The 115,343-nt window shown below is 32.7% G+C and carries 115 protein-coding genes (2 of these 115 cut by a window edge); 47 read left to right on the top strand and 68 right to left on the bottom strand.

Translation table 11 applies throughout. The features are described from left to right. The 3 genes from B8963_RS11750 to B8963_RS11760 all read left to right on the top strand — a co-directional run. Window positions 1-408 carry the 3' portion of a dicarboxylate/amino acid:cation symporter gene (locus B8963_RS11750; protein ID WP_084061726.1) on the top strand. The gene continues 894 nt to the left of window position 1, outside the view, so only the last 408 of its 1,302 coding nucleotides appear in the window; its start codon lies beyond the left edge, outside the window; it ends in the stop codon at window positions 406-408. A gap of 149 nt (window positions 409-557) precedes the next feature. Next, window positions 558-1,859, top strand: a complete 1,302-nt coding sequence (locus B8963_RS11755) for a dicarboxylate/amino acid:cation symporter (protein WP_084061727.1) — start codon at window positions 558-560, stop codon at window positions 1,857-1,859. 50 nt (window positions 1,860-1,909) lie between these two features. Next, window positions 1,910-3,079 (top strand): peptidase MATCAP family protein, encoded by a 1,170-nt coding sequence (locus tag B8963_RS11760; RefSeq protein WP_084061728.1) that lies wholly within the window; start codon window positions 1,910-1,912, stop codon window positions 3,077-3,079. Between the two features lie 8 nt (window positions 3,080-3,087). Here the strand turns inward: B8963_RS11760 and B8963_RS11765 are convergent, their stop codons facing one another. The 3 genes from B8963_RS11765 to B8963_RS11775 all read right to left on the bottom strand — a co-directional run bounded on the left by B8963_RS11765 (window position 3,088) and on the right by B8963_RS11775 (window position 7,981). Next, window positions 3,088-5,139: a DUF4139 domain-containing protein gene (locus tag B8963_RS11765; RefSeq protein ID WP_084061729.1), complete on the bottom strand. Its 2,052-nt coding sequence runs from the start codon at window positions 5,137-5,139 to the stop codon at window positions 3,088-3,090. Window positions 5,140-5,257: 118 nt separating this feature from the next. After that, a complete protein-coding gene (locus tag B8963_RS11770) occupies window positions 5,258-5,671 on the bottom strand; it encodes a thiol-disulfide oxidoreductase DCC family protein (RefSeq protein WP_084061730.1) in 414 nt (137 codons plus the stop codon). A gap of 138 nt (window positions 5,672-5,809) precedes the next feature. Next, window positions 5,810-7,981 carry an endonuclease MutS2 gene (locus tag B8963_RS11775; RefSeq protein ID WP_084061731.1) on the bottom strand — a complete coding sequence of 724 codons (2,172 nt, stop codon included), beginning with the start codon at window positions 7,979-7,981 and terminating at the stop codon, window positions 5,810-5,812. Window positions 7,982-8,170: 189 nt separating this feature from the next. Here B8963_RS11775 and B8963_RS11780 point away from each other — a divergent pair, with 189 nt between their 5' ends. The 3 genes from B8963_RS11780 (at window position 8,171) to B8963_RS11790 (ending at window position 10,544) form a co-directional block, all read left to right on the top strand. Next, on the top strand, window positions 8,171-9,220 hold the full coding sequence (locus B8963_RS11780) for a DUF6340 family protein (protein WP_084061732.1): 1,050 nt from the start codon (window positions 8,171-8,173) through the stop codon (window positions 9,218-9,220). A gap of 71 nt (window positions 9,221-9,291) precedes the next feature. Then, entirely contained in the window at window positions 9,292-9,957 is a 666-nt protein-coding gene (locus B8963_RS11785) for a uracil-DNA glycosylase (RefSeq protein WP_084061733.1), read from the top strand. A 185-nt stretch (window positions 9,958-10,142) separates the two neighbouring features. Next, complete coding sequence (locus B8963_RS11790) at window positions 10,143-10,544, top strand: response regulator (protein WP_084061734.1); 402 nt, start codon at window positions 10,143-10,145, stop codon at window positions 10,542-10,544. A 3-nt stretch (window positions 10,545-10,547) separates the two neighbouring features. On the opposite strand, the gene B8963_RS11795 is transcribed toward B8963_RS11790, so the two are convergent. From B8963_RS11795 to B8963_RS11820, 6 genes are all read right to left on the bottom strand, one after another. Beyond that, window positions 10,548-11,402 (bottom strand): substrate-binding domain-containing protein, encoded by an 855-nt coding sequence (locus B8963_RS11795; protein ID WP_084061735.1) that lies wholly within the window; start codon window positions 11,400-11,402, stop codon window positions 10,548-10,550. After that, a complete protein-coding gene (locus B8963_RS11800; RefSeq protein ID WP_084061736.1) occupies window positions 11,399-12,274 on the bottom strand; it encodes a nucleoside phosphorylase in 876 nt (291 codons plus the stop codon). Before B8963_RS11800 ends, B8963_RS11795 begins: the two co-directional genes overlap by 4 nt. 1 nt (window position 12,275) lies before the next feature. Then, window positions 12,276-13,208, bottom strand: a complete 933-nt coding sequence (locus B8963_RS11805) for a DUF1835 domain-containing protein (protein WP_084061737.1) — start codon at window positions 13,206-13,208, stop codon at window positions 12,276-12,278. A 73-nt stretch (window positions 13,209-13,281) separates the two neighbouring features. After that, window positions 13,282-13,608 (bottom strand): translation initiation factor, encoded by a 327-nt coding sequence (locus B8963_RS11810; RefSeq protein WP_084061738.1) that lies wholly within the window; start codon window positions 13,606-13,608, stop codon window positions 13,282-13,284. 16 nt (window positions 13,609-13,624) lie between these two features. Next, complete coding sequence (locus B8963_RS11815; RefSeq protein WP_084061739.1) at window positions 13,625-14,071, bottom strand: DinB family protein; 447 nt, start codon at window positions 14,069-14,071, stop codon at window positions 13,625-13,627. Window positions 14,072-14,075: 4 nt separating this feature from the next. Further along, the gene (locus B8963_RS11820; protein WP_084061740.1) at window positions 14,076-15,026 is read right to left on the bottom strand and encodes an isopenicillin N synthase family dioxygenase; all 951 of its coding nucleotides are present in this window, start codon (window positions 15,024-15,026) and stop codon (window positions 14,076-14,078) included. A gap of 123 nt (window positions 15,027-15,149) precedes the next feature. Between B8963_RS11820 and B8963_RS11825 the strand changes: the two genes are divergently transcribed. From B8963_RS11825 to B8963_RS11835, 3 genes are all read left to right on the top strand, one after another. Continuing rightward, the gene (locus tag B8963_RS11825; protein ID WP_084061741.1) at window positions 15,150-17,126 is read left to right on the top strand and encodes an alpha-ketoacid dehydrogenase subunit alpha/beta; all 1,977 of its coding nucleotides are present in this window, start codon (window positions 15,150-15,152) and stop codon (window positions 17,124-17,126) included. A gap of 147 nt (window positions 17,127-17,273) precedes the next feature. Then, window positions 17,274-17,753, top strand: a complete 480-nt coding sequence (locus B8963_RS11830) for a lipocalin-like domain-containing protein (protein WP_084061742.1) — start codon at window positions 17,274-17,276, stop codon at window positions 17,751-17,753. A gap of 6 nt (window positions 17,754-17,759) precedes the next feature. Next, the gene (locus B8963_RS11835; RefSeq protein WP_084061743.1) at window positions 17,760-18,452 is read left to right on the top strand and encodes a YiaD family glycine zipper/OmpA-like lipoprotein; all 693 of its coding nucleotides are present in this window, start codon (window positions 17,760-17,762) and stop codon (window positions 18,450-18,452) included. 105 nt (window positions 18,453-18,557) lie between these two features. Here the strand turns inward: B8963_RS11835 and B8963_RS11840 are convergent, their stop codons facing one another. From B8963_RS11840 to B8963_RS11855, 4 genes are read right to left on the bottom strand one after another with little or no spacing between them, the layout of a single operon-like run. Beyond that, a complete protein-coding gene (locus B8963_RS11840) occupies window positions 18,558-19,817 on the bottom strand; it encodes an outer membrane protein assembly factor BamB family protein (RefSeq protein ID WP_084061744.1) in 1,260 nt (419 codons plus the stop codon). 23 nt (window positions 19,818-19,840) lie between these two features. Continuing rightward, a complete protein-coding gene (locus B8963_RS11845; protein WP_084061745.1) occupies window positions 19,841-20,530 on the bottom strand; it encodes a hypothetical protein in 690 nt (229 codons plus the stop codon). A gap of 4 nt (window positions 20,531-20,534) precedes the next feature. Further along, window positions 20,535-24,479 (bottom strand): M4 family metallopeptidase, encoded by a 3,945-nt coding sequence (locus B8963_RS11850; protein WP_084061746.1) that lies wholly within the window; start codon window positions 24,477-24,479, stop codon window positions 20,535-20,537. 6 nt (window positions 24,480-24,485) lie between these two features. Beyond that, complete coding sequence (locus tag B8963_RS11855; protein ID WP_084061747.1) at window positions 24,486-24,875, bottom strand: hypothetical protein; 390 nt, start codon at window positions 24,873-24,875, stop codon at window positions 24,486-24,488. 215 nt (window positions 24,876-25,090) lie between these two features. Here B8963_RS11855 and B8963_RS11860 point away from each other — a divergent pair, with 215 nt between their 5' ends. Together B8963_RS11860 and B8963_RS11865 are read left to right on the top strand one after the other, a co-directional pair. Then, window positions 25,091-27,088, top strand: a complete 1,998-nt coding sequence (locus B8963_RS11860) for a tetratricopeptide repeat-containing sensor histidine kinase (RefSeq protein WP_084061748.1) — start codon at window positions 25,091-25,093, stop codon at window positions 27,086-27,088. Further along, window positions 27,042-27,713, top strand: coding sequence for a response regulator (locus B8963_RS11865; protein ID WP_234989660.1), 672 nt, complete (start codon window positions 27,042-27,044; stop codon window positions 27,711-27,713). Before B8963_RS11860 ends, B8963_RS11865 begins: the two co-directional genes overlap by 47 nt. Before the next feature lie 182 nt (window positions 27,714-27,895). Here the strand turns inward: B8963_RS11865 and B8963_RS11870 are convergent, their stop codons facing one another. Beyond that, complete coding sequence (locus tag B8963_RS11870; protein ID WP_084061749.1) at window positions 27,896-28,843, bottom strand: TerC family protein; 948 nt, start codon at window positions 28,841-28,843, stop codon at window positions 27,896-27,898. A 226-nt stretch (window positions 28,844-29,069) separates the two neighbouring features. Between B8963_RS11870 and B8963_RS11875 the strand changes: the two genes are divergently transcribed. After that, window positions 29,070-29,411, top strand: a complete 342-nt coding sequence (locus B8963_RS11875) for a hypothetical protein (protein ID WP_084061750.1) — start codon at window positions 29,070-29,072, stop codon at window positions 29,409-29,411. A gap of 66 nt (window positions 29,412-29,477) precedes the next feature. Here the strand turns inward: B8963_RS11875 and hpf are convergent, their stop codons facing one another. Further along, complete coding sequence (gene hpf, locus B8963_RS11880; RefSeq protein WP_084061751.1) at window positions 29,478-29,783, bottom strand: ribosome hibernation-promoting factor, HPF/YfiA family; 306 nt, start codon at window positions 29,781-29,783, stop codon at window positions 29,478-29,480. 169 nt (window positions 29,784-29,952) lie between these two features. On the opposite strand from hpf, the gene B8963_RS11885 reads away from it, so the two are divergent. The 4 genes from B8963_RS11885 to B8963_RS11900 all read left to right on the top strand — a co-directional run bounded on the left by B8963_RS11885 (window position 29,953) and on the right by B8963_RS11900 (window position 32,622). After that, window positions 29,953-30,309 carry a hypothetical protein gene (locus tag B8963_RS11885; protein ID WP_143312529.1) on the top strand — a complete coding sequence of 119 codons (357 nt, stop codon included), beginning with the start codon at window positions 29,953-29,955 and terminating at the stop codon, window positions 30,307-30,309. Between the two features lie 32 nt (window positions 30,310-30,341). Continuing rightward, window positions 30,342-30,887 (top strand): DUF4251 domain-containing protein, encoded by a 546-nt coding sequence (locus B8963_RS11890; protein WP_084061753.1) that lies wholly within the window; start codon window positions 30,342-30,344, stop codon window positions 30,885-30,887. A 106-nt stretch (window positions 30,888-30,993) separates the two neighbouring features. Beyond that, on the top strand, window positions 30,994-31,470 hold the full coding sequence (locus B8963_RS11895) for a nucleoside deaminase (protein WP_084061754.1): 477 nt from the start codon (window positions 30,994-30,996) through the stop codon (window positions 31,468-31,470). A 27-nt stretch (window positions 31,471-31,497) separates the two neighbouring features. Continuing rightward, window positions 31,498-32,622 (top strand): mechanosensitive ion channel family protein, encoded by a 1,125-nt coding sequence (locus B8963_RS11900; RefSeq protein ID WP_084061755.1) that lies wholly within the window; start codon window positions 31,498-31,500, stop codon window positions 32,620-32,622. Window positions 32,623-33,375: 753 nt separating this feature from the next. Here B8963_RS11900 and B8963_RS11905 read toward each other — a convergent pair. The 3 genes from B8963_RS11905 to B8963_RS11915 all read right to left on the bottom strand — a co-directional run bounded on the left by B8963_RS11905 (window position 33,376) and on the right by B8963_RS11915 (window position 34,731). Then, window positions 33,376-33,705: a low molecular weight phosphatase family protein gene (locus B8963_RS11905; protein ID WP_084061756.1), complete on the bottom strand. Its 330-nt coding sequence runs from the start codon at window positions 33,703-33,705 to the stop codon at window positions 33,376-33,378. Between the two features lie 151 nt (window positions 33,706-33,856). Then, the gene (locus tag B8963_RS11910; RefSeq protein WP_084061757.1) at window positions 33,857-34,372 is read right to left on the bottom strand and encodes an ImmA/IrrE family metallo-endopeptidase; all 516 of its coding nucleotides are present in this window, start codon (window positions 34,370-34,372) and stop codon (window positions 33,857-33,859) included. Beyond that, window positions 34,369-34,731 carry a helix-turn-helix domain-containing protein gene (locus B8963_RS11915; protein ID WP_200810834.1) on the bottom strand — a complete coding sequence of 121 codons (363 nt, stop codon included), beginning with the start codon at window positions 34,729-34,731 and terminating at the stop codon, window positions 34,369-34,371. The genes B8963_RS11910 and B8963_RS11915 overlap by 4 nt, the downstream gene beginning before the upstream one ends. 114 nt (window positions 34,732-34,845) lie before the next feature. Between B8963_RS11915 and B8963_RS16035 the strand changes: the two genes are divergently transcribed. The 4 genes from B8963_RS16035 to B8963_RS11930 are packed head-to-tail and all read left to right on the top strand — an operon-like array spanning window position 34,846 to window position 37,207. Further along, complete coding sequence (locus B8963_RS16035; RefSeq protein ID WP_200810835.1) at window positions 34,846-35,019, top strand: hypothetical protein; 174 nt, start codon at window positions 34,846-34,848, stop codon at window positions 35,017-35,019. Next, entirely contained in the window at window positions 35,019-35,507 is a 489-nt protein-coding gene (locus B8963_RS11920; protein WP_084061759.1) for a Pycsar system effector family protein, read from the top strand. The genes B8963_RS16035 and B8963_RS11920 overlap by 1 nt, the downstream gene beginning before the upstream one ends. Before the next feature lie 4 nt (window positions 35,508-35,511). Then, window positions 35,512-36,525, top strand: a complete 1,014-nt coding sequence (locus B8963_RS11925; protein ID WP_084061760.1) for an adenylate/guanylate cyclase domain-containing protein — start codon at window positions 35,512-35,514, stop codon at window positions 36,523-36,525. Further along, window positions 36,503-37,207 (top strand): SEC-C metal-binding domain-containing protein, encoded by a 705-nt coding sequence (locus tag B8963_RS11930; RefSeq protein WP_084061761.1) that lies wholly within the window; start codon window positions 36,503-36,505, stop codon window positions 37,205-37,207. Before B8963_RS11925 ends, B8963_RS11930 begins: the two co-directional genes overlap by 23 nt. Window positions 37,208-37,677: 470 nt before the next feature. Here the strand turns inward: B8963_RS11930 and B8963_RS11935 are convergent, their stop codons facing one another. The 4 genes from B8963_RS11935 to B8963_RS11950 all read right to left on the bottom strand — a co-directional run bounded on the left by B8963_RS11935 (window position 37,678) and on the right by B8963_RS11950 (window position 43,310). Then, window positions 37,678-39,165: a sensor histidine kinase gene (locus B8963_RS11935; RefSeq protein ID WP_084061762.1), complete on the bottom strand. Its 1,488-nt coding sequence runs from the start codon at window positions 39,163-39,165 to the stop codon at window positions 37,678-37,680. A gap of 190 nt (window positions 39,166-39,355) precedes the next feature. Further along, window positions 39,356-39,955 carry a DUF6642 family protein gene (locus tag B8963_RS11940; RefSeq protein WP_084061763.1) on the bottom strand — a complete coding sequence of 200 codons (600 nt, stop codon included), beginning with the start codon at window positions 39,953-39,955 and terminating at the stop codon, window positions 39,356-39,358. Window positions 39,956-40,078: 123 nt separating this feature from the next. Further along, complete coding sequence (locus B8963_RS11945; protein WP_084062156.1) at window positions 40,079-42,574, bottom strand: ABC transporter permease; 2,496 nt, start codon at window positions 42,572-42,574, stop codon at window positions 40,079-40,081. Window positions 42,575-42,620: 46 nt separating this feature from the next. Beyond that, window positions 42,621-43,310: an ABC transporter ATP-binding protein gene (locus B8963_RS11950; RefSeq protein ID WP_084061764.1), complete on the bottom strand. Its 690-nt coding sequence runs from the start codon at window positions 43,308-43,310 to the stop codon at window positions 42,621-42,623. 27 nt (window positions 43,311-43,337) lie between these two features. Here B8963_RS11950 and B8963_RS11955 point away from each other — a divergent pair, with 27 nt between their 5' ends. Continuing rightward, complete coding sequence (locus B8963_RS11955; protein WP_084061765.1) at window positions 43,338-44,078, top strand: arylesterase; 741 nt, start codon at window positions 43,338-43,340, stop codon at window positions 44,076-44,078. A 159-nt stretch (window positions 44,079-44,237) separates the two neighbouring features. Here the strand turns inward: B8963_RS11955 and B8963_RS11960 are convergent, their stop codons facing one another. Together B8963_RS11960 and B8963_RS11965 are read right to left on the bottom strand one after the other, a co-directional pair. Beyond that, a complete protein-coding gene (locus B8963_RS11960; protein WP_143312530.1) occupies window positions 44,238-44,573 on the bottom strand; it encodes a hypothetical protein in 336 nt (111 codons plus the stop codon). A 19-nt stretch (window positions 44,574-44,592) separates the two neighbouring features. Then, window positions 44,593-45,069, bottom strand: coding sequence for a hypothetical protein (locus B8963_RS11965; RefSeq protein ID WP_084061767.1), 477 nt, complete (start codon window positions 45,067-45,069; stop codon window positions 44,593-44,595). Window positions 45,070-45,421: 352 nt separating this feature from the next. Between B8963_RS11965 and B8963_RS11970 the strand changes: the two genes are divergently transcribed. Continuing rightward, complete coding sequence (locus B8963_RS11970) at window positions 45,422-45,820, top strand: helix-turn-helix domain-containing protein (RefSeq protein ID WP_084061768.1); 399 nt, start codon at window positions 45,422-45,424, stop codon at window positions 45,818-45,820. Between the two features lie 58 nt (window positions 45,821-45,878). On the opposite strand, the gene B8963_RS11975 is transcribed toward B8963_RS11970, so the two are convergent. Then, on the bottom strand, window positions 45,879-46,658 hold the full coding sequence (locus tag B8963_RS11975) for a hypothetical protein (protein ID WP_084061769.1): 780 nt from the start codon (window positions 46,656-46,658) through the stop codon (window positions 45,879-45,881). A gap of 101 nt (window positions 46,659-46,759) precedes the next feature. Further along, complete coding sequence (locus B8963_RS11980) at window positions 46,760-47,635, bottom strand: hypothetical protein (RefSeq protein ID WP_084061770.1); 876 nt, start codon at window positions 47,633-47,635, stop codon at window positions 46,760-46,762. Window positions 47,636-47,900: 265 nt separating this feature from the next. Between B8963_RS11980 and B8963_RS11985 the strand changes: the two genes are divergently transcribed. Beyond that, a complete protein-coding gene (locus tag B8963_RS11985) occupies window positions 47,901-49,928 on the top strand; it encodes an NADPH-dependent 2,4-dienoyl-CoA reductase (protein ID WP_084061771.1) in 2,028 nt (675 codons plus the stop codon). A gap of 98 nt (window positions 49,929-50,026) precedes the next feature. On the opposite strand, the gene B8963_RS11990 is transcribed toward B8963_RS11985, so the two are convergent. Beyond that, window positions 50,027-50,701 (bottom strand): NAD(P)H-dependent oxidoreductase, encoded by a 675-nt coding sequence (locus tag B8963_RS11990; protein ID WP_084061772.1) that lies wholly within the window; start codon window positions 50,699-50,701, stop codon window positions 50,027-50,029. Window positions 50,702-50,946: 245 nt separating this feature from the next. Here B8963_RS11990 and B8963_RS11995 point away from each other — a divergent pair, with 245 nt between their 5' ends. Continuing rightward, entirely contained in the window at window positions 50,947-51,291 is a 345-nt protein-coding gene (locus tag B8963_RS11995; protein WP_084061773.1) for a winged helix-turn-helix transcriptional regulator, read from the top strand. A gap of 138 nt (window positions 51,292-51,429) precedes the next feature. Here B8963_RS11995 and B8963_RS12000 read toward each other — a convergent pair whose 3' ends face one another. Then, window positions 51,430-52,668 carry an FAD-dependent oxidoreductase gene (locus B8963_RS12000; RefSeq protein ID WP_084061774.1) on the bottom strand — a complete coding sequence of 413 codons (1,239 nt, stop codon included), beginning with the start codon at window positions 52,666-52,668 and terminating at the stop codon, window positions 51,430-51,432. 100 nt (window positions 52,669-52,768) lie between these two features. Here B8963_RS12000 and B8963_RS12005 point away from each other — a divergent pair, with 100 nt between their 5' ends. Further along, a complete protein-coding gene (locus B8963_RS12005; RefSeq protein WP_084061775.1) occupies window positions 52,769-53,119 on the top strand; it encodes a DoxX family protein in 351 nt (116 codons plus the stop codon). Window positions 53,120-53,173: 54 nt separating this feature from the next. Here B8963_RS12005 and B8963_RS12010 read toward each other — a convergent pair whose 3' ends face one another. From B8963_RS12010 to B8963_RS12020, 3 genes are all read right to left on the bottom strand, one after another. Beyond that, the gene (locus B8963_RS12010; RefSeq protein WP_200810836.1) at window positions 53,174-53,536 is read right to left on the bottom strand and encodes a DoxX family protein; all 363 of its coding nucleotides are present in this window, start codon (window positions 53,534-53,536) and stop codon (window positions 53,174-53,176) included. 45 nt (window positions 53,537-53,581) lie between these two features. Beyond that, window positions 53,582-54,091: a CIA30 family protein gene (locus B8963_RS12015; protein WP_234989661.1), complete on the bottom strand. Its 510-nt coding sequence runs from the start codon at window positions 54,089-54,091 to the stop codon at window positions 53,582-53,584. Between the two features lie 126 nt (window positions 54,092-54,217). Beyond that, window positions 54,218-54,799 (bottom strand): fasciclin domain-containing protein, encoded by a 582-nt coding sequence (locus B8963_RS12020; protein WP_084062162.1) that lies wholly within the window; start codon window positions 54,797-54,799, stop codon window positions 54,218-54,220. Window positions 54,800-55,042: 243 nt separating this feature from the next. On the opposite strand from B8963_RS12020, the gene B8963_RS16040 reads away from it, so the two are divergent. Next, complete coding sequence (locus tag B8963_RS16040) at window positions 55,043-55,591, top strand: heavy metal-binding domain-containing protein (RefSeq protein WP_200810837.1); 549 nt, start codon at window positions 55,043-55,045, stop codon at window positions 55,589-55,591. Window positions 55,592-55,662: 71 nt separating this feature from the next. On the opposite strand, the gene B8963_RS12030 is transcribed toward B8963_RS16040, so the two are convergent. From B8963_RS12030 to B8963_RS12040, 3 genes are all read right to left on the bottom strand, one after another. Beyond that, complete coding sequence (locus B8963_RS12030) at window positions 55,663-58,296, bottom strand: MGH1-like glycoside hydrolase domain-containing protein (RefSeq protein WP_084061777.1); 2,634 nt, start codon at window positions 58,294-58,296, stop codon at window positions 55,663-55,665. A gap of 246 nt (window positions 58,297-58,542) precedes the next feature. Beyond that, window positions 58,543-59,028, bottom strand: a complete 486-nt coding sequence (locus B8963_RS12035; protein ID WP_084061778.1) for an Mpo1 family 2-hydroxy fatty acid dioxygenase — start codon at window positions 59,026-59,028, stop codon at window positions 58,543-58,545. Window positions 59,029-59,270: 242 nt separating this feature from the next. Next, entirely contained in the window at window positions 59,271-60,698 is a 1,428-nt protein-coding gene (locus B8963_RS12040) for a CotH kinase family protein (RefSeq protein ID WP_084061779.1), read from the bottom strand. 281 nt (window positions 60,699-60,979) lie between these two features. Here B8963_RS12040 and B8963_RS12045 point away from each other — a divergent pair, with 281 nt between their 5' ends. Next, window positions 60,980-61,573: a DUF4494 domain-containing protein gene (locus B8963_RS12045; RefSeq protein WP_084061780.1), complete on the top strand. Its 594-nt coding sequence runs from the start codon at window positions 60,980-60,982 to the stop codon at window positions 61,571-61,573. Window positions 61,574-61,709: 136 nt separating this feature from the next. Here the strand turns inward: B8963_RS12045 and B8963_RS12050 are convergent, their stop codons facing one another. Next, a complete protein-coding gene (locus B8963_RS12050) occupies window positions 61,710-61,958 on the bottom strand; it encodes a DUF6515 family protein (protein WP_084061781.1) in 249 nt (82 codons plus the stop codon). A 131-nt stretch (window positions 61,959-62,089) separates the two neighbouring features. Between B8963_RS12050 and B8963_RS12055 the strand changes: the two genes are divergently transcribed. The 6 genes from B8963_RS12055 to B8963_RS12080 all read left to right on the top strand — a co-directional run bounded on the left by B8963_RS12055 (window position 62,090) and on the right by B8963_RS12080 (window position 66,984). Then, complete coding sequence (locus B8963_RS12055; protein WP_084061782.1) at window positions 62,090-62,668, top strand: TetR/AcrR family transcriptional regulator; 579 nt, start codon at window positions 62,090-62,092, stop codon at window positions 62,666-62,668. A 22-nt stretch (window positions 62,669-62,690) separates the two neighbouring features. Then, the gene (locus tag B8963_RS12060; RefSeq protein ID WP_084061783.1) at window positions 62,691-63,323 is read left to right on the top strand and encodes a nitroreductase family protein; all 633 of its coding nucleotides are present in this window, start codon (window positions 62,691-62,693) and stop codon (window positions 63,321-63,323) included. An 11-nt stretch (window positions 63,324-63,334) separates the two neighbouring features. Then, on the top strand, window positions 63,335-64,333 hold the full coding sequence (locus B8963_RS12065; RefSeq protein WP_084061784.1) for an NADP-dependent oxidoreductase: 999 nt from the start codon (window positions 63,335-63,337) through the stop codon (window positions 64,331-64,333). Window positions 64,334-64,354: 21 nt separating this feature from the next. After that, window positions 64,355-65,515 carry an iron-containing alcohol dehydrogenase gene (locus B8963_RS12070; RefSeq protein ID WP_084061785.1) on the top strand — a complete coding sequence of 387 codons (1,161 nt, stop codon included), beginning with the start codon at window positions 64,355-64,357 and terminating at the stop codon, window positions 65,513-65,515. Window positions 65,516-65,531: 16 nt separating this feature from the next. Further along, a complete protein-coding gene (locus B8963_RS12075; RefSeq protein WP_084062165.1) occupies window positions 65,532-66,212 on the top strand; it encodes a type 1 glutamine amidotransferase domain-containing protein in 681 nt (226 codons plus the stop codon). A 193-nt stretch (window positions 66,213-66,405) separates the two neighbouring features. Continuing rightward, entirely contained in the window at window positions 66,406-66,984 is a 579-nt protein-coding gene (locus B8963_RS12080) for a pseudouridine synthase (protein WP_084061786.1), read from the top strand. A gap of 20 nt (window positions 66,985-67,004) precedes the next feature. Here the strand turns inward: B8963_RS12080 and B8963_RS12085 are convergent, their stop codons facing one another. The 7 genes from B8963_RS12085 to B8963_RS12115 form a co-directional block, all read right to left on the bottom strand. Beyond that, complete coding sequence (locus B8963_RS12085; protein ID WP_084061787.1) at window positions 67,005-67,709, bottom strand: 3-keto-disaccharide hydrolase; 705 nt, start codon at window positions 67,707-67,709, stop codon at window positions 67,005-67,007. A gap of 65 nt (window positions 67,710-67,774) precedes the next feature. Continuing rightward, window positions 67,775-68,713 (bottom strand): EamA family transporter, encoded by a 939-nt coding sequence (locus tag B8963_RS12090; protein WP_084061788.1) that lies wholly within the window; start codon window positions 68,711-68,713, stop codon window positions 67,775-67,777. 180 nt (window positions 68,714-68,893) lie between these two features. Continuing rightward, on the bottom strand, window positions 68,894-69,343 hold the full coding sequence (locus B8963_RS12095; protein WP_084061789.1) for a KTSC domain-containing protein: 450 nt from the start codon (window positions 69,341-69,343) through the stop codon (window positions 68,894-68,896). 702 nt (window positions 69,344-70,045) lie between these two features. Beyond that, a complete protein-coding gene (locus B8963_RS12100; RefSeq protein WP_084061790.1) occupies window positions 70,046-70,729 on the bottom strand; it encodes an SCO family protein in 684 nt (227 codons plus the stop codon). Between the two features lie 3 nt (window positions 70,730-70,732). Then, window positions 70,733-71,359 (bottom strand): toxin-antitoxin system YwqK family antitoxin, encoded by a 627-nt coding sequence (locus B8963_RS12105; protein WP_084061791.1) that lies wholly within the window; start codon window positions 71,357-71,359, stop codon window positions 70,733-70,735. 10 nt (window positions 71,360-71,369) lie between these two features. Next, a complete protein-coding gene (locus tag B8963_RS12110; protein WP_084061792.1) occupies window positions 71,370-72,137 on the bottom strand; it encodes a YHYH protein in 768 nt (255 codons plus the stop codon). Between the two features lie 30 nt (window positions 72,138-72,167). Then, entirely contained in the window at window positions 72,168-72,458 is a 291-nt protein-coding gene (locus tag B8963_RS12115) for an EF-hand domain-containing protein (RefSeq protein WP_084061793.1), read from the bottom strand. Window positions 72,459-72,649: 191 nt separating this feature from the next. On the opposite strand from B8963_RS12115, the gene B8963_RS12120 reads away from it, so the two are divergent. Further along, the gene (locus B8963_RS12120) at window positions 72,650-73,678 is read left to right on the top strand and encodes a sensor histidine kinase (RefSeq protein WP_084061794.1); all 1,029 of its coding nucleotides are present in this window, start codon (window positions 72,650-72,652) and stop codon (window positions 73,676-73,678) included. Then, complete coding sequence (locus B8963_RS12125) at window positions 73,675-74,358, top strand: LytR/AlgR family response regulator transcription factor (RefSeq protein WP_084061795.1); 684 nt, start codon at window positions 73,675-73,677, stop codon at window positions 74,356-74,358. Before B8963_RS12120 ends, B8963_RS12125 begins: the two co-directional genes overlap by 4 nt. 916 nt (window positions 74,359-75,274) lie before the next feature. On the opposite strand, the gene B8963_RS12130 is transcribed toward B8963_RS12125, so the two are convergent. The 4 genes from B8963_RS12130 to B8963_RS12145 all read right to left on the bottom strand — a co-directional run bounded on the left by B8963_RS12130 (window position 75,275) and on the right by B8963_RS12145 (window position 79,754). Beyond that, window positions 75,275-76,828 (bottom strand): DEAD/DEAH box helicase, encoded by a 1,554-nt coding sequence (locus tag B8963_RS12130; protein WP_084061796.1) that lies wholly within the window; start codon window positions 76,826-76,828, stop codon window positions 75,275-75,277. Between the two features lie 120 nt (window positions 76,829-76,948). After that, window positions 76,949-77,938 carry a UDP-3-O-(3-hydroxymyristoyl)glucosamine N-acyltransferase gene (gene lpxD / locus B8963_RS12135; protein ID WP_084061797.1) on the bottom strand — a complete coding sequence of 330 codons (990 nt, stop codon included), beginning with the start codon at window positions 77,936-77,938 and terminating at the stop codon, window positions 76,949-76,951. A gap of 75 nt (window positions 77,939-78,013) precedes the next feature. Continuing rightward, complete coding sequence (locus B8963_RS12140; RefSeq protein ID WP_084061798.1) at window positions 78,014-78,358, bottom strand: hypothetical protein; 345 nt, start codon at window positions 78,356-78,358, stop codon at window positions 78,014-78,016. Window positions 78,359-78,407: 49 nt separating this feature from the next. Next, window positions 78,408-79,754, bottom strand: a complete 1,347-nt coding sequence (locus B8963_RS12145; RefSeq protein ID WP_084061799.1) for a DEAD/DEAH box helicase — start codon at window positions 79,752-79,754, stop codon at window positions 78,408-78,410. Between the two features lie 94 nt (window positions 79,755-79,848). Between B8963_RS12145 and rlmF the strand changes: the two genes are divergently transcribed. Together rlmF and recQ are read left to right on the top strand one after the other, a co-directional pair. Next, entirely contained in the window at window positions 79,849-80,697 is an 849-nt protein-coding gene (gene rlmF, locus B8963_RS12150) for a 23S rRNA (adenine(1618)-N(6))-methyltransferase RlmF (RefSeq protein ID WP_084061800.1), read from the top strand. A gap of 62 nt (window positions 80,698-80,759) precedes the next feature. After that, entirely contained in the window at window positions 80,760-82,868 is a 2,109-nt protein-coding gene (recQ, locus tag B8963_RS12155) for a DNA helicase RecQ (protein ID WP_084061801.1), read from the top strand. Window positions 82,869-82,912: 44 nt separating this feature from the next. Here the strand turns inward: recQ and B8963_RS12160 are convergent, their stop codons facing one another. Continuing rightward, window positions 82,913-83,353, bottom strand: coding sequence for a cold-shock protein (locus B8963_RS12160; protein ID WP_084061802.1), 441 nt, complete (start codon window positions 83,351-83,353; stop codon window positions 82,913-82,915). 422 nt (window positions 83,354-83,775) lie between these two features. Here B8963_RS12160 and B8963_RS16045 point away from each other — a divergent pair, with 422 nt between their 5' ends. Beyond that, window positions 83,776-83,925 carry a hypothetical protein gene (locus B8963_RS16045; protein WP_200810838.1) on the top strand — a complete coding sequence of 50 codons (150 nt, stop codon included), beginning with the start codon at window positions 83,776-83,778 and terminating at the stop codon, window positions 83,923-83,925. Window positions 83,926-83,933: 8 nt separating this feature from the next. Here B8963_RS16045 and B8963_RS12165 read toward each other — a convergent pair whose 3' ends face one another. Further along, complete coding sequence (locus B8963_RS12165; protein ID WP_084061803.1) at window positions 83,934-84,527, bottom strand: nucleotidyltransferase family protein; 594 nt, start codon at window positions 84,525-84,527, stop codon at window positions 83,934-83,936. Continuing rightward, window positions 84,527-85,537 carry an XdhC family protein gene (locus tag B8963_RS12170; RefSeq protein ID WP_084061804.1) on the bottom strand — a complete coding sequence of 337 codons (1,011 nt, stop codon included), beginning with the start codon at window positions 85,535-85,537 and terminating at the stop codon, window positions 84,527-84,529. The genes B8963_RS12165 and B8963_RS12170 overlap by 1 nt, the downstream gene beginning before the upstream one ends. A gap of 209 nt (window positions 85,538-85,746) precedes the next feature. Between B8963_RS12170 and B8963_RS12175 the strand changes: the two genes are divergently transcribed. From B8963_RS12175 to B8963_RS15965, 3 genes are all read left to right on the top strand, one after another. Beyond that, window positions 85,747-86,838: a vWA domain-containing protein gene (locus tag B8963_RS12175; RefSeq protein ID WP_084061805.1), complete on the top strand. Its 1,092-nt coding sequence runs from the start codon at window positions 85,747-85,749 to the stop codon at window positions 86,836-86,838. A 146-nt stretch (window positions 86,839-86,984) separates the two neighbouring features. Further along, complete coding sequence (locus B8963_RS12180) at window positions 86,985-87,812, top strand: OmpA/MotB family protein (RefSeq protein ID WP_084061806.1); 828 nt, start codon at window positions 86,985-86,987, stop codon at window positions 87,810-87,812. A gap of 178 nt (window positions 87,813-87,990) precedes the next feature. Continuing rightward, window positions 87,991-88,158 carry a hypothetical protein gene (locus B8963_RS15965; RefSeq protein WP_159447297.1) on the top strand — a complete coding sequence of 56 codons (168 nt, stop codon included), beginning with the start codon at window positions 87,991-87,993 and terminating at the stop codon, window positions 88,156-88,158. A 5-nt stretch (window positions 88,159-88,163) separates the two neighbouring features. Here the strand turns inward: B8963_RS15965 and B8963_RS12185 are convergent, their stop codons facing one another. Genes B8963_RS12185 through B8963_RS12200 form a run of 4 tightly spaced genes read right to left on the bottom strand, consistent with a single transcriptional unit; the run spans window position 88,164 to window position 91,689 of the window. Further along, entirely contained in the window at window positions 88,164-89,672 is a 1,509-nt protein-coding gene (locus B8963_RS12185) for a M14 family metallopeptidase (protein ID WP_084061807.1), read from the bottom strand. After that, entirely contained in the window at window positions 89,673-90,341 is a 669-nt protein-coding gene (locus B8963_RS12190) for a peptidoglycan recognition protein family protein (RefSeq protein ID WP_084061808.1), read from the bottom strand. Window positions 90,342-90,347: 6 nt separating this feature from the next. Next, window positions 90,348-90,779 carry a 3D domain-containing protein gene (locus B8963_RS12195; RefSeq protein WP_234989662.1) on the bottom strand — a complete coding sequence of 144 codons (432 nt, stop codon included), beginning with the start codon at window positions 90,777-90,779 and terminating at the stop codon, window positions 90,348-90,350. A gap of 37 nt (window positions 90,780-90,816) precedes the next feature. After that, complete coding sequence (locus B8963_RS12200; RefSeq protein ID WP_084061810.1) at window positions 90,817-91,689, bottom strand: pirin family protein; 873 nt, start codon at window positions 91,687-91,689, stop codon at window positions 90,817-90,819. A 58-nt stretch (window positions 91,690-91,747) separates the two neighbouring features. Between B8963_RS12200 and B8963_RS12205 the strand changes: the two genes are divergently transcribed. Beyond that, window positions 91,748-93,082, top strand: coding sequence for a serine hydrolase domain-containing protein (locus tag B8963_RS12205; protein ID WP_084061811.1), 1,335 nt, complete (start codon window positions 91,748-91,750; stop codon window positions 93,080-93,082). 188 nt (window positions 93,083-93,270) lie between these two features. On the opposite strand, the gene B8963_RS12210 is transcribed toward B8963_RS12205, so the two are convergent. The 5 genes from B8963_RS12210 to B8963_RS12230 form a co-directional block, all read right to left on the bottom strand. After that, complete coding sequence (locus B8963_RS12210; protein ID WP_084061812.1) at window positions 93,271-93,885, bottom strand: DEAD/DEAH box helicase; 615 nt, start codon at window positions 93,883-93,885, stop codon at window positions 93,271-93,273. Window positions 93,886-94,170: 285 nt separating this feature from the next. Further along, window positions 94,171-95,013, bottom strand: a complete 843-nt coding sequence (locus tag B8963_RS12215) for a 1,4-dihydroxy-2-naphthoyl-CoA synthase (RefSeq protein WP_200810839.1) — start codon at window positions 95,011-95,013, stop codon at window positions 94,171-94,173. A 197-nt stretch (window positions 95,014-95,210) separates the two neighbouring features. Beyond that, window positions 95,211-96,440: a glycosyltransferase gene (locus B8963_RS12220; protein ID WP_084061813.1), complete on the bottom strand. Its 1,230-nt coding sequence runs from the start codon at window positions 96,438-96,440 to the stop codon at window positions 95,211-95,213. Window positions 96,441-96,452: 12 nt separating this feature from the next. After that, window positions 96,453-97,964: a DEAD/DEAH box helicase gene (locus B8963_RS12225; RefSeq protein WP_084061814.1), complete on the bottom strand. Its 1,512-nt coding sequence runs from the start codon at window positions 97,962-97,964 to the stop codon at window positions 96,453-96,455. Between the two features lie 125 nt (window positions 97,965-98,089). Then, entirely contained in the window at window positions 98,090-98,599 is a 510-nt protein-coding gene (locus B8963_RS12230) for a DUF6155 family protein (RefSeq protein WP_084061815.1), read from the bottom strand. 144 nt (window positions 98,600-98,743) lie between these two features. On the opposite strand from B8963_RS12230, the gene B8963_RS12235 reads away from it, so the two are divergent. Beyond that, window positions 98,744-99,607 carry a sigma-70 family RNA polymerase sigma factor gene (locus B8963_RS12235; protein WP_084061816.1) on the top strand — a complete coding sequence of 288 codons (864 nt, stop codon included), beginning with the start codon at window positions 98,744-98,746 and terminating at the stop codon, window positions 99,605-99,607. A 404-nt stretch (window positions 99,608-100,011) separates the two neighbouring features. Here B8963_RS12235 and B8963_RS12245 read toward each other — a convergent pair whose 3' ends face one another. The 7 genes from B8963_RS12245 to B8963_RS12275 form a co-directional block, all read right to left on the bottom strand. Then, window positions 100,012-101,235 (bottom strand): YaiO family outer membrane beta-barrel protein, encoded by a 1,224-nt coding sequence (locus tag B8963_RS12245; RefSeq protein ID WP_084061818.1) that lies wholly within the window; start codon window positions 101,233-101,235, stop codon window positions 100,012-100,014. A gap of 2 nt (window positions 101,236-101,237) precedes the next feature. Continuing rightward, the gene (locus B8963_RS12250) at window positions 101,238-103,628 is read right to left on the bottom strand and encodes an LTA synthase family protein (RefSeq protein WP_084061819.1); all 2,391 of its coding nucleotides are present in this window, start codon (window positions 103,626-103,628) and stop codon (window positions 101,238-101,240) included. Between the two features lie 2 nt (window positions 103,629-103,630). Further along, window positions 103,631-105,061, bottom strand: coding sequence for a glycosyltransferase family 2 protein (locus tag B8963_RS12255; RefSeq protein WP_084061820.1), 1,431 nt, complete (start codon window positions 105,059-105,061; stop codon window positions 103,631-103,633). Further along, window positions 105,054-107,138: a HEAT repeat domain-containing protein gene (locus tag B8963_RS12260; protein WP_084061821.1), complete on the bottom strand. Its 2,085-nt coding sequence runs from the start codon at window positions 107,136-107,138 to the stop codon at window positions 105,054-105,056. Before B8963_RS12260 ends, B8963_RS12255 begins: the two co-directional genes overlap by 8 nt. A 30-nt stretch (window positions 107,139-107,168) precedes the next feature. After that, window positions 107,169-107,534: a response regulator gene (locus tag B8963_RS12265; RefSeq protein ID WP_084061822.1), complete on the bottom strand. Its 366-nt coding sequence runs from the start codon at window positions 107,532-107,534 to the stop codon at window positions 107,169-107,171. Window positions 107,535-107,539: 5 nt separating this feature from the next. Then, window positions 107,540-109,315, bottom strand: coding sequence for an ATP-binding protein (locus B8963_RS12270; protein WP_084061823.1), 1,776 nt, complete (start codon window positions 109,313-109,315; stop codon window positions 107,540-107,542). 437 nt (window positions 109,316-109,752) lie between these two features. Next, window positions 109,753-110,148, bottom strand: coding sequence for an acyl-CoA thioesterase (locus tag B8963_RS12275; RefSeq protein ID WP_084061824.1), 396 nt, complete (start codon window positions 110,146-110,148; stop codon window positions 109,753-109,755). A 248-nt stretch (window positions 110,149-110,396) separates the two neighbouring features. On the opposite strand from B8963_RS12275, the gene B8963_RS12280 reads away from it, so the two are divergent. Further along, window positions 110,397-110,804 carry a glyoxalase gene (locus B8963_RS12280; protein ID WP_084061825.1) on the top strand — a complete coding sequence of 136 codons (408 nt, stop codon included), beginning with the start codon at window positions 110,397-110,399 and terminating at the stop codon, window positions 110,802-110,804. Here the strand turns inward: B8963_RS12280 and B8963_RS12285 are convergent. Beyond that, window positions 110,796-111,476, bottom strand: a complete 681-nt coding sequence (locus tag B8963_RS12285) for a DUF2461 domain-containing protein (RefSeq protein WP_084061826.1) — start codon at window positions 111,474-111,476, stop codon at window positions 110,796-110,798. The two genes, B8963_RS12280 and B8963_RS12285, sit on opposite strands and share 9 nt — an antisense overlap. Before the next feature lie 98 nt (window positions 111,477-111,574). On the opposite strand from B8963_RS12285, the gene epsC reads away from it, so the two are divergent. Together epsC and cysM are read left to right on the top strand one after the other, a co-directional pair. Continuing rightward, window positions 111,575-112,369 (top strand): serine O-acetyltransferase EpsC, encoded by a 795-nt coding sequence (gene epsC / locus B8963_RS12290; protein WP_084061827.1) that lies wholly within the window; start codon window positions 111,575-111,577, stop codon window positions 112,367-112,369. Continuing rightward, window positions 112,359-113,246, top strand: a complete 888-nt coding sequence (cysM, locus tag B8963_RS12295; RefSeq protein ID WP_084061828.1) for a cysteine synthase CysM — start codon at window positions 112,359-112,361, stop codon at window positions 113,244-113,246. The genes epsC and cysM overlap by 11 nt, the downstream gene beginning before the upstream one ends. Window position 113,247: 1 nt before the next feature. On the opposite strand, the gene corA is transcribed toward cysM, so the two are convergent. Further along, a complete protein-coding gene (gene corA, locus B8963_RS12300; RefSeq protein WP_084061829.1) occupies window positions 113,248-114,339 on the bottom strand; it encodes a magnesium/cobalt transporter CorA in 1,092 nt (363 codons plus the stop codon). 37 nt (window positions 114,340-114,376) lie between these two features. Next, entirely contained in the window at window positions 114,377-115,162 is a 786-nt protein-coding gene (truA, locus tag B8963_RS12305; protein ID WP_084061830.1) for a tRNA pseudouridine(38-40) synthase TruA, read from the bottom strand. Between the two features lie 176 nt (window positions 115,163-115,338). Between truA and B8963_RS12310 the strand changes: the two genes are divergently transcribed. Beyond that, a protein-coding gene (locus B8963_RS12310; protein ID WP_084061831.1) for a hypothetical protein crosses the window boundary here: on the top strand, window positions 115,339-115,343 show its start. The gene runs 226 nt beyond the window's last position; 5 of the gene's 231 nt are visible here — the first part of the coding sequence; it begins with the start codon at window positions 115,339-115,341; the stop codon falls past the right edge of the window.

Below are 115,343 nucleotides of genomic sequence, written 5' to 3' on the forward strand. Positions count from 1 at the left end.
GGTGTTGACGAAGAGGTAACCAGTTTTGTATTGCCAATAGGTGCTACTATAAATATGGATGGCACCAGTTTATACCAAGCAGTAGCTGCAATATTTATTGCCCAAGCTTTTGGGATGAATTTAGATTTAGCTGCACAACTAGGCATTATTGTTACTGCCACCTTAGCATCAATTGGTAGCGCCGCAGTACCAGGTGCTGGAATGGTTATGCTTGTAATTGTACTTTCTCAAGCAGGAATACCTGAAGCTGGCCTTGCCTTAATCTTTGCGGTAGATAGACCATTGGATATGTGTAGAACCGTTGTGAATGTCACAGGTGACGCAGCAGTATCTATGATGGTAGCCAAATCAGTAGATAAATTACATGATCCCGTTGAAAAAAAATGGGACGATAATTACAAAAAATAAGGCCAACTAACCGTTAAAATATTCATTCTTTAGGACTCATTATTGGGTCCTAATTTTTTTTATACCTTTTTGTAAAATCAATCAATTCTTAGAATACATTAGCAAGGATTTTTTACAGCTCTTTGGTTTAACTAAGTATTGGGTTTTTCATGAAAAAATTAGCATTGCATTGGCAGATTTTATTCGGAATGGTATTGGGAATACTGTTTGGTTTTTTTATGCTCCATGTTACTGGAGGTAATGTAATTATTAAAAATTGGGTTAATCCTTTTGGGGTAATATTCATTAATTTATTGAAACTTATCGCCATCCCCTTAATCCTAGCATCATTAATTAAGGGTATTTCAGACTTAAAAGATATATCTAAGTTCAAGAATATAGGCCTAAGAACCATGCTGATTTTTATTACCACTACCATTATCGCTATAACTATTGGTTTGGTGGTTGTAAATATTTTTAATCCAGGGGTTGGAATCTCCCCAGAAACCATTGAAAAATTAACGAGTACTTATGTCTCAGATGCCGGTGTACAATCAAAAATTGCTGAAGCCTCCCAACAAAAAAACATAGGACCCTTACAGTTTTTAATGGATATGGTGCCAGATAACATCTTTACGGCATTGGGCAATAACAAGCTTATGTTGCAGGTGATTTTCTTTACTGTTTTTTTAGGGATATCTATGCTGCTTATTGGAGAAGAAAAAGCCAGACCCTTAAAAAATGTGTTTGATTCACTTAATGATGCGGTTTTAAAAATGGTAGATTTAATCATGTATACCGCCCCAATTGCAGTATTTGCTTTGCTTGCTAATGTTGTGGTAAGTTCTGGTGATCCGGATTTGCTATATGCCTTATTAAAGTACGCTGGTGTTGTCTTATTAGGATTATTTTTAATGATGGTTTTTTATGCCCTTGTCATCGCTTTTGTTGTAAAAATACATCCATTTTGGTTTCTAAAAAAAATGATTCCTGCGCAACTACTAGCATTTTCAACTAGCAGTAGTGCAGCAACGTTACCTGTAAACATGCGTATTGTTGAAGAAGAAATAGGAGTAGACCAAGAAGTATCTAGCTTTGTATTGCCCGTTGGCGCAACGGTAAATATGGACGGAACAAGCTTATACCAAGGAGTAGCTGCAGTGTTTATTTCTCAAGCCTTAGGTTTTCCATTAGATCTGCAAGATCAATTAATGATTGTATTGACTTCTTTATTAGCATCAATTGGTTCCGCCGCGGTACCTGGAGCAGGAATGGTGATGTTAGTGATTGTCTTAGAATCTATTGGTTTTCCTTCGGATAAACTGGCAATTGGATTAGCATTAATTTTTGCTGTGGATAGGCCGTTAGACATGTGCAGAACTATCATTAACATTACTGGAGATGCCATGGTAAGTTTACTAGTTGCTAAATCTGTAGGTAAAATAGACTATACAAAAGCCAAGAAACGTTAGTACTGACTAATCTAGATTCATTAACTTGCGACGTTTTTAAAAGCATTTTTATGGCGACAAATAATTTCAAAGATTTAGAAAACGAATACGGTAATTTGTTTGATATAGATTCAAATTTAGACCGCCTCGTAAAGAAAATTGAATTATTGAGTTATTTAAATCCGCTAAATGCTGAGAAAGAAAAACAGCAATTTTTTGCTTCAAAATACACCAAAGATCCTGTATTAAAATATCCTAAAATAAAATTTCATCCGTATAAATTACATCGGATGTTTTTTTCACAACGTTTGGAGCGCATCACAGACCAACAAGTACAAAAACTTTATCAGGATATCATATACTATTATTCCAACATGGTTCAATGTATACAAACCATAGGAGAACCTAAGAAATTTCATTACAATTCTCTGAGAGTTTACGGAACCCCTACAGAGAAAGATGTTCAGAATGCACAATTTATTTTACATCATTCAGATGAGCCAGGTGGAGCGGATATGGATAAAATTTACTCCCCTGAAGATGCAAAGAATTATTTTGAGGAGTTTTCTAAACAATACAATTTTCCTTTAAATATAAAATTATCTACCGCAATAGCTGCAGATGCAATGGTTAGCAACAGCACTCAAACTTTATTGATTAAGAAGAATACCAAGTTTAGTAAAAATCAATTGTTAACACTTGCAAACCATGAAATAGGGGTCCATTTGGTAACCACTTACAATGGAATAGAGCAACCTTTGAAGATATTTTCCAATGGTTTCCCTCGTAATGTAGAGACACAAGAAGGTTTAGCAGTTTTCAGTGAGTATATGAGTGGCGCATTAACATTAAACAGACTTAAAACTTTAGCTTACAGAGTTTTAGCGTCTGATAGTTTAATTAAAGGTTATAGCTTTTCGGACACCTTTGATCTCATCCATGGTACCTATAAACTTAATAGAAACGATGCTTTTTCCATAACTATGCGCGTGCATAGAGGCGGTGGATTTACGAAAGACAGACTGTATTTAAGTGGATTAAGAAAAATATTTAAAAGACACCAAAGAGGAGAGTCTATGGACAATTTATTAACCGGCAAGGTTACCATGGATTATGAAGCTGATATAGTTCATCTTCAAAAATTAGGCCTCGCCAATCCGATTACACACAAAAACAGTGCTTACATTCAAAACAAGAATGAGAATAAAACCTTAGATTTTATTCTAAATCATTTAAAATAAAGCTAACTTTACAAAGTTATGCTTCTCCCTTTTGGGTATTTTACTTGAAATGAAAATGATTCTTTTGCTTCTTGTTGACTTTTTAAATTCATTTTCCATGTCAGTAAGCCTTTTTCCTTATCGTAAGCTGCATTATTGGTAATAATATCATCTACTTTAATTTCCTTGTTTTGAGACACAGGAATACGATCCATCAGAACAAGATTAATATTGGTAGTTTTATTGTTTTTGATTTCAATATTATATGTCCTGTCTACAATGCGATTATTCCCAGTAAACGATTTGCTCTTAAAGTTTTTGTCTTGTTTTCTGGTTACAGTAATTCCATCATCAATACCTAAAGAAATGGTCATTTCTTTCTTTACAGCATAAGGGTCTATTGCAGTTTTGCCTGCGTATCCGCCATTAAAATAGATATTAGCTTCTCCAGGAATTAAATTTAACTTTTCCCAATCTGTGAAAGTAGCTGTTAAAAATACGTTTTCATTAATTATTGGTGCCGCAAAGAATTCATATTTAGCATCCAATTGGTACGTGTTTATTTCTATTGCGGTAATATCACCATTAGATGCAATAGAGTATGGCTTTTTAATTTGAAATTGAGTGCTAGTAACGGCATCCTCTGAGCTGCTTTTTTTAGTGGTTATTAAGATAATTCCGTTGGCTGCTCTACTGCCATAAATAGCAGTTGCTGCTTCTTCTTTTAGTATTTCTATGTTTTGTATTTCATTCACATCCAAATCACCTTCCACAAAATTTTCCACAGGAACACCATCAATAATATAGAGGGGTTGAGTTTCTTCAACTTTATAATTTGCCTTAACACTAGAAACACCTCTTATTTGAACACCCGCTACACGACCAGCTAGTGCTCTAGAAAAATCACTATTTGTAGTTCCATACCCAGAAACCACCACCTCTTCTAAAGAAGAAATATCTTCATCTAACCTTGTATTCATCACTGAGGAATATATAGGAATTTCATTGGACTGGAAGCCAATATATGAAAAACTCAATTCTTGTCCGTTTCCAACCTGCAAAGTGTATCTCCCATCAAAATCGGTTTGTGTGCCCGTATTAGTTCCTTTTACCATAACATTACAACCTGGCAATGGTTCACCGTTAGCATCGGTAACTATACCCGTTACCGTTCGTACCGAAGGGTTATAATTATATTTTGATTTCTTTACTTGAGTACTGTATGATTTTCTTTGACCAAAGTTTAGGTAATCTGTTGTTAACTCAGGCTTTACCGTAAATATATTAGGATTACCTGTGGATAAAACCAAAGAAACATTATCCCAATTTACACCTGTGTTTTGGTACACATGCGCCTTATAAGTTAGTTTTAACGGATCGTTTAACTTATTAGATTTTATATCGTAATTCGGAATCCATCCTGCTTCTTGTACGGTATACTTTAGTTCTAAGGTTAGTTTTGTAGCAATTGGCGAATCAAACTTTATAGTTATTTCTCCCTTTGGAATAGAAGGTGTACTATTTTTATCTGCAAATTGCTTTTTTAAATTTAGAATATCTTCATTTAAAACATTGATTTTTAGATTAGTTCTAAAAATTTCATTTTTAATAGCCGTAATACGTTCTCTATAGTAGGTGCTGATCTGCTTTACTTTTTCCAATTCTAACGATTGGTTATCTGTACTTACCATTCTATTGGTATTGATAACACTTTCCTCTTCTTGCAATCCAAAAATTATATTTTTGAACAATGCCACTTCTAGCTCAATTGCTTCTATTTTTTTGGTTAAAGTTTCGGCCTCTTCATTAGAAATACTTTTGTCTAGATAATTAATATCATAAGAAATAGCTAAGACCGAAGCAGCTTGTAAACCAGAAATTTGAATGCTATTTTCATCAATTTTTGAAGATAAACCCGAAAAGGTGTACTCCGTACTGCCTTCTTTTAGCTCAAAACTGGCAGTTCTAATAATTTCAGCGCTATTTAAATAAACGGTAACTGACTTAATTTTTGAAGGTAATTTATCAGCTCCAAAAACTAAAAAGGGTAAAAACACGAGTAATGCGATACATTTTTTCATCTTAAGTTGGTTTAGAATTTGTATAAACCTAAGACGACATTACAGCAAATAAAACAATGAATTAGTAAACGCTAAGTTTGAGTGAGGCAACTAATCAATTTTGTACTTGTAGTGTTTTTTAATCTAAAAATTTAGCTCTTAATTCAGGAGTCGGGATCATGCACGCATCTTTTTTACCATACCACTTATAGCGATTTTTGGCAATATAATCATAAACCATATTTCTAAAACCCTCTGGCAACCATTCAAAAACTGCTAAGAGCGACCATAAACCTCCAAATGTTTTTCCAACTTTAAGAGCGGCAGTAGACTTAGTATAATAGGCAATACCAGGCTCTATTAAAATAATAGAATCCACTTGTGAAGTATCAATATTACGTTCCGCAGTCATTTTTTTTCCTGTTTCACTTTGCAAAGCTGCAAAACGATACATATCATTCTTATCATGCTTTATTACCAGTTGTATTGATGAATTACAAAGATTGCAAACACCATCAAAAAGAATAATTTTATGCGATTTAGTTGAAGTCATACTTAAATTCTAATACTACTATACAAAGATACGTCATGGCAAATTAGCTATCTAAAAAATGTTTCAAATACCTTAAATTTTGGTTGAAGTTACCTTGGGTTAAACTAGACCTGGCAATTGCCCAAGTTAAATTCTACTTTATTTCTTAGCCTCAACCAATTCTAATTGACTAATACTCACATTTGTTGTAAACATACCGTAATTAACCACAGCCTTATTTTTTTCTAATTTATCTATTGTTCCAATGGCTTTACCATCGATCATACGGACCCGATCGCCAAGTTTAAAGACTGGTTTAGGCTTGTTCTTTTCAACAATTGCTTTTACTTTTTTCTCCTTCTTCTTCTCTTCTCGGATCACTTCAACCTTTTTAATTACCTCTTTTTCAACGGCAACTTTTTTGGCCTTTTCAATTTTCACCTCTTGAGCCGATTTTTTCTTACGCTTGCTATTCTCAGTTTCTACAATACGCAACAATTCTGAAACTAAAGGACGTTTCTTTTTGTCTTGAAAATACTTTAATGCAGCATCGTTCAACTTATTACCCAAATAAATCATACGCTGACTAGAATCGTATAATTCTTGATAATTTTCTAATTTAGATTTTACTTTAGAATTTAATTCTTCTAGACGTTGTGCTTCACCACGTGCCTTAGACTCTTCTTCTTTTAACTTAGAGCCGGTTTTAGCCATAGTGCTTCGCTCTTTCTGTAGTTTGGCAATAGTAGCATCAAAACGCACTTTACCGCTCTCAATCTTCTTTTTAGCGCGATTTATTAAACTAAAAGGTATTCCGTTTTTTTGAGCCACCTCAAAAGTAAATGAGCTACCTGCCTGACCTAAAACTAACTGATAAGTAGGCTCTAGTGTTTTAGCATCAAAAAGCATATTAGCATTCGTAGCGTGCGGCAACTCATTAGCCAATAATTTTAAATTGGAGTAGTGTGTAGTAATTACTCCATACGACCCACGCTCATAAAATACTTCAAGAAAAATTTCTGCTAAGGCGCCTCCTAATTCAGGATCACTACCTGTTCCAAATTCATCAATTAAAAACAAGGTTTTGTCATCGCATTTACGTAAAAAATAGTTCATGTTTTTCAACCGATAACTATACGTACTTAAATGATTTTCAATAGATTGGTTGTCACCAATATCTGTCAAGATTCTATTAAACAAACAGACTTTGCTACGCTCGTGGACTGGAATTAATAATCCACTTTGTAGCATTATTTGAAGAATTCCTAAAGTTTTTAGCGTAATACTTTTACCTCCTGCATTAGGTCCAGAAATAACGATAATTCTGTTTTCTTCATGCAATGCTATAGTTTGCGGAAAGGTCTTTTCGTTTTTTCTTTTGTTAGTTAAATAGAGTAGTGGATGATAAGCATCACGCAAATACAACTCCTTAGTTTCACTAATTTCTGGCATAATTGCATTCATTTCTGATGCATACTTTGCCTTAGCAGCAGTAATATCTATATGTGCTAAAAAATGTTGATAGGCAGCAAGCTCAGGAATATAGGGTTGTATATGCGCTGTTAAAGCCTTTAAAATACGTTGTACTTCTTCTCGTTCGTCAAACTCAAGATTGTTTAATTGTCGACTAAATTGTAATGCAGCTTCTGGCTCAATATATACTATACTTCCTGTTTTAGAAGTACCCATTACTGCTCCTTTCACCTTCTTTCGGTGCATAGATTTTACTGCTAATACACGACGATTATCTACAACAGATTCTCTAATTTCATCTAAAAAATCTGATGATTGATAGGTCGATAAAGCCCTTCCAAAACTCTGGTTAATTTTACTTTTTACTTGATTAATTTCAGAACGAATTAATCGTAAATTATCAGATGCATTATCTTTTATTTCTCCAAAACGATCTATAACGGCATCAATCTGAATGGGAATTTCTAAATTAAGTTCTACTACTTCAGATGCCTCAAAAAGTAAGGGATAATAGTCCTTAAATTTTTTGAAAAACTTTTTTAGCACATTTACAGTACTACAAATATTTCCAATTTTTCTGAATCCCGCTATTTCAATCGTAGCATTTTCAATTTTTAATAATTTAAGCTCTTGATTGATGGCGTCAAAACCATGATTAGGTATTCTGTTATCATTAGTAAATGAGGATACATACTCAGAGGTTTGCCCTAAATTCATGACAATTGCCTCCTTTGAGTTTAAAGGAACAATTTGCAAAGCTATTTCTTTACCCAATTCTGTATTACAGCGAGCAGAAATCTGATTTAAAACAGTATTAAATTCTAAATCCTTTAATGTTTTTTCATTAATCTTATTCATAGCGATTCAAAGATACATTGAAAAAAATATTCCACAGGAACATCATTTTTAATTATCTAATAAAAATAATATAATTGAAGCTTCTCAGTAGTGAAAATTCGAGCTAGTTCACAACAAATTAATGTTTAGAACGTTCTTATTTAGCTGTTTTATGCATTAACAAGAGTATTCAACCTGAATTTGTCCCTTATGAAAACCCAAATTAAAATATTTTTTTATTTAAGTATTGCCATTGTTGTTTCTTCGTGTAGTTCTACAAATAGAATGACCATGGGGGTAACCAATCCGGCGAAAGTATATCTTTCACCAGAAATTACTAGGGTAGGAATTATCAATAGAAGTACTCCAACAAAAAATAATAACGCATTAGATAAAATAGATCAAATTCTATCTGCAGAAGGATTAAATCTAGATAAAAAAGGAGCTGAAGCAGCAATTTCTTCTTTGGCTGCCGAACTAAGTGTTATCAAAAATTTTGAAGAAATTAAAATAATTCAAGATGTTGAAGAAGTAAAGAGCGGATTAGCTGTTTTACCAGCAAAATTATCTTGGGATATTATTGAAAAATTATGTGTGGAAAATAATGTAGATGTTATTTTTTCTTTAGCATTTTATGATACAGATACAAAAACTTCTTTCAAAGTAACCACAATGCCAGTAGAAAATAATCTAGGTGTAAAAGTTAGTGTTCCTGCACAAGAAGTTACCCTAAATACTTTTGTTACTTGTGGATGGCGCTTATATGATCCACAGACAAAATTAGTAATAGATGAGTACATTTATAATAAAAATATGGCGTTTACGGGCCAAGGCATAAACCCTATTAAAGCTGTTGAAGCAGTAAAACGCCGAAATGAAACTATTCAAGAATACAGTCAAAATGTTGGGATTGCCTACGCTACAAGATATATACCTAACAATGTTCGAATTTCAAGAGAATATTATATAACTGGGTCAGATAACTTTAAAATAGCACAAAGACGTGCTTTAACTGGCGATTGGTCTGGAGCTGCTGACCTATGGAAACAAGAATTAAATAGTTCTGATGCCAAAGTTTTGGGTCGTGCGTATTACAACATGGCTATTAGTAGCGAAATAAATGGTGATTTAGATCAGGCTATTAGTTATGCATCTAAGGCCTATTCTGACTACAAAAATAAATTAGCATTGGAATATGTTAACATATTAAAATACAGACAACAACAAAATCAAATTTTAGAACAACAGCTTTCTCGCTAATACACTATAAATACCTTTTTTAAGAATCGGTTTTATTTTAATTATTTTTGAAAGATTGTAATTCAAAAATAATGGAGTTAACTATTCAAGAAAGTTGGAAAAATACATTAAAAGAGGAGTTTGAAAAGCCATACTTTCTTGATTTAATGGATTTTGTAGAAAAGGAATACGCAATGCATACGTGCTATCCCGAAATGTCTTCTGTTTTCGCTGCATTTAATGCTTGTTCTTTTCAAGATACCAGAGTGGTAATACTTGGGCAAGATCCATATCACGGCCCTAATCAAGCAAACGGACTGTGTTTTTCAGTAAAAAATACGGTGCCGCACCCACCGTCATTACAAAACATTTTTAAAGAAATATCACTTGATTTAGGCACTAATTACCCAGAAAGCGGGGATTTAGAACGATGGGCACAACAAGGTGTCCTGCTTTTAAATGCAACCTTAACCGTTAGAGCTCATGAAGCTGGTAGTCATCAAAAAAAAGGTTGGGAACAATTTACCGATGCGGTAATTAAAAAAATCTCTTCAGAAAAGAATGCTGTTATTTTTATGCTATGGGGAGGTTATGCTAAAAAAAAAATAAAATTAATTGATACGGAAAAACACCATATACTTTCTTCAGGACATCCCTCTCCTTTAAGTGCGAATAGGGGATATTGGTTTGGAAATAAGCATTTTAGCCGTGCGAATTATCTGCTAGAAAAAACAGGCAATTCCAAGATTATGTGGTAAAAATAGTAAATTGAGCTTAAGTTTTTTTTTGAGGGGCTAGTTAAATTATTTATTTTCGCTATTTTTAAGAAAACCTAAACCATTATAAACAAATAGATTTTTTACAATGATAGCATTAGGTTACCAGACCTCAATTGAGGCACATTACACATTATTATCCAAAACTAACCATAATAGGCCTTAATATGAATGTGAAATCTATTTTACTTGTAGACGATGACGAATCAACAAACTTTATAAATAGTGTTTTTATAAAAAAACTAGATATAGATGTTGATGTTTACAAAGCTTTAAACGGAGCCGAAGCGCTAGAAATTTTAGAAGAATCTATCGGTGATCCAGATTTTTTCCCTTGCCTTATTACGTTAGATATTAACATGCCGGTTATGAATGGTTGGACTTTTTTAGATAACTATAAAAAATTATCTCCTTCTATAAAAAACAATTGCGTTATTGTAATGACCACCGTAAGTGAAGATGAAAAAGATTTAATTAGAGCTAATAAAAACCAGGATATTAAAGAATATTTTCAAAAACCAATGTCCGATGAAAAATTTAGCACCTTATTAAACGAATACTTCCTTTAAAATTTACTTAGCCGAATACAAAATAGTATCGGCCTTAAGTTTTGTAGTTATCAAATTTAAATCTAAAAGCGTATTCTGAATATTTGTAAGGGTAGTTGCGCTTAATTTAGACTGACTCCAACGGGTTAAACTCAACCATTCTTGTATATCAATCAATTTTTGACCGTAGGCATTCGCTAGCGTTTTGTCTATACTAGGTATCGTTTTAAATTCGGAGGTATAGGTATTTATCACCTCTAAAATATGCTGTAAAACACTAGACTTTTCAGCTATAATTGCATCTGTTGCTGCAATAACAAAGCATGGCCAAGGAGTAGGGCAGTCAGTAATACGTCTAAATGTACCATTATCTACCAATGGTTTTGTGGTAAAACGTTCCCACATAAAATAATCCGCCTCTTTATTCGTAAGTGCTTGAACAGCACCCTCTAAATTATTTATAACTTTAAACGAATCTTCATTTATTTTCCAAGATTGATTCTTAGCATTTACATAGGCCATAAGATGGCTTCCACTTCCAAAACGACTAATTGCAGCTTTGGTGTTTTCGAGATCAGATATAACTTTATAGTTGCTATTAGCTGCAACATGTATACCCCATAACAATGGTGTTGCTATATATTCTTGAACAATTTTTGAAGGATTTCCTTCGGTGATACTTTTTACAATACCTTCAGTTAAAATTATTGCTAAATCGGTTTCATTATTTTCTAGTAATTGACACATTCTTCCCGTTCCCTCCGGAATATCTGTCCATTCTAAATCAATTCCTCTTTCTTTAAAAGCATTTTCTTCAATAGCCATATGCCAAGGAAGATTAAAATGTTCTGGAACACCTATTATTCTAACCTTTTTCATTTTCCAGATGTTAATTTTTCCAGGGTTAACTGTATTAAAAGATCAATAGATTTTAAGGGATCTTTGGAGAACTCACCAGTACTTCTGTTTGCCAAAATACAATTTAAACTAATGGCGCTATGTCCCAAAAGCCTTGCGAGCCCATATATTCCTGCAGTTTCCATTTCTAAATTGGTAATTTTCAATCCTCTATAATCAAAAGAAGAGAGTTTAGAATTTAGCGAATCATCTTGAGTTTGCAAGCGTAATTTTCTTCCTTGTGGACCGTAAAAACCAACATTAGTAGCTGTAAAACCATTGTTAAGCGAATTATTGAACAGCCTTTGTGCTAAATTGTCATCGCAAGTAACTACATAGGGTACAGATTTATATTTTGACCAGTTTGTATGCTTCATAAATTCATTCTGAAGCGTATCATTTAATATATGTTCCGCATTGTAAAAACGAAGTAAACTATCAAAACCTATGGCTTGTTTGCTTAATAGAAAAGAATCTATTGGAATGTCTGGTTGTATGGCTCCTGAAGTGCCAATACGTATAATATCTAATTTCTTTTTAGTCCTATTGATTGTTCTCGACGTAAAATCAATATTTAATAAGGCATCAAGTTCGTTTAAAACAATATCTATATTATCAGTCCCAATACCTGTCGAAATCACCGATATTCGTTTACCATTTAATACACCTGTATGCGTATGAAATTCGCGTTTGCCTTTTTTTAGTTCAATTACGTCAAAATATTTAGACACTTCGGCGACCCGATCTGGATCTCCAACCGTTATAATGGTTTCTGCTAAATCTTCTGGTAATAAATTAAGGTGGTAAATGCTATTATCTGCATTTAAAATAAGCTCTGAGGGCTCTAGCTGCATGCTACAATTTTAAAATTCTATTGGTATTTGAATTATATAAGAAGTTATATTTTAAAGCGCCACCTAAATACACATCATTCTCTTGAATACATGAATAATAACTAGTTTCGCCTTTTAAAATAGATTTTCCTGTTTGGGTAAGTCTTACTGGATTAAATGAAGAGAACAACGGTTTTAATCTTCCTAAGGCTCTTTGATATTGACTGTCACCAAAACCTAAAATTCCTTGATTCTTAAGTAAGGTACTAATAAACTCTCCTTTGGAACCTGGTTTATGGTTCATGGCAACATTTAAAATATTAGTTTCCATATCATTCAAACCATTCTTTATGGAAGGAAATCTATGTAAATGTGCTTGTATACTATCCCCTAAATACTTAAAATGATAATTGCTAAAATCAGATACATTTTCTAATCTAATTGGGTTGTCACTACAATACAATTGCCAAACGTAGTCTGCAAATTCTATGTCATCTTGAGTTAGTATAGTTTTATTCTTATACAATTTTTGCAACTGATCATCGCTTAAATCATTTAGAGCGTATAAGGTATTACTGTCATCTTCTTTACCACTACATACTAAAGAGATTTGCGCATATTTTCTATGCGTTTTTAACCAGCTGATTACTGCCAACATATTTATTTGGCAAAATAAATCGTATTCAAACCAAAGAATAATTTCATCTTGCTTTTTATGATTGCATAATGATCTGTACTCTTTTAGGGTTTTTTCTATAAAAATAGATTTTGATACTTTATAATTCTTGTTTAAAAAATCGAAACGAGTTTTCCAAAAGGATTCACTACCCACATTGGTTTCTGTTTTACCTTCGCAAAGCATTTCTCTCCAGGTGATAATATCGCCTGGCAGATTTAAAGTTTTTAGTTTTTCGGTAAAATTATCTCCGTTTGTAATGTGAAGTAGGGAACTCATTTAGGTGATATTTTAAATTAAGGTGAATAAAAGTACTACAAATTGTAAAATTAATAAAGACAATTAACAGTTTTCAACCGCCAACTCTTTTTACTTTAAAGCCTTTCTCTTTTAATATAACCATTATTTTATCGCGATAATCGCCTTGAATAATGATAGAATCATCTTTAAAACTACCGCCAACGCTAAGTTTTGTCTTTAACTCTTTAGCTAATTTTTTAAAGTCCTCATCAGCACCAGTATACCCCTCTAAAATTGTAATAGGTTTACCTTTTCGCTTTTCATATTTACATAGTATAGGGTCCTCTTGCATCCAAATTTGCTCTTTTGGGCTGCTTGATTCTTCTTCAGTAATTTCATGATCGGGAAAAAGGTTTTTTAACTGGTCTTTTAAATCCATCTAATTATTTTTTTAACTAACAATCTAATAAACGTCTATGATAATTTACTTGGCCTAAATGGTAGGATAAATGTGCGGTTAAGTGAACGAAAAAAAAGCCTGTTGTTTTTTCTTCTGTAAAATGAGCTACAAGAGCTGGCTTTTCTAGGTCTTCATCAGAAAGTAAATTAAATGTCGCATCTACAACCGCAATAACAGCTTCTATTTGCGCTATTAATTCCGTACGTTTCACATCCCTCAATGAGAATTCAGCGTCTCTATTTCGAACATAGCCTGTGTTGCCATAAGCAGCACCTATAAACGTATTTAGATTCCCTACAAGATGTAAACAAAGGGTGCCGGCCGAATTGGTAATATTTTTATTTACATACCAAATGGCAGAATCATTTTGGTAACTTTCTATTTCAATTTTAAGCTTATTTAAATCTCTAGTAAGTATTTCTTTTAGTGTATTTACGAGCATTTGGTTATTTCTTAATTAAACCTAATTCAATTAAACGCTCATGTAAAAACTCCCCAGCGGTAATATCATCATATAATTTTGGATGATCAGCATCAATACAATTCTCTAAACAATTTAAGGACATTTCGCTAATAGGATGCATAAAAAATGGCACAGAATATCTAGAAGTACCCCATAATTCTCTTGGAGGATTTACTACTTGATGTATGGTTGATTTTAATTTGTTGTTGGTTAATCTAGATAACATATCACCAACATTAATCATTAATTCATCGGGTCTAGCAATAGCATCTACCCATTCGTCATTATGATTTTTTACTTGTAACCCTTTACCATGTGCGCCCATTAAAAGCGTAATTAAATTTATATCTCCATGGGCAGCAGCACGTACTGCGTTTTTAGGCTCCGAAGTAATTGGAGGGTAATGTATAGGCCTTAAAATAGAATTCCCATTTTTAATATAATCATCAAAATAGGTTTCTTCTAAATTTAAATGAAGTGCTAAGGCTCTTAATACATACTTTGCCGTTTTTTCAAGCATTTTGTAGGTTTCTTTACCAACTTCATTAAATTTTGGTAATTCTTTCACTATCACATTGGCAGGATATTCCTTTTCCAATCTTGGGTTATCTTCTACATATTGACCAAAATGCCAAAATTCCTTTAAATCGCCTTCTTTTCTACCTTTTGCATGTTCTTTACCAAATGAAGTGTAGCCTCTTTGACCACCAATACCTGGAATTTCATAAGAATCTTTTACCTCCTGAGGTAATTTAAAAAACTGTTTTATTTCATCATATAAATCGTCAACTAATTTATCCGATAAAAAATGACCACTTAGTGCTACAAAGCCAATATTCTCAAAAGCAGCACCTATTTCTTTTATAAATTTTTCTTTTCTTTTTGAATCACCAGATACAAAGTCCTCTAAATTAACACTTGGAACTAAACTCATATTCATTAAATTTTAATCAAATTTAATAAAATATACAGAACCTTCTATTGTTATGTTTGTTTTTATGATTCGCTTTTTTGTTACATTTATACTATATCAAAAAATGTACTAATACGCTAGCATATGCAGTATACTGATTACTCCGTAACAGACCAAAAAAAGCTTGAACTGTACAAACAGCTTATAAAACCTAGAATGATAGAAGAAAAAATGTTAATTCTTCTACGACAAGGCAGAATATCTAAATGGTTTAGTGGTATTGGACAAGAAGCTATTTCGGTAGGAGTTACTTCGGCAATGCATGCTTCAGAATATATTTTGCCCATGCACCGTAATTTAGGGGTATTTACAACGCGAGAAATTCCATTATACCGCCTTTTTACGCAATGGCAAGGTAAAGCAAGTGGATTTACAAAAGGGCGTGATCGTAGTTTTCATTTTGGATCTCAGGAATTTAATATTGTGGGTATGATTTCCCATTTGGGGCCACAATTAGGGGTAGCTGATGGTATTGCTTTAGCTAACCTACTAAAAAAACAAAAACATGTAACTGCCGTATTTACTGGAGAAGGGGCAACAAGTGAAGGCGATTTTCATGAAGCTTTGAATGTTGCCGCTGTCTGGAATTTACCCGTACTATTTTGTATAGAAAACAATGGTTACGGACTTTCAACACCAACCAATGAACAGTTTAAATGTGAAAACTTAGTGGACAAAGGTATTGGATATGGCATGGAGTCGCACATAATTGATGGTAACAATATTCTTGCTGTATACACCAAAGTAAATTCAATTTGCGCTGATTTACGCGAAAACCCACGTCCTGTACTCTTAGAATTTAAGACTTTTAGAATGCGCGGCCATGAAGAGGCAAGTGGTACCAAATATGTGCCTAAAGAATTAATGGATGCCTGGGAAAAGAAAGACCCTATTAGTAATTATGAAAATTACCTGCTCAGTGAAAAAATATTAAATACTGATAAAATTAGAGCGATTAAAGCTGTTATACAAACCGAGATTGACGAGAATTTAAACATTGCTTTTAACGAAGAAGAGATTCATTCTGATATTGAAAATGAATTAAATGATGTGTACAAACCATTTGATTATAAAGAAGTTATCCCAAAATCTAAAACAGAAAATATTCGTTTAGTCGATGCTATTTCGCAAGGGTTAAAACAATCCATGGAGCAACACGATAATCTAGTGCTCATGGGGCAAGATATTGCGGATTATGGTGGTGTTTTTAAGATTACCGAAGGCTTTATGTACGAATTTGGTAAAGAACGCGTACGCAATACCCCAATCTGTGAATCGGCTATAGTTTCTACCGCAATGGGATTATCAATAAATGGAATGAAAGCCGTTGTAGAAATGCAATTTGCAGATTTTGTAAGTAGCGGATTTAATCCTATTGTAAACTATTTGGCTAAATCATACTACCGATGGAACGAACATGCCGATGTGGTGGTTCGTATGCCTTGTGGAGCAGGAGTAGGAGCAGGACCTTTTCATTCGCAAACCAATGAAGCTTGGTTTACTAAAACTCCAGGATTAAAAGTTGCCTATCCGGCTTTTCCGTATGATGCTAAAGGATTACTAGCTACAGCAATTAATGATCCAAATCCTGTACTATTTTTTGAACATAAAGCTTTATACCGTAGCAAATATCAAGAAGTACCTTTAGATTATTACACATTACCTTTTGGAGTTGCTTCCTTATTAAAAAAAGGGGATACCATTAGTATTGTGAGCTATGGAGCAGGGGTGCATTGGGCCTTGGATACTTTAGAAAAACATCCAGAAATTTCGGCAGACTTATTAGATCTTAGAACATTACAACCTCTTGATATAGCAGCTGTTTACGCATCAGTAAAAAAAACAGGGAAACTTATTATTCTCCAAGAGGATAGTCTATTTGGTGGTGTCGCCAGTGATATTGCTGCCCTAGTAATGGAAAATTGTTTTGAATTTTTAGATGCTCCCGTCAAAAGAGTAGCTAGTTTAGAAACTCCTATTCCCTTTGCTAAAAATTTAGAAAACAACTACTTACCTAAACAAAGATTTGAACAAAGTATGTTAGAATTATTGGCGTATTAGTATATCAGTCAAAAATAATTTTCTTCGCATTAATACCTTTTTCAAGTTCTATGGAACTTGCGATTGTTTAACAACAAATTAACGTCTGGAAAGTAATCAAACGTATGTTTTAGACGTATATATGGGTATAAATTTAAGATTTAAAATATGAAGAAAACTGTAGTATTAAGCTTGCTTATTAGCTTGCTATTTATGTCATGCTCTAGCACTAAAGCAATTAGAGAAAAACGCAACTTATTTAGTGGCACATGGATTCTAAATAATGTGTCATTTGAGGGGCAACCTGGAACCTTTAAAGCCGTTTTATTTAACGATGCTTCAGATGCTTGCTTTGAAGGCAGTAATTGGTTTTTTAGAGACAATAACAGTACTGGGCGGTATACGCTAGATCAAACTGCTTCCTGTAATGGTGGCGATCGTTTCTTTCGCTGGTCTGTAATTGAAAATGACTATGGTACTAGTCAATTGCAATTTAAAGCAATAGACGAAAAGAGAAAAGATATTTCAAGCGGATATGGTTACCGATTAGATATTACCTCTTTAACAGAAACGAGCATGACACTAAAGTCAAAAGTAACTGAAAATGGATCTCCTATTTCAGTAGTTTACGAATTCATAAAACAATAATTTAAGATGAAAAATTTAGCGAATAAAATAACTGCAGTAATAATAATTCTAGCTTTAACAGTAAGTTGTAACGCGGTAAAGAATGCTAACAATAAACAAAAAGGTGCTGTAATAGGCGCGGGGAGTGGTGCTGCAATTGGTGGTGTTATAGGTAACAATGTAGGTAATGGTAAAAATACCGCATTAGGAGCCATTATTGGTGCTGTTGTTGGTGGTGCTGCTGGAGGTTATATTGGCAACCGTATGGACAAACAAGCAGAACGTATAGAACAAGAAATTCCTGGTGCCGAGGTTACACGAGTAGGTGAGGGTATTAATGTTGTTTTCAACGAAGAAGCTGGTGTTTATTTTGATACCAATAAATCTGATGTAAAAGGTACTTCTGCTAATACTTTAGATCGTTTAATAGGAGTTTTAAAAGAATATCCTGATACAAATATTTTAGTTGAAGGCCATACAGATAGTGCTGGTTCTGATGAATACAATATGAATTTATCAAAACAAAGAGCACAATCTGTAACTAATTATTTAGTTACTAATGGAATTTCCAGTAACAGATTAACTACAAAGTGGTATGGCGAATCGCAACCAAAATCTGATAACAGTACTGCGGAAGGAAAAGCAAAAAATAGAAGAGTAGAGATGATAATTGTAGCCAACGAACAGTTGAAACAAGAAGCACTTCAAAAAACACAATAATTACATTGTACTAGTAATTAAAAAATCCCAGCTCGCACTGGGATTTTTTTCCTTCAAACTAAACTGAAAGAAACTTGCAAAAAACTAACTCAAAACAAACATTTTTCATCTATAATACCCTGGGCCGAATACTCCATTTTGAGCAATAACGATAGGAGTATTAGCGTAGTCGTAACCAAATATTGTATTCAACCAAACCACTTCGCCATTATTGGCATTCATTGCAATTAATCCTACATTTTGTCGGGTATCATTAGTTCTGTTAATATCATGCCCATGAAAATATAGCATTCCGTTTGCATAGACTAATGGTGTATCATTTACAACACTATCTCTAAACCATATTTGTTTACCATCTGATAAACGAGCCGCAAAAGGTCTACCATTAGTACTAAAGGCAACTGTTTTAGCATTTTCATAAACTCCAAAGACAACATCCTCAACCACAATAGGGGTCCAAATTCTATCAAATCCCGTATCATTTGCCCAAATTAAGCTTCCAGATTGTTTATTTATACAAAAAAGTGCTGAAGAAATAGTATCATCTTTTGGAACTCCCTGAAACACCACCCTGTTGGCTGTTACTTGTGGAGAACTTACCCCTTCAGCCTCAAATTCCCATAAAACATTAAAATTATTTAAATCTATTGCGAACATATTCTTTGCAGGTAAATACAGAATGTCATTTTCTATTAGAGGAACCGAAGAAATATCGTACGGCAATTCTATTTTAGAAATTAAAGAACCTGTTTCTTTATTTAATATATGCATGTAAGCAGGAAAATCGCCCAAAAAGTCTGCTTCGCTAAAAATGTAAATTTTATCTTTATAAACTATGGGTGTAGTTGCTTCATTTAGAACATTATCTAATTCTCCATTTAAATCAGTAGTATAATACCATTTAAGTGTTCCAGACCCTTCTTCCAATGCAACTACTACGCCATACCCACCTGAAGTATAACAAATTCCATCTTTGCATGTGGTATTTGATATTCCCAAGGCATCATGATACTGCAACATAGGTTTATCCCAAAGAAAGGTTTTTGTACCAATATTTACAGCATTTACGGAATTATCGTCAGATGCAAAATAGAGTATTCCATTACTATAATCTGGTAAACTAGCACCATATGTATATTCTGGCAAAGTATATATTATATCTTCTTTGCCAGTTTGTGCATCTACTTTTACAATACTTTCATCCCAAGTGGTCATGATAAAATTGTTTAATGAAGGATCACCTGAAACTATTTTAATATTATCTGGAGTAATGGAATTATCATCAATAGCACTATCATCTTTAGAACAGGAAAAAAAAGTGAAGGTGCTTAAAATTATTACAATAATGAGTTTGATTGTTTTCATAGTTATTTATTTATCGATACACTTTAATTTACTTTAAAATCGAATATTTCGGAAGTAGATGTATTACCAAAAGCATCGGTTATTTTTACAATCCAATAATATGTTTTACCTGAAATTACTGTAGTTGACAACTTTAATTGTTGTGTTTTTCCTAAACTTATGGCAGGATTTGGTTGTGTATCAAAAAAAACTTCATAACTAATAATATCATTATCAACATCAGTACCTTTCCATTCTAAATTAATTGTACCTGGCGATGATAATACCGCGCCGCGAGTAGGGTAAATAGCTTCGGCAGGAAATGGAGCAAAGTTTTTATCCCCTTCTCCCTGATTGTAAAATTTCCATTTTTCACTTGTCGCATTTTCTGGACTAAGAGTATTCATAGAAATTACAAACCATTCATATCCTGCATCACGTTTTAACGAAATATCTATGGTATTGGTATTACTTACTTTTTTAAGAATACTATTGGTACTTAAATCGCGAACATTCACTTCGTAACTATCACTATTTTTTGATGTATTCCATCTAAAATTAATAGTACTTTGGGTACTGTTTATAGCTATTCCTTCTGTACATTTTTTATTGTTTTCTGGAAAAATTAATGTAGCTGCGAATGGCGCTTCTTCACCATTGCCATTATCAGAGCCACTACTGCATGAAAAAAGAATAACACTACTAAGTACAGTAAGAAAATTTAGAATTCTCATTTTTTTATTTTTTTACGATTATTTTTTGTGTCCATGTATTTTTTCCTTCGTCCACATGAACTATATACACTCCAGTATTCAAATATGTAACATCAAAATTAAGTTGGCCGTTGATAGGAATTACTGCTTTAGAAACAATTATTTGACCAGATAAATTTGAAATCTGCACTGTTGCCAATTGAGCATCATAATTAGGAATAACAATATGTAAATTTCCATCAGAAATTGGATTTGGAAATATTTGAATTCCTTTGTCTATAATAAATTCTTCTTCATAAACACCTTGACAATCCTTATCAGTTTTTACTATTAAAGTATTTTGTAGAGATGTGATATCTAATTTTAGGCTTGAACTTGTAGTAGTAAATAACTTATCATTAAAGGTTACATAATATTGAGTTGCACCATTTAATTGAAGGGTAATAAAAGTTAAAGAACTATCTACCTTGCCCGTAACAGATAAAGGCTCAGCTTGGGCTATAACAACATCATAACATAATTTATATCCATTTTGACCTTGTACTGTAAAACATAAATTGTAAACACCTGGAGGAAGGTTGTTAAAATTTGTGGTAGTGTTGAAGCTTTTTACTTGATTTAAACCATTGCCAACAAGTGTTACCGTATAATTTAAGTTTTGTTCCGCAGAAATCGACAAACTCCCATTATTGTTATCAATACACGTTTCTCCACTAGTACTAATTCTGAAGTTAGTTGAAGGTAATGAAAATTTTGGGCAACCTGAAGTATCTACAATAGTGCCTATTGGCGTATTCGGACATTGATCTAAATTATTCGGAACGCCATCATTATCACTATCATTTGGATTCCCCGTAGTGCTTGCTGAAACTGTTACAACAAATACTTTAGTACTTCCGTCTTCTGCAACCACAGTATAGTTTATAGCGCTAGTAAAGTTATTTGTAGTTGCTCCACTTTGTTGTAATTGATTGGCAACATACACTTGCGATTTTGCGGAATTGGTAAATGTAGCAATTAAGTTTTGGCGGTTAACCGTAGAAGGTACCGTAACTTTTATGGTGTTTCCTGTTATAACACCAATAGAAACAGGAGAAGTGCTATTAAATCTAAAATCAGTGATTTCCTTAGCGCTACTAACAGTTGCCCGTTGTCCGACCGTATACCAAATACCCCAAATAGCATCTGGAATTAGTTCTGTGGCATTGCCTTGCGGACTTAATTTATCCGATGCTAAATTTATAACTCCAATAACTTCTTTATTGTTATTATTACTATCGAACAATAACTTTGTATCGTTTTTTGAATAATTAGGAAAACCTAATTTGTTATTATTATAAACTGTTTTAACTATTCCAGTTTCAATATTAGCCGTTATTACTTCATATGTATTGTTGATTTCATCGAAATAATCGAAAGCTAAAATATTTCCTGATGTTTTTGAGAATGTCGGATTTCCAATACTAACACCTTTAGGTAGGTTAGTAAAAATTTTCTGAATAGCGCCTCCACCAAAGTTTTTGGTTTGATTGTTATAAACCTCTATGGCACCAACATCCCAATAATTTATTTTTGAACCATTGGCATTATTTAGTTCGTTTAAAGCATCATAAATTAAATACTGCCCTGAATAATCCCATTCTAAAGCATCTGCATAAAGTACTTCTCCTGTACTAACGCCTTCAGCAGTAGTAGGGTTGTACAATTCAAATGCCTTATTAGTTGATTTTTCTAGATCAAAAATATAAATAATCCCATCGGCATCATCTCGAACTGCTGCAAGTCTATTTCCGTCTTTTGATAATGAAATTGATGTCCAATGCGGATCGTTAGAAATTACAGTTTCTTCAATATTGTTGGGGTCTAAGGTTATGGCATTGATTGTTTTATTTTCCGTAACAAAAATGGCTAAACTACCATCATCCGCAACACTAGGTTTGCGATACAGTTTAGTCGTAGTTAAGGCAACAAAATTGCTTCCGTTGGTATCTGAAATGTAAAGTGTATTATTGTTGGTAGGATCTACATCAACACTTAAAATAAAGTCTGAACCCGAAGCCACAGGAATATCGTTAGTAGTATCTGTAGCAGCACCATCAGTAATACCCACAGTATCAAAGGCGGTTTTTGCAGCTTGTACTTCTGCAGAGTTTGCCCCATGAATATCGGTAGCCGCCTTAATTACGCCTAAACGCAAATCTATAAATTGAGAACTCACTGTTAGGTAAGTGGTTAAAGTACGGTAATATATTTGCTCTGCTTTATCTTTACCAATGGCTGTAGCAAAAAGATAAAAGGCTCTGTTAGGAATTCCGCTATTGACATGCACCCCACCGTTATCCTCTTGCGTAGTTACAAATTCGTTCATGTCTTTTGGTTGCCATCCGTTATTTCCACGCGTGGTACCATTATTAGGGTTTTGCATACTGCGTAATGCGCCACTAGGAAAATATTGCGATTTTACTATATCTTCTCCTAAAGTCCAATCATCTCTATCAATCAATACCCCAAAAACATCAGCAAATGATTCATTTAAAGCACCAGATTGGTTACGGTATTCTAAATTAGCGGTATTTTGTATAACTCCATGTGACATTTCATGACCACCAACATCTAAACTCCCTGCTAAGGGTTTAAAACCAACTTTTCCATTGCCATAAAACATGGCAGCTCCGTTCCAAAACGCGTTATCTAATGCTTCACCATTATCAGGGTCTGCAACATTAATAATGGAGATAATATTGCCCCCTTGTCCATTAATTGAGTTTCTATTAAATTTATTTTTAAAATATTCGTAGGCAACATCAGCATTATAGTGGGCAGAAATACCTGTTGGATTATTCCAAGTATTACTACTATTGGTAACATGGTAAAAATTGGCATTATTTGTTAATGGTTTGTTATTCAAATCTATAGTAATGAGGGTACCAACCGTATTGTCTGGAAATTGTGACTGCCCAGCATTAAACATAGGCTTTGTTGTATTTATTAAATAATTAGTTCCATTATGGTTGTAAGTACTTATTGATCTGTTTATGCCATTTAAATCTTTGCCAGTACCTGTTGTAGGTGGCGCAATGGGTGCTAGTACTTCGGTTACATTATCACGAGTATTGTCTTCAAAATCATGAAACATAGTACAAGTGTGATAGTACTTATCTAAAATTTCTCCGGTATTTGCATTAATAAAATATTCCCATCTATCTTTTATATTGGCATGTACTGTTACATGAAGCGATAAAATGTTTTTTTCATTTATGGAGTAAAAAATAAGTTCTTCTGTAGGTTCTGGAAGTTGAAGCAAACTATTCGACACGTTAAAATTGGGTATTTTTCTACCTAAATCCCCTTCAATAATTGCTATGGCCTTTTGCTGATTAATTTTTGCAGTAACTTCTGATACCTCTATATTCTTCAATTGTGAACTATTAGCTCCTATTTCACTCTTTTTTTTATCAATATGTACAATAATTTCAGCCCCATATACTTTAATTCCTTTAAAAGTTTGCTGCATTTTCAAATGCGTTTGACCTAAATTATCAGTATTCTTCTGCGTTAAAATAAAATCGTTATTTGGATTCGATACTTGTAATAGTGGTCTTATTTCTGTTAGATATGCTGCTGCAATTGCTTCATCATCTTGTCTTGCCATTGTTTTTTTTGTAAATTCATTAGCAACACTCTCAATAAAAAATGAAGCACCATTTTCAACATTTTTTATGGAAATATGTTCGTAACTAGCATCACCAGAATTGCGTTGAAAAACTGATGGCATTTGAAAATTAGTTCTCCCAGACAATACCTGAACTTTGCTAGTAGTTGTTTTATTTTTCTGAAAATTTACAGTTACAGACGGTGGAACATTGGTCTGCTTTTTATCATGCTTTTTGTCTTCAAAAGTATGTTGACCAACACATAAGGTTGAGAAAAACAATGAAAAAAATAATAAAAAAAGTAATTTTGCTTTCATATAATATTATTTTAATTGCGCTTTAAGTTTTTCATATAAATTGATAATTGAAGCATCTATTTGAACATCAGATTTTCCCCAAACTACCTTATGTGAGTAGCCTCCTTTAACTTCTTTCATAAAATAATACATATTTCCTGGGTGATTAAAATCTACATCTTTCAAGTTTATATTGTCCAATTGATCGAAAAGTATTTTGACATTTTTCTTTGAAATCCTTTTCAGTTCTTTCTTTTCTTCGCTTAAAGAATTTTCATAAAAAAGTTGACCATTTTCCAGTAGGGTATAGGTGTCTATAACACCAGTTATACCACCACCTTTTCCAAAGATTAGTTGCGTGTTTGGTAAAGTATCTAAAGTGTATTGCTGTGACTTACACGATAAAAAAAGCAACATTAATAGCATACAGATTTTAATTTTCAATTTTATCACAATGGTATAGTTTTTCTTTTTTATGAACTGGTTTATTTATACTGCACAAGGTACTATACTCATTAGATTTTAGAAATACCATATAAACTGTATTTTTCACTACTGGTTTACCAGTATATTAATTACGACTATTTTTTTCTAAAAACAGATAATGTATCTTGGTGTTTTAATTAGGTTTTATGAAAAAAATTATAAGATTTTTTGGTCTTGCATCTTGTTTATTTTTAATACCCTTTGTGGGGTTTTCTCAATTAAACACATCTGCTACAATAGACAGTCTTAGAAAGGAATTAAAAATAGCCAAAGATGATATTACTAGGGTAGATGTGCTGAGTGAACTTTGTTATATTCTGCCTAAAGTTGATTCTCTTGCCTCGTTCAAAACAGGATTTGAAGCCTTAGAACTCAGTCGTAAAATAAAGTATAAAAAAGGAGAAGCCGCTGCCTTATTTTCACTTGGTGGCGCGTTTATGGATTATTTTGATTTAGATAAAGCGGATCAATATTATGATAGAGGATTTCCGATTATCAATGCAATTGTTCAGAAAGATTCTAGTAAAGCAAATTTAAAAATTTGGTTAAGAGGCTATTATGGCAAAGCAATTAATTATAGCTATCGGTCAAATCCAACGAAAGAGATAGAATGGACAGACAAGGTAATTCCAATAGCTCAAAAGATTAACGATTTAGATTTTTTAACTAATGTACATACCAACTTAGGCATACTAAAAATGAATGTCGGACAAAATAATGATGCCTACACTAGTCTTAAAAAAAGCGAGCAAATAAATAATAAATTAAAAGCACCAAAACGCATCATTTTTACCAACCTTACTATAGCAGGCTTATTACATAATATGGATTCAATCATCCAAATGAAACCCTATTTGGATGCAGCAAAAAAATATTTAGATAAGGATCTTAATAGTATTGATTGGCAATTGTATTATACCAACGAAGCACAATATTTTTCAGGTTTAAACCAATACGAGAAGGCCATAGCATCTTTAGATAAAGCCAAAGTAATTATTCTAGACAAACAACTTAATCAAGAATATTTTTTATTAATGCAACGCTATGCTTCTGTATGTCAAAAACATGGCGATTATCCAGCTGCAATAAAATATATGACAGAATTTATTAAAACGGCTACCGATAAGAAAATACCTCTAGATAGATTTAAAGGCTATTACAAACGTTCTCAATATGAAGCTGCTCAAGAAAATTATAAAAATGCATATAACGATTATGTTTTAGCTATAGACATTTATGATAGTCTAGAAACAGAGAATCATCTAAAAAACATTAAAGAGCTGGAGTTAAAATATGATTCGGCTGAAAAAGAAAAAGAAATTCTTGCTCTGACCGTAAAAAACGAACAAAAAAAATCGCAAACCTATTTATTATTAGGATTAGCCAGTGTATTAGGATTACTACTTTTTACCGGATATTATATTTATAATCAACGTTTACGTAAAGCACGTAAAAAAGAGCATTTGCATGAGTCAGAAATTAACCTTCTAAAGCAAGAACAGCAAAATAAAATTTTTTCTGCCATGATTGAAGGGCAAGAAAAAGAACGAAAACGTTTGGCAATTGATTTGCATGACGGACTAGGGGGTAGGCTTTCAGGAATAAGTTTAAATCTTTCTAAATTAGACAAAGACGAGCCAAAAGAATATCCAAAGCAACAATTACAAAAAGTAATGAAAGATCTTGGCGATGCGCTAACAGAACTACGTGCCATTGCTCGAAATATGATGCCCGAAACTTTGGTGAAATTTGGTCTTGAAGCGGCGTTAAAAGATTATTGTAGCAGTATGACAGGAAATGAAACTAAAGTAATGCTACAATTTTACGGTAATGAAAAAGGAATGAATATTAATCAGCAGGTGACCATTTACCGTGTTATTCAAGAATTGATAAATAATGCGATAAAACATGCAAACGCTTCCGAAGTTTTAGTACAGTATATTCGTGAAGGTAATAAAGTGGACATTACGGTTGAAGACAATGGAATTGGGTTTAATCTAGAGACTACAGAAGAATTCCAAAATGGAATGGGAATTTCAAATTTAAAAACAAGAGTTGCTTATTTAAAAGGATGTTTGGATTTTCATTCTGAAGAAAATGAAGGAACTACAGTTAACATTAATATTATTATTGATGCTGCATAATCCAATATCCATACTTATTGTTGATGACCACCCTATGGTTATTGAAGGGTTAAAAACGCTATTGGCCGGTGATGCTAGAGTACATATCAAAAATCATTTTACCAATGGGAAAGACACATTAGATTTTTTTAAAATGCAATCCTGTGATATTGTTTTGCTTGATGTAAACTTGCCAGACATAAATGGTGTTGAAATGGTTGGGCTGATATTAAGCCTGCAACCAAAAGTTGGGATTTTAGGTTTAAGTACCTATTCCGAACCTAGCATTATAAACCAGATGATTCGTAATGGAGTAAAAGGTTACCTGTTAAAAAATGCAACCGCTAGAGAATTAATAGAGGCTATTAGTCAAGTACATTCTGGTAAATTTTACTTTGGCAGCGAAATTCAAAAAATATTAGCAGATTCTTTATCACAAGAAAGTAAAGACACTCCTAAATTAACCCGAAGGGAAAAGCACATACTCCAATTAATTGCAGATGGCAAAACCACCAATGCTATCGCTGATGAATTATTTATTAGTCCATTAACTGTAGAAACGCACAGACGTAATTTAATGCAAAAGCTAGAAGTGTCTAACGCCGCTTCCTTGATAAAAATAGCTATTGAGAAAAAGTTAATTTAATAGTGTACCATTTTATGAATTCAATAATTTTTTAGTTGTGAGCAGGAATTATAAAATAGGAGCGTAGTGATGTTACTTGTAGCCAACGATCAGTTGAAACAAGAAGCACTACAAAAAACACAATAATTACGGAATACTAGTAATTAAAAAATCCCAGCTCACACTGGGATTTTGTTTTGTTTTTATTCGATTTCGTTTTTGTCTTTTATATATAACGATGCAAGAACTCCGCCTAATAATGCCACAGAAATTACGGTTAATGAAACCCATTCTGGTGGATGAATATAATGTGAAAAAAGCATCTTTAATCCCACAAATGCAAGGATAATTACCAAACTATAGTTAATATATCTAAATTTTTGTAGCATTCTAGATATTAAGAAATACATAGAACGTAATCCTAATATGGCTAAAATATTAGAAGAAAATACAATAAACGGATCTGCCGTAATTGCTAATATTGCAGGAATACTGTCTAAGGCAAATAAGATATCGGTTAATTCAATAATTACTAATGCTACAAACAGAGGTGTTGCTGCATTTAATCCCATTTTTTTTACAAAAAAATCGTGTCCATTTATTTGAGACGTAATGGGGTATACTTTCTTTATTTGTCTGAAAACGAAAGATTTTTTTGGATCAAAATCATGCTCATCTCCTTTAAGCATTTTAAAGGCTGTATATAATAGAAAAACTCCGAAAACATAAATAATCCAATCGAATCGGGTTATTAGAGCAACACCAAACAAAATCATAAGGGCTCTAAAAATAATGGCTCCTAAAATTCCCCAAAACAATACACGGTGCTGATAAATTGCTGGTATTTTAAACGATGAAAAAATTACGGCAATAACAAATACATTATCAATACTTAATGAAAGTTCTATTAAGTAGCCTGTAATATATTTTAATACGGCATCATTAGGTGTTAAACCAGTTGGGTTCTCAATAATTCCTGAAGAGAACAACCAATAAATTACGCCGCTAAATGAAAAAGCAACTGTGACCCATACTGCCGTCCAGATACTGGCTTCTTTGGTTTTAATTACATGATCTTCCTTATTAAATACTCCTAAATCAAGCGCTAAAAAAACAACAATTAAGGCTAAAAATAATCCCCAAACTAACATAGAATTTTTATTTAAAAAGGTAAAAGTAATGATGATTTTGAGATTGTTATGTATTCCATATCAAAAAACATTCAGGTATTGTACTTCTATGGAATTAACACCTAATGAAATGAGCTATACACTGCCAAAATGCATCAAATTATCGATAAAATACAAATTTTATAGCATTATATATTCCGACTAAAGTAACTTTTCTATATTTATTGTGAACACTATATGATTAAGAATGAAAAACCCTACAATTTGGGCAATTGCCCTATGTTTTTCTTTGGGTATAAGTCAAATGAATGCCCAAGAAAAAACTGCGACAAAATCAAAAACTAAAAAAGTTAAAGCAACTTTAGAAGAAGACGAAGGCCCGTTAATGTTTAAATTTGAGCCTAGTTACACCTCTGCAGAAGGAAAAAGAAAACAAGAAATTTTGCATAACAAAGCAATGGTAGATTCTCTTGATATTTCCGACAGAAAACGCAAAAAGCTTATGAAAGCAGTATATTCTAGTGATTTCTCTAAGCATTTGTCTAAAATTGTCACTGTGGATACTAAGTTTGAAGATGCTGAAAACTAACCCTATTGAGCACAAAAAAAGCCTTAAAACAAATTTGTCTTAAGGCTTTTCTTCTGTTTAGTACACTTATTTAATTCTGCTTAATTTATCCTTACGTTTTTGTAATTGACGCTCTAAATCGTCGATAGATTTTACGATCGATGCTTCAAAGTTTCCATTGCTAGATTCTGCAAACAATCGTGGACCTGGTATACTTAACCGAATATTACAAATCATTCCTGTGTCTGGAGAAGAAGTATTCTCTGTCTTAAAAAAAACATCTGCACGAATTATCGTATCATATTTATCAAAAAGCTTCGAAAGCTTTTTACCGGTGAATATTTCTAGTCTTTCACTCGCTTTTACATCGTCGTATTCAAAATTTATATTCATATATATACTGCATTTAAAATGATACTTAATTTAAACTGCTTAGTGGCAGCAATTAAATATACCACAATTTTTTATTAAATTAATCCTAATAATGCATTAATAATATATTAAATCGGTAAATAAATGAAGTAAAATTCGTACCTTATGTGTACACTTAAAACTATTCCTTATGAACTACTACAAAAGCACTTCGGAATCACAAAAAGAGTATCTCAAAAGAAAGTTTTATTTAGTTCGTCTTGAACGATACGCTAAGGATTTAATGCAATTCAATACCATGTTAAATAGTTATATCTGTGAACCACAAACACAGGAATTATTTGAACAAAAGCACTATCTAAAGGCACAGTTAGATTATCATAATCAAACAAGTATCAACATGATTACTTCTATGCAAAAGAAAAACGAACCTATTGCCGCACAAATAAATCAGCTTAAAATGCATTTGCGTACCCTCGAAAAACTCCATTCCGACTTAAAGGATTATTCAAACACGGTACAAAATCATTCTAAATTAGTGGTGTAAATTGGCATTATTTAAAGATTAACAATCATAGCATGAAAGCGTATTTTGTACTTTTTGTTTTTGTATGTATCTCTTGTTCAGGTTCTCAAAAAATAGTTTCGCCTACGCCAAAAAGTAGAGCGCTTGATGCCCTTGTAGAAAAGGCAAAATTCGAAGTGACTTCAGATCAAGCTTCGCCTTTACTCACATCGAGTATGGCGGCTATATCCAATAGTGGTTTACTGGGTAACGGTAATAGCGCAGGTAACATAAATCTTATAGGTAATCCTAATTACTTAAAGGTAGAAGGCGATACCATATCCGCAGACTTACCTTATTACGGAGAGCGCCAAATGGGTGGAGGTTACAACAGCAATGCCGGAATTAAATTTAAAGCTGTTCCTCAGAATTATAGCCTCACTAAAAATGAAACCAACCAGCAATACCAAATAAATTTTCAGATTAGCGGAGAGGGAGCCGAAAATTTTACCATAAGCCTCGTTTTATTTCCTAATTGGAAAAGCAGCTTACAGATCAATAGTTCGCAACGAACTCCTATTCGCTATAGTGGAGAAGTACAGGCTTTGAAAGAAAAGTAAATCTATTTATTACTTAATACATCATCAATAGTACAGGTATTGATGATTTTTTTATGCTCGATTGAGAATAATTACCGATTTTTGCAGCCCTTAAAAAAATTGTATTATGACAGAGAGAGACGAATTTTTCATGAAAAGAGCTATTGCACTTGCTGCAGAAGGTATGAATGCTAATGCAGGCGGACCTTTTGGTGCTGTGGTAGTTAAAGATGATGAAATAATCGCAGAAGGCTACAACAAAGTAACTTCTACCAATGATCCTACCGCACATGCCGAAGTTGTTGCCATACGTGAAGCGTGTAAAAAGCTAAATAATTTTGAATTAACAGATTGTACTATATATACCTCTTGTGAGCCATGTCCAATGTGTTTAGGCGCTATTTACTGGACTAGACCTAAAATGGTGTACTTTGGTTGTAATCGTGAAGATGCTGCTGCCATACAGTTCGATGATCAGTTTATATATGATGAAATTGAAAAAAATATTGATGGTCGCCAGATAAAATTTGTACAATTAGCACGTAAAGAAGCTCTCGAAGTATTTAATGCTTGGGATGCTAAAGTAGATAAGAAAGAATATTAACTTACCACCAATAAAAGTTACTAGAGAATGAAGAATTTTATTCAAGATCATTTAAGCGCTATTTATTATGTATTGTCCATACTAGGTGCTTTTGTACTTTTATTGGTAGCCACCAATTTTTTACATAATTGGTTAAAGCGTAAGTTAAAAAAGAAATTCCCAGATCAAGAATCCAATACCTTAAATGTACTACGCCGAATAATTAAAACCTTATTGGTAGTATTAACCATAATAGCAATTAGTTTTGTTTTTATAGATGAACAGTATTACCAGCGCTTACAAAAAGATTTTTGGTTAATATTTTACCTTGGTTTTGTGCTCATACTCACTATTGTGGGTGTTTCTGTGGTACAAATGGTCTTTGCCCATGCCATTGCCAAAAGGGTAGAGGAGAAAAACGATCCTACAAGCTATAAATTTTTAAGAAATTTAGCGGTTTTTGCCGTTTACTTTTTGGGTTTATTGTTTGCCATTATGGCGTTCCCATCGTTACGAGGACTGGCGCAAACTGCCTTGGGTGGTGCAGGTGTAATTGCCTTAATTGCTGGTGTGGCATCGCAAGAAGCGTTGGCGAATTTGGTAGGTGGCGTGTTTATAATAACGTTTAAACCGTTTAAAATTTTTGATATTATCCGGATTTCTGATGATATGGTAGGTACCGTAATCGATATTACCTTGCGACACACCGTTATTCGGAATTTTGAGAATAAAATGATTGTGGTACCTAATGCTATAATCAATAAAGAAAAACTGATTAATTATGATTTAGGCGATCGTAAATGTTGTCAGTGGATAGAGATTGGTATTTCGTATGATAGTGATATTGATTTGGCCAAGCGTATTATGCGTGAGGAATGCCTAAAACATCCAAGTTTAATTGATAATCGAAGTCCTTTAGAAATCACCAACGGAGATCCAAAGGTTTTGGTTCGTGTAATAGGACTAAATGAATCAGAAGTTACGCTTAGAGCTTGGACTTGGGCTATGGATTATTCATCGTCATTTGTAATGAAATGCGATTTGTTGGAAAGCATTAAAAAGCAGTTTGATGCTCAGGGAGTTGAAATTCCTTTTCCACACAGAACTATGGTTTTTAAAGAAAACCAATTGGCGGAAATTAAAAAACAATTGCAAACCGATGCTCTTAAATAATTGTTGATTTAAAAAGTTTGCGAGACGATATAAGACTTTTTAGAGTTGTAAATTTTGATAGGAAAGTAGAAGGTTTCAATTATCCTATTTTACATACGCGAGCTTTTTGAATTATCCTGTGGATGATTTAAAAAGTCGGCGAGATGATGCGTTGGTATTATGTATTGATTACGTAAAAAGATTAATTAATGTTATAAGATTTGATCTGAAGAGGAGGTTATTTAAATATTCTATTTTACATAATATAAATTATAGTACAAATATAGCCAATTAGCGAAATAGCGCTTTTGGGCGATATTTGACATAATTACAGCTATAACGTCCTTAGACTTATATCGATAGTAATTATGACAAGCTAATTTTGGCCTCGTAGTTGTATTTATTATTCTGTAGCTACAATTAGCCATTTAGCAAAAGCCGTTTTACTGGAGTGTTCATTAATAATTCCTTAGCGACAAAACCAAACCAAGAAAAAACGATTTAAAAACCTTTCTCATATTTTTAATATTCCGAACCATTGTCCAGAAATTTTCAAATATGCGATTCTCGTGGATTTGGAATTTAAGTTAGAATTTGAAGATTCTAGTTAGTTTGCTAGAAAAATATAAATTTTATGAAATCGAGTATTTAGAAAATTCATGACCTAAATTGAAATTTATGTAAATGAACTAATTTGTATGTAAAATATTAAGCACTAGTTACATGATAACCTCTTATTAATCTTTTAAATCTAAAACCGTTAGAAACCCTATTTTACATAATAATTTTAGCCGTTAGAATTTCAATCAATTCTTTAGAACCATATGTATAAACATCTTTAATATTCAACACCGTTATTTTATTATAATACGTAGATCCAAAAGCTTCCTTTATTGCTTCTAAATGTTTATTTTCCATTACAAATATACGATCAGCTATATCTAATTGATTTTTACTTAAATAGTTTGTTCCTAGTTTATTACAAGTTTTTTTGTTGGTTCCGGCGGCATCAAAAGATAAATTAGGATACTGTTTACTAAAATAATCTTCAGCAGTCTTGGAACGATCTTTATTAGCAGAACAGACAAATAAAATACTTTTCATTAGTAAAACTTTGTGTTAAATATTATATGCTACACAATAACAAGCTGTATAGTGTGCACCTTAAATATATACGCTCCTTTCTCCTATTGTTTTAACCAAAATTTTATGAGGCCAAGTTTAACATCGAGATTCTATTTTACATTATAAAATTTTAAAACATACCGAAATCATATCCCAAATTGGATAATCTAAAAGACATAGCTTGAGTACTAACATTAAATTTACTAGCTAATTTTTCTATTATATCATCACCATTTAAGTTTTTTGCTTCTTCTAGAATTAATGGTATTGGCATTAATAATGCTGCTGCAAATGCGTTCGCCTCTCTTTCTTTAAGGATTTCTCCTGTCGATGATTCTGAATTACGATACATTATACTTTTATTCTTATCTATAAATAAAGATTTGCTTTTAGAATGCAAAACAAAATGCCCTAATTCATGTGCAATGGTGAATCTTCTTCTTTTATTGCTCTGATTTAAATTAAAAGCAATATAGGGCTTGTCATCTTTTATGACAAATAAACCTGACACATCGTCATTGAAATTTGAAGCTTCTACTCCTACTCCCAATTTCTTTGCTAACTTATTAACATTAATTGGAGACTTTAAAAGATCAAATTCCTTTAAAATGTTTACAGTTTTTTCTTCGATATAGTTAAAAATCACTTATTTAGATTGTTTATTATTTCTTCTATTGCCTTCTTGGAATCTTCATCCAAATCACTAATATTCTTTAAAATATCACTGTACTCGTTTGTAGAAATATGCTTTTCGACCTCGTTGAAAGTTGGTAGCAACTGTTGTAAATCAAAATTTAACACGGAAGAAATATCATATAATACGTGCAATGGTGGCTGATGTCTTCCTAATTCTATATTAGAAATTGAAGCTCTACTAATAAGTATTTTTTTAGCTAAATCTTCTTGACTATAATTTAGCCTATGACGAGCTTCTTTTATTCTTAATCCTATGATCTTATATAGGGTTGAATTAAAATCTTTCATATAATACTTAACGTTGTGCAAATATAAATATTGTTTTGTTAATAAACAATGTTTATTTAATAAACATATAAACTGATAGCTTATTATATTGGCATAATTATTGTTTTTGTTTTGGCTAATTCTAAAAAGAAAAAAATGGCTACAAACAAACCAGTCGGAGACAACGCAAGAAAAGGAGCAGTAAAACAGCGCTCACAAGTATTAAACCCTAAAACAAATCTTTATGTAAAACGAGATACAGAAACAGGAAAGTTTATGGACGTAAAAACTTCTGGAGGGAAATTCAAAGGAGTTAGAAAAGAAAAATAATGGAAAAAGAAAGATTAATATATAGTATTAGCAGATTTGACCACTATTTTGATAGTGTAAATAACAAAACTGCTGTTTACATAGCCATTAACACCTTTGTTGTTGGCTCACTCATAACTTTATATATAACTTTAGTTAAAGAGATTATATGCTATTCTGAAGCATTTCAATCTTTAATTGCCATTTCTTTTCTATTAGGATTAATTACATTAATCATATTGGTAAATGCTAGTATTCCGTTTTTTTCTAAAGACTCAGAATCTATGTACTATTTCGGAGGTATTGGAACTATGAAAAAAGAAGACTTTATTTCTTGTTCAAAAAATCTCACAATAAAAGAAGAGTTGAAAGATTTAAGAAATCAAGTACATACTCTTTCTTCTGGTTTAACAACAAAATTCACAAAATTAAAATTAGCAGGTAGATTATTGATAATACAATTCGTCTTGTTAATCCCAATTTTTATAATAATAATTTTTAATAAATAAGAATATGAAAATATACAATGACTACCTCCAAATAATTAAAGACGCTGTTGAAAGTGATGCATCCAATCAAATTTATAAAGGATTAGGTTCTCCAATACATAGTAGGACAAATGAGCAATTTAAAGCAATATTAAACAGAGTTGAAAGTAAAGAAATAGCATCAGAGATGAAAATGTTTTCTGAAGGCTTAGGCAGACCAATTAATTATAATCAACAATTAGGACTTCATCCTAGTTTTGCTCATTTAAAAAACACTGACAACGTCGAAGAACATTATATTGTATCAGTATTTATTGATATTAAAGGAAGTACAAATCTTTTCAAAAAATTTGATAAAGAAACTAACTTTTTAATTACAAATGCAATTATCAAAGCAGGAATACATACGGCACTAATATTTGGAGGATATGTTCATAGACTTCAAGGTGATGGTATGTTTTTATATTTCGGTGATGAAAATACAGAGCAGAAGAAAGCAGTTGAACTAGCATTACAAATGGTTAGTGTTTATACCCATTTTGTAAAAAATGATCTTAAAGAATATTTAATGTCTCAAGGTATTGAAAATATAGGTGTAAGAACTGGGATTGATCTTGGAAAAAAAGAAGATGTATTATGGGGCAATTCTGGAATAGGTGAAATTAGTGAAGTTACAACTTGTAGCTTGCATACAAGCTTAGCTAGTAAAATGCAGTCCTCCGCTTTAAGAAATGGAGTTGTTGTTGGTCAATACGTCAAGGATGAAATTCTAGCCGATGATATTTTCAGTCTAGTATGTAATCGTCCCGATAAAACCGAAAACGACAGATACATATATAGAATTGATGATAGAAATTTCTATTATAGTCAATACGACTTTAATTGGGAAAAATATTTAAAGAAACAAAGTTTTGTTGCAATTGACTCCAATGGGAATCCTGTTATAAAACTTCCTTCAAGTGTAAATACAATTTCAGCACTCAAACCTATTGCAGCAATTAATAAGCCATATTTTAATGAAGGAAAAAACAAAACTTGAAAGAGATATTGATAGGTTTTGTGAGGTTTATCCATCATTTAAATACTACAAAAATTATAATAAAAAGTTTTGCCATTTAATTGGCAATCTTGATGTATGCGATTTAGAAGGGAACTACTACTTTACATTTAAAATAAAGATTTATCTAAATAAAGATAAGTATCCTTACTCTATTCCTAGAATTCAAGAGATTACTGAATACATAAAACGTACGGATGAAAATCACATTGACGAGGAAGGATTTTGTTGCTTAGATATAGAACACATTCTTGAAAAAGAATCTAGAAAAGGAATAGACCTAACTACTTTCTATAAAAATAAGGTTTATCCATTTTTTACAAATTATATTTTTAAAAAAGAAACTGGAGACTATGCCAACGGTGAATATGCGCATTTCTTTGATGGAGTTATTCAGTACTATAAAGAAGAATTAGAAATTGAAGATTTTAAATTAATTACTAATATTATCTATGCAGTCGCTTCTAATTCAATACCTAACCGCAACGAACTATGTTTATGTGGAAGTGAATTAAAAATTAAGCAATGCCATTTGATAAAGATTAATTCATTGAAGAGCTTATCAAAATCTAGATTGATTTCAGATTTGATTAATTTTGAAAAATTTGTAAATACAAACTACTCAAATCACTTTACTTCCAACAAGCAAAAAAGAACTCTTTAAAGTGTAGTTTTTCAATTCCATTCCACACACATTATGCTTCCCTCCTACGTCGTCGCATAAAAAGAGTGTTTATTCATTGTATGCTTATTGTTTTTTAAACGTATTCATGCATCTCCTTCGTCGATGTCATTAAAATTGTAGAAGAACCTTTTAGGATTAATTTTTTTATAAAAAAAGTAGTATCAACTTTGCCACTGCAACAACTCGCTCAAAAAATAGAAGAACTACAAGACCTTCTATTTTTATGCCGTAACCAAAGCTCAAGTTACCTTTCGACTAAGCTCAGGACAGGCGCCACGCGGAACATTATAGTACATTTAACAACAATTAGCGAAATAGCGCTTTTGTCCAGAAATTTTCAAATATGCGATTCTCGTGGATTTAGAATTTTAAAAATTGAAACTCAATAAATACTTTAAAATAGTGTCTTGAAACATCAATTCAAGGCTGGATAAACTTTTAGTACAATTTTACAGCACATCCACTGAATTTTTAAAACGTAAGATGAATTCCGTACCCTTATTTATTTCGCTTATACACTGGATTTCACCATCATTCATTTCTACAAAATCTTTGACTATCATTAAACCAAATCCAGTTCCTTTTTCTCCAGTAGTACCTTGCCTTACCTTTGGTCCGCTATTGATTTCAGATGAATTTTGCCAGTCAGTTTTCATTCCCAATCCAAAATCTTTAACGCCTATTTCAACAATTTCAGTTGTGCATTTAGAGGATAGTATTATTTTTTGACCTTTTTCACTAAATTTAATTGCATTAGAGATTAAATTACGAAGAATAACCTTTAGCATATTTTCGTCAACAAAGAGTTCTGTGCAAGAAATAGAAAGTTCTATTTCTATACTTTTCTCGTCAGCCATTCTTTTAAACTCCTTTTGTAGCAAATGGAATAATGTATCTAAATTGCATATTTTTTTGTCTAAAGTTACCCCATCTAATTGCCTGTATGACCAATCGAGAAGCACATTAACCATGGAAATTCTATCGGATACTTCATTTTTTAATTTTTTGGTAATCTCTTTTAGCTCGCTTTCCACTAACTGACTTTCTATCATTTCAATAATTATACCTATATTATTAAGCGGTCCTCTTACATCATGGGCGAGTAGTGAGAATAATTTATTTTTAAGTTTATTTACTTTTTCGAGTTCCTCATTTTTAAACTCCAACTCTTCTTTGGCTACTTTTAAATGTTTTGTCTGTTTTTCAACTTCTGTAATAAGTTTTTTATTCGCATCAACCTGTATTTTTATAGTATTTTCTTCAATAAATTTATACTTGTAGCTAATTAAAATGGAGAATAAAATTAATTGAAAAGTTACAAGAATTGAAGTCATTAGTATTACAAAGTCTCCATCGAAATTGAAATATTTCTGAGTAAACCATGAAACTACATAAACAATTGATGCTATCAAGTAAGGTGTGTAGCAATACAAATAATACTTATTGAATTTTTCTACTTTATACAATCGTATTCCTGAAAATAGGCTGAGAAGTGTTGTTGATAAAGCCATTAGGGCAGCAAACATTATTAAAGAACTATTTAACCATTCAATTTTAGTGATTACATTGTTTGAAATATGTAATATAGGCAAGCCAATTATAATGACCCCAAATACTTTATAAGTTTTTGATAATGTAAGGTAGTTATTTGGCGTTATGTTAAGGTAACTTTTGGTAAACATCAAAAGACCAAAAGTTGAAATCATTGCAGTAGTTAGTGTTGCTTTATCAGCGATTCGTATAACTAAATCATTGTAAGAACATTTAATAATAAGAGAAAGACTCCAATGTAAAGTCAATCCGAATATTAGAATAAAATAGTAGAATAATATTTTATGCCTTAAAACAAGATATGAGATTAGATGGTAAATACCGAAAACACCAAAAATTGAGGCAAACACAACCGTTATTAAGTACCTAAAATTAATAACATCCATAAAAGCGCTATAAATATGTTAAGTTAAAAGATTTGGATCAAAAAAATGTTCGTATGATCTCTGCACTTCCAATTTAGTATTTTTTATTGAGATATCTTATTGTTTGTTAAAAGATGTAAGCATAGAAGATGTTCTCATGGCCAACTTTGTAATATGGTTTGAAGCTGGTATTTCTTAGGAAGCTACAATTTTAATAATACAATCTAAAATCAAGTAATTTGCACGCATTATAATGTCTTTGGTGCAATTCTTCTACAACATCAAACATATCATCATCATCTTTAAATAAGTTAAAAAATAGCATATCTAATTTGGCGCTACTAAGTCCATTATAGGCATTCCCATAGCCAGAAATAGCTTTTGCATTGGTGATGTCTAAAAAGTATTGTGCTTCCTCTTCGTCTAAATCTAGAATTTTTGCATTGGAGAAGTGTAAAATTTTTCCTTTTAATCGTCCCTCAAATAGCTCCGCTATTTCTTGCAAGCTATAGTAGTAGTCATTTAGGCAAATGCTATTGGCCTCACCAGCCATCACCAAGTAAATGATTTCATAGTCTTTAAAATTATGATCATCTAAAACCAGTGCGTTTAGGCTATCTTCTAAACCTTCAATAGTATCGCATGTTTTATAGATACTGGCAATGCCATAGTTCATGGCCAATTGCTCCAAGTTTTCTTGAGCCTCGGTAACTTCGTCTATTTCTATATCGGCAACACCTTCTAAACAATAAATAAAACACTCTGTATCATTAGCTTGTTCTAGAGGTACTTGTGGTCTTTTTTCTAGCAAGTTTCTGGATTTGAATATGCCACAAAATTACTGTAACTCTTTTATTTTTTTAGCGTTTTCGAATTAAATTCTATTCCGTTTACACATTAACTTCCCTCCTATGTTTAGTAAACCAACACACCTCTACCCTTCTCTCCGCAGCACTTCTAGTGGCGAGCTTCGCAATACCGTTTGAATATTGCTCAAACCTATCAACAAAACCAAGAGCGTAATCCCTGGTAAAAACACCATAAAAGGGATTAGCGAAGGCACAAAAGGCGCTTTAAACACCAATAAAGCCAAACAGAAACTACCTACTAAAGCCAATAAAATACCTACTAAACTCCCTAACAAGCCCAAGAATACATATTCTAGAGCCGCTATTTTCAAAATCTGAGTGTTTTTAGCGCCCAAGGTTCGGAGCAGCACACTTTCTTTAATCCGTTGGTATTTACTAGTACGAACGGACCCTATTAAAACAATAATCCCCGTAAGGATACTAAAAAAGGCCATGAAATTAATAATCCATGAAATTTTATCTAAAATATCTTCTATAATGGTATATACCTGTCGTAAATCTAAAACGGTAACATTGGGGAACTGTGCTACTAAATCGCGCTGTAAATTTGCGGAACCAGCTTCATCGGGCACCGTGGTGGTAATGACATTAAACTGCGGTGCTTGTTCTAACACGCCTTTAGGGAAAACAATGGTGAAATTTAACTGTAATTGTCCCCAATCTACTTTACGGATACTCCCAACTGTGGTTTCCATCAGAACACCTTGTACATTAAATACAATAACATCGCCAATACCTACTTTAGCGTCATTTGCTAAATTATCGGAGATAGAAATCACCACTGGATCGCTCTTTTTAAGATTTGGAATCCATTCCCCAGCGATAAGTTCTTCTGAATCGAGTAAAGTATCGCGGTAAGTGGTTCTAAATTCATGATTTAAAATCCAACCCCGAACTTCGCGTGTAGAATCTTGACGCATATCGTTCACCAATTGGTCTTTTATTTTATGCATTCGCATGGTAACGAGCGGAATGGTGGTAAGTACGGGTAGCTTATTGCGTGTTAGGCTTTCTTCTACCGCCTCACGTTGTTTGCTTTGCACATCTAAAATAATCATGTTGGCAGTTTCAGTACTCTGCCCTATTTCGGTTTTTGATAATAATATGTCTTTAGTAAAATATAAGGTGCTAATTAAAAAGGTACCCAAACCAATAGCAACTACCAATACTACAGTTTGGTTGTTAGGTCTGAATAGGTTTAAGAGACTTTGCCGTGTAGTATACCCAAAACTTTTAGGGAAAAAGGCTTTAACAAATTTCATAAACCCTATGGCAATCGCCGCTAATATTGCAAAAGTTAGCACGGTGCCCGCCACAAAACCTAAGGCATAAAGTGCATTCTGCAACAGCCAAAAAGAAAATAAAAACAGAAAAATTAAAATGGCTGTATAAACGAGTAGTTGTGATTTTTTAGGGCTTTTTGATGCCTGATCGTTTACGCGCAATACTTCTAAAGGCGATACATACCAAGTGCTTAACAAGGGTAATAAGGCAAATAAAACAGACATAAATAAGCCAAGAAAAATGCCCATAAATATAGGTTGTGCTGATATACTAATTTCCACCGTAAACGGAAGAAATTCTTGCAATAGATAAGGAAATAGTTCTTGAAGCGCTACGCCAATTAAGGAACCTATGAATCCGCCTAAAATACCAATCCCTGCAATTTGGATTAAAAAGATTAAAAAACTTTGCTTTCTGGAAGCGCCCATACATTTTAAAACCGCGATGGATTTTAGTTTTTCTTTAATGTAGATATGAACAGAACTTGCAATACCAATACAACCTAACAATAGGGCGATAAAAGCCGCTAAATTTAAAAATTTACCCACATTATCATACCTGTTTCCTAAACGTCGACTGGTGCTGGTGTGAGTATCTAAATCTGCATTCTCTTTATCGAGCATCGGCCCTATTTTACGCTCGAACTTCGTTAGGTTTAATGTATCAGATGCCTTATAAAAATATTGATATTCCTTACGACTACCGAATTGTAATAATTCAGTTTCATTAATTAACCGATTAGGAATTAGTACTGGAGGCGCCACAGAAGTTGAAATGGCAGTAGTACCTGGCATTGCTTTTAAAGCCCCTGCAATAGGTAGTTTTAGCTCGCCTACTTTTATGGTATCGCCTGCTTGTATGTTAAACTGAAGCATTAAAGTAGCATCAACTAACGCACCACCTGATGTTTGGTAACTTGCTGCTGCAGAACTAGGTTCGGTATCTAAAGTCCCATAAAAAGGAAAATCGCCTTGCAAGGCACGTACTTTTACTAATTTGGTACCGCTATTTTTTGGAAAAGCAATCATAGAAACAAAGTTCACTTCGTAAGCATCGGGTTGTAGCGAATCGATAATTGCTTGAGCACGTTCGTTGGGTACCTGTCTACTGTCTATAATATAATCGGCACCCATTAGGGCTTTTGATTGCCGTTGAATGTTGTCTTTTAAATTGGTGCTAAAAAGTTGAATAGAAACTACTGCGGCAATACCTAACACAATAGATGCCATAAACAATAACAATCGCACCCTACTTGCTTTGGCATCGCGCCAAGCCATTTTAAAAAGCCATTTGGTCTGTTGATTCATGCGTGTAGAGATAAACCTATGATACTGCTGTAGGTAGATTGGTTAGTATTTGACCTCCTTTAAGTCTTAAAATCTGTTGGGTTCTATTAGCTAGATCTAAATCATGCGAAATAATCACCAAAGTGGTGCCCGTTTCTTTGTTTAAATCGAATAATAGCTGAATGACTTTTTCGCCTGTTTCTTCGTCTAAATTACCCGTAGGTTCATCGGCAAATAAAATAGTAGGCGCATTAGCAAAGGCTCTTGCTAATGCCACACGTTGTTGTTCACCTCCAGAAAGTTGTGAAGGATAGTGATCAAAACGATCTGCGAGTCCCACTTTTTCCAATAAAGTCATGCTCTTTTTGGTAGCTTCTTTATCGCCTTGCAGCTCTAGTGGAACGCTCACATTTTCAAGTGCGGTAAGTGTAGGGAGTAATTGAAAGTTTTGAAAAATAAAACCCACTTCTTTATTTCGTAACTGAGCGCGTTCATCTTCGTTTAAGGTACTTAAATCTTGACCGCAAAGTTCTACAGTACCTGCATTAGGATTATCCAATCCGGCACATAGACCCAATAAGGTTGTTTTTCCACTTCCTGAAGGTCCAATAATAGAAAAAGTTTGTCCTTTTTCAACCTCAAATGAAATATGTTGTAATACGGTCAATTCTTTATTCCCACTAGTATAGGTCTTTTCTAACCCAGTTATCTTTAATATCTTTGACATATATAAACTATAATTTAAACGACACTTATGTCCAAAGCTGAAAATAGGCAATTGATGGCAATTTTACCAACTCCATTGGTTCATAAATTCCTAAAGTTTTGTTATTTTATCATAGCACTACTGGTTCTCAGCTGCGGTGAAACCAAAAAAGATACCCAAACCGATGCTACTCCATCAAAAGAAGAAACAACACCAACCAAAACGACTACCAATAGTACCAAGACAATTTTATGTTTTGGAGATAGTATTACGGCTGGTTATGGTTTAGAGGATAGTGAAGATGCTTATCCTGGCGTATTACAAGAAAAGATAGATGCGTTACAATTGGATTACACGGTAATTAATTCTGGTTTAAGTGGTGAAACTACGGCTGGTGGTAAAAGCCGAATTGATTGGGTATTAAATCAAAAGGTAGATATTTTTTTATTAGAATTAGGAGCCAATGATGGTTTGCGTGGAGTGCCATTATCAGAAACACGAGCTAATCTTCAGGCGATAATAGATATCGTAAAACAAAAAAGCCCGAAAACGACCATCATTCTTGCTGGTATGGAATTACCGCCAAATATGGGACAAGAATATACCACAGAATTCAGACAATTGTATGCCGATTTAGCACAACAAAATAACCTTGACTTTATTCCATTTATACTCAAAGATGTGGGAGGAATTAAAGCCTTGAATCAAAAAGGTGGTATTCACCCAACTGTTGAAGGTCACCAAATTGTAGCCCATACGGTTTGGGAGGTTTTACAGCCTTTGCTTTAAAGGGTTGAAAGTTGTATTTACTTTGTGCTATACAGGCGAAACTTATGATACTTTGAGAAAACTGGATCTCCCAATTTGGTTATCTATCACAATAAAGTTTATTTAAAAGTTACAAAGCTCACTCAAAGCTCAAGTTGGTTATTCGCGCATATTTTAATTCTAAATAATATCAAATACTTTTTCGCACAAATAATGGCTTACAACCACCACCAAGGAAACACCTACAAGCACTAGAAAGCGAATGACATTTTTACTAGTATGATTTTTAAGCTTGTTCTTCAGGTAGCCAATATCAATCAACACAAATAAAAAGGCAATTATTCCACCTAATATAGCACCGACTTGAAATAAGGCTAAATCGTATACCCAATTAAAATAGACACTCAAGCCAGTATTCCTTTTTGCCCCTAGAACTATGCGCATATAGATAAAAGCGTATATAAATGAGAGCATTATCCACAGGACATAGCCAAGTATTTGTTTTAAAATCTTCATAGTACTAGTTTATCCTTAATTACTCTTCTACTATTGTATCGGCAGGTACTTTAGCTGTATTAATTTTACATTGATTCAGTATGGTATCGGTTTTAATGATTTCCCAATTTTGATAATAATCAATTGTTCCCACAAAATTTAGGCTATCTGAATCACAATATTTTAAATAGAATTCTGCAATACGATAGGCATTATAATTGGATATTTCTTCACTACTAAATCCGCCTGGATCTTCCTCGTGCTCAATAAAATGTGTTGTGCCTGCCTCGCCAAAAGGAACAAAGATAGGCGTGCCTGTATAGTATTCATAAAAACGCAAACGGTAGGGCACTCCCCTATTTTGCAAAAATTCTAGTGTAATATTCTCAGTTAAAAACTCATTATTCACTTTTTCTAGCACCATTCTTTTTATGGCGCTATGAATAGAGTCTTTATTGTTAACAGGATTTTTAACCAAGTATAAATCTGGGTATACTTTAGAGGATATAAACTCCATTTTTGTAAAAAACGCAAACTTAATCAGCCATGACAAAGCCACTAGAGTTAATAAAACCAATGCCCAGATACTTCTCACTTTCTTTTTTAGAATCCATTTTATTAATCGAAATAGGAAGTAAAGGCCTATGATCAGCATGGATAAAAGTAAAAGTAATATTAGAAGAAGCATTTCTTATTTTGTTCTGTGGTTTAGCAATGTTAAACTTAGGATGAAAATCGTTTCAATAATTTGCTCGATATTTTAACAAAAATAATACAACAAACATTGTTAAGTTGATGAATATATTTGAATCTTTAAAAAAACTATAATTTCTAATTAAAAATAAACACACACCGCTTAAACTACTGTATTGTTAACTATAGGTCTACGGTTTTATGATCGACAATTCATTACCCGCGAAATAGTTAATAAAGGGGCTTTAGAAAAATTTGATGTTTTACTTAATGACTATTTCTTGTCGGAAAAACCAAAATCTTATGGACTACCATCCGTAGCTTATTTTGCAGAACAATTACATTTATCACCAAACTACTTTGGAGATTTGGTAAAAAAAGAAACAGGAAAATCGGCTGAGGAATACATTCAGATTAAACTCATTGATGTGGCAAAGGAAAAAGTTTATGATTCAAACAAATCTGTATCTGAAATTACTTATGAATTGGGTTTTAAATATCCACAGCATTTTAGTCGCCTTTTCAAGCAAAAAGTAGGACATTCTCCTAAAGATCATAGAGCATCTCTTAACTAAATAGGAGTTAATTAAATTTATAAATTCAATGCTTGTACTTTTAGTTTTTTACTATGTATTACATTACAGTGCTATTGTCTAACCAACGTTGTAAAAGCGTATTGTTTTGTGATATTGCAACAATATGAAATTTGGAATAACGTTTAAAAACTCGGGCTTCTTTCAACGGTTCTATACAAACAGATATGGGAATTAGATAATTGGAATGAATCAAAAATAATTCGCCATCACGCTTTAATAGATAGCCCACGTGCCCTTCATCAAAACCAATAAAATAGAGCCCTTCTTTTGTTATTTCATCTATTTCTTCAAATGCTTTTTCATGGGTTTCTTGAACAATTGTGTTTATTTCCTCACCACAACTAATCATTTTAGCCTCATCTATTGGTGATTTTTGAGCCAAAGTAAATCGGTTCAGTTTGATACCCATATCCCGTAAGGTGGTTGATATAAAATAACCACATGCAATTTTACCTTGGTTTGGAATTGTTGTATGTCCGCCAAAACTCCAAGGGGTTCCATACCAATGTGGTATAATTTTATCAACTAATTGATTGGTAAATGAGGATCTTATCTCATCAAAAGTAATTGTGCCCTGTATTAGATTTTCATTTAAGCTCAAACGGAGTTTAATAGCAGCTTCTTTTGTATTTACATATGAATTAGCAATACTATCTAAATCAGTTTCAGACTCTTTTGCTGTCCATTCTTTACTTTTTACTTTCTCAACCATAGAATTTACTTTGGTCGTATCATTAAGAACAACTACCGCCCTTTCTGGAGATGACGGAGTATCATTCAATAAACCTAAGGAAACTAAAAGTGCAGTAAATAACATATTGGTTTAAAAGATTTGAGCTGTATGATACTATAGTAACGTATTATTTTAGAAGTAATTACATCATAAATGTTAAATTTATAAACACATATTAGTTATTTCTAGATTGTTAAGTTTACAGCCCACCAAACTTCATAATCTCTAGGTAGTAATGGTCGGTAACTCTGAAAACCTTGATCGGCAATTTTTAGTCCAATAATTTCATCTTTGTCATTGTAAACATAGCTGATAAATATAAACGAATGTCCGTAAGGATCTAATTTTGCAACATTCACACCTTGTACTACTTGTTCATAATCAGCCTTAAAACGCCAAACTTGCATAAGTGCTCCTGGTTGTAATTTACCACTCCAAATACCTAAAGAATCTACCAAAGTACCCATTCCGGCATAGGCTAGTGCACCAGCATTACCTTTTCCTCTATAGATTTCTGGAAGACTTTTCCAACCTGGCTGCGTGTCTGATGCTGAAGCATAGAGCAAATTAAATACCTGCTTTGAAGTATAATTTTTTGTAGCCATAAACTCTGGGAGATCACGATACACAGAATGACCATAAATCTCTTTATACGCCTGTTCAAAACGGCTTTTACTAACCGCAAGACAATGTCCATTTGGCTCTTTATTATCACTGGCTAAATAGTTTTCTACAATCTTATGCGCCACTCGACTTTTACTGTTGTTACCAACTGGTTGGTTCAATTGCTCTAATGAATCTTCATTATTAGATAAAACTAATTTTTGTTCTGAATTTAAGCTTATGTATCCATGATCATCTAAGTCTAAATTATTCAACAAACTTTTATTATTATCAATTCTCCTGGGTTCTATAATATTATTATCTAAGTCCGAAATGTCAGATTCTTGTGTTACTTTTTTATTAGATGCACATCCAAATAGCACACAGCTAATTACTACCATACTCGTAAAGGCTGGATGGTATTTTTTAAAAACTTTTTGAAATAAGGTGTTTTTCATTTTTATAAGTAGGCATTCTCGTATTTCAATTACATTAATGTCAAACCCAAGAAACTAATACAATATTAATGCTTCAACTCGCACTTAAAGATATGATAATTTCATGTTTTAGCTATTATTGATCCAAACTTTCAAGCTACCAATTTCTATAAGATATTTTCTAAAATATGAACTACTCCCCTACTACTAGATTTTTAATTCAAAAAAAATGTAACTTGCTTCTTATTATGCATGCATAGTATTTTTTTTTAAAAAACACCACGAGATGACCAAGTACAAACACATTTTTGAACCTTTAGACTTAGGATTTACCACTCTGAAAAACCGCATAATAATGGGTTCTATGCATACAGGTTTAGAAGAGCAAAAAAATGGATTGCATAAAATAGCTACCTACTATGCAGAACGCGCAAAAGGTGGAGTTGGTTTAATTGTAACTGGAGGAATTTCACCAAACATTCAAGGTTGGACTGCACCATTTTCAGCTCGCATGAGTACAAAAAAACACGCAAAACATCATAAAGTCATAACAGACGCCGTTCATAAAGAAGATGGTAAAATATGTATGCAAATTTTACATTCGGGGCGTTATGGGTACCATCCGTTTGCTGTTGCTCCTTCAGCTATTAAATCGCCCATCTCCCCTTTTAAACCTTTTAAACTAAAAAAGTCTGGCATAAAACGTACTATACGTGATTTTGTAAATGCTGCTAAACTTTCAAAATTAGCGGGTTACGATGGAGTTGAAATTATGGGTTCCGAAGGATATTTAATCAATGAATTTATTACTGAAAGAACAAATACCCGCACAGATTTATATGGCGGAAGCTATGAAAATAGAATGCGCTTACCAGTAGAATTGGTGAAAGAAACCAGAGAAGCCGTAGGACCAAATTTTATTATTATTTACCGTTTGTCTATGCTAGATTTAGTAGAAAAAGGGAGCTCTTGGCAAGAGGTGGTAGCCTTAGGGAAGGCTATTGAAAAAGCTGGAGCTACTATCATCAATACTGGAATTGGTTGGCACGAAGCACGAATACCTACTATAGCAACATCGGTACCTAGAGCAGCTTTTACTTGGGTTACCAAAAAAATGAAAGAAGAACTTACTATTCCATTAGTAACTTCAAACAGAATAAATATGCCAGAAACTGCTGAACAAGTTTTATCAGAAGGACATGCGGACTTAATTTCGATGGCTCGTCCTTTTCTAGCAGATCCGGAATGGGTTAATAAGGCAGCAACTAACCAATCGGACGAAATAAATACGTGTATTGGTTGTAATCAGGCGTGCTTGGACCATGTTTTTCAACAAAAAGTGGCCAGTTGTTTGGTGAATCCAAGGGCATGTCATGAAACAGAATTGAATTACTTTCCGGCAGAGCTTAAGAAAAAAATTGCGGTAGTTGGTGCTGGCCCTGCTGGTTTAGCCGCAGCCACCGTTGCTGCACAAAGAGGGCATCAGGTCACTCTTTTTGATGCTGATTCTGCTATAGGTGGACAGTTTAATATGGCGAAGCAAATTCCTGGAAAAGAAGAGTTTTATGAAACCATTCGTTATTTTAATACACAATTAGAAAAACATCAAGTAACGGTAAAATTAAATACCAGAGTTAGTGTTGAAAATTTAAAAAATGGTATTTTTGACGAGGTTATACTTGCAACAGGAATAACGCCTAGAACTCCAAAAATTGAAGGTATTCAACATCCTAAAGTGCTGAGTTATATTGATGTTTTAAAATTAAAAAAACCAGTTGGCAAACGTGTTGCCGTAATTGGCGCAGGTGGTATTGGATTTGATGTGTCGGAATACTTGGCGCACGAAGGTGAAAGTACTGCCTTAAATATTAATGCTTGGTTAAAAGAATGGGGAATTGATAAATCGCTACAAGCTCGAAGTGGAATTGAAGGTGTTTCGCCTCAAATTGCACCATCACCAAGAGAAATTTTTATGTTTAAACGCAGTAAGGGTAAATTTGGCGGGAACTTAGGTAAAACAACAGGTTGGATTCACAGAACAACACTCAAAAATAAAAATGTTCAATTTATTAATAATGTGCAGTACACCAAAATTGATGATGAAGGTCTGCATTATATGCAAGATGAAACTCAGAAAGTTTTAGCGGTAGACCATGTAATTATTTGTGCGGGGCAAGTGCCTTTTAAAGAATTAGCAGCACCACTTGAAGCAGAAGGTATAAAAGTGCATGTTATTGGAGGTGCAGATGTTGCTGCAGAATTAGATGCTAAACGTGCCATAAATCAAGCGTGTAGGTTAGCGACAGAAATTTAATACAAGTTCTAAATTAATATAAAAGGCTATCCAAAAAGGATAGCCTTTTAAATTCAATTTCAACAAAACAATCAATCTACATTATATCGAGTCCATACTTATTTCCAAGTTACGATATCATCAAAATCTCTTCTAGATTTTGGAAATTCCGGGTCCGCCTTTCTGTACCCAAAGGCAGCCATAAAAGCCAATCCGTATTTATCGGTATCAATTCCAAATTTCTCCTGTAATAAAGCTTCTGCTTTTTCTTGGTGAAAACCTTCAATTGGGCAAGAATCTACGCCTGTTAATGCAGCAGCTGTCATCATATTGCCCAATGCAATGTACGTTTGTTTAGAAGACCAATCGAATAACTTTTTATCGGTATCCAAGTTAAAATCGCGCTCTTGAAATTCTCTGTAAAATTTAGAATACATTTCTATAACTTCGGCAGGCATTTGTTTTACCTCTTTCATCATATGTTCAATATAAGGTGCGTTATGCTTTACCATAGGCGCTTTCATTGCTAAACCTAAAACAAAGTGACTGGCAGTATCTAATTTTAACGGCGCGCCCCAAGCAACAGGTTTTAAAAGCTCTCTTAACTCTTTATCTTGAACCACCACAAAATGCCAAGGTTCAAAACCAAATGAACTAGGTGATAAGTTGGCCGTTTTTAATATAAAATTAATTTGATCATCAGTTAAAGTCTTACTGGCATCAAATTCTTTTGTAGCATGTCTATAATTAAATGCGTTTAAAATGTCTTCTTGTGCAATGTTTGGTGTAATCATTATTGTATTTTTCTATTTATATTTATCTTACTATCAAAAGTATAGTGACAAAAGTATGTATAGTATTTAAAACTGACAATACCAGTCAAAAATGATAGTATACATTTTCGATTAATAAATACGCTAAAAAATCAATAAAAACAAGGGTTAATAGCTATTGTTAAAATAACTATAAAATGTATAGTTGTATAATTTAGTATAGTATAATACCTTTGTATTTAAAATTAAATTTAAAACGGTGTTTTATGTATAAATTTAAAGGGAAAGAATATCCATGTTGTGCTAGTTTAACTATGGGTGTAATTGGTGGAAAATGGAAGACCGTAATTTTATTTCATTTAATTGAAGGAACACTTCGCTATAGTGAATTAAGAAAACAAATGCCCACGGTTACCGAGCGCACATTAAGTTTGCAGCTAAAAACTTTAGAAGAAGATGGCATCATTAAAAGAAAAGTGTACACTTCTAAACCTCCTTTGAAAGTCGAATATTCATTGACTGATTTTGGTAAAACATTAATACCAGTAGTGCAAATAATTGCAGATTGGGGCGTGTCTGCTGTTGAAGAAAAAGGAGAAGTAATAGAATAATAAATCTAAAATATACTTGATTTTCACTTAACCCATGGCTATGCAATTATCATTCTTATTTTATGTTTCTCAATTTATAAAAAATGCTTAATCGGAGAATTTTGTGCTATAAACTTTAAAGACATTACCCTTTAAACCTTAAATCTTCATCGTTGAAATAAGAGCTAATGCCGCATGCTCTCCTGACGCCATTGCTGCATTTAAAGAACCATTTAAAAGATAATCACCAGCTAGAAAAGTATTTTTATTCATTGTTATTTCTTGAGTCGTTGTTTTATTTTTTATATTTTTTTTATCTGGCAAAGCCTTTGAAATAGCGTAGTGTTTAAGAAAATGCAAATTATTAATTCCGCAATAAGTATTTAAATCTTGTTGAACCTTTTCTACTAATTCAGCATTAGAAAGATTATGCTGTTTTACCACTGTTACAGATAGCAATTCTTCCTCCGTTTTAACATCCATTCCTAGACTGGTATGATAAAAAATATTATTTATTAGCGCATCTTCATCTGCAATTAAACCAATTAATGGTTTGGAAATATCGCGATTACTGCTTGTAAAATAAAGTGTGTCACAACGTTTCCAATTAAGCTGATTGGTATACGAGTTTTTAAACCGTGGTTCCGTAGCAATAATTGCGTAATCAAACTCAATTTCAGTGCCATTATCAAGCGTTAATTTGTTTTCGGATAGATCCTTTACGGAAACATTATATTGAATTTTTGTTGCTGACAAACTAGCTAATAATTGTTCTGGTATTGCAGCTATACCACCAATAGGAAGTGTAGCAGAACCTTCTCCGAACATTTTAAAAACAAACTGAAACATGCGACTAGAAGTTTCTAAAAATGGTTCTAGAAAAATACCTGCAAAAAAAGGCTTAAAGAATAAATTAATCATTCCCTCACTAAATCCATATGTTTCCAAAAAAGCTTTGGTAGTAGTTTCTGTTTCCTCAAATATTTGATCTATACTTTTTCGTCGAAGCGCAATTGATAGTCGGACTATCTTAAATTTATCACTTAAATTACCTATGTTAGAAGTCAATGTAGATCTTAATAAAGAAATATTTCTAATTGGGTCGCCTAAAGTATATTTATTACTCTTGTTATAAATTACAGCTCCAGGGATGAACTTTTGTAATTTAAGCTTTGAAAAATCTAAATGTTTTTTCGCCATAGGATAAGCATCTAAAAGCACTTGAAAACCTTGGTCCATTTGAAAACCCTCTACAATATCTGTTTTCAAACGTCCTCCTGCCCTATCTGTTTTTTCGTAAATAACAGCACTAAAGCCATTTTCTTCTAAAACTTTAGCGGCTACAAGACCACTTATACCAGCACCAATAATGGCAATTCGTTTATTTCTATTTTGCATGACTATTAAAAAATTTTCAAATAATGGTATTCATTAAAACTTGAACGAATGGTATTTTAAGATAATACCTGTATGGATTTCATTTATCTTTGCAAACGCTATGATTCTATTTAACATTCTGCTATTCTTTTCCGCTTGTTCCTTTACGTACTTTGGTCTAGCATGCCTAATTAATCCAAGTTTAAAAACCGAATTTATTAGATACGGTTTAGACAAACAGCGCAATACTGTTGGTGTTTTGCAGATAACTGGCGCAGTTGGCCTGTTAGTAGGTTATTTTTATTTACCAATACTAGTACTCATTGCTGCTATTGGACTTGCTTTGTTAATGCTACTTGGTTTTGGCGTAAGATTAAAAATAAAAGATTCTGTAGTACAGTCAGCACCCTCTCTAATCTATGCTTTTATTAATGCGTATATCGCATACCTTCAATTTTTAAATATATTTTAAAAATTGAACAAAATTTATAGCGTAGTTGTATTATATCTATATAATGATACTTTATTAAAAATAGGCAATAACTAGGCACATCATTAAAAATAGAAAAGCAGGTAACGACTTTTTTAAAGGATCTTTTATTTTTAAATGCATAAGAATAGAACCTACCAATAACGCACCGAGCCCTAATGCGAAGGGTCGCTGAAGTTGAGGAACCCAAATGGCCACAAAAAGCCCAATAGCCAACAAAACTTTCAATGTTCCTACAAAATAACACATCCATTTTGGAAGTCCATATTCTTGAAATTCTTCGATGATTGTCGTTGCATTACCTCCACGCCACTGAGTTGGTTTTTTATTTTGTATTAGCCATACATTTAGTAAGCTAAAACTTACAATACACTGCAAAGCAATAATTAAATAATTCATTTTCTTAATATTTGTTTAGGTTAGTAATAGGATTGTTTTAAGTCTTTATTCTAAATATATTTTTTCTATTTCTAAGGAAAACGATTCTCTAATTTTATTTCCAATTAAAAAGGTAATTTCTTCAATTTTATTCGCTGAAAAATTAGGCTTATCCAACCTGTTTCCTCTAAAACTCGGATAAAAAGCGTCAAGGTTTATAGTAATAGTTTCCCATTTACCAGTTGTTTTAAAGCTATGTATATAAGAATAGCGCTGCGATCTATCATCCTTAATTCTAAATTGATAAACCTTACCATCCCCTTTTACTTTAAGTTTAATAGATTTATAATTGGTAATATCTATGGTCTTAAAGCCAAATCGAGCAGAAGAAAATCCACCATTATTTTCTGTTCGCACTGTACCAGAAAACAAGGCATTCCCTGAATTATTTAATGTAAAATATCCCTGAGATATACCTCCCATAACACTATCGTCTAAGATGGTCCAATCAGAAATGTCTTCTCTGTTTTTAAAATCTATTATAACAGTACTACTATCTTGTAACATAGTTTTCATGAGTATAAAAAATATAATTAAACTAGTTTTGTAAAAGGTATTAATCATAAATAATTAACAATAAAGCCATTACAATTATGTAATGGCTTTGTTCACGTTTCTGATTTTTAAAAAATCTTCAATAAATTAGTGCATTACCACTGCATCAATAGCATGTATAATACCATTTGAGGCATCAACATCGGCAATTACAACAGTTGCCATTCCTCCTTTTGCATCTTTTAACATCACCTTACCATCCTGAATACTCATGGTAATTGTTCCTCCCTGTACCGTCGTTACTGTAAAACTACCGTCATTACTATTAATGGCATCAATCACAGAAGCGGCATCGAATTTTCCAGCAACAACATGATAAGTTAAAATACCAGTTAACGTTGATTTATTCTCTGGCTTCAAAAGTGTTTCTACAGTTCCTTCAGGTAACTTTTCAAAAGCAGCATTTGTTGGCGCAAAAACGGTAAATGGTCCATCTCCACTTAATGTGCTCACAAGATCAGCTGCCTTTACTGCAGCAACTAAAGTTGAAAAGTTTTCATTACCTGCTGCTACCTCTACAATATTAGGTGTTTTATTTTCAACAATCGATACAGGGTTTTCATTTATCTCTGCAAGCGCTTGTTCTTTCATTTCCTTTTTTTCCTCACCGCAAGAGGCAACAAATACACCTACTATTGCGGCAAAACTTAATACTTTTAAAATTTTCATAGCTTCTTTATTTTTTTCAAATGTAAAACAATTAAACATGTTGTTTAACTTATTTAACAAAACATTAAACAAATATGTTGAATTGTAGTCTACTATCAATAATATCAGCTAATTAAGTTGTATAAAGGAGTATTCAATTTTAAATCTTTGTTCTATTAGATTTATAAACTTAAATTTGAAATAGAAATATAGACTAATTAAAATCTAATTTTATTTACACTTAAAAACCTTAAACATTTAACCATGAAAATAAAAACGCTATTCCTCCCTGTACTTATTATTATACTTGTGTTTACTGCATGTAAAGACAAAAAAAATGAAACTAAAGAAGAAGTGAAATCTGAATTAGTTGCCGAAACAAGATACCAATGCCCAATGAATTGTGAAGATGGTAAAACATATGACCATGCAGGCACATGCCCTGTTTGCAAAATGGAATTGGCTTTATTAGAAAATGATAGTAAAGAAATGTCTTGTACTATGGACAAGGACGGAAAGTGTAGTTGTGATGATATAAATTGTAAATGCCCTAAATGTTCGGAACATGCCGAAAAAATGGAATGCAAAATGGGTGAAGATGGAAAATGCAGTAATCCAAATTGTGAAATGCATACCGAAAAAATGGAATGCACCATGCATAAAGACGGTAAGTGCAAATGTGAAGGAGAAAAATGCAGCTGTAAAAATTGTAAAGAACACAGCAAAAAAATGGAGTGCACTATGGGCGATGACGGAAAATGTAGCAATCCAAATTGTGCAAAACATGCTACTGAAACGCATGAGTCGCATTAGTAAAATTTTAAACTAAAGCATAAAAAAAAGTGCTGAGTAGTTAATTACTCCGCACTTTTTTTATCATTGGATTAGATTTCTTTATTATTCTCTAGCTCCATTATTAAATTAGCTATCAAAGCAGTCCATCCTGTTTGATGCGAAGCTCCTAAACCTTTCCCAGAATCGCCATCAAAGAACTCGTAAAAGAAATGATGGTTTTTAAAATGTTCGTTTTTAGTAAATACCATATCTACATCATCTGAATGGTATTGAAATTTACCGTCTTTATTAGGTTCAAAAAGTTTTATTAATCGTTTTGAAAGCTCATTAGCAATCTGATTTAAATTCAGTTTTGTACCAGACCCTGTAGGAAATTCATAAGTATACTTTGGACCATAGAATTTATAGTACTTTCTTAACGATTGTATAATCATATAATTTAATGGCATCCATATAGGACCACGCCAATTGGAGTTTCCTCCGAACATGTTAGAACGACTTTCGCCAGACTCATACTGAATTTCATGATGCCCATGATGTGCAAATACAAACGGATGTTTTTCGTGATATTTAGACAAAGAACGAATTCCGTATTCCGATAAGAATTCTTCTTCATCTAGCATTCGTTTTAGCAGATGCTCTAACCTGAAACCACGCATTATGGAAAACAAATAATTGCCATCGTCATTAGTTTCTTCAATATTCGAGATTAATGAAGCCAAATCAGGTCTAGATCTAACAATTTCGGCTGCCCTTCTACTAAATTCCTTTAATTCTTCAAATAAATCTTTATGAATAATTTCAACAGCAAATAAAGGAATAATCCCTACTAAGGACCTTACTTTTAAGCGATCTGTGGTGCCATTAGACATTTCTACAACATCGTAATAAAAATTATCCTCATCATCCCATAACGAAATATCTTTTTTACCAATATGATGCATGGCCCAAGCAATATTCAAGAAATGCCTAAAAAATTTAGCTACCGAATCTTCATAAGCCCTATTGGTCTTAGCCAACTCTAAAGCAATTCGAAGCATATTTAGGGTAAACATTGCCATCCAACTGGTAGCATCGGCTTGTTGCATTCTTGTTATACCCTGTGGCATATGGTTTCTATCAAAGACACCTATATTATCTAAACCTAAAAAGCCGCCTTCAAACAAATCAGTTCCGCTAACGTCTTTTTGATTTACCCACCACGTAAAATTAATAAGTAACTTTTGAAAAGCAGTCTCTAGAAATAGACTATCTCCTTTACCAGTTTTCTTTTTATCTTTTTCATAAACAGTCCATACGGCCCATGAATGCACCGGAGGATTTACATCGCTAAAATTCCATTCATAAGCTGGAATTTGCCCGTTTGGATGCATATAGCTCTCTTTAAGTACTAGTAAAAGCTGCTCTTTGGCGAAATGCGCATCAATTTCTACAAAAGAGGCCATGTGAAAAGCTAAATCCCATGCCGCATACCAAGGATATTCCCACTTATCTGGCATAGAAATTACATGTCTGTTAGTTAAATGTTGCCAACTTATATTACGGTCGCTAGTACGGTAAGGTTTAGATTCTCCTGGACCGCCATTGAGCCATTTATTAACATCGTAATAAAAAAACTGTTTTGTCCATAACAACCCTGAAAAAGCCTTCTTGGCAATTTCTTGATGCGATTTTGCTAAGCTTTTACTGATTATATCGTCATAGAAAGATTCACATTCTTGAATGCGACTATTAAAAACCGAATCATAATTCTCCCATGGATTTTCAAGTTTCTTTTTACTAAGCCTAATTCTAATGCTTTTTTCTTCACCTGGTTTAAGGTTAAGTTTGTGCCATACTGCAAATTTAGATCCGTTTTTATCTGGATTTACGGTATTCTTACCATTAACAACATGATCGTTAATGCCATCTTTTACATAACCAACCTCGTTAGGTACATTATAAATTAGCTCATTGTTTGTTTCATTTTCACAAAACAATTGGGGAGCATCTTCATGGTATAAATAATATCGTCCATTTCTAACACTTCTAGATTGCACCATAGTATTGGTTATCGCTTTCATGTTAGGACGTTCAAATCTTTTATTATGTTTCCAAAAATTACGAAACCATAAATGTGGAAGTACGTGTATTTTTGAAGCTTTTGCGCTTCTATTTACCACGGTGATCTTCATTAAGATATCGCCAACATCAGCTTTAGCGTATTCTATAAAGCAGTCAAAATAATTATTGTTTTTAAAAATACCAGTATCTAATAACTCATATTCATTATCAGCGCGTGATAGGCTAGCATTTTTCTTAACTAAATCTTCATAAGGAAATTTAGACTGTGGATATTTGTATAAATATTTACTATACGAATGCGTTGGTGTAGAAACCAAATGAAAATAAAGCTCTTTAACATCTTCACCATGATTTCCTTGATTATTGGTTAATCCGAATAAACGCTCCTTTATGATGGTATCCTTACCATTCCAAAAAGCAGGGGCTAAACAAAGTATTTCTCGAGAATCGCAGTAACCACCAATTCCCTCTTCTCCCCATCTGTAGGCGTTACTACGAGCTTTTTCATGATCTATAAAATCCCATGCATTTCCATTTTCACTATAGTCCTCTCGTACTGTTCCCCACTGTCTTTCCGCCAAATATGGCCCCCATCTTTTCCAATTTTGGTAAATACTTGGAGTGGCTAATCTTTCAGCCTCAGCATTTTTGTACGTCATATGTTTTTGTAAAGTGAATTCCTTTTAATTTTTCTCTAATCCTCAAAAATAGCACATACTTTGCATAAACAAGAACAGTACTAAGCAATTTTACCTAATTAATAGAATTGCTCTTATACTTTTAAAGACTTAGTATAAAAATGCGTTTAATATGCTAAAGAAGAAATTTGTTGAGGTATTTATTAAAAGATGCTCTCCATTAACAAATAGCTCTAAATAAAGCCAAAGACAGATTATATTTTATTATTAAAACTTAATTTCAAAGGCCTCAAAAAAATGACTTAATGTCCAAGCGGGACCAATCATTAGAAATTGTAAATCTTTTAAAAACGATGGCTTCTTTCCTTCATGATTATGGCCTACAAATTGTCCGATCCATGCCACAACAAAAATAGCGAGCATAATAGTCCATAATGGCGTCATAAAGCTTATGGCAATTAACTGTATTATTAGTAATACTAGTGCGGAAAATAAAACCATACCAATAAATAAATATTTTGATAAGCGATAATAATAAATTAAACCTAATAAGATAACAAAGGTTCCTAAGTGCATGTAGGGCTGCACAATAGAAGGGAAAAAATTCGTAAATGTTTGTGGTACTGGAATACTTGCAAGTAAACCAATTAAACTAAAAAAAATTAAGGGGACACATACAAAATGTATGTTTTTGTTCATTTTTGTTTGATGACTTTCGCCATATTCATTCAACAAAATGTCAATTTTTCTCATGATTAGCTTTATAATTTATAGTTAATGGTTGTGTAATAATACAAATATTTCTTAAAAAATTAAACTTTAGAATATAAACTGTTAAAAAAATGATTTTTGTGATATTTATAAGTTAAATCCTTTTATATAAGTCAGAATATAAAACACTAAATTCAAAAAACCCAACAGTATATATGTTGGGTTTTTGAGTGAAAACTTACATTAAATTAAACCTTTTAACAATACTCAAATACGTGTCAACATTAATCTAAATAATCCACTACTGCATTTTCTCTAGATGTTACATGGCTTTTTAATTCATTTATTGCTGATTGGAAATCGGAACTTGAATTTAAGAAAGTATAACCTGCAACTTCAATATTTGCATAAGGCGCTATTAAATTAGCATAAGAGGTATACTTAGGCTGCATAATACTTGCGTTAAATACCGTTGCTACAACACTTTCGACATATTCATCGTACTTTTCTTTATAAGTTGCATCTTGATATAGATATCCTATTAATGGCCATTCGGCTGAGTTTAAATTAGAAAAGTCTAATGCCAAGGCACCTTCTCTATTACCTACTTGTAATGCTTCATTATTGTCCCATGGTATCCAAGATAATTTCTCCGTATCTGCATTATTATATAAATAATAATTATGTGTCATTCTTCCATAAGTATCCCAATTTTGAATTACTGTATTTACTGCTAAATATTTTAAAAACTCATCTGCATCAAATACCGTTTCTAAATTTGCACGCCAAGCAACAGGATCAGTTGTTCTGTTATCAGCATGTAAGGCACTAAATAAGTTTAATATATCTGAATAGTCTGCATCGTCCTCATTAGTTTTCTTTACAAAAACATCTTCTGTAAATGTACCTGCAACAAAGCTTGCACCTGTGCCATCTGGCTTATATAAATTACCATCGTTATCGGAAAATTGTGTATCAATTAAGGTATCATCTACCTCTTCCACTAATGTATACACGCCAAAATATGTTGGGCCATCACCAAAATCTACATAAACTGTATAAAATGCCGCCTTTGAACTTGGCACTCCAAAATCTCTGAAAACATCAGTTGCCACTTTTTCACGTAACATAGATTTATCATTGTAATTATTTTTTAGACTCAGTTTTTTAAATCCGTAAAAACGTTGATTATCTATTTGCGGATATTGATCTTCAAATTCGTCAAAATCTAATTTAAACGATAATTTTAAATTACCACTAGACCAAGTAGATTGCAGACTAGAATTACCTTTAAATCTTACACCAACACGATACCACTCTTTGCCTTCGTAGAACACCTCCCCTGGAACAAAAATTGGATCTTCATCTGATTCTATTAAGCCCGAACCTGCATTTGTACGACCAAATGTACCATAGGTAGCTGTCATATCATCAAGCATCATTTGCCAACGATCTGCAGTTATAACAATATCAATACGTTTTACCGCATCATCTTCAAATACTTCATCATAATTTGGGTCCGCTGATTTACTATGGGTTTCTGTTGTCCAATCTGTAACTTCAAAAGTTGAATCTGAATAATCCTCTACATAAGTTACTTCATTAGATGATTCATCAATGGTATTGTCTGTAACACTGGAACTGTTATCTGAGCAAGCAAATACTAGCAATAGTTGAAATGCTAAGCCAAAAATTATACTACCCTTTTTCATATCTATTTTTTATTTGTTAATGAATATTCCTTTAACAAAGGTGCTAATAAGTAGTATGCAGAATTTTTCCTTTCAGTGAGTAGGCTCAACTTTTAAGTAAAATAAACGCTCCATTCAGTAAAATAAAAACCAAAAATTAGAAGGCTATTTTTTTTTGAACTAACTCCCTTATAGAGAATACATTGGATACTGTAGTGGAAAATTGTGAATATCTCTTACTTGTTAAAAGTGAAAAAAGTTTTATTTACACCTACTTTTGGCACCCCAAAAACAAATAAATTATGAGTGCAACTTGGTACGAGTGTAAAGTAAAATACAGAAAATTAGATGATGCTACAGGCATGCAAAAAGTGAAAACAGAGCCATTTTTAGTGGATGCTATTTCGTATACAGAAGCTGAAAGTAGAATTACAGAAGAGATGGCTGCCTACTTAAGTGATAGTGATGAAATTAAAATAACAAATATTAAAGTCGCTAATTACTCTGAAATTCATCCTTTTGAAAATTCAGACCGTTGGTTTAAATCTAAAGTATCTTTAATTGCTTTTGATGAAGAAAGCGGTAAGGAACGTAAAACAAATATGTATCTTCTAGTTCAAGCAAATGATGTTAAAGAGGCCTACGACAACACTGTTTCGGTTATGAAAGACACTATGGGCGATTATACAATTCCTTCCATTACGGAATCGCCTATCATGGATGTTTTTCCTTATTTCTCTGGTGAAGAAGATGATTTGGAGCGATTAGAAAAGTTTAACGCCGCAAAAGCCTCTACGCCACAGATAGGAAATTTAAACGAAGATTTAGAATTAGCAGATGCCATTGCTCAGGAACAAAATACTACTTTTGAGCCGCTAGGCGTAGAAGAGGAATAAAAGCTATATTTGGTATAATATTAAAGGGAAGTCTTTTCTACGAAAGAGCTTCCCTTTATTTTTTTATAGTTTTTTGGGAATTATTCTATAATGGCAACAACTTCATAGGCACGTGTTCCTTGATATTGAATTTTTCCTAAAGAACATCATTATACTCACAATATTCTTGATTGTCAAGCACCACTTTTTCTGCCTTATCAGGAAGCTCATAAACAATTGTTCCAACTTCCGGCTGCACTACTTGGTACTCCTTATCGTAAGATTGATAAAATACACCATCAAAGAAAAAATAATTTCTATTATTAAATTTTATAGTTCTGTAACCAATAGGCAAACTACGTATTCTTAATCCAATACTTGGCGCAAGGACAGTCACTTCATCCACAAATAGGCCTCAATATTGATGAAAAAAAGTTATTCAATATGATTTAAAATGTTTAAACTGTTGTTAAAATAAGTTAAAAATGAATGTTCATTCTTTTTTTGCACTAACTTTGCTCTGTAATTATATTAATCATGGCTACACTTCAAAAAAGCATAGAAAAAAAAGCAGCTCTTATTCGCGCAACGATACATTTAGTTAACAATAATGGCTTTCACGATACGCCTATGTCTAAGATTGCTAAAATGGCAAATGTATCACCTGCTACGATTTACCTCTATTTTGATAGCAAACAAGATTTGGTAAACAAAACGTATTTAGAAGTTAAAGAAACTTTTACAAGCTATGCGTTTGCAACCTATAATGATCAAATGAATCTTAAGGAAGGATTTGAGATTATTTGGAAACGAATAGCAGATTTTAAACTAAAAGAATGTGAAGAAGCTATGTTTTTAGCACAATGCGATAATACCCCTATGATTGATGAATCTAGCAGGCAAGAAGGTATCAAGCATTTACAACCATTGCTTCAATTGTGGGAAAGAGGAAAGCAAGAAGGAATACTAAAACCTATTTCGGACTATTTGTTATATGCTTATACTATAAATCCATTGTCTTTTTTAATGATCATGCAGCAAAGAAGTGTCTTTGAATTAACTAAAGAGCATATAGAAGAAGCCTACCAAGCAGCTTGGGATAGCATAAAAAAATAATAAATTAATTATATAACTAAAAATGGAATTACTAGATAAATTAAACTGGAGATACGCCGCAAAAGCGATGAATGGTAAAAAAGTTCCACAAGATAAAATAGATCGTATTATTGAGGCTGCACGCTTGGCCCCTACCTCAAGCGGTTTACAGCCTTTTGAAATTTACGTTATTACCAATAAAGAAATAAAAGAAAAAATAAAACCCGTAGCTTGGAATCAGTCTGTAATAACAGATTGCTCACATTTATTGGTGTTTGCGGCTTGGGATACCTACACGGCAGAGCGAATTAATAAAATGTTTGATTTAACCAATGAAATTCGTGGTTTTAAAAATGAAGGCTGGGAGAATTATAGACAAATGTTATTAAATTCTTATCCTCAAAAAGATGCTGAGGTAAACTTTAATCACGCTGCAAAGCAAGCCTATATAGCTTTTTCACAAGCCATAGCTGCTGCTGCATTTGAAGGCGTAGATGCTACACCTATTGAAGGTTTTGATCCTGATGCTGTAGACAAAATATTAGGACTGCGCGAAAAAGGTTTACGGAGTGCTGTATTGTTACCTTTAGGCTACAGACAAGAAGACAAAGATTGGTTGGTAAATCTAACGAAAGTCAGAAAAAGTACTGAAGATTTAGTAACGGTAATAGATTAAAAAAAATGATTATGAATCGAGCAATTATATTAAAGCAACGACCTGTTGGCAAACCAACTGCATCAGATTTCGAATTTTTAAAAGATGATTCTGAATTAACAATAAAAGATGGTGAATTACTATTAGAAACAAACTACGTTTCTGTCGACCCTTATTTAAGAGGGCGTATGAGTGATGCAAAATCTTATATACCGCCTTTTGAAGTCGGTAAGCCAATTAGTTCAGGGATTGTAGCAAAAGTAATTGCATCTAAGCACAACACCTTTAAAGCTGGCGATTATCTTGCGGGAATGTTGCCGTGGAAAACACAGCAAATTTCTAACGGCGAGGGTTTAACCAAAGTGAATAAAGATTTAGCTCCTTTAAGTGCTTATTTGGGGGTTCTTGGATTGACTGGATTAACAGCTTATTTAGGATTAACTGAAATTGGAAAACCTAAAGCGGGGGAAACCATTGTTATTTCTGGTGCTGCTGGAGCCGTAGGCAGTATAGTTGGTCAGATAGCTAAAATAAAAGGCTTACGAGTTATAGGAATTGCTGGCACTAATGAAAAAATTGAAATGCTTACTTCAGATTTTGGGTTTGACGCCGGTATTAATTACAATGAAACTAAAGATATGAATGCTGCTATTAAAGCCGCAGCACCCAATGGAGTGGATATTTATTTTGATAATGTGGGTGGTCCTATCTCTGATGCTGTGCTTTTTAACATTAACAAATTCGCGAGAATGATTATTTGTGGTGCTATTTCTGTTTACAATAATACAGAACTACCAACGGGTTTAAGCGTACAACCTTTTTTAGTGAAAAATAGTGCATTAATGCAAGGTTTTATAGTATCTAATTATGCTGAAAAATTTCCAGAAGCAACGAAGCAATTAGCTTCTTGGTTAGCTGATGAAAAATTAAAATATACCGAAACCATTGTAGAAGGTTTTGATAATATCCCGAGTGCATTTCTTGATTTATTTGATGGAAAAAACAAGGGGAAAATGATTGTGAAAATTTAAAAGAAAATTAAAAAAAGGACTATGAATAATTTTGAATATAAAAATCCAACAAAAATAATTTTTGGAAAAGATACTATTGGAAAATTAGCTAAAGAGATTCCGACTGATGCCAAAGTATTAATGCTATATGGCGGAGGAAGCATCAAAAAAAACGGAATTTACGATCAAGTAAAATCGGCCTTAGCAAATGTTAATGTTATTGAATTTGGAGGTATTCCTGCGAATCCAGAGTATGCTATTTTAATGGAGGCTTTAACAATTATTAAAAAAGAAAATATCACCTATCTTTTAGCTGTTGGTGGTGGTTCTGTAATTGATGGAACTAAATTTTTATCAGCTGCAGCACTATACGAAGGTGAAACGCCTTGGGATATTTTAAAAAATAATATCAGATCTACAAAAGGAATGCCTTTTGGTACCGTACTTACCCTACCTGCAACTGGTTCTGAAATGAACTCTGGCTCCGTAATTACTAGAAAAGAGACAAAAGAAAAGTTAGCTATGGGAGGTCCTGGTTTATTTCCGGCGTTTTCTATACTAGACCCACAGGTAATTACTTCTATTCCTAAGCATCAGATTGCAAACGGAATTACGGATGCTTTTACGCATGTTTTAGAACAATATATGACCTACCCAGTTGGTGGTTTGTTACAAGATCGTTTTGCTGAGAGCATTTTACAAACCTTAATTGAAGTTGCTCCTAAAGTATTAAAAGATCCTACCAATTATGAAGCTGCTGCAAACTTTATGTGGAGTTGTACCATGGCATTAAACGGCTTAATTCAACAAGGTGTTCCAGGCGATTGGGCGGTACATATGATGGGGCATGAATTAACTGCTTTATTTGGTATTGACCACGCAAGAACATTGGCTGTAATCGCGCCAAGTCATTACAAATACAATTTTGAAGCTAAAAAAGTAAAACTTGCACAATACGGAGAAAGGGTTTGGAATATTACCAATGGTAGTATAGATGATAAGGCTTATGCCGCCATAGAAAAAACCGAAGCATTCTTTAAGGAGTTAGGTATCGAGACTAAACTATCGGACTATACCAAAGATTATGAAGGTACGGCTGAAGAAATTGCTAAACGTTTTACCGATAGAGGTTGGTTAGGTTTAGGGGAACATAAATCTCTAACCCCGAACGATGCAGAGAAAATTGTTAAAATGGCTTACTAAAATTAAAAAAGATAAAATGAAAATATTATTTGTATTAACATCTCATGACAAATTAGGAGATACAGGAAAAAAAACAGGCTTTTGGATTGAAGAATTTGCAAGTCCGTATTATAATTTATTGGATAAAGGCGCTGAAATTACTTTAGCTACACCAAAGGGTGGCGCTGCACCTATTGATCCAAGTAGCGATACTCCAAGTGCAAGTACCGAAGCTACAGAACGTTTTAAAAAAGACACTGTTGCTCAGAACAAAATTAAAAACACAAAGGTTTTGTCTACAATTAACGCGGATGAATTTGATGCAGTTTTTTATCCTGGTGGTCATGGTCCTTTATGGGATTTGGCTAATGATAAAAACTCGATTGCATTAATTGAACAATTTAATGCGCAGCAAAAACCAATTGCCTTTGTATGCCATGCACCTGCTGCATTAAAAAATGTAAAAGGTATTGATAAGAGAACGCCTCTTGTACATGGTAAAAAAGTGACTGGCTTTACCAATTCTGAAGAAGCTGCCGTACAATTAACAGAAGTTGTTCCATTTCTAGTAGAAAATATGCTAATTGAAAATGGCGGTATGTATTCTAATGAAGCTGATTGGGCTGCTTATGCTGTTCAAGATGGCAACCTAATTACAGGTCAAAATCCAGCATCTTCGGAATTAGTTGCTGAAAAACTATTAGCAGCACTAAATTAATTTTCGACTTCATTAAACATTAAAAAAGCCTGAAAACAATATGTCTTCAGGCTTTTTATTCTCTTTATTCTCTTTACTCTCTAGATTCTAGACCAAAAAATTAGAATTACGCACTACACATTTCAGTAAAGCACACCTCCCGCTAAATATATTTTTTAAGAAATTAGTTTCTGTTTGTATCTTTCATGGCGCAATGAATAAGCATAAACATTTTAAACTTCACAAACCTTTTGGTGTCTTGAGTCAGTTTACATCAAATGACGCTAAAGAGTCTCGTAACAAACTATTTTTAGGTAATGTATATAATTTTCCTGAGGGCATAATGCCTGTAGGACGCTTAGATGAAAAATCTGAAGGCTTACTGCTTTTAACTACGGATGGAAAACTAAGTGACACCATAAATCAATCTGGAATCGAAAAAGAGTATTACGCGCAATTGGATGGATTAATAACAAATGAAGCCTTAAATATGCTCACAAACGGAATTGAAATAGGTTTTGCTGGTAAAAAATACGTAACCCAACCATGTATAGCCAAATTACTGACCGACGCTCCTACCCTTTCTGAACCTGATAAAAAATTACGTATTGGAGCACACAGACCTAATTCTTGGATCAGTATTACAATAACAGAAGGTAAGTTTCGTCAGGTGCGTAAAATGACGGCTGCTGTAGGCTATCCAACCATACGTTTAGTGCGTGTAAGAATTGGTACAGTTTTATTAGAAAACATGAAACCAGGTGAAGTTATTCCATTAGATTTCTTAATCTAATGTACTATCCTAATTAATAACTACTCTAAATCTTTATTTTTAGATTCACTGATAGCTGAAATTGGGGTTAAAGCAATCTTTCTAAATTCAACTTCAGATCCTTCTGCCTGTATTGCAATCTGCCCAATAGTTTCTTCAGCATTGTAACCATGATTTACAAAATCGTCATTTACCCAAACTTTTATTTCACCCTCAAAACACTCTATCACCATGGTGTTCCATTCACCTACAGGATTTTCTGATTCATCAGTTAAATTTTTAATTCGTCTAAGTTTACCTTCAACTATACCCCAATCTTCTTTTGGACCGCGACGTTCTAGCATATTTTCTGTAGCGATATCCATTTGAATACACCAAAAATCACCTGCATTTTCATGCTCCATTTGTACCTCTATAGATTTTGGAAACATTTTATATAAAGCTCTTGGCGTTGATGCATATACTAGAATTCCACAATTGCCTGGCGTGCCAACAAATCTATAGTCAATATTTAATCGATAATTTTTATATTCTTTATTCGTAATTAAATGCCCTCTTGGTGTTCCAAGGCTAACCAGATGACCATCTCTAACTATAAAAGGATTTATGGTAGAAGGTATGGTGCCCATCTCGGGTACATCTACATGCCAACCTTCCAGATTTTTTCCGTTAAACAGACTTGTAGATTTGGTATTACAGCCAACTAAAACGATACAAAAAATTACTAAGTAAAATAATTTCGTCATATTAAAATTTAGTTTACATTAACCTGATTAAACCCCTAATTAACAGCCGATTAATTAAATTTAATTTACTGTTTTTTGCCGTAAAATTTTCCCTTAAATCTGGAATATAAAACCAACTTCTTTTTGGTATTAATAAAATAAACACCTGTTAAAAGAATTACAGCTGCCCAAATTGATTGCGTTGTTATTTGTTCATCTAAAATATACCATCCTAAAATTAAAGCAATGACAGGATTAACATAACTAGATGTTGCCACTTTTTCTGGAGAAACCGTTTTTAATAAATAATTAAATGCAGAAAAGGCTACTATACTGCCAAAAACAATAAGCATGGTCATGGAAAACTGCACGCGACCACTCCAAGCAGTAGGCCAGCTCCATTGTTCACCAACTACTAAACTTACTACAAATAATGATAATCCTGCAGTAACCATTTGGTAGGCCGTATTTACCAAATAACTTTCCGGAAGTTTAGCTTTAGAAACAAATAAGCTTCCTGCAGACCAGCCTAAAACACAAAAAAATATAATGATCATTCCGAGTAGTGTTTCTTCTTTTTGAACAATCTGCTTTTGACTAACCAACAAATAGATTCCGATTATCCCAAGAATAACTCCTACAATACTCATAGGTTGTATTTTTTTGCCATCAACAACCCGCATTAGGATTAAAACTATAAGCGGCATTGCAGCTACTTCTAACGCAGCAAATCCACTATCCACAAACTTTAAACCCCATACAAAAACACCATTACCGAAGGTTAAAAACAAAAAACCAGCAATAAATGAATTCTTTAATTGTTTAGCACTAATTTTTACTGAAATACCCAATATTTTACAAATACCAAATATTAATAATCCGGCAGATACAAAGCGAATTGAAGCTAACATATAAGCTGGAAGCTCCGTTACCGCAATTTTATTTAATAAATAAGTAGAACCCCAAATTACATAAATAGCAAAAAAAGCAAGTATAATTAAAGCGGTATTAGATGATTTTGCCATAATGCTTAGCTACGATTTAGTAAGTACAAGATTAAGAATAAGTTTGGGAATTAGCGATAATCTTTAGTTTTAGTTATTAAACAATATTAAGAATTTGTACTAATCTAACGATTATGTTCTTAAAAAAGGAAACCCAGCAACAAGTTGTTACCGGGTTTATTTATTTAAAGATTAGTTTTTTTATGCTTCTTGTAAATTCTTCTTGGATTTACGGTATAAATAGCTATTAAATATGCTTCGCTTAGCAAAACGATATTGTTTAGGTGAGTTAATCAATTTTACATAAATACTTTTCGGTACCCCAAAATATTCATAAGTAGAACCGTCTAAAAAAGTAATCTCTAACAATAATCCCTTATGTTGAAAATCTAATATTCCAGATTCATTTGTAAGTTTATTATATTCCTCAAGATTAGCCGATTTTGTTTCAGGCGCAATACTTACAAGAAAATGATAACCATCTATAATTTGTCTGCTTTTTAGTTCAGCTTCGGCCTTTTGATCATCTCCGTCTTGAAATTTATCAGGATGCCATTGTTTCACTAAATTTCTATAAGTATTCTTTAGCTCCTTTAAATCGATTTCTTTTTCAACAGAAAACAATTTTTTATACTCGTTTATACGCTTCATTTTACAACTTTTTGAAAATAAGCCGCGAAACTACGTCTTTTTATTGATTTGAAAAGCTTTTTTATTATAAACTATAAATCAATTACATACACGAATACGATCCTCAAATTTACTGACAGATAAAGCTTGTTTGTGTTAAAAAAAAGCGTTTTATCGTGAAAATTCGTCTTGTACCTAAAAAAACTTGAATATTGAATCTAATTGACAAACTTGAGGCATATAAACAAATTCGGGGGAATTTTATGAGAAAATCTATACTCTTATTTATCATTTTAATAGCTATTTTAACCATTGTTTCTTGTTCTGGAGTTTTATAGAACTTGATCTTTAGGTTTCTTTTTAGACTATTTTGGTGCTAAAAACACCTTAGAAAACTGTTGACTTTTTTTTAAATAATTTGCTAAACCTATTGTATCCAAAAGAAAAAAGGTAAATACAAATTAAAAGAGTACGCAAAATAATGAGATTATTTTTTCATTGCGTTTAACTTAGATAGCTTATTTAGCTATTAAAATGTAATGAATACCCTATAAATAACCATAATCCTTACAATAATTATTCTTTAACTGGAAGAATACCAATCTAAACCAAAAAAAGACCGACAAATAATGTCGGTCTTTTTTATTTTTAGGTATTCCGCAAGAACTTCTTGGAGTAATATACGAGTAAAATCTCCATACAGATTTTCATCAGGATCTTTTTTTATAACACCGTTTGACTTTCTTCTTGCATTAAAGTTTTTATATCTATGACAAGTTGAGTCATTGACGCCCTGTTTAGCCCGTTATATATTCCGCGAATATGCTTGTTTTTATCTATCAATAAAAAATTCTCAGAATGTAGAAAATCATTTATATCTTTTGGTATTCCCAGGTCGTTTTCTACAAAATATTCGTTTCTTCCTAAATTATAGATTTCTGTTTTATCACCTGTTACCAGATGCCATTTATTGGAAATTACGCCTAATTTATAGGCATAGGTTTTCAAAACCGAAACTGAGTCAATACTAGGCGTTACCGAATGGGATAAAAATGCAACTGAATCATCATTTTTAAATTCTTCCTGTAGTTTCAGCATACTTTGTGACATTTGCGGACAAATGCCAGGACAGCTAGTAAAGAAAAAATCTGTAATGTAAATTTTATCATCAAAAGTCTTCTGAGTAACAGTATCACCCAACTGATTTACTAATTTAAAATCAGGAATCTTATGAAACGCCTTTTCGTCATCAGTATTTGGAGTTATCCAATGCGGTGTAAAAGACGCTTCATTATAATAAGGTAAATGCGCTACCCTACTCGCATCAGCCGTCTGCTCTTTTTTAACACTCGCATCTTTGCAACCAAATAAGGCTACAACTATCATAAAAGTGATGTATTTTTTCATGAATTATCGGGTTACAACTTCATTCTTTAATTCGTAGCACAAATTAGACCGCATTAAACCAAATACGCGTCCGTTCTTTGCTTCATAATTTACATATAAGGTACCGTTTTTTAACCATGCCTTTTGCATACCATCCTCGTTACCCTTGCTTAGATGACGTAGCTTTGATAATTGACCATGAGGGTACCATTGTTTCTGTTCACCATCAAGTAAACCATCTACATAGACCGATTCTTCTGCTATACCTCCATTTTCCCACCATGCTTTATAGTTACCTACAAGCTTATTTTGGTGAAAATTTCTTTCCTCTCGCAATACACCAGCTTCTGACCATCGTTCTGCAACGCCTTCTCTTTTGCCTTTATAAAAACCTAGTTTTTCCTGTATCTTACCATTTGGATAATAGGTTACAGCATATCCATTATACGGTACATTATTATAATTCCAAATCCCATTTAACTGGTTTAATAGTAAATCTTGTTTCAAAACAACTACACTATCAATTATCACTGTTACATTAAATTCTATAGTATTTGCCTTTGCTACAGCAGTAGATTCCAGAGTTCTCTCTTTACACTGTGCTAATAAAAAAACAGAAAACAACGCAAGAAACGATTTTACAAATTGCATAAGCTGTATTTTAATAACCTCTATACGGCCCGGCAAAGGCTATATAAGAACCTGTTGTGGAATATACTTCATTTATGATGTGGTAATGATATTCTTCAGCGCCATCGGTATATTGTGTTGCAGAAGTATGGCCACCAGAGGCATCTAAATCTGTTGGATAAGCTCCAGAAGCATTACATTTTCTTCCATATAGAAATACCCCATCTAACAGAATTCCTACCAAGTTAGCGTCATCATTAGTAAACGCCTTAGGTTCTAAATGATAATGATATACTCCAGGGCCAATGTGTGCCCCTGTCCAATCCAGACTTGCTGCTGCTTGGTTTAAAGCTCCGTTGCCCTCTTGATCATTAAAAATTGAGGCCCCACTTACCGCTATTCCAATAGTACCTAATTGTGTAGTCACTGTTGAGCCTGTTTTGTTTGGAGTAGCATCCACTCTTATGGTTGTAGCATTATTATTACTAGACATGATACTTGGCGTTCTTGCTACATCAGGTTCGTCTTTATAAAGCGTATTCCCTTCACCCCAATATACTGTTTCATGATTTGGCAATCCTGTGGTTTCAATTACAACCTCTGAACCATCTAAATATATTGTAGTAGCATCCGTATTAAATGCGCTGTATGCGGCATGTAATTCCGTTACAGTCTCCTCCTCTATTTCGGTATCACTATCCGTGCTTGAATCGCTACTACAAGCAAAAAAAGAAACAGTAATGGTTAACAATAGTACCAATGAAGGAACAATTCGAGCAATTATTTTTTTATTTATCATAATACAACTTTTAATTTGTTAATGTAATTTTTATTGCTTTTGATCACGTTCAGGACGCTTTGGCTTTGGAGCTTTTTTAAATTCAGCTTCTGAAATTAAACCATCTTCATCGCTATCAATTTTTGCGAAATCATCTTTTAATGGTCCTTTTACTTCCTCTTTAGAAAGCAAACCATCCTTGTTGGCATCCATTTTTTCTAAAAGCTCTTTATACGTTGGAGGTTTTTGCTTTCCACCTTTTTCATTTTGTTGTGCATTACCACAAGAAACCATGAATAAAAATGCACTCAGAACACCTAATTTTACAATACTATTTTTCATTTTTAATTATTTAAATTATTACTAAATCTTAATCAAAGATCTACAAATAGGTAATGCCATAGTTAAACATTCAGTGAACGCAGAAAACAATTCAGTAAAGCCCAATTTTCACTCAGTGAAATAGTTATAACATCAAGAATCGATAGTAATAAATAGCTTTCTGATATTTTTATTTTACTTTTATTTGCGGTATGAAACAGACAAAAAGATTTTTGCTGCAAGTAGCATTATGGATGACCTTGTGGGTTATCTTGTGGTTTTTTGAAGGTGGTAGTATCCAGTTTTTAAAAGAAAATTTACTTGTTTATATTTTTCAAATTATACTATTAGCCGGACTTATTTATTACGCCGCGCCAGTGCTATTATTAAATAAAAAGTATAGCACGTTTTTTATACTATGCTTAAGTGCCATAATAGTTGCTTGTTTTATTATGTCTTACCCTTTTACATTACCTGATGCACCTCCAATGGGCAATAGAGGTCCTAGAATGAATGATATACCTAACTTTAGAAAACCAATTCCTAAATTTTTTGTCAACTTTCTAATTTTAAGTATTTCGGTAGTGATTGGCATTTTTTTGGAAACGTTAATCTTCGCTCAAAAAAAGGAAGAAGAAACTATTAAAAATTTAAACGAGAAATTAGAGACCGAATTAAAACTTTTAAAATCACAGATAAATCCGCATTTTTTATTCAACACCTTAAATAATATTTATGCGCTATCTGCAATAGATACTGGAAAAACTCAAGAAAGTATTAGTTACTTATCTAATATGTTGCGTTATGTGCTTTATGAATGCGAACAACCTACGGTGCCGTTAAAAAAAGAAATTGAATACATAGAGAATTATATAAAATTATTCACCGTAAAAAGTAGCAAAAAGTACCCAATTACAACATTATTTGAGATTCAAAACAAGAATACACCAATTGCACCAATGTTATTAATTCCCTTTGTCGAGAATGCTTTTAAACATAGTAACATTGAAAAAATTGAGGATACTTTTATACACATTAGTGTGAAAGAAAAGGACAACGAGATTTACTTTGAAGTAGAAAATACTAAAACAGAATCGCTTAAACAAAAAGATGCTGTTGGTGGAATTGGCTTGAGTAATGTTAAAAAACGATTGGAAATAGTATATTCTAATAGGTATACTTTGGATATAAAGAATAACAACCATAGTTTTAAAGTTAATTTAAGACTGCAACTAGCATGAATAAGATAAAATGTTTAGTCATTGATGATGAAGAACTAGCACGTACGTTATTGAAAACTTACATTGCTGAAGTGGACTATCTAGATTTAGTTGGAGAATTTGAAAATCCGATTAATGCATTACAGAAAATAAAAGAAACACCCATTGATCTTATTTTTCTTGATATACAAATGCCTGAGCTCAAAGGAACAGACTTGGCAAAAATTATAGGAAACGAAACTAAAATTATATTTACTACGGCATATACCGAGTACGCCATTGAAGGGTTTAATTTAAATGCTTTAGATTATTTACTTAAACCCATTACTTTTTCTCGATTTTTAGAAGCCGTTGGTAAATTTAAAAAACAAAATACTATTCCTTACACTGCCAGTGATTCAATAACCATAAAATCTGGATATGATTTATATAAAGTTAAATATGCAGATATCAACTTTATAAAAAGCGAAAGTGAGTATGTTACTTTTTACACAACTGAAAAGAAAATATTAAGCTTAATGTCATTAAAATCACTAGAGAATGAAATTCCTAGTACACTATTTCTTCGAGTACATAGATCCTATATTGTAAATAAATCTAAAGTTACGGCACTAAAAGGTCGAGAACTCTTAATCGATGAAAATAGAATTCCTATTAGTGATAGCTATTTTGATAAGGTTAAAACAGAGTTATTTTCTTAAAATTATTTCAATACATACTTCCTACAGCGCTCTATTTCATAAAATATCTTTTTTGTTGAAATAAAAATTCATATATCAATTTTATTATAAAAAATTGATATACAGTTACTTATGCTTTATTTTGAAATTTACCTATGTTAAAATAAACATAAAATAGTACCTTTTATTACATAGTACTGTAACAAATTTAATTCCTCCTCGTCTTGTTAGTATAAATCAATAATTATTAATCAAAAAATAACAATCATGGAATCATTAAACAAACATCAAATTCATCAAACTCTAGAGTCATCAACTAGTAGAATCTGGAATGCCAAAAGACGTTACAGATAAAACAAAAATCATCAACAACTAAAAAACAACAATCATGGAATCATTAAACAAACATCAAATTCATCAAACACTAGAGTCATCAACTAGTAGAATCTGGAATGCTAAAAGACGTTACAGATAAAACAAAAATCATCAACAACTAAAAAACAACAATCATGGAATCATTAAACAAACATCAAATTCATCAAACACTAGAGTCATCAACTAGTAGAATCTGGAACGCCAAAAGACGTTACAGATAAAACAAAAATCATCAACAACTAAAAAACAACAATCATGGAATTATTAAACAAACATTACGTAAAACAAACATTAGAAACATCAAGTAACATCTGGAATGCAAAAAGACGTTACCGATAAAAAAACAACAGCACCAAAAAATCATCAATCATGAAAACAATCATCAATCAATCCAATATCATCTCAAAAAAGAATACTCTAGTGGCTAATTTTAAAAATAGTCGCCGAATCCGATGGACCAATTTTAGCAACGAAAATCAATTTTCGTTTTACTAATCTAGCCAATCACAAAAAAAGCAGTAGATTCATCACCTACTGCTTTTTTTTATAGCTTATTTTATCATTAATCCTCTGGTGGATATCCGTGTATTTCTTCGAAAACTTCGTCAAAATTCTGACGTAAATAAGAATTTAATTTTAGCTTATAATCGTCTTTAAGCCATTTTAAGAAATTATAAGTGCTTCGGCTAATACACTTGGCGTAACTAGCTATTCTGTTATCAATATCACTATCTAAAATTTTAGCTAATGCTAAAGCATCATAAACGTCTTCGCTGTTTTCTATGCAAATTCTTCCGTGCTGTTCAATAGAGCGTTCTAGAACAACTTTAGAAGATTCTCCTTTGAATGTTGCTTCGGTATATACTTCTTTAATATCAAAATATACTTCTTCTGATTTTGCAAATTGTACACGAATTTCTTCGGGCATTTCATGTTTAAACTCACTTTCTATATCCTCGTCATTCTGTAGACGATCCATATAAAAATTAGGAGATTTAAAAATCATTTGCCAATCTAAATCAGCTCCCCATGGTCCAAATCGGTAATTGTTATTTCCTAAATCTATAACCTGAAACGTAGACTTATTATTTAATATACGCGAACCACGACCTATCATCTGATAATACAAGGTCAACGATTTTGTTGCTCTGTTTAGGATAATGGTATCTATAGTAGGTTCATCAAATCCTGTGGTTAGTATACTTACGGAAGTAAGAATAGCATCAGGCGTTTCTTTAAACCATTTTAAAATTTGTTTACGCTGCTTTTTTGTTGCGGTATTATCTAAATGCATAACAGGCAAACCTGCAGCTTTAAAGGTGTAGTATATTTGTATGGAAGTATTAATACCGTTATTAAATATTAATGCTTTTTTACCTTTTGAATGTTTTAAATAAGCCTGTAATGTTTTGTCTAACATAGCAGGACTGGTATATAAATCTTCCGAAGATTTAACGGTATAATCTCCATTAGACCCAACCTCCAGTGAGGTTAAACCCATGTCATATTGAAAAACTTCGGCTCTAGCAAGAAACTCGTTTTCAATTAATGACTCTATTGATTCCCCTGTAATAAGTTCATCGTAATTATCTTTCATTGGAAGTTCTTTACTAGAACTCAATGGTGTTGCTGTAACTCCTAAAATAAAAGAATTTTCAAAAAATTTAAACAGCTTAGTAAATGAATTATAATGTGCTTCATCTATAATAACTAGACCAATATCAGAAATATCTAATTTATCGTCATTCAAACGGTTATTAAGCGTTTCTACCATGGCTACAAAACAAATATACTGATCTTGATCATCTAAATTTGCTTTACTATTTACCACTTTATTAGGCACTCCAAAACTGGTAAGCATTTCTGAAGTTTGGTTGCATAACTCCACTCGGTGTGTCATTACCAAAACCTTTTTCTTATGGTTTTTTAAATACTGTCTAACCATTTCGGAGAAAATTACTGTTTTTCCTCCTCCTGTTGGTAATTGATATAATAAATGGTAGTTGTCTGGTGCGGTATCGAATTTTTCGAAAATTTTATTGATTGCACCTTGTTGGTAGCTGTAAAGTTCTTTATCTGTTTTTCTTTCTTGTAATGCTGATACTATCTCCGTCATAATTTCCTTTCTAGGGGGATTGCAAAATTAAACTCTTTAAAAAGGGTTTACAAATAATTATGCAAAACAATTCTGTTTATTTGTTGATGTGTACAGTTTTTGTGATAAAAAACTAAGAACCTATTTTACCAGCTTTCTTAACGCTACCCATTGTTTTAGCATATCTCTTGAATCGCAAGCCGGATACCCTAAAACAGTTTTTCCTGCAGCAACATCTCCAACAACTCCAGACCCTGCTCCCACTGTGGCGCCAGAATGTATTGTGGTATGATCTTTTATAGATGCACTGCCGCCTATAATTACACCATCGCCTAAAGTAACCGAACCTGCAAGTCCACTATGTCCAGCCATAATACAAGATCTACCCATTACAGAATTATGACCTATTTGTACCAAATTATCGATCTTAGAACCATCACCAATTATAGTAGAACTAAATTTACCACGATCTACGCATGAATTTGCCCCAATTTCTACTCCATTGCCAATAACTACATTACCTATCTGTGGAATTTTAACTAGCCCTCTTCCGTCTGGACTTGGCCTAAATCCAAAACCATCAGCTCCAATACTAACATTGGTATGAAATATACATTGATGTCCTATCTCACAACGCTCTCTTATAACAGTACCTGACCAGATAATACAACCCATCCCTATGATGGTGTCATCCATAATGGTTACATTGGGGTAAACTATTGTACCATCTCCAATAGTTACATTTTTGCCTATATAGCAATTGGCTCCTATTTTAACCCCTTTACCCAAATTAGCTGATGGATGTACCACTGCTGTGGTATGAATATCTTCTTCCAATTGTGGTAATCCAGGGTCAAAAAATTCTAGGATTTGTGCCATAGCCAAATCAGCATTTTTTACTTTAATCAAAACTCGATTTTCCCCAGGTTCTAATGGAATTGTTTCATCAATTACCGCCGCCGAAGCCTTTGAATCACTCCATAGTTTTGCGTACTTTCTATTACCAATAAAGGTGATATGATTTAAGGCTGCTTTTTCTAATTGCTCAGGAGCTGTTATCAAATGTGTGGTATTACCTACTAGTTCTCCTTTTAAAACAGCATTGATTTCAGCTATGGAATGTGATTTCATGTATGGTTTGTTATTATAATTTTATAAAGATACACTAGTAAAATGGAATATAATAATTCAAATTAATTAGGAAGATTAGGAATTTTTCGTCCATTTTATACCGCTTTTATGAAAAAGCAAACCTGCAACTAATGCAATCAAAGCTAATACAATGGAGGCAGTTGTATTGTTCGTGTAAGTTCCTATAGTATACCCAATAAATGCCCATCCTATGGAAAAAATAATATTTATTATTATGGCTAATATTCTAATATTTAGAGCAATAAACAATCCAAGCACTACTCCACCAAAAACCCACCATGAATGGTAATAAAAACCAGCTACTATGGCAATGATAAAAATTTCTAAAAGTAGAATTTTGATGTTTATTTCATCGTAATTAGAAACAGATCCTGTATTTTTTGTCTTTCTTCTAGCCATTTATTTACTATTTGGGAACATCAACTGCAAACCAAACTTAGTATTTACTTTATTTTTTATTACGCTTATTGTAATTTTTATCTCCTCTGGTTTTAGGCTTTTTATACTTTTTGGCAATAATTCTCTTATAGGATCCACCTTGATTGGTCTTCTTATTTTTTTCTTTTTTTTCATGAAAACTACCTTGTGATTCTAAAGTAGTCTGATCTGGATTATCTGCTTCTATAATTCTAGGTCGTTCCTCAGCAGTTAATTCTTCTGAAATTTCTACTTTATCAGGTATAGCAAGTAAAGGAATTTCTATTTTCATTAAAGCTTCTATTGCTTCTTTATACGGAGCTTCTTTTTCTGTATAGAACAATATTGCATTTCCTTGCTGTTCTGCCCTACCCGTTCTACCAATACGATGCATGTAGTTTTCTGGATAGTTTGGCGTATCAAAATTTATAACATGGGTGATTTTGTCTAAATCTAAACCCCTAGCCATAACGTCTGTTGTTACAAGTATTCTGTTTTTACCTTCATCAAATTGGCGAATAGAGCGAATTCTATAATTTTGAGTTTTATTAGAATGTATTACACAAGATTCATTACCAAATGCTACCTCCATTTCTTCAAAAACAGTATCAGCACTACGTTTGTTCGCCACAAAAACAAGTACTTTTTTATATGTGTCTTTGTCTTTTAATAAGCGAATTAACAAGTTAATTTTAGTATAGAAATTAGGCACAGCATAACATACTTGCGATATATTCTCAAGTGGAGTACCACTTACTGCAATAGATACTTTTTCGGGGGCTATAAAAAAATCGTCAATTAAGGCATCAACATCACTTGTCATTGTTGCCGAGAACATAATGTTTTGTCTACGTGTTGGGAGTAGATCAAAAATATTTGTGAGCTGAAATCGAAAACCTAAATCAAGCATGACATCAACTTCATCGATCACCAATTTTTTAATTTCTTTTAGTTTAACGGCTTTTGAAAGTGCTAAATCATACAAGCGGCCTGGTGTAGCCACTAAAATATCTGTTCCTTGCGCGCATAGTTGCTTTTGGGCATTTATATTAGTACCACCATACACTCCCAAAACACGCACATTAATATATTTGGCAAAACTCTCAATGTTTTCAACAACCTGTAAAACCAATTCTCTTGTGGGTACTAAAACAAGAATACGTGGATGAATTTGTTTTGAAAACGCTAACTCTTGTAATATTGGCAACATGTAAGCCATTGTTTTACCCGTACCCGTTTGCGCAATGCCCACAATATCTTTCCCAGACATTACTACTGAAAATGCAGCAGCCTGTATGGGTGTTGGGGATGCAAACCCTAAATCATCTATAGCGTAGTTTAATTGTTTTTTTAAACCGAAATCTTCAAAAGAACTCATGTATTACCTCGTTTAATCTTGCAAAGGTATGGTATTCTTTATTGTCATTGTTCTCCAATATAACATCCTTATCTTTACCGCATAAAGTTATATTTTGCATTTAAAAAATTTACATCGATCTAATTATAATTTCATTGAATTAACAAATACAAACCCAGCACTTGCAAAATATGTTTTTGTAAATGATTATAATCAGGAAAGTATTGATTTTTCAGACCCACATGCGGTTATAGAACTTAATAGAGCCTTATTAAAACACTTTTACAATGTTCAAGATTGGACAATTCCCGAAGGATACCTATGCCCTCCTATACCCGGCAGAGTTGATTATTTACTTCATATTCAAGATTTAATTTTTAATGACACCACTAAAACTATAAAGGGACTAGATATTGGTGTTGGTGCTAATTGTATTTATCCCATTCTGGCGACACAACAATTAGGTTGGAATATGGTGGGGTCAGACATTGATGAAACAGCAGTAAAGTTTGCGAAACAAAATGCACTTCAGTTTAAAGAAAAGATAGAAATAAGGCATCAATACTCTAATGCTGATATTTTCAAAGGTGTGCTTCATTTTAATGAATTTTTCGACTTTACTATGTGCAATCCTCCTTTTCATGCTTCTGAAAAAGAGGCAACTTTAGGTACACTTAAAAAACTCAATAACTTACAGAACAATCCAGCATTTAAATTAAATTTTGGCGGTCAAGCAAACGAGTTATGGTGCAATGGTGGTGAAGCATTATTTATTAAGCGAATGATAAAACAAAGTATTTTGTTTAAAAAGCAAGTAGGTTGGTTTACATGTTTGGTTTCTAAAAGAAATCATCTCTCTAAAATTTACAAACAATTAGAAAAATTAAATGTGACCTATAAAACGGTAGATATGACACAAGGCAATAAAAAAAGCAGATTTATTGCTTGGAAATTTACAGATTAAATTCTTTCACATCTTTTTATACAAAATTCAAAACCTGTAGCTTTACAAAATACAATCCGTTTATGCCCGCAATAGATTATAAAGAACAACTTTTACCTAATTTAAAAAAATACTTTGGTTATGATAGCTTTCGACCGCAACAAGAAGCCATAATTTCTTCGGTCTTAGAGAAAAAAGATGCTATTGTAATCATGCCAACAGGCGGAGGGAAATCTATCTGTTATCAATTACCCTCTTTACTGTTTCCTAAATCTACGCTGGTTGTTTCTCCGTTAATTGCTTTAATGAAAGATCAAGTAGATGGTTGCATTGCCAATGGAATTGCAGCCGCTTACTTCAATAGCAGTCAATCTACTGAAGAACAACAAAATATTCTTCTTAAAATTTCAAAGGCAGAATTAAAGTTACTTTATGTTGCTCCTGAAAGTATGGCTTCTTTGGAGCATATTTTAAATGAAACCTACATTAGCTGTATTGCAATTGATGAAGCACATTGTATTTCGTCATGGGGTCATGATTTTAGACCTTCTTACCAACAATTGGGGTTTTTAAAAAAATCTATGCCCAATACACCCATTATTGCTTTAACTGCAACAGCGGATAAAGCAACAAGACAAGATATTGCGGAACAATTAGGGATCATTTCTGCAGAACAATTTATTACGTCTTTTGATCGAAAAAATATTAGTTTAACCGTTCGACCCGCAGATGGCAGAGTAGATCAAATCATTAGTTTTATTGAAGACAGACCCAATTCTTCAGGGATTATTTATTGTTTAAGTAGAAAAACTACAGAGCAATTGGTAGACCGTTTAAAAGCAAAAAAAATGAATGCGCAAGCTTATCATGCTGGGTTAAGTTTTGATGAGCGAACTAAAGTGCAAGAAGATTTTATTTTCGACAAAACCAAAATTGTTTGTGCAACGGTTGCTTTTGGTATGGGTATAGATAAATCTAATGTAAGGTGGGTTATACATTACAATATGCCTAAGAACATAGAAGGGTATTATCAAGAAATTGGCCGTGCAGGTCGTGATGGAGTTGCTGCGAGTGCCCTACTCTTTCATAGTTATGCCGATGTAATCCAATTACAACGATTTACTGAAGGCGCATCAAATCAAGAGGTGCAACTTGCTAAATTAGATCGTATGAAACAGTTTTCTGAAGCAACTACATGTAGACGTAAAATTCTATTGAGTTATTTCGGAGAATTATTAGCTGAAAATTGTGGCAATTGTGATGTTTGTAAAAGTCCACCTCAAGTATTCGATGGAACTATTATTGCGCAAAAAATACTATCTACCATTGCCCGATTAAATGAAAAAGAAGCCATTGGAACCATTATAGATGTGTTAAGAGGCGCCAAAAATGCGGCAATATTGGAAAAAGGATTAGAAAAGGTGAAAACCTATGGTATTGGGAATGATATTTCTTGGAAAGATTGGCAACATTACATTATACAATTAATTAATCAAGGGTATATCGAAATAGCTTTTCAATTTAGAAACGCATTACATTTAACTGATTTTTCTAAAAACGTTTTGTTTAATGGTGCCAAGGTGTCATTAACGAAACCAATTGTTGTTGTGGAAACCATTGGAAATCCGAAAGAAAAAACCAAAAAATCTAGTAGCAAGGGTGCTCTTTTTCAACGTTTAAAGGCGCTCCGCCATTCTATTGCTTTAGAAGAAAATATTCCTGCCTATTTAGTTTTTAGCGATGCTACATTACAAGAAATAGAACAAAATAGACCCTTGTCCGATGAAGAGTTTTTAGAAATTAATGGCGTTGGGCAACGAAAACTAGAAGTTTATGGAGACCAATTTATAAAAGAAATTATTGCTTTTAATAAGGAGAAAAAATCCAAAAAAGCTGATACACATAAGGTTACCTACGAATTATATCAACAAGGATTATCTATTGATGAAATTGCAATAAAACGAAATTTAAAAACTCCAACAATATATTCACATATCGCCAAACTTTATGGTGACGGACTGCCAATTAATATTTATGATTTTGTTACAAAAACCGAAGTGGAATCAGTTAAAAAAGCCAAAGAGGTTTTGGAAAGTCCACCATCGCTAAAACCATATTTTGACTATTTTGAAGAGCAATTAGACTATTTTAAAATACGCCTTGCATTGGCTATACTTGACAAAAAAGCATAAAAAAAGGGGTTCAGTAGAACCCCTTTTTTATAATCTTAATCAATTTAAACTTTTTTAACACGAACGGCATTCATGCCCTTCATCCCTTTTTCAAGTTCAAATTGTACCATATTATTTTCTTTAATTTCTTCAAGACATCCATTAATATGTACAAAGAATTTCTCTTGAGTATCTGTATCCTTAATAAATCCATATCCTTTAGAATCATTAAAAAATTCAACTCTACCCTTACGTACCGGATCTATTTCTTCGTCACTTTCTTCCTTCTTAGGTATTCCTAGAACAATACTTTCAGCGTCTACTTTAATCTTTTTTGATGGATCTGGAGGAGTATCAACCAAATGACCATTTTCATCTACGTAAACAAACATGCTGTCTTGATCGCTTGCTTTACGTTGTTCTTTCTTCTTTGCTTTTTCTTCGCGTTTTTTCAAACGTTTCTTTTCTCGTTCTTTTTTACCAAAGGTTTCTTGTGCTCTCGCCATTAAAAATTATTAGTTTAAATTAATATTATAACATGCTTGTGATAAGCAGTTGTGAAGTCATTGAAATTCAAAATAACAATTGGAAAATAAAACTAATTTGCCTAATAATCTATAAAGAAGTTGCAATAACAAGCAGTAAATGAGTTAAATAATAGCTTCAACTGCTTTATGCAAAGATAGGTAGCTTTTTTTGATATAAAAAACAGAATAGTATAAGAGATGTAAAAAGTAGTATTTAGCTATAGAAATGTGTATTACCTACAACACGCGCACTTCTTATTTGTTAATTTTGAGCTAATAAATTCTTAAATAAATAACAATTCATAGAGAGAAAGTTATATTTTATCTAATTTTGTAGTGCTTTTGGCAACATTAGTCAAAAACATACGTTAGCAGAAAATAACTTTAAATTTTTTCAGGATATGACCTATTTATCTCCAGAAATCGAAGCTTTAGCAAAAAGAAAAGAAAGAAATTCTTTAATTAAAAAGGAAAATTCTTGTGGTATTTTCCAAGACTACGGAAAAGAAACATATATTAACCCATTGGAAAAAGAAGCTACGTTAAAGTAAACTCCTTTTTACTTTTTGATTTTAAGCAATGCTTTATAGTCATCCCAAGTGTCTATATCCATAGTATTATTTTGGCCGTTTATACTAGAATGCACCGTATTTTTAATAATTTCTGAAGCGCCATTGTCTTTATCTAGTGTTGCTAATGATGAAAAATAGCGTTTGCCAAATATAGCTGGCACCCCTTTTTTAGTACCGTAATTTGTAGATACTAATTCATTTTTAGATGATTTAAACAATAACAACAAATCATAAAAATAAGTCGTACTCAATAATGGTTGGTCCGCTAAAGCAATTAGTACGGCATCATAATTTTCTTCAGTCTCCATTATATAGCTAACCCCCTTTGCTATAGAACTCCCAAGGCCTTTAGCCCAGTCTTTATTATAAACTATGTGATAATTTGCTAATGCTACTTTGCTACAAATAGCATCAAAGTTTGCCCCAAGAATTACATATGTTTTTGACACTTTTGAATTACTCACTTCTATAATGGCGTGTTCTAAGAGAGTAGCACTACCCCATGGCAATACTTGTTTTATGTGGTCTTCCATTCGTGAAGATGCTCCTGCTGCTAATATAATTGCCGCTACTTTACACATTATTTTAAAAATAAACTTTCCTTATCGCGCAAAAACATAGGGTGTTCATTACGTATTACGGTTAAAATTTCTGCAATTATGGCAATGGCAATTTCTTGTGGCGTTACAGACCCAATATTCAATCCTGCCGGGCCATAAATTGAATTTACAAAGTCAGTTGACACTTCTGGGTGCTTTTCAATTAATTCATTTAATAATTTTTCACGTCTATGGGTAGGTCCGAGTATGCCTATATAAGCAGGCTTACTTTCTTTTAAGGCCATTAAAAACAACAAATCCTTGGAATAGCTATGATTCATAAGTACAATAGCCGTTTGGCTATCAATCCCGTCTGGCAAATACATTTCTGGTGCAATTGCGTGAAAATTACTTGAACCAAGAAAATCTTTAGCTGTTTTTTCTTCCAATGGATGTGTATAGATAACGACTTCCCAGCCCATTAGATTGGCCATATTACAAAGAATAACTGCATCGTGTTCAGATCCAAAAAGCACTAATCTAAAGCATGGAGACATGTGCTCTTCAAAAACTAACAAATCGGAATTGAGCGCATGTTTCAAGCTTACAGGTAATGAAATGTTCTGAAACCTTATTTTAGTGCCAAATCCAATTTCAGCAATCTCTTCCTTTTTATAAAAAGAAGAAACCTTAAATAGTTCCCTATTTTTAATGGCGTTGAAAAAAGTCTCGATAAATAAAGGACTTGGATTAAAAGGTTCCAACAAAATATACAACACACCTTCGCAACCTAGCCTGTACCTGCCATCGTAGGTCATTACTTTGGAAATAGTAGATTCGAAAACGGATTGTGATTGTATTAAAATCTCTTTTTCTACACATCCTCCACTTACGGCACCAATCATTTTTCCATTTTCTAGAACCAACATACGCACTCCAGGCTTGCGGTACGATGATCCCTCTAAAGCGACCACAGTAACCAATACAGATTTTAAACCTTGCTCCTTTGCATCGATAAAAGCTTGTACTAGTTTCTTTAATTCATGCGTCATAATAAACAAATATTGTTTACAAGATATTGAAAAATACCATTCATTAGTACTAGAGTAAAGGAATAAACTGGCATAATGAATTAGCTTAACTTTTGTTTTTAATATTTGGTCCTGTATTTATTAACATTGTTTAACATAAATTATGTAAAACAGTTATACTTTTGTGTTCAAATTAGCGTTCTAACGCATGAACAATTAAATATTTGAAAATGAAATTTAACTTAAAATCGATACTATATTTTTCAACACTTCTATTGCTTTTTTCATGTGGTAATGGTGAAGATGATGTATTTTTTAACCCTAGTCCAGGATCGGATTTAGGAGAAGGTACAACAGTAGACCCATGTTTAAACTTAGGTGCAAGTCAACTTGTATTATCTATCCAAGATCAATTCACAACTTTGCCGGGCAAGGTTTCGATATTTTTTAGAGTTTCGGATACTGATGGAAATCCTGTTCCTAACTTAACTGCAAATCAATTTACTATCTACGAACAAGGTAGAAATGATGCTTGTTTTAATCGTATTTCTACTTCAGAATCTTTTGCAAGAATATCGCCTAACACACAAATATTTAAGAATAGTACCATATTAGTATTAGACTTAAGTAATAGCGTATTAAGCAGTAGCTTACAAGAATTAAAAACGGCATCACTAAGTTTTATTGACAATGTTATGCCAGATGAAGAGAGTGAGTCTATGAAAATGGCCATCTACTGGTTTGATGGAGAGAATAAATTACATTCTTTAAATGCTTTAACATCATCTAAAGAACAATTAAATGCTGCAATTAATGGTATTACGAATACGATTAGTAGTGATCCATCTACTGATTTGTATGGTGCAGTAATTAAATCTACTGATATTGCCGAAAAACTAATTGCCGACACAAAAAATTCCGATATTATTGGTGCGGCTTCTATTGTTATTTTTACTGATGGAACAGATCAAGCATCTCGTTATACAGAAAAAGCAGCTTTAGATAAAGTTAAAAAGGCAAACATCAACATTTCGTTCTTTACAATTGGTTTAGGCGCAGAAATAGATACTGAGGTACTTTCTGGTATTGGAAAAACTTCTAGTGTTTTTGCTGGTAATAAGGCAGAATTAGAGACAACATTCAATAACATATCTTATTTAGTATCTCAAAGAGCAAGCAGTTTTTACTTATTTGAATATTGCAGCCCTAAACGTGATGGTAGTGGTGAAAATAATCTTGCTATACAAGTCACCTCTGGAGGAAAACAAGGTGCAGTACAAACTAAATTTAATGCGTCTGGCTTTAAGGGTGGATGTGAATAAACACAATAGCTTAAGCATAAAAAGAAAGGCTGTCCAAATAGGATAGCCTTTCTTTTTTTTACCCTTAAACGTCTTTTTTAATGTTTTCATCGTAGATAATAACCAAGAACGTAAATAGATAATTTCAAATTACTAAAAATTTAAAGATGAAAAAATTACCCTTAATCGCAATTTTATCAATGATTACTTTAGGATCATGTGTATCCAAGAAAAAGTATGTGGCTTTAGAATCTGATTTAAATGATACTAAAAGTAGACTAACAAAAACTCAAGTAGAGAAAGAAGAGTTAGAGTCTAAAATGACCAAAATTGAAGCTAGAGTTGCAGAATACAACGAAAAAATTAATTCTCTTAAAGAAATTAATGATGCTCAGTTAACTAGTGTTGATGATATTGCTGTTATGAGCAATAATACTAAAGAAAAAATGAGAACTACTTTATCTAAAGTAGACCCTGCCCTTTTGGCGAATGCAAAAACATTAGAAGATTCTATTAATGTGGCTATTTCTTATAACTTAAAGAAATCTATTGCTGATGATGAAGACGATGTTAATATTGATATCGACAAAACAGTAGTTATGATTAATATTTCTGATAAATTGTTATTTAACAGTGGTAGTTACAAGGTAAGTAGCAAAGCAAATAACATTCTTAAGAAAATTGCTGATGTTATCAATTCTGAGCCAAGTATGGAAGTAATGGTAGAAGGACATACAGATGCAAGAACAATCCAAACACCAATGTTTCAAGACAACTGGGATTTAAGTGTTAAAAGAGCTACATCTGTAGTACGTATACTTCAAGAAAAATATAATGTTGCTCCAGAAAAATTAATTGCAGCAGGTAGAAGTAGTTATATACCTTTAGTTGATAATGATTCAAAAGAGAACAGATCTAAAAACAGAAGAACTAAAATCGTTATTATTCCTGATTTAAATAAGTTTTTTGCTCTTATGGATTCTGAAAATCTATAAATAGAACCATTAATTTTTAATCATAAAAAGGGATGCTAAATAGCATCCCTTTTTTTATTCGTGTAATTTAAAGTAGGGTATTTTATAGGTTAGTTGTTATACTATAAAGACCCCAAAGAATACTTGAAACCATCCTATTTAAAGCTACCTAACTCTAAAATAAAAAATTATGGATGTTATGAATCAAATTATCGAACAAAGCTCGCTTCAAGGAATGCCAAAATGGTTTAAAGCCTTAGCGATATCAGTTTTTATAACAATTACCCTTATACTTATAATTATGCTTTTACTATTGTTAACAGATGATACCATAACTACTGTTAATTATGGTTATCTATACAAATAGTACTACTATTTTATAACCATGGCATTTTTGAATATGCCTTCACCAGTTTTGGCGTTGAGTAAAAATCCGTTTACGACAGCATATTCTATCACTCCGTTTTTAACGAGCAAAAATGATGGGTTAACACCTACATTTAATCTAATTGAAGAAGGAGCTTTAAATTTTGTACTCACAATATTTAAAGGCACTGGAGATGTAGTGAGCGTACTTGGTATTGCAGCGAAGGGCACATATAAAACACCTTGTTTTAATAAGTCTGGGATATCTAATTTTGATAATTCCATTGTAGAATTTAAAACCTTAGTATATACCTTTCCGGGGTTTATTGTATAACCTGTTGCATCAAAAGTTTCATAACCATAAAATGTAGATAAATCTCCTTGGTCCACCACACGGCTATGGTACCAAAAATTTGAATGTTCCTTATTATCTACTTCAATTTGATGAATACCTATATCTAATTTGTATTGCTTGCCTAATAAATCATAATTGGCATTAGTTATCTTTAAATCGAATAACTTTCGATCATTTTCAGGAATTTTTTCATAATCTTCTAAGGGAATATTAGCATAATTCCCTTTTGAAATCGTATAAATAGCGGATAAGATAGACACATAATTAAGCTTTCTTATCTCTTGTTTTTCTGGATCGTTAGAAAACCCACCAGATTCAATTAAAATAGCGCTTGTTCCCCATTTTTGAATATTATCTCCAAAGGCTCTTGGTTCAAAATCGTCATTATAGCGCCCTACTTGTCCTGGCGCATATTTCTGAATAATTTTATTCATAAACACAATAATTTTCATTGCATTGCCACGAACATCATTAATATCTTTTTCGTAATTGTATGCAGGAGCTAAATAAGAAATAGTAGCGGGTTTTTCGGTGCGTTCCGCATTATAGTACGTACTTTGATCATGTAGATTAAATCCAAAATCAGCATCAAGACTGTCGCGAACCTTTTTTAATATTTGTCCTTCAGGAGATTGCAATGCCAATGCATCTCTATTTATATCAATACCTAATGCATTTCTACGAGTAAAAATTTCAGCCCCATCCGGATTTAACATAGGTAAAAAATGGATGGTTAGATTACTTAAAATCTCCTTTTTTTCGGCTACAAAATCATCACTATCTAAAAAATTTAGAATATCAAAAATTGCCTGAGTAGCTGTAGGTTCATCGCCATGCATTTGAGACCATAAAAACACACTAGTTGGTCCTGTTCCTACACTGATTAAGGAAATAGATTTTCCTTCGATAGATGATCCAACCTTTTTAACGGTATAGCCTTTTTTTGACTTATATTTATTTATCAAAGGCTGAATTTGGTTATGCTTTATCCTTCTTTTCTTAATAGTTTTTTCCTGATATTTACTATAGGAATCATATAAAGCAGAAGTAATATCGTTGTCGGTATGTGTATTAGATTCTACTTTGTTTTCAGCACTAACTTGCTGACAAGAAGCGGTACTAAATAAAACTAAGGCTAAAAGGGTGATGATAATTTTCATTTATTGCGTAATTTTTTGAGGTGTTGGTTTAAAATTTAATTTTTTGGTTCGCTTTCGAACCTTGTTCATGAAATCGGTACCTGGATCTGTTTTTATGGTTCTATAATCGTCATTTAATTCTAACCATAATTCGTGGCCTACAAAATTTTCATATTCATAATGTCCAATTAAGTATTCAATATCATATTTATTTTTTAAATAGTTTACTAGCCAAATATTAGCTCTTAATTGTGCTTTAGTTAATGGTAAATCTTCTGTTCCTCCAACATTTTCAATGCCGATAGCACTATAATTTAACCCAATCACGTGTCGAGCCATTTTAGTTTCTGGCATTAATCTAAAAATAGTACCATCTTGATCTACTAAAAAATGCGAAGATACGTTTAGTCCGCTAACAGTTTCAATGTCGGCACGCCAATTAGGCAATTTAGCCTCTTTGAATGCCGAAAATGATCCATCAGCAGTTGGTATTACTGTCCAATGAAGCACGATCATTTTAGGTATAATTTCAGAGGTTTCCTTTGTTAGGCCATATTGCTTTTCTATATAATCTAAAGTCAATTCTTCGCGTTCCGCATTAAAAATAATAGGCTTATCTATTATTTGTTTTTTAACGCCACAAGAGGACAATATTAACAGTACTAAAAGAGATAAATTATACTTTTTCATTTAAAATTAGTTTGTAGCAGCGTCTGGAATTTGCTCCATATTTGTGGTGTCTTTTAGTGTGGCATAAAAAATTACTAACTTTTTCTTACCCCATTCTAAAGCTCTTTTTTTATCCCTACCCATATAAAGATCAATTTTGTTTCGATGTCTGTAATGCATTTTATCTTTTACGATAAATGTATCAGGAAAAGTATCAATACGCACCATGGTGTTATACGTTAAGCCTTTACGCATTAAGTCTCGTGAAACCGCTACCACTTTCATTCCAGGTTTAAGGGTGTCGCCCCATGCTGCAATATTTGGCTTATTTTGAGTTGTTTGTGATGGTAAAGAATTATAGGCTGTTACCGTAACTTTTATAGGATTCCAATCATGCAAATCTAATTGTTGCTTTTCTTGTTGTTTGCAAGCAACTACTAAACCTATTAATATTATCAATGCACAAATTCTTAGAAAAACCATTATTTATTGTCTCTTATTTTGGTAAAGCAATATAGCTATTATCATTCTTCATTAGAGGAAAAGTTTTTGCAGCCCACTCTGCTTTTGCTTTTTCAATTTTTTCTTTACTTGACGAAACAAAATTCCAATAGATGTGCCGCTCTTCAGGAAAAGGAATTCCTCCAAATAAAATAATATGGGAATTTGGTTGCAATACAGTTTTGCAAGTATCTTCAACTTTTGCCACTACAATATTACCTTTACCTACATTTTCACCACAGGCTTCAATGCCACCCGCTACAATACAAATCCCTATTTCACCTTTTAAATGATCCTTTGTGTTTAAATTATAGCTCGCCTTATTCTTTATTTCTACCATAAATAATTCTGAATGAACAGGAACTGGAGATTCCTTACCATAGCCTTTACCTGCAACTAAAGTAAAGGTTGTCGCTCCATCTGTCCAACTAGGTAATTCATTAGCATCAAAATGATGAAATTCTGGTTCACAATCCTCTAGTTCCTTGGGTAAAGCTACCCAAATTTGATATCCGTGAGCCGTAAACACAGTTCCTTTTCTAAGATTTTCTGGTGTTCTTTCAGTATGACTCACACCTTTTCCCGCAACCATCCAATTTACAGATCCTGGCTTTATTAATTGTTGTGTACCAAGACTATCTTCATGTATAATTTCGCCTTCAAGCATAAACGTTAGCGTTGCTAACCCAATGTGCGGATGCTGATCTACATCCATATACTGTTCAGGGCCGAGTGCTGCTGGCCCCATATGATCTATAAAAATAAAAGGACCAATCATTCTTTTTTTACGAAAAGGAATTAATCTACCCACTAAAAAATCGCCAATATCTCTTGCTCTTTCTTCAATAATTAAACCAATGTTAGACATAATTTAATCCTATATTTATCCGAAATTAAAGATACAATATTTAAAAATTTTGAATTAAATGAAATTATTAAAACGAATTGGTTTATTACTCATCCCTATTTTGGGCATAATTATTTATACCAACTATCCAAAATTGAATCTTATATCTGGTTTTGCCTCGAAAAATATGGCATCAAGCGTATTTATTGCAGAGCGAAGTGCAGATTACGTAGCGAATAATGATAATAATATGCCTTTAGTTAAACTCGCTAACGTAAAACTAAATACTAAGGATCAAAGTGCCACAGGATCGGTTTATGGACTAATGCCAAGAAAAAGTATCTATAGAGAAGGTCTAGGTTGTGTTTTAATTAATGATGATTATACAGAAACGGAATCTTTTCCTATTCCGAATAGATTTATAAAAAATGACATACTTCCTTTTCCATATGGCGCAATTGTGTTGAAGGATACTTTGTTTGCCAATGTTGATTATGACAAGCTATATGCTGCTATAAACAACAGTTTTTCTAATCCTGATGTAAAGAAAACAAGATCTGTTTTGGTTTATCATAAAAACAGAATTATTGGCGAAAAATATGCCGAAGGATTTAATGAAAATAGCAAAATTTTAGGATGGTCTATGACAAAAAGTATCGTTTCTACTTTATATGGAATATTAGAATATAAAGGTGAAATAAATCTTAACCACAGCGCGCCTATTGATGCTTGGCAACAAGATGAACGAAAAAACATTACAATAAACCATTTACTTCGGATGCAAAGTGGTTTGGCATGGGAAGAAGATTACACCAAAATATCTGATGTTACCAAAATGTTATTTCTAGACGCTGACATGACCGCATCACAAGCTAATAAAAAAGCTATTGCAGCACCTACTAAAATTTGGAATTACTCTTCCGGTACTACAAATTTACTTTCCGGAATTTTACGCAAACAATTCGACAATTATCAAGACTACTTAGATTTTCCTTATCGTGCATTAATAGATAAAATTGGTATGAATTCTATGTTGCTCGAAGCAGATATGGAGGGGAATTATGTAGGGTCTTCTTATGCTTGGGCCACCACACGCGATTGGGCAAAATTTGGCATCCTATATCTAAATAAAGGAAATTGGAATGGAGAACAGTTATTTGATGAAAAATGGATAAATTATATCACTACACCAACGGAGCACTCAGATGGTACCTACGGAGCACATTTTTGGTTAAATGCCAATGGAAAATATCCGAACGTTCCAAGAGACATGTATTCAGCTAATGGGTTTCAAGGTCAACGTGTATATATCATACCCTCTAAAGACTTGGTTATTGTAAGAATGGGACTAGCAGAAGATCCTGAATTTGATTTTAATAGTTTTTTAAACGAAATACTAAGTGCAATTAAGTAAAAAAACTATTTGTAATAACTACACAACATATTTAAGCTAGTTGACAACAATAATTACATATTCACGAAGATGAAAACTACATTTACAATGTAAATAAAAAAGTAAATTTTCATTTTCATATAGTGTTCTCGTAAAAAGAGCTTTGCCCACAAGACAAAGCTCTTTTTTATTTTTATAATTACCTCACCTTAGTTTATCTCAATAATTTCTGCATTGGCCATAAATGACTCACTCATTCTAGACATTCGTTCATCAAATTGAGTACCAAATACTACGTATTGACATTTTTCAAGACTTTCAGGTGTTCTAATTAAATCAGAATATACACTTGCCTTGTACAGGAATTCAGCATCTTCAACTATAAAAAGCTTTAATAGTCCTAAATTAATTCCGTTTAAGTAAAATATTTTATTTAAGCGTTTAGGTGTTGCTATCACTATATCTACCCCATCATAAATATCTGCTCGTTGATCTTCAAGATTCTGTTCATCGTAGGCACAATAAATTCTTAAATCCATTCTGCGCGTATACTTTTCAAATTCAGCGGCTAATTCTAATGCAGACTGTTTGTCCTTGACAAAAATTAATGCTCTAGGTGCATCATCTAAAGCTTTACAATCCAATTTCTGAAGTGTTGCAATTATAATGGCTGTAGTTTTTCCAGCACCTTGTGGAGCTATACCAAATAAACTGGCACCTCCTTTTATTTTGGAGAGTACAGCCTTTTGAAACGCTGTATAGGCTGTAATCTTATTATTTTGTAGTACTTCCTTTAATTCTGGCTGTAATTTTTTATATGACATAAGTTACTATGATTCCTTATTCTTACTAATTTTTAGATGCTCTTCTGTATCCATTTTAAGGCTTTACCACAAGTATTGGGTAGTTCACAACAATAGTTTTCTAAAACTGAATTTCTCTTTTACTTTAGTAGTGTAATTAAAAAGAAATAAATTTTTTCATTTTCATATAGTGTTCTCGTAAAAGGCCTTGTCTTAATTGATTGGGTCTTTTTTAATTTACACCCCTACCACATTAGCTAATAAAATAATGGCAACCTCAACTTTAAAGAGCTGCAAAGTTCCTGTCTAAGGAATCCATTTATTTTTACCAAAATCTGGTTTACGTTTTTCTAAAAATGCATTTCTACCTTCTTTGGCTTCGTCGGTCATATAGGCCAATCGCGTGGCTTCGCCAGCAAATACTTGTTGTCCAACCATACCATCATCTGTCAAATTCATGGCAAATTTTAGCATTTTAATAGATGTTGGCGATTTTGCCAATATCTCTTGAGCCCATTCGTATGCTGTATCCTCCAACTCGTCATGAGGAATAACAGCATTAACCATTCCCATTTCAAAAGCTTCTTGCGCAGAATAATTACGTCCTAAAAAGAATATTTCTCTTGCTTTTTTCTGACCAACCATTTTGGCTAAATATGCAGAACCGTAACCGCCATCAAAACTAGTTACATCAGCATCGGTTTGTTTAAATATGGCGTGTTCTTTACTAGCCAATGTTAAATCACAAACCACATGTAAACTATGTCCTCCACCAACTGCCCATCCTGGAACAACAGCAATCACAGCTTTTGGCATAAAACGTATTAAACGTTGAACCTCAAGTATATTTAAACGATGCATACCATCCTCTCCAACATAACCTTGGTGCCCCCTAGCCTTTTGATCGCCTCCGCTACAAAATGAATAGACACCATCTTTTGTAGAAGGTCCTTCAGCTGAAAGCAAAACTACGCCTATCGATGTGTCTTCTTGCGCATCATAAAAAGCTTGGTATAATTCGCTTGTGGTTTTTGGTCTGAAGGCATTTCGAACATTAGGTCTATTAAAGGCTATTCGAGCAACTCCGTCACATTTTTTATAAGTAATATCCTCGAATTCTTTTACCGTTTTCCAGTTGATTTTTTTCATTTTTTTAATTTCACTTTAATCGCAGGGCGATAGCCCTTTAGTTATAATTTCCAACGTGTTGCGTCGGAAATACAGGTTCAGGTTTCTACCCTGAGGTTTAATCCCATTTAGAATTCCAAAGATAAGAGAAAATATATGGAATGATAAAAATGAATAGCTTGAATTCAGCAGAGAAATAGCATTACTTTTCTATGGCATTAGGAATTTTTAGCTTCAATCCATTTAGACATGTATTTAGTACTTTGCATGGTTTGGTGATGCAGTAAACTACCTATAAAATTACCCTGACGATTAACTGATAAATTATCTTGATAATTATGAATAGCGTCTAATAAATTAGTTGACCATTTTTTCGCATTGAATTCCTTATTGATGAGGTCGTAACCATTTTTTTGAGCATGTATAAATAAGGCTTCATCAGTATATAAAGCAACGGCCTTTTCCGCTATTTCTTCTGCCGTATTGCCAATAAGTCCATTAAATGACAGAGCGCCAGAATAACCTTCCATGCCAATTGCTGTTGTTATACTGGGAGTTCCATAAATCATGGCATCGAGTAATTTGCCTTTTAAACCTGCACCGTAACGTAGCGGTGCTAAATTTATGCGTGAATTTGAAAATGTTTTTTCTAGGTTTTCTGTAAAACCATCAACAAAAAAACTTTCATTTGGCTTATGCATTTCTAGAATCTGTTGTGGTAAATAAGATCCATAAATATGCAATTTCGCAGTTGGCAATTGCTTACTAATCAATGGCCATATCTCGTTTTTAAGCCATAAAAATGCATCTACATTAGGCGCATGCTTTCCATTACCGATACAAATAAAATCTTTTCGAGATTCAAAACTAGGATAGTCATTTTGAATTTTTTCAGTAATAGGTTTAGCCAAAAATGGAAAATAGATTAACAGGGCACTTAACACTGGAAGATGTTCTTTAAGAAATGCCATTTCAAAGCTCGAAATAATTAAAGAAATATCACAACGCAACATGCTAGCAATTTCTCTTTTAGTAGCATCATGTTGCAACCACATATTTGCGGTAAACGGAATATTTTTTTTAAATAGTTCCCCTCTAACTACCCGTAAACTATGCAAATCTTCAGTATCTAAAATACGTAATGCATTGGGTACTTTTTCGGTTACACGCCAACCAAATTGTTCTTCGGTTAAAAACCGATCAAAAATGACGATATTGGGTTCTAAGTCTACTATAAAATCATCAAAACTAGAATTATTTAATTCAATTTTAGCTTTAGAAACATTAAGTTCTTTTAAATTATAAGAGTATTCCGAAGTTACTGCTGTACTACTAAAAATTACCTTAAAATCAGCTTCAAGAAAAATCTGAATTAATTGCATAATGCGCGTTCCTGCTGCAGTAGTAGGTTCTGGCCAATTTACTCCAATAAAAAGCACTTTTTGCATTTTACAAGTGAACTAAAGTTTTTCAGAAAATTTTTGCGAAATTTTTAAACGTAGTTTTCGTTCGTAATCTTCCGCAAGCCATTCCTTATAATTCTTTGTATTATTCATGATGCAATAAGAATATAAACGAACACGATATTCAATGTCCTCTTTTAGCTGCTTAGCAAGAATGCGGGCTTCATAAACATCCTTACTATTTTCCATACATATTTTAGCATGCTGATCTAAACTCCTTTCAAGTACAATTTTAGATTTTAAACCCTGTGCAAATACTTTTTTATACTCTTTTTTAACATCAAATTCTAGATCCGTGGATTTAGAAAATTTTGCTTTTAAATCGTCTGGCATTTCATAAACAAAATCCCGTTCAATATCATCATCACTTTTAATATTTTCGAGATAAAAGTCTGGAAAATGAAATATCTCTTTCCAATCTATTGGCGCATCCCACAAGCCAAAACGCGCCACATTATTCCCCATGTCAATAACCTTAAACGTATCTTTATTAGGTAAAATTCGCGATCCTCTACCTATCATTTGAAAATATAAGGTTAATGATTTTGTTGCCCTATTTAATATGATGGTTTCTACAGTGGGTTCATCAAACCCAGTGGTTAAAATACTAACTGAGGTTAAAATAGCATCTGGAGTTTCAGAAAACCATTTCAATATTTCTTTACGTTCTGAAGCGTTGTTCTTATTATCTAAATGACGAATATTGTACCCTGCTTTTTTAAAAGTTTCATAAACGTATCTTGAGGTATTAATTCCGTTGTTGAAAATTAAAGTTTTAGTTCCTAGCGCTATATCTTCATAGGTAGAAACCAGCTTACTAAGCATACTATAATTACCATATAACTCATCAGAAGATTTAACGGTATAATCACCACCTACACCTAATTTCAAAGTTTTTAAGCTTACATCACGGTTATATACATCGGCCTTTGCTAAAAATTTCTTTTGAATTAAAGATTGAATAGATTCTCCGATAATTAGTTTTTTATAATTATCCTTCATCGGGAGTTTTATATTGGAACTCAATGGTGTCGCTGTAACCCCAAGAATAATAGCTTTCTTAAAATACTTGAAAAGCTTTCTAAATGAATTATAGTGCGCTTCATCAATAATTACGAGTCCAATATTATTAATTTCAACTTTCTCCTCTTGCAGTCGATTATTAAGTGTTTCTACCATGGCAACAAAACACATATAATCATCTTGATCTATAAGCTCCTTAACACTACTATTAATTACTTTATTTTTAACGCCAAATCCTTTTAGCATTTTAGACGTTTGTGCGCCTAGCTCAATTCTATGGGTAAGTACAACCACCTTTTTCTTACGTTCGTTTATAAAACGACGGGCAATTTCAGAGAATACAACAGTTTTTCCGCCACCTGTAGGAAGTTGGTATAATACATTAACATCATCAGGAGATTCGTTTAAATACGTGAAAATGGTATTCAAATCTTCTAATTGGTAATCGTATAATGTTTTTTCTGTTGTAGTATTTTGCAATTTCAAAAGCTCTGCTAAAAATTAATTCTTTCGTATTTTTTAATCTCTAAAAAAAACGAATTACGCCAATCTTACAAAACTAGCAGAATTTTATGCGTTAAAGAAATATTACAACGTAATTAATTAAAATCTCAATCCACTTTATCTAAAACAGCTGAAAATTCGGTGTAATTTGGCCATTCTTGTTCTTCAACTTTATTAAAGATAATGGCTATTCTATTTCTAAAATCCGGAAGTAAACCCTGCTGAGAAACATAAACCACCGCCTGATCAAATGAATTGAGCATACTTTTGTAAAAAGTGTCAGCGACCTTTTTCTCTGAGGAGAAGGTTTGTGCTATTTCAATATTAAAGAGCATCAGATCTGCCAATAAATGTGGCTCTACTCCAAGTTTAAGAAAATGCTTAATATATTTTTGAGCTATAGATCTTCGCATTCTTGCGCGTTTTCGTTTAACCGGAAAATACTCATTGGCTATTTTTGTTTTGGCTTCTTGAATTAGTTTATCCTCTTTAGGATTAAAAACAAAATCGTAATACTCCTTCACCATAGGGAAACGCTCATACAAATCTATCAACTGTAATTCTAGCTCTTTTTTCGGCAGACTCTGTATAAATTCCTTTAATGCTCTTTTGCTCATGGTACTTAAGTAATAATTCTTGAAATATTATTAACAACTGGTGTAATATCATAAATTTTTCACAAATAAAAATGTAAAACTAAATATTCCTTTGAAAAGTCTTTAAAAAAACGTATAATGTAAGTTCGAACAATAAAGACATATATGAGGCAACTAAAGATTATTAAGCAGGTAACAAACAGAGAATCTAAATCATTAGATAAATACTTGCAAGATATTAGTAAGATAGATTTAATAACTGCCAATGAAGAAGTAGACTTAGCACAAAGAATTAGAGAAGGAGATCAGGTAGCACTAGAAAAGTTAACAACAGCCAATTTACGATTTGTAGTTTCTGTTGCAAAACAATACCAAAATCAAGGACTTACATTACCAGATTTAATTAACGAAGGAAATGTAGGTTTAGTAAAAGCAGCCAAGCGTTTTGATGAAACAAGAGGTTTCAAATTTATCTCATATGCCGTTTGGTGGATTAGACAAGCTATTTTACAGGCTTTAGCAGAACAATCCCGTATTGTACGATTGCCTTTAAACAAAATTGGTTCCATTAATAAAATTAAAAAAGCATTTTCTTATTTAGAACAAGCGCACGAAAGACCGCCTTCTGCCGAGGAAATTGCAAAAGAACTAGAAATGACGGTTTCTGAAGTGCAGCAGTCACTTAAAAACTCAGGAAGACACGTTTCTATGGATGCACCCTTAAAAGAAGGTGAAGATTCTAATTTATATAATGTTTTAGGTTCAGGAGATTCTCCTAATCCGGATAAAAAACTATTACAACAATCGCTTTATATAGAAATAAATCGTGCTTTAGAAACACTCTCACAACGTGAAGCCGATGTGGTTAAACTTTATTATGGTATTGGAGATCAACACTCCATGACACTGGAAGAAATTGGACAGACGTTTGACTTAACCCGAGAGCGTGTAAGACAAATTAGAGAAAAAGCCATTCGAAAATTAAAACACAACTCAAGAAGTAAAATTTTAAAAACCTACTTAGGTTAGTAAAAATAGTATCATAAAAAAAAGCTCACCATTGGTGAGCTTTTTTTGTGCTATTTTCTTTTTCTAAGAACGACTAAGTTCGTTAATATTATAATCTCCTAATATTTCATTTAAATTGTTAATGAAATTTACGTAAGCCGAGTTTTCTTGATTCTTGTTTGCCATAGGTATGTTTTTATTTTGGGATATTATTTAAAAAAAATCTAATTCTACTAATTCATTTAAACTTAAAATCTCGTTAAGATCTTGTAAGAATGTTAAATATTCTTCGCCGTAGGTATCGTATAGCATATTTAAAAGATTTGGTTTATTTATAGTATAAATATATTTCAAGAGTATAAATGAACCAATATAATGTGGTGAAAGAAGCAGAAAATGTTGTAAAAACAACATAATTTAAATGTCTAAAATTTAAATTGGTAATCTAAACCAATTGATGCTGCATAAAAAAACTTTCCTGGATCAAAACTTAGTTCCTGCCTGGTAATACCCATACTAGCCCTGTAGACACTAGGATTTTCTTTTATAGTAAATTGATATTCAATTTGTATTTGTTGCGACTCCAAATACAGTAATGTTTCCGCTAATACAACAGACCCATTTTTAAATTGCTTTAAATCTGATGCATAGCCATAACTAAGGTTGACTCCCAAAAAATTGTATTTATCTTTAAAGTACTTACGAGCTAATAAATTACCCGAAATATTATAAGTGTTATTTGCCGAAGGTGTCACATAGGGCCGTAGAGAGAAATAATAATTACCCCTATACATACCAAAAGAACCCGTATATACAAACACATTACTTGTGTTAAAATCTAAATAGCGTACACCTAAAGATGCTTCCATTGCCTTAGGAAGATTTGCATACAACTCCGCTCCTGCCCTATGATTTGGATAAATCTCTGAATTGGAAAATCCATAATTTAAATAAGCATTTAGTTTTTTTGAAAACTTGGGGTATGCATCAATTTCATATTGAACTCCATTAGTTTGAAACCTATTGCTGTAATTAATTCTTGGAATTATAGCTCCATATTTAGTTTTACGATTATAATATATACTAGCGTATAGCATAGGATCATAAATAACATCAAAAACATCCGCAGCCGCAGATAAACCAATAGCATTGTTTGTAGTTTCTCCTGCTTCAGCATCTAAATAAATAACCTCTTCCACTGTTTTTGCTACGGTAATACCAATCTCAGCCTTTTCGTGCAGTGCTTTTATCTCTAGATTATCTGGAAAGTAGAGCAGCGCTTTATTACTTAAACCTAAGGCGATATAATAGTTCTCGGCATAAATTTCATTCTTAATGGCAGCCTCCCAAACTTCTAAGTTCAATTTTTCTTTTGAAATGATTGCATTAAACTCATTTCTGGCTTTATCATAATTACCATCCCAACTATAAGTTTTGGCCAGAAGATTTCTAACATCTGCATAATCCGGATATGCTGATAATATTAATTTTAGAGAATCTCTAGCTGCTACCCTATCTCCAGCAAATGCTATTTCCCGTGCCTTCATAAATGAGGCATCTGGATTACCGGCATACACTTTTTCTTGGGCTTGAAGTGCACTCAAGAAAAAGAAAACTGGTAGGAAAAATAGGGTTTGTTTAAATTTCATAATTAATTGGCTATGGCTATAAATGCTTCTATTTTAGAATTAACAATTACGGTATTAGATTCCGCTCCTTTTTTCTGAAGCTGTTTATAAGCTCTCTCTACTTTTTCATGCACTTCAGGACTCTTAATATTGTTTTCTTGTATTTTTTCAAACAGAGGTAAAACAATGTCATTATTGCCAGACCAAAAAGATGCATCTAATAGCGCACAATAAATATCATCATAAGATGCATTGGCTTCTAAACATGCTTCAAAAATGTCAATAGCCCTAGAATAATCTCCTTTCCATGCATTTATACGTCCCTGCAATATTTTTGCATCGATATGACTAGGCACTTCGGAAAGAATATAACGCGTAAGTAATAATGATCTTTCATAGTCGCCATCAAAAGCATATTGTTTTGCCGTTTCATAAGCATTATCAAAATTATTACCGTTAAACTGACTGTTAATCCAAACCATTTCTTGCTTGGAGAATTTGTCCTTCTCAATTTTGTAAATCACCGAGTTAGCAGGAATAATTTTATTTTCTTGAGTTACATAGGCATTAACTCCTTTAAAATTTTTAAGTAATCTGGCTATATTATTATGCTCCTTATTGGTTATTACTATATCCATATTATTTTTGATGGTATATACATCCCCATCACTATAAAAATCGGTTTTAGAAACAAAATCTTTCAATTCGTTTTTATTACGCATTAAAGGAATATCCTTGGTTATTCTAAACTCTTCATGCATATCTATTGCGCTACCCATCCAAGCAGTTTTCTTAGGAATGGTCATCTGATATTTTTTAGATAACATGGCCAATAAAGTTGGCACAACATCAAAATGAGAAGACACCGAACTTATTTTTTTAGGAGATTTAATTAGAGGGCTATAAATTAAAAATGGCACATGAAAACGACTTAATGTATTTCGCTGCGGCACAGGTATTAATCTATGATCACCAGTAATAACAAAAATAGTATTACTATACGTTGGCTTGGTTTTATAATCGCTTAAGAAATCTTTTAAAGCTTCATCACCGTATAAAAGACTACCAAAAATTCCCTTATTCTTATCTATTATTTTTCTAGTTCTGCTATCGTAGGTATTGCTTTTTTCTAGAATTTCGATCACTTTTTCATCATAATATTCCTGATTTGGAGGTAAGAAAGGCTCGTGCGTAGTTAAGGTCATAAAAACATCTAATCGTGGAGAATTTTCAGGCTTGTAAATAGCCATTGCTTTTTTAAACAATTCCTTATCAGGATAACCCCAAGAAGCTCCAGCAGCATCTGCTGGTTGCAAATTGTATTTGCTTTCGAATTTACTTCGATCTAAAATATAATCTATGTTTTCACTTCTAAGAAAGGTATCCATATGATCAAAAGAACTATTAGCACCCATATATAGCGCTGTTCTATATCCGTTATTTTTTAGGATGCTAAAAAGGGTATACTTATTGGGTAATTCTTCTAAATCCATGAATCCGGTTTTACCAAAAGGCAAAGAGCCTAATAAAGAAGGTATTACGCCGTAGGTTCTTCCGGTGTTGCTTAAAAAATTATCCCAGTAAAGCGACTGTTTGGTTAAGTCATCAATAAAAGGTGTAAAGCCTCCAAATTGCGCTTCTTCGCCAACAAAATCTCTACCCAAACCTTCAACGACGATAAAGACAATATTTGGCTTTTCTTCTTTTAAATTGAAATACGCCCCCAATACATCTTCTTGTATATTTTCCTTAAGCAAAGGATATTCTACCGTGGAATTGTATTTTTCATCCTCTAAAGAAGAAAGTATTAGACTATACGCCATGTATTGCGTTTTATTATCATTTATTGGTTTTCTCTGCGTGAAAAGCGTCATTAAAAACAGGCTAAGGAGCATAATTGTAAAAGGAAACATTTTACTTATATGATGGTAAAAGGTGCCTGTTAACTTAAAAAATCCGTAGAAAATTGCAGAAACTATAACGAGTATCAGAAATGGATACATTGTTATTCCGCCAGATTTTAACATAGTATCTTTTATATCGGTATAATTGTAGCCAAGAATATCGGAACCTAAGGGAACATACGTAATGGTATAATAACCAATTAAAATCAACTCACTAAGCAATAAAAGAACTAGAATAGCAAAAGTGAATTTTATGCCAAGTCTTGGTTTTATAGCTTCAAAAAATTTAAAAGGTGCCACAAATAATAACCCTATTAAAGCACTAAAACCTATATGATGTACAACGGCCAATATAAAGCTCATGCCAAATATTCTATCCGTTACACCTTTATAATAAAGTACAATGTATTGGTAAATAGATAATACGATAAGACTGAATAAAAAGGCGATAATTAGCCTTGTATACCCTCTTAAAGTTGCTCTATAAAGTACATTAACTTTTATTTCCATTATTACGTTGCTTTAGCAAATCCCTTTCTAGTTATGGTACCCCAACCAGATTGAATTTTAAATAATTTTTTATAATTACCGCGAACAGCCGCAAAAACTACAATGGGATGAAAAATAAATGGCTCCACAATTGCGCAACCCATAAGTATCAAAATATCTTTAACTTTTTTGTATTCATTATAGGAATACACTTCCCACAGTATAGCATAAAAACTGAACATAATTGAATACACATAAATCATAGTTGTAATTGCTATGAAAAATGGAAGGTTTAAAATGCCTAAATAGTAAAATAGAATTATTGAAAAGAACCCAAAGAATTCAAGTAATGGCGCTAACCATTCATAGAAAAACCAATAGGGATAACTTATCATACCTAATCTTCCATATTTAGGATTAAAAAACATATCTCTATGCTTATATAAGGTTTCAAAATTACCTCTAGACCAGCGATCACGTTGATTTACTAATATTTTACGACTTTCCGGAACTTCAGTCCAACATAAAGGATCTGGAATATACTCTATAGTATGTGGGAGTTTATTCTCAACCATATATCTTCGCATACGAAAAACAATCTCCATATCTTCCCCAACAGTGTTTGTATCATATCCACCGCAAGCCAAGGCAATTTCACGGTCGAAAAATCCGAAGGCTCCTGAAATAATTAACAAGCTATCCATTCTCCCGAATGCCATACGCCCTAATAAGAATGAACGGGTATATTCTAAGAGTTGAAATTTGGCAAGCCAATTTTTAGGCAAACGTATTTCTTCTAAAGCACCTCCATTTATTACACAAGAATTAGCAATACGTATTACACCACCAACTGCAATTACACGTTTTTCTGAACGTTGATAAAAAGATTTCACCACATGTAATAATGCATCAGGCAGCAACAAACAATCCACATCAATACAGCCAACAAACTGATTTTCTGACAGATGCATACCGGTATTTAAAGCATCTGATTTACCGCCGTTTTCTTTATCTATTACCGTTAATTTTGAGAATGATTGTTGTCTAGACTTATAAACTCCCCTTATGGGTTTCGATTTCCAGTTAGGATCTATCTTACGATCAATTTTTACTAAATCATAAGCATCAATCATTTTCTGCATGGTATCATCTTTACTACCATCATTAACCACCATTACTTCGTAGTTCACATATTTTAATGACAATAATGATCTTATGTTTTCCACAATAGTCATGCCCTCGTTATACGCAGGAGCCACGATTGTTAAACTTGGAGCCAATGGCGACGCCATTACCTTGGATAAGTCACCAAAACTATTTTTATTCTTATAATGTAACGAGCCTTTTGTGGACAAGTACCCCATGATGCTAAATAATGTAAATAGCACCACTGTAAACACAAAAAATACAATGTTTATATAATCGAGCAATATGTTGAAAACACCATTATCCATTGAATTTTTTTCTTTTGGTTAATGGAAATTCTAATAACTGCTGAAAATACGTATGTTCTTCAGCTGTTAATCCAATAGGCTCAGAGCTACTAGAATGCTCCGAATTTTTTAAATCTTTTGAAAATTCAGGTGCAAATTCAACCTCAAAAAGGTCCAATGGTTTTGCGGGTTCTAAATCGAATTCTTCCAATAAAAAGCAAAACTCCAAAGGCATTAGATCTTTCGGCTTTTTTTCTATCAGATAAGGTTGGTCTTCTATAGGTAATGCGCTAATTGTTTGGTTTATTTCAACTCTTTGTTTCACCAATTCCTCTTCTACTTTAATCGTTGTTTGCAGATTTAAAACTTCTAAAGGCAAGGTCTCAGACTCTTTTATTGGAGTGAATTTATCCAGCAATTTGGCTTTTACAACAACGGCTTTAGTACGAATTAGTGTATTATGATGATTTTGCAAGGAAGTTAAAAAGGGAATGTCTTTATTATTACCAATCTCGAGAATTTCATCTAATAGCAGCATTTTACATTCATCATCCGCTCTATTAAATAAGGGCTCGAATATACTTTGGTAATTATCCTCAATAATTGTTTCTGATTGCTCTAAAATGCTATTATCAACTTTTATTTCATCCGAATTTGTTGTAGTTAACGATACAGCATCATCTTCATTCAAAAGAACTTCAAAAACAGGTTCTGGTGTATTAATTTCGGATTTGGAGCTAATCGGATCCTTAGCAACCACTGACTCTTGTTCAGCAGCTTCTACTTTATCTTCATTATTTTTGTTTACAAAAATGCTGTCTAAAAAATGGGCTACGCGTTCATATTCTGGAAGCAACTCCGAAGGTGTTTCTAATTGCACTTCAGGCTGATTAGTCTCAATAGGTTCAGAATCTACAGCTATTTCTATAGCTTCTTCGGAATCTGGTTTTTCAAATTCAGGGTCGTCTGGTGCATCATTACTAACATCAACTTTATGAACTATCTCCTCAAAACTTTCGTCTTGATGCTCTTCTAAAATACTTGAATCTAGACCATCAGTTGGCATAACATACTCTGGCCAAATGGTATTTATAGCACTTAAAGCTTTGCTTTTAACGGTAAAGTTAGATTCTTTCTTATCTACAAGCTCTAAAAACGGAATATCTTCTTTACGCTCAAAACTTGCAAGAGTATCTAAAATGGCTAATTTAATATGCGCATTATTTTTCCAAAAAACAGCCTTTAAAGTTCTTGTGGAACTCTGAAAATTAAATTTTTTTATACAACTTATTGCTTCGTGTTTAATATTGGTATTTTTATGACGTACTAAAGAAATTATTGATTCTTCAGCATCATTCTGATCATAATGTTTAATTAATCGAAGCGCAAATAACACAACATGTTTGTTTTTTGAGGTTAACCACTTGTAAAAACGTGGTGGTTCAAAATACTCTGCATTTGACAGCACCTCTAAAATTTTAAGCTGCTGCCACTCCGAGATAGAGTATTTAGTGGTGTCTAAGAAATATGAAATACCTTCATGCATTAAAGTTACCGTTGAAATTTCGGCCTGCTTACGCACCACAGATCGTTTATCATTAATAAAACGACGAATAAAACTATATGATTCAACCACTTGCATTTGCGTAAGTTCAAACATTCCCTGTGAAATTTTTTGCCATCTAAAACTTTTTAGCTTCTCAAAAGCTTGTTCTTGAAGGTTTAAATCTTTGTAAAGTTTAAAAAGCAATTTTCTGGTTTGTCCAGATACATCAGTTTTTAGATCTAATAGTATTTCCGATAATACAGCTTCGTTTTTCTTATCTTTTATAAGCTCACGAATTTCTATTTTTCTATTGATGTAACTATTTTTTTCCTCCTTAGTACCTATATTTTCCTCGTAAAAAAGAAATTCGCTTACCATTGGCGCCAAGATTTTTTTACGACTTGCAGTATCCGAAGCGTCTTTTTTAAATTTGTTTCGAAAGAAAAATATAGCTCCAAAGTAAATCACCGCTAAAATTGAAAACAAAATAGACAAGTCCCATAGCACGTCTGTAGGTACTTTGGGAGAGCTTACTAAATTGTATATTTTCAAGGAGGGGAACTTCAAAATAACGGTGTTGTTTTATCCTAATTCTTTCTTTAATCTTAAGAGTAATTCTGCTGGACTAACAGGTTTTGATAAAAAATCGTTAGCTCCTAGCTTAAATGCACTTAACACGTTTTCCTCATTACCCGCTGAGGATAGGATTATTATGGGTATTTTTAATTTCAATTCATTTCTTACATAATCTGTAATTTCTAATCCAGAAAAGTAAGGCATCATTATATCTGTAACTATTACATCTGGCCTATTGGTTTCTAAATAACTTTTTACGTTTTTACCATCGGTACAAACGGTTACGTCATAACCTGCTTTTTTTAGCCTGTAATCTAACAATGCTGATAATAAGTCATCATCATCTGCCAACATCAACTTTATTGAACTCATAATTTTTATTTGTTCTTATACGAATAAATAGCGTTATCTATTGCTGCCTCAATCAACGGATACTCTTTTAAAAAGCAATCGTATAAGAAATTTAAATATTTAAAATCTTGATCATCAAGACATATTTTATGCATTTGCTCCACTATCCTTAACAAGCTAGGAATTCGCATCATTTTTAAGCCTGCTTTTAGCTTGTGTGCATTAAACCTAACACCATCCGCATTCGCAGCTTTTAAATCTACTTTAGTCTTACCTATAAACTCAATTGCATTAAGTTTAAAAAGCTGCACCAATTCTTCCAACATTTCTACTTCACCAAAACAATCTTCTAATAAAACTGATAAATCAATTTCAGAAGGTTCAATTGCACTGGCTTCTGATACAACAGATGTGTTATGCATATTCTTAATAGTTTTTAAATTTGTAATATTTGAGGTTAGTTTTTTAAGTAATTCCTTAGAATCGAAAGGTTTCAAGATATAATCATTAATTCCACTTTCATCGCAGCGTTTTTTATCTTTTATGGAGAAATCTGCTGTCAAAGCAATTATAGGAATAGAACTTATACTAGCTCTAGGATTTTTTCTGATTATTTTTGCTACGTCAAAACCATTAATATCTGGCATTCTTAAATCCATAAGAATTACATCAATTTTTTCTTTTTCGAGCAGGGATAAACCAAATTCAATAGAATCTGTCACATAATTTGTACATTCCCAAAAATCTAATCTATTTTTAATTAGTTTTTGATTCATTGTATTGTCTTCAAAAACAAGAAAACTCATATTTTTTATAGTGTTTTCACGAGCTTGAATAGTAGTATCATGCACATGAACAGCTTGTTTTTCTACAGCTTTACCAATTTTAAAAGGTAATTCTACTTTAAATATTGTACCCACATTTATTTTGCTAGACACCGTTATAGTGCCATTTAAATGTGTTACAATATGTTTTACAATGCTTAAGCCTAGACCTGTTCCACCATAATTTTTTTGTGTATCTACTTCGGCTTGTTTATAATAATCAAAAATATTATTTAAGTTATTCTCCGAGATACCAATTCCCGTATCCTCAACTTTAAAATGCAATAAAACAGATTCCTCATCTTTTGAAACAACATCTATAGCAAGGCTTATACTACCTTCGCTTACAAATTTTATAGCATTACCTATCAAATTCAGGAGTATTTGCGAAAGTTTAGATGGGTCACCAACAAGTATTTGTGGTATGTCTTTAGAGATTGAAACATTAAAAGTTACCTCTGGGTTTACTATTAAGGTCTGGCACAAATAGCTTATATCTTTAATTAAAGCTGAAAAATTAAATTCTACATTCTCAAAATGCGACGATCCAGACGAAAGTTTAGAGTACTCCAACAGTTCGTTTATAATGGTCAATAATGAATTAGATGCAGATTGAATTGCCTTTACATGCACAGCCTGACGCTCATTTAAATTATCTTCCGCCAACAATTCAGTAAAACCAATAATCCCATTCAATGGAGTTCGTATTTCATGGCTAACTTTTGCAATGAGCAATTCTTGATCTGCAGCATTTAAGTTTTTTGCCTTTTTATTGAACCTAGATTTTGATGTAGAAATAGATTTAGAAATTTTGATTTCTGGTTTTACCGGCACCGCTTTCTGTTCCAAATTTTGTTTAAAAATTTGAAATGATTCTTTAAGCCTAGTAGCTTCTTCGGAGGTAAGCTCCTCAAAAGAAAAACTGTTCAACTTAGATTCTAGATCAGATAAGTAGGTAAGTAATTCGTTAGATTTCAATGTTTTCTATGCTATTTATGATTAAAATTTGGGTTCAAAAGGCAATAATAATTAGGCAACTACCAACTTTTAGTACCTATAATACTTATAAAATTGGCCTTATAGTCTAGGGTATACAACAAAATGTTACCTAATAGCTTTAAGTTGTTGTCAAAACCAATAATAACGAGGTATAAGAATGTTAAAACACAGAGAGTTACTGTGAAAATGGAGTTTATTCTATTTTAAAACAATTCATCGTCAATAGCAAGTATTGGTTTTAGAACACCATCAATCTAAATAACTGGTTTACAGTTAACTAATTAAGTTTGTAGAAACAAAAAAATCAACTTCACGAATAAGATTTTACTCTTAATTGTAAAGTTGAATTTATAAATTAATATTAAGTATTACTTCGATATACTTAGTGTATGTATTTAATTACCATTAATTTATATTTACTCTTTAGATGCTAGTCTATCAACTACATATTCAATTTTAGTTTTGTTGTGTGCAACTGGCTTTCCATCAGCACCTAAATTTACCATAATAATATTATCCACAGTAACAATAGTCTCGTGTGTCATCTTATTACGAACCTCACAATTTAAGGTTAAAGAGGTTTTACCAAATTTTACCACCTCAATACCAATTTCAATAATGTCTCCTTTTACGGCAGTGCTCATAAAATTTATTTCCGACATGTATTTTGTTACTACTTTTTTATTCTCTAATTGAATAATGCTATAAAGCGCAGCTTCTTCATCTATCCATGCTAAAACTTTACCACCAAATAAAGTTTCATTAGCATTTAAATCTTCGGGTTTAACCCATTTTCTACTATGAAATCTCATAACTGTTATTTTTATGCAAAAATAAAGAACAATTTTACCTTAAAAGAATGTTACCTAAGATAACCTATTAGATTTTTGAATATGAAAATTTACCTCTTAATTATTATTCAAATTAGCAATTTAGTCTACCTACAAAAACTTAATTATCAAAATGCATTAGGCTATATTGTTTATAAAAAAGTTAAAAACTTAACCGTGTTCAAAAAAACTCCTAAAGGTTAATCGGTATCTTTAGTGAAAAAGCCATAATGAACGAAAGAGATGACAATTTGCTAGCAATACGCCCAGTTATTGCTGCAGCCAGAATTACCGACACTATGAGTAGTGAGGAATACTTTCAAAACAAAATTCTACGACCTATTTTAAAACAGCAAAACCCTATCCTACTCGTTATTTTTAAAAATTATATTAAAAAACACAAGAATAACTACTATACACTTACCATTGAAAAACGTTTGGAATACATTGAAAATGCAATTCAAAAAGATATTAAGTTCAGAAATTCTATAAAAGGAATTATCATTGGCCTGTTTACTCTTGAAGAATACCAGCTTTATATTGAGAATTCATCTGCTTTAAACAAACGAATGATGAACCTAGTTATTGAGCGACTTAAAGATCAGGTGCAATTTTTTGAAACTGCGGTTTTAGTTTAACAGAGATTCTCCGTTTAGGTCAGTAGTTAGTATATCACTCATTAAATCAAAATAAGGGCGAATAGCTTTAAATGATTCGTCTATTTTATCTGCAAAATCTGCGGATAGAACTTCTTTGTCTGTAAACTTACGGATAAAAATAAACTGCTTCATTTTTATAAGATCTATATCTTGGTGCTCTTTATCAAACCCTTTTGGTGCTGTTTTAAGTTCATCACCCTGGATTTCACCCCATATTTTCTTGAATTTAGGAGCACTTATCACCGATCTAAATTCTTCAGCATCAAGCTCTAATTCTTTACGAATCCTGAATAAATCTTCTTTGTTTGGTTCCCAAAAACCAGTTGCGATAAAGCTACCCCCAGACTTTATATGCACATAATAACCTCCTCTTAATTTTGCACCTGCTCTGGTAAACGAACCTGCTAAATGCGATTTATAAGGCGTTTTATCTTTTGAAAAACGCACATCTCTATAAATTCGGAACATTTTCAATTTCTCAATTTCATCATGCGCCTTAAGTTTATCTAAAACGGTATTCAAAAAGCCTTTAACTGCTTTTTCTTGTTTTTTAAATGCTGCTTTATTTTTTTCGAACCAATCACGATTGTTATTTTTTTCTAAATCTTTTAAAAAATTAAACACCTCTTGTGTTAGTATTTGACTAGGCATACGACTTTAAATTTTCAACAAAATTATATCGAAAGTTAACGATTTTTAGCAAGAGGCTTTTAAAATATTGGTTAATTTTGACACTTACTGTTTTAACTATGGATTCTAAATCAATCATAAACAAGATAAACCAACATAAGACGCAACCAAACTTAAGGTTTAAACTAAAAGAAAAAGTAGAGGCTTTTACTGATAAACTTTTTTATACTCTTTTTGATATAGACACTCCTGTTGAGGAAAATTTAGCCTTATTAGAAGTGCAATTTGATGAATTAGTAGACTTAGGATGCTGGGAGCTAGACAAACCTTGCAAAAAGGTTTGGGAGAATTATGTTGTAAAACTGCCAGAAATATTAGAGAAACTCAACTTAGACGCACAAGCATTTGTTAACTGCGACCCTGCTTCATCGTCTATTGAAGAGGTCTACATGGCATACCCAGGGTTTTATGCCATTGCTATTTATCGTTTAGCACATGAATTATATACCGAAGGTTTTCCATTGGTACCAAGGTTAATGACAGAATATGCCCATAGACAAACGGGAGTAGATATTAATCCTGGAGCTCAAATTGGTAACTCTTTCTTTATTGATCATGGCACAGGGGTAGTTATTGGCGAAGCGGCAATTATCATGGATGATGTTCGAATTTATCAAGGAGTAACCCTCGGCGGATTATATGTTGCTAAAAATCTACGTAAAACCAAAAGACACCCCACCATAGAAAGCAACGTGACCATATATGCAAATGCCACTATTTTAGGAGGAAAAACCGTAATTGGAGCCAATAGTGTTATTGGAGGGAATGCATTTATAACATCATCCGTACCACCAAATTCAACTGTTTATCACACATCAGAAATAAAAATAAAAACTGCACCAAATGCCTCATAGTATAATTGATCTAATTGGAAACACTCCTCTAGTAGAATCTAAAGTTCTTAACACGAACCCTAATGTAAAACTCTACTTTAAACTTGAAGGTCAAAATCCTGGCGGTAGTGTTAAAGATCGTCCAGCCTTAAACATGATTAAAAGTGCTTTGGAGCGTGGAGATATTTCTAAAAAAAGTCAGCTTATTGAGGCTACCAGTGGCAATACCGGAATAGCACTTGCCATGATTGCTCGTATATATGGATTAAACATTGAGCTAGTAATGCCTGAAAACTCTACAAAAGAAAGAGTGCAAACGATGCGAGCCTATGGCGCTACCGTTACACTAACCTCTTCTGATGTTGGTATTGAAGGCGCAAGAGATTATGCTATAAATAAAGTGCAAAACGAAGGATTTATTATGCTAAACCAATTTGAAAATGATGATAATTGGAAAGCACATTACAAAAGTACCGGGCCAGAAATTTGGAAAGATACCAAAGGTAAAATAACACACTTTGTTTCTTCAATGGGCACAACTGGTACCATTATGGGGAATTCTACTTATTTAAAAGAACAAAACAAAAATATTCAAATAGTTGGAGTACAACCTACCGACAATTCAAGTATTCCGGGCATAAGAAAATGGCCAAAAGAATATCTTCCAAAAATATTTGATGCTTCAAAAGTAGACCAAGTTCTTGAGGTAAGTCAAGACGAAGCAACACAAATGACGCTTAAACTAGCTAAAGAAGAGGGCATCTTTGCAGGTATGAGTAGTGGTGGATCGACAGCAGCTGCGCTGCGATTAGCAGAAACCTTAAAAAGCGGCGTAATTGTTAGTATTATTTGCGACAGAGGCGATCGTTATTTATCATCTGGTTTGTTTGATAATTAACTTACAACCATTTTTTTCTTTTAAAATAAACCAACATCGCTATAAACATTAAAATCATGACACCCCAAACCATAGGATAACCATATTCATAATGTAGTTCAGGAATATTATCAAAATTCATCCCATAAACCCCCACAATAAAAGTCAACGGAATAAAGATTGATGCCATAATGGTCAATACTTTCATAACCTCGTTCATTTTATTACTCATGTTGCTCATATACATTTCCATTAAACTCATAGACATTTCTCTATAAATTTGAAGGCTTTCATTTATTTCGATACAATGATCTTTTACATCACGTAAAAACAACTTTGTATCTTTTGTAACTAATTTATTTTCAGTATCTTCAAGTCTTCCAATTAATTCTTTCATTGGAGCAACATTTCTACGAACTTTTAGCACATCTTTCTTTAAATCTTGTATACGATGCGCTACTTCAGAATTTGGATTATCATACACCTCTTCTTCCAAAGCTTCTATTCTTGAATTTAAATGCTCCAAAACCACAAAATAATTATCTACCACAGCATCTAATAATGCAAAAAACAAATAATCAGCTCCCCTGGTTCGCACCCGACCCGATTTATTCTTTACCCTATCCCTAACAGCGTTAAAAACATCATCTTTTAATTCTTGAAAAACCAGTACAGAATTTTGATATAAGATTATAGCTATGTGCTCACTTACTATTTCTTGGTTTTCATCAATGTATAACATTTTAAAAACTCCAAAAATATAATCCTCGTATTCGTCAATTTTTGGTCTTTGCTGCGGATTAACAACATCCTCTAAAACCAAAGAGTTCAACTCAAACATTTTGCCTAAACTATCGATATAGCCTTCGTCACTTATTCCTGTAACATCAACCCATGAAGTTTGTTTAGAGTCTTTAAACTCTTTTATTTTCTCTAATGAATTTGTCTGAATTACATTAAATTCATTTTCATCATAGTTTATTACAGAAACAACTGTTTCCACTCCTTCTCGTTGCCCCATATAGGTAACAGTTCCAGGAGCCTGACCCATTTTACGATGCAACTTTGAGGCTTTCTTAGGCCTTAGCTTGAATTTTGGTTTTTTAATTGTCATAAACTAAATATAAAATAAAAATAGCTTCAATAAAATATTAAACAAAGGTTAACTGGTTTAACAGCAGTCCTGATCCTGGTGCCACATAGGGCAATAAAACATTACTCTCCTCACTTAAAGAATGTATTACCTCCTCTTGCGTTAGCTCACCTTTCCCTACTTGCACTAACACCCCCATAATCATTCTGATTTGATAGCGCATAAAACCCTCTCCTTTCACATGCAAGGCATATGATTTGTCAGGAAAAAAATTAGCACTAAGAATAGTATTTTCCTTAATCTCACATGAAGTTATTGTTCTCGTAAACTTTGTATCATTTTGATGTCTAACCGTATACGATTTAAAATTATGTGTGCCTTCAAATAATTTTGCAACAGAAATCATTGACGCCAAATCTAAATCTTCAATAAATGTTACTAAGTAAGGTGCACAAAACGGATGGCTTTTTTTACCAAAGGCAAATAAGTAAATGTATTCCTTTTCTTTGCTATGCTGAATGATATTAAACGTTTCATCGACCTCAATAACACTTAATACTCGAATATCTGGCGGAAGATTTTTATTAAAAACGTTTAAAAATTCTTCATTATTCAAAATCGGCTCGTCTTCCAAATACAATTCAAAAGCAGCTTCTAACGCAGAAACCTTGGCATCTGTTCTACCTGCACCTAAAATTTTAAATTTTCTATCAGGAAGTATATATTTTAAGGTTTTAACCAACATAGACTCTATTGTTTTCTGGCCTGGTTGTTTTTGCCAACCGCTATATCTAAAACCTAAAAACTGAACCTTAAATAGGTAAAAATGACGCTCCTTCTGCATAAATGCTATTTGTATTACAAAAGTACTACTTATCTAAAAATATAAAGCCTAGAATTTTTTTTGTACTTTGTTACTAATAACCCAACAATATAATTATGACAAACAAAGACGTAACAAAACCACCTATTTGGTTTTGGATTGTAAGCATTTTAGCGCTATTATAGAACCTTATTGGCGTGAG

It is taken from the genome of Cellulophaga tyrosinoxydans (assembly GCF_900176415.1).
Lineage (GTDB): Bacteria > Bacteroidota > Bacteroidia > Flavobacteriales > Flavobacteriaceae > Cellulophaga > Cellulophaga tyrosinoxydans.

Excerpts from the sequence above, each read along its gene's own strand:
- B8963_RS11755 (WP_084061727.1), top strand. The coding sequence starts at position 558 with ATGAAAAAATTAGCATTGCATTGGCAGATTTTATTCGGAATGGTATTG.
- B8963_RS11760 (WP_084061728.1), top strand. The coding sequence starts at position 1,910 with ATGGCGACAAATAATTTCAAAGATTTAGAAAACGAATACGGTAATTTG.
- B8963_RS11765 (WP_084061729.1), bottom strand. The coding sequence starts at position 5,139 with ATGAAAAAATGTATCGCATTACTCGTGTTTTTACCCTTTTTAGTTTTT.
- B8963_RS11770 (WP_084061730.1), bottom strand. The coding sequence starts at position 5,671 with ATGACTTCAACTAAATCGCATAAAATTATTCTTTTTGATGGTGTTTGC.
- B8963_RS11775 (WP_084061731.1), bottom strand. The coding sequence starts at position 7,981 with ATGAATAAGATTAATGAAAAAACATTAAAGGATTTAGAATTTAATACT.
- B8963_RS11780 (WP_084061732.1), top strand. The coding sequence starts at position 8,171 with ATGAAAACCCAAATTAAAATATTTTTTTATTTAAGTATTGCCATTGTT.
- B8963_RS11785 (WP_084061733.1), top strand. The coding sequence starts at position 9,292 with ATGGAGTTAACTATTCAAGAAAGTTGGAAAAATACATTAAAAGAGGAG.
- B8963_RS11790 (WP_084061734.1), top strand. The coding sequence starts at position 10,143 with ATGAATGTGAAATCTATTTTACTTGTAGACGATGACGAATCAACAAAC.
- B8963_RS11795 (WP_084061735.1), bottom strand. The coding sequence starts at position 11,402 with ATGAAAAAGGTTAGAATAATAGGTGTTCCAGAACATTTTAATCTTCCT.
- B8963_RS11800 (WP_084061736.1), bottom strand. The coding sequence starts at position 12,274 with ATGCAGCTAGAGCCCTCAGAGCTTATTTTAAATGCAGATAATAGCATT.
- B8963_RS11805 (WP_084061737.1), bottom strand. The coding sequence starts at position 13,208 with ATGAGTTCCCTACTTCACATTACAAACGGAGATAATTTTACCGAAAAA.
- B8963_RS11810 (WP_084061738.1), bottom strand. The coding sequence starts at position 13,608 with ATGGATTTAAAAGACCAGTTAAAAAACCTTTTTCCCGATCATGAAATT.
- B8963_RS11815 (WP_084061739.1), bottom strand. The coding sequence starts at position 14,071 with ATGCTCGTAAATACACTAAAAGAAATACTTACTAGAGATTTAAATAAG.
- B8963_RS11820 (WP_084061740.1), bottom strand. The coding sequence starts at position 15,026 with ATGAGTTTAGTTCCAAGTGTTAATTTAGAGGACTTTGTATCTGGTGAT.
- B8963_RS11825 (WP_084061741.1), top strand. The coding sequence starts at position 15,150 with ATGCAGTATACTGATTACTCCGTAACAGACCAAAAAAAGCTTGAACTG.
- B8963_RS11830 (WP_084061742.1), top strand. The coding sequence starts at position 17,274 with ATGAAGAAAACTGTAGTATTAAGCTTGCTTATTAGCTTGCTATTTATG.
- B8963_RS11835 (WP_084061743.1), top strand. The coding sequence starts at position 17,760 with ATGAAAAATTTAGCGAATAAAATAACTGCAGTAATAATAATTCTAGCT.
- B8963_RS11840 (WP_084061744.1), bottom strand. The coding sequence starts at position 19,817 with ATGAAAACAATCAAACTCATTATTGTAATAATTTTAAGCACCTTCACT.
- B8963_RS11845 (WP_084061745.1), bottom strand. The coding sequence starts at position 20,530 with ATGAGAATTCTAAATTTTCTTACTGTACTTAGTAGTGTTATTCTTTTT.
- B8963_RS11850 (WP_084061746.1), bottom strand. The coding sequence starts at position 24,479 with ATGAAAGCAAAATTACTTTTTTTATTATTTTTTTCATTGTTTTTCTCA.
- B8963_RS11855 (WP_084061747.1), bottom strand. The coding sequence starts at position 24,875 with ATGTTGCTTTTTTTATCGTGTAAGTCACAGCAATACACTTTAGATACT.
- B8963_RS11860 (WP_084061748.1), top strand. The coding sequence starts at position 25,091 with ATGAAAAAAATTATAAGATTTTTTGGTCTTGCATCTTGTTTATTTTTA.
- B8963_RS11865 (WP_234989660.1), top strand. The coding sequence starts at position 27,042 with ATGAAGGAACTACAGTTAACATTAATATTATTATTGATGCTGCATAAT.
- B8963_RS11870 (WP_084061749.1), bottom strand. The coding sequence starts at position 28,843 with ATGTTAGTTTGGGGATTATTTTTAGCCTTAATTGTTGTTTTTTTAGCG.
- B8963_RS11875 (WP_084061750.1), top strand. The coding sequence starts at position 29,070 with ATGAAAAACCCTACAATTTGGGCAATTGCCCTATGTTTTTCTTTGGGT.
- hpf (WP_084061751.1), bottom strand. The coding sequence starts at position 29,783 with ATGAATATAAATTTTGAATACGACGATGTAAAAGCGAGTGAAAGACTA.
- B8963_RS11885 (WP_143312529.1), top strand. The coding sequence starts at position 29,953 with ATGAACTACTACAAAAGCACTTCGGAATCACAAAAAGAGTATCTCAAA.
- B8963_RS11890 (WP_084061753.1), top strand. The coding sequence starts at position 30,342 with ATGAAAGCGTATTTTGTACTTTTTGTTTTTGTATGTATCTCTTGTTCA.
- B8963_RS11895 (WP_084061754.1), top strand. The coding sequence starts at position 30,994 with ATGACAGAGAGAGACGAATTTTTCATGAAAAGAGCTATTGCACTTGCT.
- B8963_RS11900 (WP_084061755.1), top strand. The coding sequence starts at position 31,498 with ATGAAGAATTTTATTCAAGATCATTTAAGCGCTATTTATTATGTATTG.
- B8963_RS11905 (WP_084061756.1), bottom strand. The coding sequence starts at position 33,705 with ATGAAAAGTATTTTATTTGTCTGTTCTGCTAATAAAGATCGTTCCAAG.
- B8963_RS16035 (WP_200810835.1), top strand. The coding sequence starts at position 34,846 with ATGGCTACAAACAAACCAGTCGGAGACAACGCAAGAAAAGGAGCAGTA.
- B8963_RS11920 (WP_084061759.1), top strand. The coding sequence starts at position 35,019 with ATGGAAAAAGAAAGATTAATATATAGTATTAGCAGATTTGACCACTAT.
- B8963_RS11925 (WP_084061760.1), top strand. The coding sequence starts at position 35,512 with ATGAAAATATACAATGACTACCTCCAAATAATTAAAGACGCTGTTGAA.
- B8963_RS11930 (WP_084061761.1), top strand. The coding sequence starts at position 36,503 with ATGAAGGAAAAAACAAAACTTGAAAGAGATATTGATAGGTTTTGTGAG.
- B8963_RS11935 (WP_084061762.1), bottom strand. The coding sequence starts at position 39,165 with ATGGATGTTATTAATTTTAGGTACTTAATAACGGTTGTGTTTGCCTCA.
- B8963_RS11945 (WP_084062156.1), bottom strand. The coding sequence starts at position 42,574 with ATGGCTTGGCGCGATGCCAAAGCAAGTAGGGTGCGATTGTTATTGTTT.
- B8963_RS11950 (WP_084061764.1), bottom strand. The coding sequence starts at position 43,310 with ATGTCAAAGATATTAAAGATAACTGGGTTAGAAAAGACCTATACTAGT.
- B8963_RS11955 (WP_084061765.1), top strand. The coding sequence starts at position 43,338 with ATGTCCAAAGCTGAAAATAGGCAATTGATGGCAATTTTACCAACTCCA.
- B8963_RS11960 (WP_143312530.1), bottom strand. The coding sequence starts at position 44,573 with ATGAAGATTTTAAAACAAATACTTGGCTATGTCCTGTGGATAATGCTC.
- B8963_RS11965 (WP_084061767.1), bottom strand. The coding sequence starts at position 45,069 with ATGGAGTTTATATCCTCTAAAGTATACCCAGATTTATACTTGGTTAAA.
- B8963_RS11975 (WP_084061769.1), bottom strand. The coding sequence starts at position 46,658 with ATGTTATTTACTGCACTTTTAGTTTCCTTAGGTTTATTGAATGATACT.
- B8963_RS11980 (WP_084061770.1), bottom strand. The coding sequence starts at position 47,635 with ATGAAAAACACCTTATTTCAAAAAGTTTTTAAAAAATACCATCCAGCC.
- B8963_RS11985 (WP_084061771.1), top strand. The coding sequence starts at position 47,901 with ATGACCAAGTACAAACACATTTTTGAACCTTTAGACTTAGGATTTACC.
- B8963_RS11990 (WP_084061772.1), bottom strand. The coding sequence starts at position 50,701 with ATGATTACACCAAACATTGCACAAGAAGACATTTTAAACGCATTTAAT.
- B8963_RS11995 (WP_084061773.1), top strand. The coding sequence starts at position 50,947 with ATGTATAAATTTAAAGGGAAAGAATATCCATGTTGTGCTAGTTTAACT.
- B8963_RS12000 (WP_084061774.1), bottom strand. The coding sequence starts at position 52,668 with ATGCAAAATAGAAATAAACGAATTGCCATTATTGGTGCTGGTATAAGT.
- B8963_RS12005 (WP_084061775.1), top strand. The coding sequence starts at position 52,769 with ATGATTCTATTTAACATTCTGCTATTCTTTTCCGCTTGTTCCTTTACG.
- B8963_RS12010 (WP_200810836.1), bottom strand. The coding sequence starts at position 53,536 with ATGAATTATTTAATTATTGCTTTGCAGTGTATTGTAAGTTTTAGCTTA.
- B8963_RS12015 (WP_234989661.1), bottom strand. The coding sequence starts at position 54,091 with ATGAAAACTATGTTACAAGATAGTAGTACTGTTATAATAGATTTTAAA.
- B8963_RS12020 (WP_084062162.1), bottom strand. The coding sequence starts at position 54,799 with ATGAAAATTTTAAAAGTATTAAGTTTTGCCGCAATAGTAGGTGTATTT.
- B8963_RS16040 (WP_200810837.1), top strand. The coding sequence starts at position 55,043 with ATGAAAATAAAAACGCTATTCCTCCCTGTACTTATTATTATACTTGTG.
- B8963_RS12030 (WP_084061777.1), bottom strand. The coding sequence starts at position 58,296 with ATGACGTACAAAAATGCTGAGGCTGAAAGATTAGCCACTCCAAGTATT.
- B8963_RS12035 (WP_084061778.1), bottom strand. The coding sequence starts at position 59,028 with ATGAGAAAAATTGACATTTTGTTGAATGAATATGGCGAAAGTCATCAA.
- B8963_RS12040 (WP_084061779.1), bottom strand. The coding sequence starts at position 60,698 with ATGAAAAAGGGTAGTATAATTTTTGGCTTAGCATTTCAACTATTGCTA.
- B8963_RS12045 (WP_084061780.1), top strand. The coding sequence starts at position 60,980 with ATGAGTGCAACTTGGTACGAGTGTAAAGTAAAATACAGAAAATTAGAT.
- B8963_RS12055 (WP_084061782.1), top strand. The coding sequence starts at position 62,090 with ATGGCTACACTTCAAAAAAGCATAGAAAAAAAAGCAGCTCTTATTCGC.
- B8963_RS12060 (WP_084061783.1), top strand. The coding sequence starts at position 62,691 with ATGGAATTACTAGATAAATTAAACTGGAGATACGCCGCAAAAGCGATG.
- B8963_RS12065 (WP_084061784.1), top strand. The coding sequence starts at position 63,335 with ATGAATCGAGCAATTATATTAAAGCAACGACCTGTTGGCAAACCAACT.
- B8963_RS12070 (WP_084061785.1), top strand. The coding sequence starts at position 64,355 with ATGAATAATTTTGAATATAAAAATCCAACAAAAATAATTTTTGGAAAA.
- B8963_RS12075 (WP_084062165.1), top strand. The coding sequence starts at position 65,532 with ATGAAAATATTATTTGTATTAACATCTCATGACAAATTAGGAGATACA.
- B8963_RS12080 (WP_084061786.1), top strand. The coding sequence starts at position 66,406 with ATGAATAAGCATAAACATTTTAAACTTCACAAACCTTTTGGTGTCTTG.
- B8963_RS12085 (WP_084061787.1), bottom strand. The coding sequence starts at position 67,709 with ATGACGAAATTATTTTACTTAGTAATTTTTTGTATCGTTTTAGTTGGC.
- B8963_RS12090 (WP_084061788.1), bottom strand. The coding sequence starts at position 68,713 with ATGGCAAAATCATCTAATACCGCTTTAATTATACTTGCTTTTTTTGCT.
- B8963_RS12095 (WP_084061789.1), bottom strand. The coding sequence starts at position 69,343 with ATGAAGCGTATAAACGAGTATAAAAAATTGTTTTCTGTTGAAAAAGAA.
- B8963_RS12100 (WP_084061790.1), bottom strand. The coding sequence starts at position 70,729 with ATGAAAAAATACATCACTTTTATGATAGTTGTAGCCTTATTTGGTTGC.
- B8963_RS12105 (WP_084061791.1), bottom strand. The coding sequence starts at position 71,359 with ATGCAATTTGTAAAATCGTTTCTTGCGTTGTTTTCTGTTTTTTTATTA.
- B8963_RS12110 (WP_084061792.1), bottom strand. The coding sequence starts at position 72,137 with ATGATAAATAAAAAAATAATTGCTCGAATTGTTCCTTCATTGGTACTA.
- B8963_RS12115 (WP_084061793.1), bottom strand. The coding sequence starts at position 72,458 with ATGAAAAATAGTATTGTAAAATTAGGTGTTCTGAGTGCATTTTTATTC.
- B8963_RS12120 (WP_084061794.1), top strand. The coding sequence starts at position 72,650 with ATGAAACAGACAAAAAGATTTTTGCTGCAAGTAGCATTATGGATGACC.
- B8963_RS12125 (WP_084061795.1), top strand. The coding sequence starts at position 73,675 with ATGAATAAGATAAAATGTTTAGTCATTGATGATGAAGAACTAGCACGT.
- B8963_RS12130 (WP_084061796.1), bottom strand. The coding sequence starts at position 76,828 with ATGACGGAGATAGTATCAGCATTACAAGAAAGAAAAACAGATAAAGAA.
- lpxD (WP_084061797.1), bottom strand. The coding sequence starts at position 77,938 with ATGAAATCACATTCCATAGCTGAAATCAATGCTGTTTTAAAAGGAGAA.
- B8963_RS12140 (WP_084061798.1), bottom strand. The coding sequence starts at position 78,358 with ATGGCTAGAAGAAAGACAAAAAATACAGGATCTGTTTCTAATTACGAT.
- B8963_RS12145 (WP_084061799.1), bottom strand. The coding sequence starts at position 79,754 with ATGAGTTCTTTTGAAGATTTCGGTTTAAAAAAACAATTAAACTACGCT.
- recQ (WP_084061801.1), top strand. The coding sequence starts at position 80,760 with ATGCCCGCAATAGATTATAAAGAACAACTTTTACCTAATTTAAAAAAA.
- B8963_RS12160 (WP_084061802.1), bottom strand. The coding sequence starts at position 83,353 with ATGGCGAGAGCACAAGAAACCTTTGGTAAAAAAGAACGAGAAAAGAAA.
- B8963_RS16045 (WP_200810838.1), top strand. The coding sequence starts at position 83,776 with ATGACCTATTTATCTCCAGAAATCGAAGCTTTAGCAAAAAGAAAAGAA.
- B8963_RS12165 (WP_084061803.1), bottom strand. The coding sequence starts at position 84,527 with ATGTGTAAAGTAGCGGCAATTATATTAGCAGCAGGAGCATCTTCACGA.
- B8963_RS12170 (WP_084061804.1), bottom strand. The coding sequence starts at position 85,537 with ATGACGCATGAATTAAAGAAACTAGTACAAGCTTTTATCGATGCAAAG.
- B8963_RS12175 (WP_084061805.1), top strand. The coding sequence starts at position 85,747 with ATGAAATTTAACTTAAAATCGATACTATATTTTTCAACACTTCTATTG.
- B8963_RS12180 (WP_084061806.1), top strand. The coding sequence starts at position 86,985 with ATGAAAAAATTACCCTTAATCGCAATTTTATCAATGATTACTTTAGGA.
- B8963_RS15965 (WP_159447297.1), top strand. The coding sequence starts at position 87,991 with ATGAATCAAATTATCGAACAAAGCTCGCTTCAAGGAATGCCAAAATGG.
- B8963_RS12185 (WP_084061807.1), bottom strand. The coding sequence starts at position 89,672 with ATGAAAATTATCATCACCCTTTTAGCCTTAGTTTTATTTAGTACCGCT.
- B8963_RS12190 (WP_084061808.1), bottom strand. The coding sequence starts at position 90,341 with ATGAAAAAGTATAATTTATCTCTTTTAGTACTGTTAATATTGTCCTCT.
- B8963_RS12200 (WP_084061810.1), bottom strand. The coding sequence starts at position 91,689 with ATGTCTAACATTGGTTTAATTATTGAAGAAAGAGCAAGAGATATTGGC.
- B8963_RS12205 (WP_084061811.1), top strand. The coding sequence starts at position 91,748 with ATGAAATTATTAAAACGAATTGGTTTATTACTCATCCCTATTTTGGGC.
- B8963_RS12210 (WP_084061812.1), bottom strand. The coding sequence starts at position 93,885 with ATGTCATATAAAAAATTACAGCCAGAATTAAAGGAAGTACTACAAAAT.
- B8963_RS12215 (WP_200810839.1), bottom strand. The coding sequence starts at position 95,013 with ATGAAAAAAATCAACTGGAAAACGGTAAAAGAATTCGAGGATATTACT.
- B8963_RS12220 (WP_084061813.1), bottom strand. The coding sequence starts at position 96,440 with ATGCAAAAAGTGCTTTTTATTGGAGTAAATTGGCCAGAACCTACTACT.
- B8963_RS12230 (WP_084061815.1), bottom strand. The coding sequence starts at position 98,599 with ATGAGCAAAAGAGCATTAAAGGAATTTATACAGAGTCTGCCGAAAAAA.
- B8963_RS12235 (WP_084061816.1), top strand. The coding sequence starts at position 98,744 with ATGAGGCAACTAAAGATTATTAAGCAGGTAACAAACAGAGAATCTAAA.
- B8963_RS12245 (WP_084061818.1), bottom strand. The coding sequence starts at position 101,235 with ATGAAATTTAAACAAACCCTATTTTTCCTACCAGTTTTCTTTTTCTTG.
- B8963_RS12250 (WP_084061819.1), bottom strand. The coding sequence starts at position 103,628 with ATGGAAATAAAAGTTAATGTACTTTATAGAGCAACTTTAAGAGGGTAT.
- B8963_RS12255 (WP_084061820.1), bottom strand. The coding sequence starts at position 105,061 with ATGGATAATGGTGTTTTCAACATATTGCTCGATTATATAAACATTGTA.
- B8963_RS12265 (WP_084061822.1), bottom strand. The coding sequence starts at position 107,534 with ATGAGTTCAATAAAGTTGATGTTGGCAGATGATGATGACTTATTATCA.
- B8963_RS12275 (WP_084061824.1), bottom strand. The coding sequence starts at position 110,148 with ATGAGATTTCATAGTAGAAAATGGGTTAAACCCGAAGATTTAAATGCT.
- B8963_RS12280 (WP_084061825.1), top strand. The coding sequence starts at position 110,397 with ATGAACGAAAGAGATGACAATTTGCTAGCAATACGCCCAGTTATTGCT.
- B8963_RS12285 (WP_084061826.1), bottom strand. The coding sequence starts at position 111,476 with ATGCCTAGTCAAATACTAACACAAGAGGTGTTTAATTTTTTAAAAGAT.
- epsC (WP_084061827.1), top strand. The coding sequence starts at position 111,575 with ATGGATTCTAAATCAATCATAAACAAGATAAACCAACATAAGACGCAA.
- cysM (WP_084061828.1), top strand. The coding sequence starts at position 112,359 with ATGCCTCATAGTATAATTGATCTAATTGGAAACACTCCTCTAGTAGAA.
- corA (WP_084061829.1), bottom strand. The coding sequence starts at position 114,339 with ATGACAATTAAAAAACCAAAATTCAAGCTAAGGCCTAAGAAAGCCTCA.
- truA (WP_084061830.1), bottom strand. The coding sequence starts at position 115,162 with ATGCAGAAGGAGCGTCATTTTTACCTATTTAAGGTTCAGTTTTTAGGT.